The 115,343-nt window shown below is 42.3% G+C and carries 84 protein-coding genes (1 of these 84 only partly in view); 31 read left to right on the top strand and 53 right to left on the bottom strand.

The genetic code is table 11. The annotated features are described in order from the left end of the window. The 3 genes from R8806_RS01470 to R8806_RS01460 all read left to right on the top strand — a co-directional run. Positions 1 to 918, top strand: partial view of a threonine aldolase family protein gene (locus R8806_RS01470; RefSeq protein ID WP_124316120.1) — the 3' portion only. It extends 111 nt beyond the left edge of the window; only the last 918 of its 1,029 coding nucleotides appear in the window; its start codon lies off the left edge, out of view; the stop codon is at positions 916 to 918. A gap of 3 nt (positions 919 to 921) precedes the next feature. Continuing rightward, positions 922 to 1,578: a tRNA (5-methylaminomethyl-2-thiouridine)(34)-methyltransferase MnmD gene (mnmD, locus tag R8806_RS01465; protein WP_124316119.1), complete on the top strand. Its 657-nt coding sequence runs from the start codon at positions 922 to 924 to the stop codon at positions 1,576 to 1,578. A gap of 81 nt (positions 1,579 to 1,659) precedes the next feature. After that, a complete protein-coding gene (locus R8806_RS01460) occupies positions 1,660 to 2,442 on the top strand; it encodes a TIGR02757 family protein (protein WP_124316118.1) in 783 nt (260 codons plus the stop codon). Here R8806_RS01460 and R8806_RS01455 read toward each other — a convergent pair. The 8 genes from R8806_RS01455 to R8806_RS01420 all read right to left on the bottom strand — a co-directional run bounded on the left by R8806_RS01455 (position 2,432) and on the right by R8806_RS01420 (position 14,834). Continuing rightward, positions 2,432 to 3,253 carry a DUF4846 domain-containing protein gene (locus tag R8806_RS01455; RefSeq protein ID WP_124316117.1) on the bottom strand — a complete coding sequence of 274 codons (822 nt, stop codon included), beginning with the start codon at positions 3,251 to 3,253 and terminating at the stop codon, positions 2,432 to 2,434. The two genes, R8806_RS01460 and R8806_RS01455, sit on opposite strands and share 11 nt — an antisense overlap. Before the next feature lies 1 nt (position 3,254). Continuing rightward, complete coding sequence (locus tag R8806_RS01450) at positions 3,255 to 3,806, bottom strand: DJ-1 family glyoxalase III (RefSeq protein ID WP_124316116.1); 552 nt, start codon at positions 3,804 to 3,806, stop codon at positions 3,255 to 3,257. 71 nt (positions 3,807 to 3,877) lie between these two features. Next, on the bottom strand, positions 3,878 to 7,231 hold the full coding sequence (locus R8806_RS01445; protein WP_124316115.1) for an ABC transporter permease/M1 family aminopeptidase: 3,354 nt from the start codon (positions 7,229 to 7,231) through the stop codon (positions 3,878 to 3,880). 159 nt (positions 7,232 to 7,390) lie between these two features. Continuing rightward, positions 7,391 to 7,816, bottom strand: coding sequence for a hypothetical protein (locus R8806_RS01440; protein ID WP_124316114.1), 426 nt, complete (start codon positions 7,814 to 7,816; stop codon positions 7,391 to 7,393). Positions 7,817 to 7,827: 11 nt separating this feature from the next. Then, the gene (locus tag R8806_RS01435; protein ID WP_124316113.1) at positions 7,828 to 8,451 is read right to left on the bottom strand and encodes a fasciclin domain-containing protein; all 624 of its coding nucleotides are present in this window, start codon (positions 8,449 to 8,451) and stop codon (positions 7,828 to 7,830) included. A gap of 12 nt (positions 8,452 to 8,463) precedes the next feature. Then, a complete protein-coding gene (locus R8806_RS01430; protein WP_229782878.1) occupies positions 8,464 to 9,981 on the bottom strand; it encodes a RagB/SusD family nutrient uptake outer membrane protein in 1,518 nt (505 codons plus the stop codon). Positions 9,982 to 9,986: 5 nt separating this feature from the next. Continuing rightward, positions 9,987 to 13,550: a SusC/RagA family TonB-linked outer membrane protein gene (locus tag R8806_RS01425; RefSeq protein ID WP_229782877.1), complete on the bottom strand. Its 3,564-nt coding sequence runs from the start codon at positions 13,548 to 13,550 to the stop codon at positions 9,987 to 9,989. A gap of 87 nt (positions 13,551 to 13,637) precedes the next feature. Next, positions 13,638 to 14,834 carry a FecR family protein gene (locus R8806_RS01420; RefSeq protein ID WP_124316111.1) on the bottom strand — a complete coding sequence of 399 codons (1,197 nt, stop codon included), beginning with the start codon at positions 14,832 to 14,834 and terminating at the stop codon, positions 13,638 to 13,640. 280 nt (positions 14,835 to 15,114) lie between these two features. On the opposite strand from R8806_RS01420, the gene R8806_RS01415 reads away from it, so the two are divergent. Beyond that, on the top strand, positions 15,115 to 15,627 hold the full coding sequence (locus R8806_RS01415; protein ID WP_124318484.1) for an RNA polymerase sigma factor: 513 nt from the start codon (positions 15,115 to 15,117) through the stop codon (positions 15,625 to 15,627). A 33-nt stretch (positions 15,628 to 15,660) separates the two neighbouring features. Here the strand turns inward: R8806_RS01415 and R8806_RS01410 are convergent, their stop codons facing one another. Both R8806_RS01410 and R8806_RS01405 read right to left on the bottom strand, forming a co-directional pair. Continuing rightward, positions 15,661 to 16,521 carry a sigma-70 family RNA polymerase sigma factor gene (locus tag R8806_RS01410; RefSeq protein WP_026207779.1) on the bottom strand — a complete coding sequence of 287 codons (861 nt, stop codon included), beginning with the start codon at positions 16,519 to 16,521 and terminating at the stop codon, positions 15,661 to 15,663. Positions 16,522 to 16,619: 98 nt separating this feature from the next. After that, the gene (locus R8806_RS01405; protein ID WP_229782876.1) at positions 16,620 to 18,089 is read right to left on the bottom strand and encodes a trypsin-like peptidase domain-containing protein; all 1,470 of its coding nucleotides are present in this window, start codon (positions 18,087 to 18,089) and stop codon (positions 16,620 to 16,622) included. Between the two features lie 223 nt (positions 18,090 to 18,312). On the opposite strand from R8806_RS01405, the gene R8806_RS01400 reads away from it, so the two are divergent. The 4 genes from R8806_RS01400 to R8806_RS01385 all read left to right on the top strand — a co-directional run bounded on the left by R8806_RS01400 (position 18,313) and on the right by R8806_RS01385 (position 24,468). Continuing rightward, positions 18,313 to 20,856, top strand: a complete 2,544-nt coding sequence (locus tag R8806_RS01400) for an FtsK/SpoIIIE family DNA translocase (RefSeq protein WP_124317576.1) — start codon at positions 18,313 to 18,315, stop codon at positions 20,854 to 20,856. A 9-nt stretch (positions 20,857 to 20,865) separates the two neighbouring features. After that, on the top strand, positions 20,866 to 21,819 hold the full coding sequence (locus R8806_RS01395) for a CPBP family intramembrane glutamic endopeptidase (RefSeq protein ID WP_229782875.1): 954 nt from the start codon (positions 20,866 to 20,868) through the stop codon (positions 21,817 to 21,819). Positions 21,820 to 21,945: 126 nt separating this feature from the next. Beyond that, positions 21,946 to 23,151 carry a C1 family peptidase gene (locus tag R8806_RS01390; RefSeq protein ID WP_124317577.1) on the top strand — a complete coding sequence of 402 codons (1,206 nt, stop codon included), beginning with the start codon at positions 21,946 to 21,948 and terminating at the stop codon, positions 23,149 to 23,151. A gap of 120 nt (positions 23,152 to 23,271) precedes the next feature. Next, entirely contained in the window at positions 23,272 to 24,468 is a 1,197-nt protein-coding gene (locus R8806_RS01385; protein WP_124317578.1) for an FprA family A-type flavoprotein, read from the top strand. A gap of 157 nt (positions 24,469 to 24,625) precedes the next feature. Here the strand turns inward: R8806_RS01385 and R8806_RS01380 are convergent, their stop codons facing one another. From R8806_RS01380 to R8806_RS01355, 6 genes are all read right to left on the bottom strand, one after another. Then, a complete protein-coding gene (locus R8806_RS01380; RefSeq protein ID WP_151412168.1) occupies positions 24,626 to 25,921 on the bottom strand; it encodes a hypothetical protein in 1,296 nt (431 codons plus the stop codon). A 12-nt stretch (positions 25,922 to 25,933) separates the two neighbouring features. Beyond that, on the bottom strand, positions 25,934 to 27,379 hold the full coding sequence (locus R8806_RS01375) for a RagB/SusD family nutrient uptake outer membrane protein (protein WP_167513945.1): 1,446 nt from the start codon (positions 27,377 to 27,379) through the stop codon (positions 25,934 to 25,936). A 12-nt stretch (positions 27,380 to 27,391) separates the two neighbouring features. Continuing rightward, positions 27,392 to 30,832: a SusC/RagA family TonB-linked outer membrane protein gene (locus tag R8806_RS01370; RefSeq protein WP_317715748.1), complete on the bottom strand. Its 3,441-nt coding sequence runs from the start codon at positions 30,830 to 30,832 to the stop codon at positions 27,392 to 27,394. Positions 30,833 to 30,949: 117 nt separating this feature from the next. Then, the gene (locus tag R8806_RS01365) at positions 30,950 to 32,110 is read right to left on the bottom strand and encodes a FecR family protein (RefSeq protein ID WP_164719681.1); all 1,161 of its coding nucleotides are present in this window, start codon (positions 32,108 to 32,110) and stop codon (positions 30,950 to 30,952) included. Positions 32,111 to 32,223: 113 nt separating this feature from the next. After that, the gene (locus tag R8806_RS01360) at positions 32,224 to 32,760 is read right to left on the bottom strand and encodes an RNA polymerase sigma factor (protein WP_164719680.1); all 537 of its coding nucleotides are present in this window, start codon (positions 32,758 to 32,760) and stop codon (positions 32,224 to 32,226) included. Positions 32,761 to 32,929: 169 nt separating this feature from the next. Continuing rightward, positions 32,930 to 35,230, bottom strand: coding sequence for a bifunctional dihydroorotate dehydrogenase B NAD binding subunit/NADPH-dependent glutamate synthase (locus R8806_RS01355; protein ID WP_124317077.1), 2,301 nt, complete (start codon positions 35,228 to 35,230; stop codon positions 32,930 to 32,932). 386 nt (positions 35,231 to 35,616) lie between these two features. Here R8806_RS01355 and R8806_RS01350 point away from each other — a divergent pair, with 386 nt between their 5' ends. Beyond that, entirely contained in the window at positions 35,617 to 35,955 is a 339-nt protein-coding gene (locus R8806_RS01350) for a translation initiation factor (RefSeq protein WP_124317076.1), read from the top strand. Positions 35,956 to 35,996: 41 nt separating this feature from the next. On the opposite strand, the gene R8806_RS01345 is transcribed toward R8806_RS01350, so the two are convergent. The 13 genes from R8806_RS01345 to R8806_RS01285 all read right to left on the bottom strand — a co-directional run bounded on the left by R8806_RS01345 (position 35,997) and on the right by R8806_RS01285 (position 57,465). Beyond that, on the bottom strand, positions 35,997 to 36,392 hold the full coding sequence (locus R8806_RS01345) for an energy transducer TonB (protein ID WP_164719679.1): 396 nt from the start codon (positions 36,390 to 36,392) through the stop codon (positions 35,997 to 35,999). Continuing rightward, entirely contained in the window at positions 36,373 to 36,765 is a 393-nt protein-coding gene (locus tag R8806_RS01340) for an energy transducer TonB (protein WP_124317074.1), read from the bottom strand. Before R8806_RS01340 ends, R8806_RS01345 begins: the two co-directional genes overlap by 20 nt. A 98-nt stretch (positions 36,766 to 36,863) precedes the next feature. Then, positions 36,864 to 37,556, bottom strand: a complete 693-nt coding sequence (locus R8806_RS01335; RefSeq protein ID WP_151412170.1) for a hypothetical protein — start codon at positions 37,554 to 37,556, stop codon at positions 36,864 to 36,866. A 452-nt stretch (positions 37,557 to 38,008) separates the two neighbouring features. Beyond that, entirely contained in the window at positions 38,009 to 38,548 is a 540-nt protein-coding gene (locus tag R8806_RS01330; protein ID WP_151412171.1) for a hypothetical protein, read from the bottom strand. Positions 38,549 to 38,554: 6 nt separating this feature from the next. Continuing rightward, positions 38,555 to 43,213 carry a DUF6443 domain-containing protein gene (locus tag R8806_RS01325; protein ID WP_151412172.1) on the bottom strand — a complete coding sequence of 1,553 codons (4,659 nt, stop codon included), beginning with the start codon at positions 43,211 to 43,213 and terminating at the stop codon, positions 38,555 to 38,557. Positions 43,214 to 43,227: 14 nt separating this feature from the next. Further along, positions 43,228 to 45,333 carry a hypothetical protein gene (locus R8806_RS01320; RefSeq protein ID WP_151412173.1) on the bottom strand — a complete coding sequence of 702 codons (2,106 nt, stop codon included), beginning with the start codon at positions 45,331 to 45,333 and terminating at the stop codon, positions 43,228 to 43,230. Further along, a complete protein-coding gene (locus R8806_RS01315; protein WP_151412174.1) occupies positions 45,318 to 45,701 on the bottom strand; it encodes a hypothetical protein in 384 nt (127 codons plus the stop codon). Before R8806_RS01315 ends, R8806_RS01320 begins: the two co-directional genes overlap by 16 nt. Before the next feature lie 14 nt (positions 45,702 to 45,715). Continuing rightward, complete coding sequence (locus R8806_RS01310; RefSeq protein ID WP_124318447.1) at positions 45,716 to 46,192, bottom strand: hypothetical protein; 477 nt, start codon at positions 46,190 to 46,192, stop codon at positions 45,716 to 45,718. 308 nt (positions 46,193 to 46,500) lie between these two features. Next, entirely contained in the window at positions 46,501 to 50,745 is a 4,245-nt protein-coding gene (gene glgP, locus R8806_RS01305) for an alpha-glucan family phosphorylase (protein ID WP_151412175.1), read from the bottom strand. 9 nt (positions 50,746 to 50,754) lie between these two features. Then, positions 50,755 to 52,095 (bottom strand): glycoside hydrolase family 57 protein, encoded by a 1,341-nt coding sequence (locus tag R8806_RS01300; RefSeq protein WP_124317699.1) that lies wholly within the window; start codon positions 52,093 to 52,095, stop codon positions 50,755 to 50,757. Between the two features lie 25 nt (positions 52,096 to 52,120). Then, positions 52,121 to 53,404, bottom strand: a complete 1,284-nt coding sequence (locus tag R8806_RS01295) for a glycosyltransferase family 4 protein (RefSeq protein ID WP_317146634.1) — start codon at positions 53,402 to 53,404, stop codon at positions 52,121 to 52,123. Positions 53,405 to 53,449: 45 nt separating this feature from the next. Further along, a complete protein-coding gene (locus R8806_RS01290; RefSeq protein WP_124317701.1) occupies positions 53,450 to 55,396 on the bottom strand; it encodes an amylo-alpha-1,6-glucosidase in 1,947 nt (648 codons plus the stop codon). 86 nt (positions 55,397 to 55,482) lie between these two features. After that, a complete protein-coding gene (locus R8806_RS01285; RefSeq protein WP_124317702.1) occupies positions 55,483 to 57,465 on the bottom strand; it encodes an alpha-amylase family glycosyl hydrolase in 1,983 nt (660 codons plus the stop codon). A 326-nt stretch (positions 57,466 to 57,791) separates the two neighbouring features. Here R8806_RS01285 and R8806_RS01280 point away from each other — a divergent pair, with 326 nt between their 5' ends. After that, complete coding sequence (locus R8806_RS01280; protein ID WP_124317292.1) at positions 57,792 to 58,409, top strand: WbqC family protein; 618 nt, start codon at positions 57,792 to 57,794, stop codon at positions 58,407 to 58,409. Between the two features lie 77 nt (positions 58,410 to 58,486). Here R8806_RS01280 and R8806_RS01275 read toward each other — a convergent pair whose 3' ends face one another. Next, complete coding sequence (locus tag R8806_RS01275) at positions 58,487 to 59,272, bottom strand: C40 family peptidase (protein WP_124317291.1); 786 nt, start codon at positions 59,270 to 59,272, stop codon at positions 58,487 to 58,489. 90 nt (positions 59,273 to 59,362) lie between these two features. On the opposite strand from R8806_RS01275, the gene R8806_RS01270 reads away from it, so the two are divergent. Together R8806_RS01270 and rlmD are read left to right on the top strand one after the other, a co-directional pair. Then, positions 59,363 to 60,049 (top strand): SIR2 family NAD-dependent protein deacylase, encoded by a 687-nt coding sequence (locus R8806_RS01270; protein WP_124317290.1) that lies wholly within the window; start codon positions 59,363 to 59,365, stop codon positions 60,047 to 60,049. A 105-nt stretch (positions 60,050 to 60,154) separates the two neighbouring features. Further along, the gene (gene rlmD, locus R8806_RS01265) at positions 60,155 to 61,558 is read left to right on the top strand and encodes a 23S rRNA (uracil(1939)-C(5))-methyltransferase RlmD (RefSeq protein ID WP_124317289.1); all 1,404 of its coding nucleotides are present in this window, start codon (positions 60,155 to 60,157) and stop codon (positions 61,556 to 61,558) included. 34 nt (positions 61,559 to 61,592) lie between these two features. Here the strand turns inward: rlmD and R8806_RS01260 are convergent, their stop codons facing one another. The 5 genes from R8806_RS01260 to R8806_RS01240 form a co-directional block, all read right to left on the bottom strand. Next, the gene (locus R8806_RS01260) at positions 61,593 to 63,617 is read right to left on the bottom strand and encodes an LruC domain-containing protein (protein ID WP_164719706.1); all 2,025 of its coding nucleotides are present in this window, start codon (positions 63,615 to 63,617) and stop codon (positions 61,593 to 61,595) included. Between the two features lie 264 nt (positions 63,618 to 63,881). Then, positions 63,882 to 65,459 carry a lytic transglycosylase domain-containing protein gene (locus R8806_RS01255; RefSeq protein ID WP_124317287.1) on the bottom strand — a complete coding sequence of 526 codons (1,578 nt, stop codon included), beginning with the start codon at positions 65,457 to 65,459 and terminating at the stop codon, positions 63,882 to 63,884. A gap of 10 nt (positions 65,460 to 65,469) precedes the next feature. Beyond that, complete coding sequence (locus tag R8806_RS01250) at positions 65,470 to 66,189, bottom strand: DUF5683 domain-containing protein (protein WP_229782874.1); 720 nt, start codon at positions 66,187 to 66,189, stop codon at positions 65,470 to 65,472. A gap of 8 nt (positions 66,190 to 66,197) precedes the next feature. Then, positions 66,198 to 67,091 carry a ParB/RepB/Spo0J family partition protein gene (locus tag R8806_RS01245; RefSeq protein ID WP_124317286.1) on the bottom strand — a complete coding sequence of 298 codons (894 nt, stop codon included), beginning with the start codon at positions 67,089 to 67,091 and terminating at the stop codon, positions 66,198 to 66,200. Between the two features lie 140 nt (positions 67,092 to 67,231). Beyond that, entirely contained in the window at positions 67,232 to 67,999 is a 768-nt protein-coding gene (locus tag R8806_RS01240; RefSeq protein ID WP_087422340.1) for a ParA family protein, read from the bottom strand. 143 nt (positions 68,000 to 68,142) lie between these two features. Here R8806_RS01240 and R8806_RS01235 point away from each other — a divergent pair, with 143 nt between their 5' ends. After that, positions 68,143 to 68,856: a DNA alkylation repair protein gene (locus tag R8806_RS01235; RefSeq protein ID WP_124316101.1), complete on the top strand. Its 714-nt coding sequence runs from the start codon at positions 68,143 to 68,145 to the stop codon at positions 68,854 to 68,856. Positions 68,857 to 69,043: 187 nt separating this feature from the next. Next, positions 69,044 to 70,909 (top strand): ribosomal protection-like ABC-F family protein, encoded by a 1,866-nt coding sequence (gene abc-f / locus R8806_RS01230; protein WP_124316102.1) that lies wholly within the window; start codon positions 69,044 to 69,046, stop codon positions 70,907 to 70,909. 367 nt (positions 70,910 to 71,276) lie between these two features. On the opposite strand, the gene R8806_RS01225 is transcribed toward abc-f, so the two are convergent. From R8806_RS01225 to R8806_RS01205, 5 genes are all read right to left on the bottom strand, one after another. Then, positions 71,277 to 72,764 (bottom strand): RNA-binding domain-containing protein, encoded by a 1,488-nt coding sequence (locus R8806_RS01225; RefSeq protein WP_124316103.1) that lies wholly within the window; start codon positions 72,762 to 72,764, stop codon positions 71,277 to 71,279. Between the two features lie 555 nt (positions 72,765 to 73,319). After that, positions 73,320 to 74,648, bottom strand: a complete 1,329-nt coding sequence (locus R8806_RS01220; RefSeq protein ID WP_124316104.1) for a sensor histidine kinase — start codon at positions 74,646 to 74,648, stop codon at positions 73,320 to 73,322. Between the two features lie 9 nt (positions 74,649 to 74,657). Beyond that, positions 74,658 to 76,019, bottom strand: coding sequence for a sigma-54-dependent transcriptional regulator (locus tag R8806_RS01215; RefSeq protein ID WP_124316105.1), 1,362 nt, complete (start codon positions 76,017 to 76,019; stop codon positions 74,658 to 74,660). 13 nt (positions 76,020 to 76,032) lie between these two features. After that, positions 76,033 to 77,703 (bottom strand): TlpA disulfide reductase family protein, encoded by a 1,671-nt coding sequence (locus tag R8806_RS01210; RefSeq protein WP_124316106.1) that lies wholly within the window; start codon positions 77,701 to 77,703, stop codon positions 76,033 to 76,035. 75 nt (positions 77,704 to 77,778) lie between these two features. Further along, on the bottom strand, positions 77,779 to 78,465 hold the full coding sequence (locus R8806_RS01205) for an ABC transporter ATP-binding protein (protein WP_087422109.1): 687 nt from the start codon (positions 78,463 to 78,465) through the stop codon (positions 77,779 to 77,781). Positions 78,466 to 78,707: 242 nt separating this feature from the next. On the opposite strand from R8806_RS01205, the gene R8806_RS01200 reads away from it, so the two are divergent. The 6 genes from R8806_RS01200 to R8806_RS01175 all read left to right on the top strand — a co-directional run bounded on the left by R8806_RS01200 (position 78,708) and on the right by R8806_RS01175 (position 90,986). Further along, positions 78,708 to 80,060 carry a TolC family protein gene (locus R8806_RS01200; protein WP_124316107.1) on the top strand — a complete coding sequence of 451 codons (1,353 nt, stop codon included), beginning with the start codon at positions 78,708 to 78,710 and terminating at the stop codon, positions 80,058 to 80,060. A 190-nt stretch (positions 80,061 to 80,250) separates the two neighbouring features. Beyond that, the gene (locus R8806_RS01195; RefSeq protein ID WP_124316108.1) at positions 80,251 to 81,501 is read left to right on the top strand and encodes an efflux RND transporter periplasmic adaptor subunit; all 1,251 of its coding nucleotides are present in this window, start codon (positions 80,251 to 80,253) and stop codon (positions 81,499 to 81,501) included. 38 nt (positions 81,502 to 81,539) lie between these two features. Beyond that, the gene (locus tag R8806_RS01190; RefSeq protein WP_124316109.1) at positions 81,540 to 83,927 is read left to right on the top strand and encodes an ABC transporter permease; all 2,388 of its coding nucleotides are present in this window, start codon (positions 81,540 to 81,542) and stop codon (positions 83,925 to 83,927) included. A gap of 2 nt (positions 83,928 to 83,929) precedes the next feature. Then, complete coding sequence (locus R8806_RS01185; RefSeq protein WP_164719575.1) at positions 83,930 to 86,272, top strand: ABC transporter permease; 2,343 nt, start codon at positions 83,930 to 83,932, stop codon at positions 86,270 to 86,272. Between the two features lie 2 nt (positions 86,273 to 86,274). Beyond that, on the top strand, positions 86,275 to 88,653 hold the full coding sequence (locus tag R8806_RS01180; RefSeq protein WP_151412176.1) for an ABC transporter permease: 2,379 nt from the start codon (positions 86,275 to 86,277) through the stop codon (positions 88,651 to 88,653). 2 nt (positions 88,654 to 88,655) lie between these two features. After that, the gene (locus R8806_RS01175) at positions 88,656 to 90,986 is read left to right on the top strand and encodes an ABC transporter permease (protein WP_124317442.1); all 2,331 of its coding nucleotides are present in this window, start codon (positions 88,656 to 88,658) and stop codon (positions 90,984 to 90,986) included. Between the two features lie 7 nt (positions 90,987 to 90,993). Here the strand turns inward: R8806_RS01175 and R8806_RS01170 are convergent, their stop codons facing one another. Further along, entirely contained in the window at positions 90,994 to 91,227 is a 234-nt protein-coding gene (locus tag R8806_RS01170) for a hypothetical protein (RefSeq protein WP_124317443.1), read from the bottom strand. Between the two features lie 132 nt (positions 91,228 to 91,359). Beyond that, a complete protein-coding gene (locus R8806_RS01165) occupies positions 91,360 to 93,492 on the bottom strand; it encodes a Tex family protein (RefSeq protein WP_183312858.1) in 2,133 nt (710 codons plus the stop codon). A gap of 153 nt (positions 93,493 to 93,645) precedes the next feature. Between R8806_RS01165 and R8806_RS01160 the strand changes: the two genes are divergently transcribed. The 6 genes from R8806_RS01160 (at position 93,646) to R8806_RS01135 (ending at position 98,119) form a co-directional block, all read left to right on the top strand. Continuing rightward, on the top strand, positions 93,646 to 93,987 hold the full coding sequence (locus R8806_RS01160; protein ID WP_124317444.1) for a DUF3795 domain-containing protein: 342 nt from the start codon (positions 93,646 to 93,648) through the stop codon (positions 93,985 to 93,987). A 191-nt stretch (positions 93,988 to 94,178) separates the two neighbouring features. After that, on the top strand, positions 94,179 to 95,471 hold the full coding sequence (locus R8806_RS01155) for an ATP-binding protein (RefSeq protein WP_229782873.1): 1,293 nt from the start codon (positions 94,179 to 94,181) through the stop codon (positions 95,469 to 95,471). 91 nt (positions 95,472 to 95,562) lie between these two features. Then, positions 95,563 to 96,219, top strand: a complete 657-nt coding sequence (locus R8806_RS01150) for an ABC transporter ATP-binding protein (protein WP_118261008.1) — start codon at positions 95,563 to 95,565, stop codon at positions 96,217 to 96,219. A 127-nt stretch (positions 96,220 to 96,346) separates the two neighbouring features. Continuing rightward, positions 96,347 to 96,949 (top strand): FKBP-type peptidyl-prolyl cis-trans isomerase, encoded by a 603-nt coding sequence (locus R8806_RS01145; RefSeq protein WP_087422099.1) that lies wholly within the window; start codon positions 96,347 to 96,349, stop codon positions 96,947 to 96,949. A gap of 18 nt (positions 96,950 to 96,967) precedes the next feature. Continuing rightward, positions 96,968 to 97,672, top strand: a complete 705-nt coding sequence (locus R8806_RS01140; RefSeq protein ID WP_087422098.1) for an FKBP-type peptidyl-prolyl cis-trans isomerase — start codon at positions 96,968 to 96,970, stop codon at positions 97,670 to 97,672. Between the two features lie 69 nt (positions 97,673 to 97,741). Then, the gene (locus R8806_RS01135; protein WP_087422097.1) at positions 97,742 to 98,119 is read left to right on the top strand and encodes a DUF3127 domain-containing protein; all 378 of its coding nucleotides are present in this window, start codon (positions 97,742 to 97,744) and stop codon (positions 98,117 to 98,119) included. A 222-nt stretch (positions 98,120 to 98,341) separates the two neighbouring features. Here the strand turns inward: R8806_RS01135 and menA are convergent, their stop codons facing one another. From menA to mazG, 5 genes are all read right to left on the bottom strand, one after another. Further along, entirely contained in the window at positions 98,342 to 99,247 is a 906-nt protein-coding gene (gene menA / locus R8806_RS01130) for a 1,4-dihydroxy-2-naphthoate octaprenyltransferase (RefSeq protein ID WP_118301913.1), read from the bottom strand. A 171-nt stretch (positions 99,248 to 99,418) separates the two neighbouring features. Next, positions 99,419 to 100,264: a CvfB family protein gene (locus tag R8806_RS01125; protein WP_124317414.1), complete on the bottom strand. Its 846-nt coding sequence runs from the start codon at positions 100,262 to 100,264 to the stop codon at positions 99,419 to 99,421. A gap of 135 nt (positions 100,265 to 100,399) precedes the next feature. Next, positions 100,400 to 103,630, bottom strand: a complete 3,231-nt coding sequence (locus tag R8806_RS01120) for an FAD-dependent oxidoreductase (protein ID WP_124317415.1) — start codon at positions 103,628 to 103,630, stop codon at positions 100,400 to 100,402. 110 nt (positions 103,631 to 103,740) lie between these two features. Further along, the gene (locus R8806_RS01115) at positions 103,741 to 104,091 is read right to left on the bottom strand and encodes a hypothetical protein (protein ID WP_027203069.1); all 351 of its coding nucleotides are present in this window, start codon (positions 104,089 to 104,091) and stop codon (positions 103,741 to 103,743) included. 99 nt (positions 104,092 to 104,190) lie between these two features. Beyond that, complete coding sequence (mazG, locus tag R8806_RS01110) at positions 104,191 to 104,982, bottom strand: nucleoside triphosphate pyrophosphohydrolase (protein WP_118301910.1); 792 nt, start codon at positions 104,980 to 104,982, stop codon at positions 104,191 to 104,193. Positions 104,983 to 105,211: 229 nt separating this feature from the next. Here mazG and R8806_RS01105 point away from each other — a divergent pair, with 229 nt between their 5' ends. Together R8806_RS01105 and R8806_RS01100 are read left to right on the top strand one after the other, a co-directional pair. Then, on the top strand, positions 105,212 to 106,870 hold the full coding sequence (locus tag R8806_RS01105) for a site-specific integrase (protein ID WP_167513946.1): 1,659 nt from the start codon (positions 105,212 to 105,214) through the stop codon (positions 106,868 to 106,870). A gap of 68 nt (positions 106,871 to 106,938) precedes the next feature. Beyond that, positions 106,939 to 107,376 carry a hypothetical protein gene (locus tag R8806_RS01100; protein ID WP_151412178.1) on the top strand — a complete coding sequence of 146 codons (438 nt, stop codon included), beginning with the start codon at positions 106,939 to 106,941 and terminating at the stop codon, positions 107,374 to 107,376. Between the two features lie 20 nt (positions 107,377 to 107,396). Here the strand turns inward: R8806_RS01100 and R8806_RS01095 are convergent, their stop codons facing one another. Next, positions 107,397 to 108,074 (bottom strand): recombinase family protein, encoded by a 678-nt coding sequence (locus tag R8806_RS01095; RefSeq protein WP_151412179.1) that lies wholly within the window; start codon positions 108,072 to 108,074, stop codon positions 107,397 to 107,399. 387 nt (positions 108,075 to 108,461) lie between these two features. On the opposite strand from R8806_RS01095, the gene R8806_RS01090 reads away from it, so the two are divergent. Next, positions 108,462 to 108,632, top strand: a complete 171-nt coding sequence (locus tag R8806_RS01090; RefSeq protein ID WP_164720149.1) for a hypothetical protein — start codon at positions 108,462 to 108,464, stop codon at positions 108,630 to 108,632. Positions 108,633 to 108,642: 10 nt separating this feature from the next. Here R8806_RS01090 and R8806_RS01085 read toward each other — a convergent pair whose 3' ends face one another. The 3 genes from R8806_RS01085 to R8806_RS01075 all read right to left on the bottom strand — a co-directional run bounded on the left by R8806_RS01085 (position 108,643) and on the right by R8806_RS01075 (position 111,222). Then, entirely contained in the window at positions 108,643 to 110,052 is a 1,410-nt protein-coding gene (locus R8806_RS01085) for a hypothetical protein (RefSeq protein WP_151412180.1), read from the bottom strand. A gap of 376 nt (positions 110,053 to 110,428) precedes the next feature. Beyond that, positions 110,429 to 111,004 (bottom strand): hypothetical protein, encoded by a 576-nt coding sequence (locus R8806_RS01080; RefSeq protein WP_124318465.1) that lies wholly within the window; start codon positions 111,002 to 111,004, stop codon positions 110,429 to 110,431. Between the two features lie 17 nt (positions 111,005 to 111,021). Beyond that, complete coding sequence (locus tag R8806_RS01075) at positions 111,022 to 111,222, bottom strand: hypothetical protein (RefSeq protein ID WP_151412181.1); 201 nt, start codon at positions 111,220 to 111,222, stop codon at positions 111,022 to 111,024. Positions 111,223 to 111,704: 482 nt separating this feature from the next. Between R8806_RS01075 and R8806_RS01070 the strand changes: the two genes are divergently transcribed. Beyond that, positions 111,705 to 112,652, top strand: a complete 948-nt coding sequence (locus R8806_RS01070) for a PhoH family protein (RefSeq protein ID WP_124318110.1) — start codon at positions 111,705 to 111,707, stop codon at positions 112,650 to 112,652. 21 nt (positions 112,653 to 112,673) lie between these two features. Continuing rightward, the gene (locus tag R8806_RS01065) at positions 112,674 to 113,621 is read left to right on the top strand and encodes a phosphoribosylaminoimidazolesuccinocarboxamide synthase (RefSeq protein ID WP_124318111.1); all 948 of its coding nucleotides are present in this window, start codon (positions 112,674 to 112,676) and stop codon (positions 113,619 to 113,621) included. Positions 113,622 to 113,757: 136 nt separating this feature from the next. Here R8806_RS01065 and R8806_RS01060 read toward each other — a convergent pair whose 3' ends face one another. Beyond that, positions 113,758 to 114,234 (bottom strand): low molecular weight protein-tyrosine-phosphatase, encoded by a 477-nt coding sequence (locus tag R8806_RS01060; protein WP_087422090.1) that lies wholly within the window; start codon positions 114,232 to 114,234, stop codon positions 113,758 to 113,760. Between the two features lie 70 nt (positions 114,235 to 114,304). Beyond that, complete coding sequence (gene ftsY, locus R8806_RS01055; RefSeq protein WP_027203074.1) at positions 114,305 to 115,255, bottom strand: signal recognition particle-docking protein FtsY; 951 nt, start codon at positions 115,253 to 115,255, stop codon at positions 114,305 to 114,307. Between the last annotated feature and the right edge of the window lie 88 nt (positions 115,256 to 115,343).

The following is a 115,343-nucleotide window of genomic DNA, read 5'->3' as shown; positions in this document are numbered from 1 at the left end:
TACACGGAAAAAGCCATCGAAGATTTCAAACAAATATTCGGAGATGATATTGACGTGTATTTCGTTTATAATGGAACGGGAGCCAATATATTGAGTCTCTCGGCTTTCACGCATTCCTATAACGCGATCATTTGCGCAGAGACAGCTCATATCAACGTGGACGAGTGCGGGGCTATCGAGAAACAAACCGGCAGCAAGTTGCTGACCGTTCCCACATTTGACGGGAAACTCTCCCTAGGACTGATTCATAATCACATGCATGGATTTGATGATCAACACCACGCCCAACCGAAGATCATCTCGCTAACGCAGTGTACTGAACTCGGAACAGTCTACACGCATGATGAATTAAAAGAAATCTGTGACTTCGCACACGCCCACGATATGTATGTTCACATGGACGGAGCCCGTCTGGCAAATGCCGTTGCATACTTGGGATGTACCCCGGCCAGCATCACGAAAGAAGTGGGAATAGACGTTTTAAGCTTCGGGGGAACCAAAAACGGCATGATGTTCGGTGAAGCTGTTGTCTTCTTTAACACCACAATGTCGAAAGAGGTGAAATATATCCGTAAACAGTTGATGCAGCTACATTCCAAATCGCGCTTTATCGCCGCCCAGTTCTCGGCTGTTCTAAAAGATAATTTATGGTTGAAATCAGCCGCACACGCAAATGCCATGGCACAAAAGCTTGCTAACGCAGCAGAGCAGATTCCTTCTGTGAGCATCACGCAGAAGGTTGAGGCAAACGAGATTTTCGCTATCATCCCGCGAGAAAAAATTACCAAACTCCAGAATGAATGTTTCTTTTACGTGTGGGATGAAGATGCGGCCGAAGTGAGATGGGTTTGCTCGTTTGACACCACGGAAAATGATGTCATCGAATTCGCCAACCTACTGCGTCAAGAATTATGTTAGAAGATGGATAGAGAAATTATTACCACGGAAGACGGAAGTACTACCTTGTATATACCGGAACTAAATGAACATTATCATTCTATTCACGGGGCCATACAGGAATCTATTCATATATTTATAAAAGCAGGTATTGAATACTACGGACAGAAGAATATCCGGGTTCTGGAGGCCGGGTTCGGAACGGGACTGAATGCTTTTCTAACGTTACTTGAGGCGAGAGATAATGAACGTAAAGTGGTGTTTCACACGTTCGAGAAATACCCACTGACACCTCAAGAAGTGGAACAGATTAATTATTCTGACCTCTTCACCCCGGAAGATGCACCCCTGTTTCAACAATTACATGACGCACCTTGGGAAGAGGATGTTGTCATCACCCCTTATTTCACGCTCCACAAGCATCGGGCAGATTTCGAAGAAGTTAATTTTCACAAATATTTTGATATGGTCTTTTTCGATGCTTTCGCCCCCGACGTGCAACCTCGCCTATGGACGGAATCAATGCTTTCCAAGTTTTACAAAGCACTTAAACCGGAAGGAATTCTCACGACCTATTGCGTGAAGGGGACTGTAAAACAAGCTCTTCGTAATATCGGTTTCAACCTTAAACGCCTTCCCGGTCCTCCGGGGAAACGGGAGATGTTGAGAGCGGTCAAATAATTTTAGATTTTAGATTCCAACCGCACGGGACCAACGCTTTTTCAATCGTAAATCGGAAGTCATAAATCGTAAATTATTCAAATGTTTTCTAAGGATTTAAAACAGTTACTTGACGAAAAGTATTTAGAATACAATAAATCGGAATTCTTTATAGAGACCGATCCGATTCAGATACCGAAATGTTTCGAGGAAAAAGAAGACATCGAAATTGCCGGATTCCTAGCGGCATCGCTAGCATGGGGACAGCGGCCCACGATTATCAAGAAATGCAAGGAGTTGATGCAATTAATGGATTATGCCCCCCATGATTTCGTGATGCAGGCGGAAGATCAAGACTACGAACGTTTCTGCAATTTCAAGCACCGCACGTTTAATAGCTACGATTGTGTTTACTTTTTGAAATCGCTAGCAAATATTTATCGCCATCACGGGGGATTAGAAACCGTTTTCACACGGGCCTACCAAAAGCATCAAGATATGTTTGAAGTTCTAAAAGAGTGGTATTCTGTTTTCACCTCTTTACCTGCCGAGGCAAGAGTACTGCGACATATCGCGAACGTGGAGAAGGGTTCAGCAGCGAAGAGAGTAAATATGTTTTTGCGTTGGATGGTGAGACACGACGGAGAAGTGGATTTCGGCCTGTGGAAAGAAATTCCAACCTCTGCCCTATTGATCCCGCTTGACCTGCACACGGGTAACGTGAGTCGTCAACTGGGCCTCCTTACCCGTAACCAGAATGATCGGAAAGCCGTGGAAGAACTTACTGCACGTCTCCGGGAAATGGACCCTGTTGATCCAATTCGCTATGATTTTTCACTTTTCGGGTTGGGGGCTTTCGAGAAATATAACCGTTCTAATTTTTAAAACGTTTCAGGTCCGCTGACGTAAATCTCCATTCCGGGGTCAGAATATTACCCATTCTTTTGAGGGTGTACCACGGGGATTTATCACGCTCTTTCGGGTTTACCAATACTTGAATATCCTGTGCAGGCATATAGCTTTGGGCCAACAAATATAACTTTTCTCCCGTTGCGGGATTCTCTGCCATATCGACCACGATGACCGCGTGCCCGGGTGAACCGCCTTGAATAAGTACGTCCCCGATCTGCATGGAAGTCACCGGTACGGACGTTAATTCCTTCGCCAAAGATAAAGTCCCGGCATAAGCGAACACCACGTCCAGATAGGCTCTAAAAGTTTTATAAGAGTAATCTTTTGCTTTGGATTTATACCAAGAAACTCGATTTCCTTTCACGCTGATCCGGTAACCTTCTGCCCATTTCGTGTAATCGGCACGGAATCCATTCGTGAAATTAAAGTGTATCCGGTCATACGCTTTATGCTTATACAGGTATTCCGCCCGCAAACGAATCACGGCATCGGCACATTGTTGCAAATCCCGCTTACCGATCTCCATATCCACCACGGCACAGTACACGCTCCGGTTCCATTTTTCCCGGCCATCAAAATAATACACTTTAGTCCCGTGAGAACGCAAAGGAAGGTTCCTCAGGTATTCACCAAAAGAACCTTCCTTCACGTTTACCCTCGCATATCCCTTGGGAGGAACAATCCGGGTACGGATTTCTTTTCCATCCGCCCGGAGCAACGTGTTCTGCCCTATCCCTTGCAGGCAACATAACAAAACGATGCAGAGGGTAATGCAATTTTTCATGTTAATCCAGTAACATTCCAGCCGCAACTTCTTCAGCCACTTTTTTGGAAGTTAATTGCTCCAAAATAGCCAAACCGAATTTGAAAGCGTATGCCGGACCTTTGCCCGTGATCACATTGCCATCAACCACCACGCCATGAGGTTGCATTTCGGCTTCTGGTAAATATTCTTCAAATCCCGGATAGCAAGTCATTGTATATCTTTTGTTCATTTTTATCTTACTCAACACCAAAGCCGGAGCTGCACAAATAGCCGCCACGTAACCACCTTTGTCAAAGTGTTTTTGAATCATTTGCACCAATGCCGTACAATCTCCCAGATTCTTGGCTCCCGGCATTCCGCCCGGACAAATCAAGAATTCTGCCTCTTCTTCTTTCACGTCACTCAACAAAAGATCGGCCACCACAGGAACTCCATGCGCACCTGTAACCTCTTTCTTATCGGAAATAGAAACCGTTTTCACTTCGATCGTTCCCCGACGTAAAACATCCACTACCCCGAGAGCTTCTACCTCTTCAAAACCATCCGCTAAAAATAAAAATGACTTTCTCATAATTCTTGTAGTTTTAAATGATTCTCCAAAATTACGAAAAATATAACAGGTTTCAAATCCTAAATAACAAACTACTCCTTCACACGCACCAGTTTCACGGCATCGGCAATGATCAGTTGTTGTTTAGGTAACGATTGTTCCGTGGAGGATACAATCACGTTCAGATTTTGATCTTCCGCATCCATTCTAATATTTCCCCCCCGATCATCAAGTATAACCTGAACTTCTCCAACTGAAAAGTCAAATTTTCCCAAAGAGACCCACCCTTCGGGTACGAGATCCGCTTCCACGACCACGTTTTCATCCAGCACTTCATTACATATTCTATAATGTAATAGAGAACCCGTAAATACAGAACTAACCGGAGGTCCTGTCATGGACAAAAACTGATGATAAAAGAATACTTCATATTTTCCGGCCTTTTGAACATTCACGGTCCAAATTGCCTTACCATTGCCTTCCCCTGCCAACTTACAGAAAGCACTCTGAACGGGTATACCATAACTTGTCGAAGTGATGATCTCCGTCCATTCCACATTGTCGAACACCATTTTATACACTTTTTTCTGCTCTTTTGCAAAAAAAGGCAATCTCTTAGGTTGACCGGAATCTACCAGTTGAAACTGGGAACTCGCATTATCAACAATAATCACCCCCGGCTCATGGAATAAATTACTATCTATATCAAAAATTCCTTCGCACTGGTCACACGTCTTAGAAATACCCTCCCTCACGACTTCAATATAATATTCACGAGGAAGATTGGCTGACAAATTCGTACTTATATACCCACAATCCCCATACATGATAAATTTTACCTCTTTACATGCTCCCGCCGCAATCACGTAATCTTGTACCTTTAAGGATGCATCCAAATCCGGAGGTATCGCATTTTTATATACATCCCGCAATTCTTCAATCGTCTGATTATCGGCAACACACGTGATTACCCCATCGACATCCGAAATGTTCCGAACTTTAAAAGAGAGCAAATAGCGGGGGTACCCCTCTGTAACAACTTGTTCCACCCGAATATCCCTCACATCCAAAATTGCTAATCCAACAGTCTGGTACACCCGATCTAAAATGGGTATTAAATCAAGTCCCAACTCCAATTGAAAATCTTCCGCAAACCGGTCGAAGGTAATTTCATCAAACTGGAAACGAGAAGCTATTCTTTCTGAAAAACGATATAATTCATCAGGATTCACAAAAGCAGACAGGATGGAAGCCAGATTCTTTCCCTGCAATTTAAAAATCTCTACCCGTAGCTTATCCGACAGAGAATCATCGGAAAGAATTTCCCGTAAACTTTTCTTTTTCAAACATTCTACCACCTCTATATCACTCGGTCTTACCAAGGATCTCCCCACGGTCAAACGTCCTTTCAAGGCAAAGGCTTCACTTAACAACATATTTATAGCGGGATAGGTAGCAGAGGACAAAAAACTCGTGTAATCATAATACATGGGTAAAATACTATACATTCCCTGCTGAAGCAACATTCCACAAGCAAGTAGCCTCATCCTTTCAACCCCATAAATTTTCTCCGAATCATCAAGAGGTCCCTCTCTCGCTTCAATCATCGCCTTCCACCTGTATAGCGGAACATATCCGGGAAGTGTTGCACCCCGTTCATTAAAGAACACCATTTCAGGCTGCACAAAATCACTACCTGTCTTCCAAAATTGCAGGAAAGAAACAAAAGAAAGGGGACTTTCCACTAACATCAACTTATGAAATGGGTAATTTCTCCCGAAACCCGATTCCATTCGCTCCTGTATACTCCTCAACTCTTTAACCAACATCTCTTTACCAAGAAGGGTAAATCCTTCAAAAAATTCCTCGTGATCAGAGAAATAGTAAAACTCGACACTAATATCTCCCACCTGAACTTCTTTCTTCTGATAATTGCCGATACAAAGGCTTATTCCCGGTAATTTCTGTTCGTTTCTGAAAACCACGTTCCCAAATTTGCGCAACGAAATACCTTGCGACAAAACCTGCTGTCCCTCCCCGACCTTCACTTGTAACGAATATTCCGAGAAATTCACTTCCCGCACATAAGGAGAGATCACATTGACCGGTGGAACAGTCACAGGATACCAAAGACACCCTGGAAGTAATAACGTATAACGTTCGTCTGCAAAAGCATAATGAACTCCAAAATTAAACAAACCTTTTAAACGTGAACGAGGTTCATACTTCCCCGCACTTTGTTTATTTTCCCAAGATATATCCGGGTAGCATATGGTTTCGTCAATCTTTCCTCTATAAGCCAGTTGCAAGGTGACACTGTCACCCGGCAAAAGAGGACGTTCAATCACCACCAGTTGTTGTTCCCTGTGGAAAGACAATTTTTTTCCCTCTTCCCCCATGGAATAAATTTTCAATGCAGGATTAAGATACAGCACGATCTCCGAGAGCGATTCTGTATTCCGATTCTGTAGCACCATACGACTATCTAAAACCATCTCCCCATCTTTCCACTCGTAAGTAATATCATGACGCACCACCCGTACTTTCGGTTTCAATTGATACTCCACGTAAACTTGCCGATACAATTCTGCCTGTAACTCTCGTTGCCGAATCGTATTTCTAAAAAGGAGCAGACACACCACACTCCCCACGATAACAATCATTCCCGTCCCCCATTGCAATCTTCGATATTCCAAACAATCCCGCAAACGATTCATGCTTGCCATCCAAACTAAAATTCCCGCAATTCCTAGACCGAAATACCCCAAACGATGTAGCAAATAGACTTGTATATCCGGATGTCCGGTCAAGTCTGAAAACATATTCGGTAAATTCCTTCCCCAGAAATCAAACATACCAAATTGCCACTCGTCCAAATAAAAATACACGCTTCCACCCAAAATAACCAAGAGTAGAACTGACACGGAACGATTTTTCACGATCTCCGTCACCGCCAAGGAACACCCCAAAACAAAAACTAAGGTAGGTACTGACAAGGTGAACAAATAGAAAATATAAACCCACATATTAAAAGGACCCCCTATCACCCAAACATTCAAGCACATACATGCAGACAACACGCACACGTTCACAAATAAGAACATTTTGAAAATCCCCCAAAATCGCCCGATACAATACTCGCTATTCCGAAACGGACGGCACAGGAAAACTTCCATCGCCTCTCTTTTTCTCTCCCGATACACGACCTCCATACTCACAAACACGGCAATCAGCACCTGCACTAAATTATAATAGTAAACATTGAAAAAAGGCAAAGAAGAAGCAAAAGCTACCTTATACCAAAACACGTTATCTCCACCCTGATTAACCACCTGCCACAAGGAAATTCCAATCATAGCAAGTATCACAAATCCTAAAAAAACAATATTACGCCTTAATAGTTTCGCTTCGTATCGAGCCACAATATTTACATGCTGTATATTCATCCCGAATTATTTACTATACACGATAATTTATGCATGATTTTTGGAAGGATTCCCAACATGGAATCCTTCCAAAAATCAATTTAAGGACATCCTTAGGTTAAATACCCGAAAGGGATGTGTTCCAAAGAAACACTCCCCTATCAAAGCACACCCAACACGTTATTTTACAATAACCGTATAAATAGAATCCAATACACGAGTATATCCCTCGTTTGATACCTCTAGGGTAAACACGTAACGTCCGGGAGGAACCGTATGATTCCAAGGTAACTCAATCACCCCCTTACGGGCCACTGTAAATTGAGATGCTACCTCCGGGTGTCCGTTATCAGATGCCACACTCTTTATTGAATAAACCATAGGAAAAGTTCCTTGAACACCTTCAATAGGTGCCGACTGCCAAGGAATTTCAAATTTAATCTGACGTTCATCTTCCACCGGATCTAGCACAGCCTTCACGACCATAGAATCAGGTGTATAAGTAGCATTCGAAGTCATTAAATAACCAACTGTCACATCTTGACAGCCCATCATGGAAATAAACACGAACACTAACAATATTATAATTCCAGTTACATTTTTCATCTCGCAAATAGTTAAAGTTCAGAAAATTGGTACGTATAACTCAACGAATGTACAATGCCATTATTCATTTCAATATCAGCAGAAGCAATTCCCACGATATAGCCGTTTACCAATGCATGAATTCCCAATGATTCCGCTCCAATATCAGCAATCCCCATATAAGAACTTTTTGCCCGGAACACACGCAATTCCGTACCCGACAGAGCCTGAATATAGGTTCCTCCTTCAAGGGTTCCCCGGTTCTCGTAGTCAAAATCTTTTTTCATCATCTTTTTGGGAAGAACATGTGACAAAAGCATCTTTCTACACATCTCCACGGGTATATCTTCTATTCTCTCATACATGACTTTATCATCGTTATCCACGGTCTTGTACATAAATTGCATAATCGAAATATTTGTAGGACCGAAAAAAGTTATCTCAGGACAAGCAGGATCTTTTCCATCAAACAAATCCACCAATCCCGCACGTTCAATCACCAGTATCGTCGAATCCCAATTGTAAGCATCCGTATGTAAGTACTCCCATACCGTACAATCGTGTCGTCCATTTGCCAGCCCAGAATCATGAAAATAGTCATCATCACACGCTCCAAGGCCCAAAATAAATAAAAATAAAAAATATTGTAGTTTCATAATTTTGCAGTTTTAATAAGCATATCCATTTCGTTTCCAATATACGGTCTGTTTCATCAAAGTATTGTTCGTAAACGCACCGTTCCCCACCGGCAAATAATATGCCCCGTCAGCTACATCCTGATCCGTCAACGTCTTGAATTTACCCCTTAGCTTTTCCCGAAAAGTCCCGTTACGGATAATATCATAAAAACGAATACCTGCTTCGAGAAACAATTCTTTATCCCGTTCTTTAGCTATAGCCTCTTGCAAATCACCTTCGCTAGCCGAATAAAGGGGGGCACCAGCTCTAGCCCGTATCGTGTTCAAATCATTAATTGCACCTTGAGTATCACCGGTTTTAACTTTCACCTCTGCTCGAAGTAAAATAATATCTGCTAAACGGATCAGTATCTCGTTATCCTCATAAGCTTTTAAAGTTCCATCACCTGATCCACCCACGTTCGTGATCACACCTCTCCATTTACTGATATATGCCGCACCTTGGGTAACCGAAGTAGACACCCCCGCCATGGAATCTAACTTATAAAAATACTCATCTCGACGTTCGTCTGATACATCCATGTACATTTTCATAGCCGTACTATTATTAAGTCGCATTAATGAACGCCGGGTTGCAGGTGTCGTTAACGGTTGGATTGGCCATTTCTGACAAGCTCCGGCAATAAAAGCACCCGAACCTTTCAGGTCTCCAGGTAGATCTTGATAATCTATCTCGAAAATTCCCTCATCGCTATTTCCCAGCATAACAACATCACAAACTTCTTTCGGACTTCCTGCCAGAGAATACCCACCGTATTTAATCACAGAATCTGCCTCTGCAATAGCCAACTTATTCAATTCTGGCTCATTATTCAACGCTGCCTTCCAAGCATACAGATGAGCCAATATTGCATGAACGGTTCCACTCGAAGGCACCTGTTTGCTCGTCACCTTTATCCCACTGGCATCCTGTAAATCCTTTGCTTTAGGCAACATATTCACCGCCAGTTTCAGATCCCCGATAGCAAAATCAGCCAATTCCTGCCATGAAGCACGAGCTTTCTCCCCAACATCCACGGACTCCTTGATCAAAGGAGCATCACCCCAGGTTCTCAAAATATAAAAATAAACATAGGCTCGTATACAGTAAGCCTGCCCCAAATAATAATTGTGCCGCACCTCCGGCAAATTTGCCCGACCAATATTATCTATGATTAAATTTGCCTGAGCAATCACTCTATATTCATTAGCCCAAGATATTGCCGGATAACTGGCATTCCACACGTAACTAGGCTGGTTATTGGAAGGGTACTGCCATATTGCATTCAGATAATCAAAAGGAAGACCTCTATCCCGGTATAACATAACAACATCCCCGAAAACAGTACGAAACTCACCATGTAAACCATAAACGGCACTCTCCACATCCTTTTCTGTTTTCCAGAAATTATTATTCGTCACGGCAATTTCAGGCTCCTCGGTCAAAAAATCATCACAAGCAAAAACCAAGGCCGCAAGAAAAATAAGTAATAATATATTCTTTTTCATAAACATCAGAAATTTAGAGTTAAACCTAATGTGATACGCGTGCTGAGCGGGTAATTCCCAAAATTATCCACCCCGGTAACCACGTCAACAGATTCTGGATCCGGACCGGAATAATTGGTTATCGTGAACAAATTTTCCCCCGAAACAAACACTCGCGCACTCTCCATACCAATACGGCTCATCCACTCTTTCGGGAAAGTATAACCTATAGTTAAGGTTTTCAATTTCAGATAATTCACATTCTCCACGTTAGAACTTAAAATAGTCGAGAAATTACCTAACCCACTCTCCAAACGATTCATCGGGAAGTCTGTCTTGTCTCCGGGCTTTTGCCAGAAAGTAACCTTATCCAGATCTGCAAAAACAGGAATGGTCAAGTCATCCATGGTTAATCCCAAACTCGTCCCCACAGAAGCGCCCTTTCCGGCATTCAGAATATGACGACTAATCACGTAAGTAAACAGCATGTTCACGTCAAAACCTTTCCAGTTCAACGTGGAAATAATTCCCCCGCTGGCTTTCGGTAAAGGAGAACCCGCATACACACGGTCTTCTTGTAATGGCCAAGAAGTATACACCGCCCCATTCCCATCTACATCCACCATAATCCGGTCTCCTGCACGATAAAACTGACGATAACCGTTACCATGCAAATAAATCTTCTGACCATTCTCAAAAATAAAAGGGACTTCATCATCACTATTGTAATAACCTTTATCTTTATACACGTAAAGTCCATTCAACGGCTTACCGATAATACTCACATTACTATCAAAATATCCAGCATCACCATAAGTCTGAAAATCCACACCATTATAGCTTTTCTCCAAACGATTCCAGTTACGGGCAATATTAAAAGTCAGATCCCATTTAAAACTATCTTTACGCATAATATCCCATTTAATCTGTAACTCGATACCCTCGTTGGAAATTGCGTAAGCATTTTGCCATTGCTTCGTGTATCCAGAATAATTACCTGGTAACGTTATGTTGTATAATAATTTATCCGTATAGCGATAATAATAATCCAGTACAATATTTAAACGGTAATTAAAAAGATCCATGTCCACCCCGAAATCGTATTGGTCAGTCTCTTCCCATGTTAATGAAGGATTAAACAATCCCTCCGTCCATTCGGGGGTCACCGTTGGATTACCTAAAAACGGGGCCGAAGGTTCTAACAAACCCAATGCAATATAAGGAGCAGAAAACTGTTTGCCGGACTTTCCATAACTTACTCGAATTTTCGCATAATCCAACACATCTCTAGACCAATCCATAAAGGACTCCTCGGAAAAAGCGTACCCAACAGCATACGCCGGGAAAGTAGCCCAACGTACATCTTCCCCAAACTTAGAACTACCGTCTCGCCTTATACTGAAAGATAGCAAGTATTTTTGCATATAATTATAATTAAACCTTCCAAATACCCCTACCATCGTACTTTTCTCCCGCTTGGATATATAATCTTTTAGAGTACGATCAGCTGTAACATCATACACGTTTCCGTACCAAGGTACATAATGAATCAAATCACTCGGAGCCTTATAGCCGTATCCCCCCAGCACATTTGCCTCATCAGACTGGGTGGACAGCCCCACAAGAAAATCCACGTTATGCTTCTCGGCAAAAGAACGTTTGTACGTTAACAGATTCTCGTTCAACAACATCATATTCCGCTCAATCTGCCCCTGTGAAAAAGATTCATTATAATCATTTAAATTCGAAGGCAAGAAAACATTCAAATTCTGCTGGGAATAATCCAATGCTATAGAAGTCTTGAAAGTCAGACCGTGAAAAAACTCATAATTAGCATCAAAACTCGCCCGGAGACGATAAGAATCATTCTTTTCTTTCGTGCCTCGGAAACGTTTAGTCGCCTCATCAAAAGCAGCGGATCCTTTCCCCGGGTAAAGCGTGGACGTTTTCAATAATTCTTTCGGAATCTGCTCCAAATCCGTACCCGTATTAAACGAAAGAGTGTTCATTTCTTCTGATGAACGACTGCGATCCGTTCGAGCGAGATAAAAACGCAAATTCGCATTCATCTTCTCCATCGGTTTAATTGTTACGTTCGACAGTAACTTCAAGCGGTTAAAACCTGTTCCTTTCAGTACTCCCTTTTCCGTGTAATATCCTAACCCGATATTATAAGTCACTCGTTCTGCCCCACCGCTTAACTGTAAATTAACATCCGTAACCCGGGCCGTTCTGAAATAATAATCAAACAAATTCGTAGAATTATTGTAAAATTCATTCAAACTATCTTGATATAGGACAACTCCCGCACCATTTCCTTTACCCCAAAAATAATCGTACATAATATCCCGCAAATAAGATTCTCGGTACGAGTTCACGTACAAGTAACGATTTTGTTCGTCACTAAAACCTGCCTCTTGATAGTTTCTCAATGCTTCCATTCGATGATAGCGCTCCCGGTTACCTCCCGTAAGATCCGGTAAAGCGGGATTAAACACCAAAGTTTGTGACACGTTCACGCTCACCCTTGCCTTCTGATTGTAACGTCCCTTTTTCGTCGTCACTAAAATCACTCCATTTGCAGCCCGGGAACCATAAATTGAAGCCGAGGCTGCATCTTTCAACACCTGTACGGATTCTATATCCTTCGGATCAATTTCTGCCAATGTGTTCAACCCGCTGACAGGAGAAGTAAAACTATACATGGGAACCCCGTCAATCACCCACAAGGGATTACTAAAACGCTGGGCGGCTTCGACCGACAAACTATTAAACCCTCGAATAGAAACTGAGGTTCCACCTCCCCCGGGAGCTCCTGTCATGTTAATCACACTCATTCCGGCAACTCGTCCTTGCAAAAGATTAGCTAGGGAGGGAGAAGGAATATCTTTGATTTCTTCCGCAGTTACAGTCGACATGGCTCCCACAACATCCCGCTTGTTCTGGGTACCATAAGCGACCACAACCACCTCATCCATTTTTTTCACATCATCTTCTAAGATCACGTCAATCTTCTGGCGTCCATTCACTTCAACTTCTTCTGACTTATAACCGATAAAGGAATAAATCAATGTTTTGGCACTCGATGGAAGAACAATTTTGTATTCTCCGTTAACACCTGTACTCGTTCCCACGGAACTCCCTTTCACGACAATCGTCGCTCCCGGTAAAGGCGCTCCCGCCTTATCTTTAATCACCCCAGTCACGACCAAAGCCTTTTGTTCTTTTTCAGGAACAACCACCACTTTTCCATCACTCATAACACATGATAACTTCGTATCGGTAAGACAAGCGGCCACTGCCGAAAGAACCGTCACGTTGTTCAATGTCACAGAAACTTTTTTCGTCTCCTTCTCCACCTCTTCCTTTTTATAAACAACTTCGTTACCACTCAACCTGTTTATTTCCCGAAGGGCCTCTAAAACACTAACATTCTCCAACTTCACCGATATTCGCGGTGTCGTCTTTTGTCCGTAGGCTGACGAAGTTGTAAATACTGATGTTATACCGAATATCAAGATACAGCATAACAACGAGATGCACATCACCGAAAGTCTACAAAACGTTTTTGTCTTGCAATTTTTTTTCATAGCTTTGTTACGTTTTATATTAAACACAAACCTTGCTCTCAACAAGGTGAATCACACCGGAAATGTCGGCAAAACATTTCCGGTTTTTTATTTTTCAATTACATGTACGATATCTTTTTCAACCTTAAATTCCGGTCCTCCGGCCAAGGTCAGTATTTTCAATATAGATTCGAGTTTCTCATCTTTACTCATTTTCCCACTAAACGAATGTTTTCCCGTGCATTCTCTGTCAAATACGAATTTAGTCCCGTACCAGCGGGATAAAACCCGAGTTACGATCTCTATGTCATCCTCGTTGAACACAAAAATTCCATACCGCCAAGCAATAACATCCTCCGTGTTTACCTTCTTCATCGTAAACTCGCCCTTTCCTTTTGACCACAAGGATTGTTCACCCGGATTTAAAATTATAGGTTTCACCCCATCCTTTCCTGTCAGACTCACCTCAACCCTTCCCGATAGCAACGTGGTATAAACAATATTCTCATCATCATAAGCTCCTATATTAAAAGATGTCCCCATGACACGGGTTCTAGTCCCGGCTGCCTCCACGATGAACGGTTTGACCGAATCATGCATCACCTCGAAATAAGCCTCCCCCTTTAATTTTACAACTCGTTCTTTTCCAACAAATTGTACTGGATATTCCAGTTCCGATTCAGCATTTAGCCACACACGCGTTCCGTCACCCAGCACTAATGAATAATCTCCCCCCGCCATCGTGTATATTTTGTGTCTAACTTCCCTTAATGACATAGAATCCGGTCTTGGCTCGTATGACAATCTCCCGACCTCACCCACCAGAGTAGCCTGCGCAAGGTCAATTCGATCCGGAACACCAGTCGATAATCCAATCTGTTTGCCATCCTCCAATACTAACATCACTTTTTCATGTCGCACGGTAGAAACAATATTTTCCTCTATCCTGTCTTTTCCTTTTCCCAACCATAATGAAGAAATAACTAATGCCACACCACACAGACATGCGGCAACAACTCCTCCTATACCTATCCGAATAAACAACTTCTGTTTTTCACCTCTCGTTGTTAAACGTTTATAAACTTTCCCGTATACTTGTTTAAAATCAGTCGTCTCGTTAATCTCATCTTCAAGCCTCAACCTTTCCGCTATACATTTACCCCGAATAATATCCTTGTGTAATTGACGATTTTCCTCGCTCTCATCTAACCAAGCCAACAATTTCTCTCTTTCTTCCAAAGAAGCAATTCCTAATTTCACACGGATAATTATCCGCGCCAGCATTTGAGCCCTACTATGCGTCATAAGTTTTCTCTTTTTATATATAGACACCACTAAACAACGAGAGGGATGAATGAAAGTAATAATAATTTCGAAAATTATTTTTTAGAAAATATTATTCTTATACTTGCACTCTCAATATGAATTAACCTTCGTTTAATGAGAATCGAAATTCTTGACACAAGATAGGTCCTTCCTTAAATTCGAATGGTTTTAAACGGCTTATAAAGAAAGTGTTATAGATGGGATAAAAAATATGGTTTTCAATAAATTTTAATATCATTAAACGAACTATTAATGAGATATGAAAGAAATTCAACAATTAGAAATTTTCATTCGCACATACTATTCCTTCATGTGTGCCACGGCATTTCACTTTATTGGCTCACAAGATCTTGCACAAGATATCACACAAGAGGTTATCATCAAATTCTGGCAAAACAAAGAAGACTTGGAAATAAGATTTATTGAAAATTTCCTTTACACAATGATTAAAAACGAAGCATTGAACTATTTGCGAGGTGTGGAACGGGAAAACAAAAGAATATCGAAACTAGAAATCGAAACAAGTGAAGATTCCCATGTTCTCAACCTACTAATCGCAGAAGAAACCAATCAACTACTTATCCAAGCCATTAACCAGCTTCCCACACAGAGTGCTAGGATCATGCGTCTTGTCCTGTCAGGATACGAAAACAAGGAAATCTCTCAAGTCATGGGAGTTTCCGTGAACACGATAAAGACTCTTAAATATGCCGCTATTCGCAAATTGAGAGAATATTTCGATTCCCATCCAGAACTTGTTACAATCCTTTAGGATAAATGAAAAGCGCCGATCGGCGCTTTTCATTTATCCTAAATAAGTTTTTAATAGCTTACTCCTAGAAGAGTGTCGTAGACGACGAATAGCCTTTTCCTTGATTTGGCGAACACGTTCACGGGTTAACCCGAACTTCTCTCCAATTTCTTCCAATGTCATTTCTTGGCAATTGATACCGAAAAACAAACGAATAATATCACGTTCTCTTTCGGTCAATGTAGCCAATGCTCTCTCTACTTCCGTTGACAAGGACTCGTTAATTAACGTCTTGTCCGCAACAGGAGAATCATCGTTTACCAACACATCGAGCAAGCTGTTGTCTTCCCCCTCAACGAAAGGTGCATCCACGGAAATATGACGGCCGGACACTCTCAAAGTATCGGCAACTTTTTCAGCCGGTAAATCCAAAGTCTCTGCCAACTCTTCCGGTGACGGACGACGCTCATGCTCTTGTTCGAAACGAGAAAATGCTTTATTGATTTTATTCAAAGATCCAACTTGATTCAATGGCAAACGTACAATACGCGATTGTTCTGCCAATGCTTGCAGGATAGATTGGCGAATCCACCATACGGCATAAGAAATAAATTTGAATCCCCTCGTTTCGTCAAACTTCTCTGCTGCTTTAATCAAACCCAAATTCCCCTCGTTGATAAGGTCCGGAAGGCTTAATCCCTGATTCTGGTATTGTTTTGCAACAGATACCACGAAACGAAGGTTTGCCCGAGTCAGTTTCTCCAAAGCCCGTTGATCCCCTTTCCGGATTCGCTGGGCAAGCTCAACTTCCTCTTCAACCGTAATCAAATCCTCCTTACCAATCTCTTGCAAGTACTTGTCAAGAGAAGCACTCTCTCTGTTCGTTATAGATTTTGTTATCTTTAGCTGTCTCATAGTCTTCTAATATTCTCCCCCAAATATGTCGCAAAGGTAGAACAATTTATCCATAAACCAATATGTTAAAATCGACACCTTTCCAATATTAACGTTTTTTAATTCTGTAAAGATAAAGCGTAGTACTCGACACGTCCTCGCGGCGAGATAGTTGTCACAAGAACACCCTCATTTTCTGCCGCTTTCAGCGCCCGTACCAAATCGTCTTTATCATAAATCACCGTGTTATTAATTTTCACGATAATGTATCCTTCATCCAGACCAATCGCTTTAAAAGGGCCATTCTTTATATCTATAATTTTCACACCCCCGTTCAAGCGATAGCGATAACGGTCCTCCCGACTCAACGGCTCCACCGTGGCTCCCAGTATTCCGGTATAATTCTTATCCACCAAGGCAACATCACCATACGTGTTCTGGAGTACCACATCCAAATCCTTTAATTTTCCTCCACGGCTCACAGTCACGGAAATAGTCGCTCCCGGGTGATATTTAGCCAACTGTCCTTGGAACTCCGGTCTTGTCTTTATCTCGATACCATTTATGCGTTTGATTACATCTCCTTTCTTTATTCCGGCTTTAGCTGCCGCCCCGTTAGGTATCACCTCATATACATATATTCCGCTCACTTCATCCGTTCCCAGCTCTTTCGCCACAGCAGGCGTCAACTCGTCTCTCCACATGGATATTCCCATCATCGCTCTCTGAACCGTACCAAACTCCTTCAAATCCCCGACAATTTTACGGGCAATATTCGAAGGTACGGCAAACGAGTAACCCGAGTAAGAGCCTGTCGGGGATTCAATTGCCGTATTGATCCCAATCAACTCACCCTTGGCATTCACCAACGCTCCCCCACTATTACCGGGGTTCACTGCGGCATCTGTCTGCAAGAATGACTCCAGACTCATCTGGCTCCGGTTTATCCCCAACTCTCTCGCTTTGGCACTGATAATTCCTGCTGTAACCGTTGAGGTTAAATTATACGGGTTACCCACGGCCAAAACCCACTCTCCCAACTCCACGTCATCCGAATTCGCGTACTCCAGATAAGGAAGTCCGTTTGCTTCTACTTTTAATAAAGCAATATCCGTGCTAGGATCTGTCCCGATTACCTTGGCCTCGTATTCCGTCTTGTTATCTAAGGTCACCGTAATCTTGTCGCTCTTGTCGATCACGTGATTATTCGTGATAATATACCCGTCCTCAGAGACAATTACACCCGACCCAATACCCATTTTTTGCGGGGTTTCCCGTGTACGCGGGGCATAACCGTAAAAAAACTCCAATAGTGGGTTACCTATATATTCCCGTCCCATTTGTACTGTTTTGACATGAACAACAGCCGGAACTGTCTTTTTGGCAGCCTCCCTCAAATCCACGCTACCCGCTCCCCCAACAGGAAGAGCCGTGTTAGACGCAAGTGAAACAGGACGAACCGCCGCTGGAGATGCAATTTCCAATTGTGAAACCGGTGCAGCACTTTCCCCTCGAATGGCATCTATCGCCACGAAAGCAAGGCAACCGCCAACAACCCCCAGTCCTAAATTTAAAAATGATTTTCTCATTGCCATATCTTTATCTCCTTTATAGATTAAACGTAAAGTATCCACATTTTGTTTGTATATTACAATATTAGCAATATCCTTGCCAACTGACTATTAAGAAATTCTTAATTAATATACCTTAACTATGTTTTGAGACGTGCCAAAATCTTTTCATTCCAAATCCTAAATTCTAAATTTTACATTTTGTATATTTGTACCTGCGATTTCGATAATTTCAATTTACATGATAACACGTATAAACAATAAAAAGAGTGGTAAAACACGTACCCCCTATTCCTTTAATTTTCTGAAGGATCCCCGGACACGTGTAGTTGTTGGGCTGATTTTTATGCTATTTTCCATTTACCTGCTGGTGTCCCTCGTCGGTTTCTTTTTCACCGGTGGCATGGACCAGAGTCTGATCGATAAAGAGACCCGGGAATTAATGACCAACCCGGATATTGTTGTCGGAAACCCGGGACGCAAACTAGGAGCGTTTCTTTCCGATTTGCTCATAAACCGGTGGTTCGGAGTTTCGTCATTCATATTCTGCTACTTGCTATTTATCATCGGGCTGCGTATTGCCGGACGGGATATCAAGAAATTCGGGAAAAAGATCATCATCAGCTTTGTTCTAATCATCTGGTGTTCCTTGTTATTGGGATATATTTTCACGTTCTTACCCACAGGATACGTATTCCCGGGCGGGGCTCACGGTTATTTCGTGTGTTTTTGGCTTAACTCGTTTATCGGAGAGATTGGCTCATTCTTCCTGTTGATTGTTTCGTTTGCTGCCATTCTTTTCTTTGGTTTCGAAAACGCTTTCAACAAATGCGTGACCATGATCAAGAATTACTTCGCTCGTCGGGCTCAACTCAAGGAAGAAAGGGCCTTGGCACGAGAAGCCGCTCTTGCCCGGAAACGAGAAGAAATGGCAAAAACAGAAGAGCCGGAAGACCTGCAAGAAAAAGAAGAGGACATTGATACCGAAGAAAAAGAGAAATTGGATATCGAAACGGTTCCGCCTGTTGAAGATGAACTTTTCCCCCGTCACGAGTTTGACACGACCGATCCGGATGAATCAGAAAAACAGGAATTGCATGATCCGGAAGAGGAATTCACGACAGAACATCACTTCGATTTATCCGTGGACAAGAACCCCGAAAATCAAGATGAACACAGAGAAGATACTCTCCCGCTCACCAATGACGATATCGAATTGACTGTTATGGCAGACAAGCTGGAAGAGCAATTAACCAAAAACTTGATGCCGGACACGGAGTACGACCCGACTCTCGATTTATCGAATTATCAATATCCCCCGCTGGAATTACTGGAAGAACACTCTTCCGGTTCACAAAAAGTAACAGCGGAAGAACTCGAAGAGAATAAAAACACGATTATCGAGACATTGCGCCATTATAAAATAGAGATCACCAAAATCAAAGCGACCATCGGGCCGACAGTCACGTTATACGAAATTGTCCCCGCTCCCGGTATAAAAATTTCGAAAATCAAGAATCTCGAAGATGACATCGCGTTAAGCCTATCAGCCTTGGGCATACGTATCATCGCCCCGATCCCCGGAGCCGGAACCATCGGTATTGAAGTGCCAAACCAGAATCCGGAAGTCGTTTCCATGCGGGGAATCATCGCATCCAAGAAATTCCAAGAATCCAAATATGCCCTTCCGGTGGCACTGGGACGAACCATCTCGAATGAACCTTACACGTTCGATCTGGCAAAAATGCCCCACTTGCTGGTAGCCGGAGCCACGGGACAAGGTAAATCCGTGGGCTTGAATGCCATTATCACATCGCTCTTGTACAAAAAACACCCGTCACAATTGAAATTCGTGATGGTAGACCCGAAAAAGGTGGAGTTAAGCATCTATTCCGTCATCGAAAAACATTTCTTGGCGAAGTTACCGGATGCAGAGGAAGCTATCATTACCGATAATGACAAAGTAGTAGCCACGCTCAATTCTCTCTGCATCGAGATGGATAGCCGCTACGATCTGTTGAAACAAGCTCACGTGAGAAACATCAAAGAATATAACGAGAAGTTCGTGAAACGGCAACTGAACCCGAACAACGGTCACCGTTATCTACCTTATATTGTAGTAGTGGTGGACGAGTTTGCCGACTTGATCATGACTGCGGGAAAAGAAGTAGAACAACCGATTGCTCGTATCGCACAGCTGGCCCGTGCCGTCGGGATTCACATGATCATTGCCACGCAACGACCTTCCACGAACATCATCACCGGAGTGATCAAGGCCAACTTCCCGGCACGAATAGCCTTCAAGGTGGCCTCCATGATCGACTCCCGCACTATTCTGGACTCACCGGGAGCCAACCAGTTGATCGGCCGCGGGGATATGTTGATTTCCAAGGATAGCGAGATGGTACGTGTACAATGTGCCTTCGTCGATACCCCGGAAGTAGATGCCATCACGAAATTCATCGCGGATCAACAGGGTTACCCGGAAGCCTACGCACTCCCCGAATATGTTTCCGACACGGAAAACGGGGTGAGTGGCGACATCGATCTCGGGGTAAAAGACCCGTTATTTGAAGAGGCCGCCCGTTTGGTAGTGAACACCCAACAGGGTTCAACCTCCTCTATCCAGCGACGTTTCTCCATCGGCTACAACCGGGCAGGAAGAATCATCGACCAACTGGAAGCGGCAGGCATCGTGGGACCATTCGAGGGTAGTAAAGCCCGTCAAGTACTTATCCCCGACGAGTACAGCTTGGAACACATTCTTAAAACCGTGGAGTTTTAAAAATTTAAAATGGAAAATTTAAAATTTAGAATTAACAACGTCATGTTTTTAGAAAAGTCATACAAAGGTAACAACAAATGGTATTTTTACATCCTCACGCTCATTATCGTGTTTGCCGCAGTACAAGTAGCGTCAATCCCGTTAGTAATTTACAGTATCATCATGAATCCCGAAATACTAAGCGGGGGGACGAATAACATTCTGGCCGTCACGAACACGAATCTGGGCCTAGCACTCATGCTATTCACGTTCGCCGGAGGCGTCATCGCACTTCTGTTATGCGTGAAATATTTCCATCACAAGAAACCGACGGATATACTCACGGGCCGAAATCGTTTTGACGTGAAACGGGTGTTCTTCGGGGCTGCCATATGGGGAATATTAACCATCGTCCTACTGGGTGCGCAATACGGATTCGGAGACACGTCTAACCTCGTGTTCCAATTCCAGCCATTCAATTTCATCATGATGTGCATCGTTATACTGATTTTCATTCCCTTCCAAGTGGCATTCGAGGAATTTATTTTCCGGGGATATCTGATGCAAGGCAGTATCCTACTTTTCAAATACAGATGGGTAGCCCTATTACTTACCGGTTTTGCCTTCGGGTTACTTCACGGGTCCAACCCGGAAGTGGATCGTTTCGGTTTCTGGGTAGCTATGCCGCAATATATTCTGATGGGATTACTCCTTGGACTGGTAGCCATCTGGGATGACGGGTTGGAATTGGCTTTGGGGTTACACTTGGCCAACAACGTCATTTCCTCCCTTGTGGTAACACATGACGCCTCCGCCCTGCAAACACACGCACTGTTCAAGGATATGGCACCAACGGCTTCGCACATGGATACCGTGGTGATGCTCGTCTGCGGGGTCATTTTCCTCTGGGTTTGTAACCGGAAATACAAATTTTTCTCTAAGGGCAACCTGTGGGGAAAAGTAGAACGGGAAGTCGTCGAGTAAAAGAAGTTCTTAAAATTTTCTTAATACTCGTGTCACTTTCATGACATTGCCAATAAAATAGTATCTTTGGCAGTAAACAAAAACGTGATAACAATTATATTAATCTATAATCGAAGTTTCAAAAAAATGAGAAAAATTACATCTTTAATGTTCGCTCTCATCTTTGGGCTGTCTTTCTTGGCTAATGCTCAGGATGCTAAAAGCAATCAACCGAAAGGTTACCAATTCACTGATATTAAGAGATTACCTGCAACTTCTGTAAAAGATCAGGCTCGTGCAGGTACCTGCTGGTCATGGTCCGGAATTTCGTTCTTTGAATCAGAAATGATCCGTATGGGCAAAGAACCAATCGATCTTTCAGCCATGTACATCGTGAGACACGCTTACAGCGACAAAGCAACCAAATTTGTTCGCCTGCACGGTAGCATGAACTTTGCTGTCGGCGGAGCTTTCTGTGACGTGATGCACGTGATCAAAAACTACGGTATCGTTCCGATGGACGTTTACAAAGGATTGAACTACGGTGAACCAAACCACGCTTTCGGAGAAATCGACGATGTGTTGGCAGGTTACGTTAACGCTGTTATCAAAAACTCAAACAAAAAATTAAGTACTGCTTGGAAAAAAGGCTTTGACGGTATTCTAGATGCTTATCTCGGAGAAGAACCCGAAAAATTCGAATACAAAGGTAAAGAATATACCCCGAGAACTTTCGCTGACGAAGTTGTTGGTTTGAACATGGATGATTATGTGAGCTTGACTTCATTCACTCACCACCCGTTCTATTCTCAATTTGCAATTGAAGTTCCGGACAACTGGTTGTGGGGAATGTCTTACAATTTACCGATAGATGAACTGGCACAAGTCATGAGCAACGCTATCGACAACGGTTACACCTTTGCTTGGGCTTCTGACGTGAGCGAAAGAGGTTTCCAAACCTCACAACCCGGAGTTGCCGTGGTTCCGACAACCGACACGAAAGAAATGAGCGGTGCCGAAATCGCTAAATGGGAAGCTATGCCTAAAGGGAACCAAACTCCGGATGCTTTCAGACAAGGCCCGGCTCCTGAAAAAGAGATTACTCAAGAAATGAGACAACAAGAGTTCGACAACTACTTAACTACCGATGATCACGGTATGCACGTAATCGGTAAAGCGAAAGACCAGAACGGTACGGTTTACTATATCGTGAAAAACTCTTGGAATCAATATAATAAATTCGGTGGATATTTCTACGCTTCTGAACCTTTCATGAAATACAAAACGATGAACATCATCGTTCACAAGAATGCCATCCCGAAGGATATTCGCAAAAAACTTGGAATCAAATAAATCCACTCTATAAGGAGTTAGAGAAAAACTATAAAAAAAGGCCGTTGATCCATCCGATTAACGGCCTTTTTTTCATAATTTCGCGGGAGCGAAAAAGAAATACATAAAATTATAATCAATATGAATCTAGCGAGAGAAATTAAGAAAGACATTTACTGGATTGGAGTCAATGACAGAAGAACCCATATCTTCGAAAATTACTGGCCTATTCCCAAAGGTGTTGCTTATAATTCTTACATCATCGTGGATGAAAAAGTGGTAGTCATCGACACGATCGAAAGAAGCAAAATGGATGACTACGTGGAGAATATCGAACAGTTATTGAACGGGCGGAAAGTGGATTATCTCGTGATTAATCACATGGAACCCGATCACACCGGAGCCATCAAAGCTTTATTGTGCCACTACCCGGACGTGAAAATCATCGGTAACGCCAAGACTTTCCCCATGCTGAAAAACTTCTACGGGGTTTGTGACAACTTGATGGAAGTAAAAGAAGGTGATTCTCTCGACCTTGGAAAACATAAATTGAATTTCTACATGGCCCCGATGCTTCACTGGCCGGAAACGATGGTTACTTTCGAATCAACCGAAGGTATCCTGTTCAGTGGTGACATTTTTGGAGCATTCGGTACGCTTGACGGAGGTATCTTTGACGACGAGTTAGATCTGGATTACTTGGAAGAGGAAATCAGCCGTTACTATTCCAATATTGTTGGAAAATACGGTCAACCGGCTCAAACCGCACTGAAAAAACTCGGTGGCCTTCCGATCAAAATGGTATGTGCTACCCACGGACCGATCCGTCGTTCGCACATTGCCGACATCGTGGCTAAATATGACAAGTGGAGCAAGTACGACACGGACAAAGGTGTCGTGATCGTGTTCAGTTCCATGTACGGGAACACGGAAAAAATGGCTGATATAATCGCTCGTTTCTTGGCTGAAAAAGGAATCAAGAAAATCCGTATTCACGATGCATCCAAAACACACCCGTCATATATCATCAACGACATTTTTCGTTATAAAGGAGTTATCCTCGGAAGTTGCGCTTACAACGGTAACGCATTCCCAACCATGGAAACCCTGTTGTTCGAACTGGAACACATGGGCGTGAAGAACCACGTGGTGGCCTTCTTTGGCGGAAAAGCATGGGCTGGCGGAGCAATGCCCCGTTTCAACCAATTCGCTGAAAAAATCAAATGGGAAGTGGTTGCTCCTTCTTGCGAGGCTTGCGGTTGCCCAAAAGACGAAGATTTCGAAACGTGCCGTAATATCGCCTACGCCATGGCGGATAAACTGGATGAAATTTGTTGATTTTAAACGATATGAAAAATAAGAGCGGGTATGTTTGAAATACCCGCTCTCATTTTTTCTATATAAAGAAGAACGAAGGAGCTTACTTGCCTATGATTACCCAAGAGAAACCCAGAGTGTAAAGTTTCCCATTGGGTAAACATTTCCCTCCAAAAAATTACTTCCGCATCATACGGAAAGGACAATTCTCCATCACCGTGCGCATACGCAACGCCTGCTCATAAGTAATGGTCGAACAGAAAGAATGTTCATCCATGATATTGAATGAATCAAAATAAATCTCATGTCCGTTTTTCTGCTCCTTATTGGTAGCAGTGGCTTCGTAAGTCCATTTCTCGGGACGGGAATAAATTCTGAAATAAGTATAGGTATCTGAACAAAAATCATCCAACGCACCATTATACTTATCCTTCCATGTAGGATAAAGTCCATAAAATTTTCCGATAATGGTCTCGAAACGATCTCCAGAACCGCCTGCCGCATCCGGGCTGCTGGCATTCGCCATCCGGTAGATATGCTTCTTGTTTAAACTGATACCCACTTCCTTGTAAGTCCAGTACGAAATATCAGACACATCTTTTACCTTTTGCAAATCTTGATACTGAGCCATCTGCACAAACGACCCGTTATCCAAAATATAACGCGGTAATTGCACATCAATGGTATACTCGTTTGCCTCTCCTATCCAAACATTCAAATAGCGCATCGGGTCCCACACCAAATTACTCTTGATATACAAATCCTTGTTCTCACCATCGTTCAACTTCACTCGATTTACCCCTTTTTCTTTCAAGGCCTTTCCGTACTGGTCTATATCCGCCAACACAAAGGTCACATTCAGATCCACGGAGGAGGGAGCGTTTTTCAATTCATTTTTCATCACTCTATTCAGCCTGTCCAGAATTTCCTGTAACATATCCGTACCAATACTTTCATACTGGTATTCCTCTTGCGTTGTATAAACAACATGGAAGATTATTGGTACCGTAATAGGTTCGAAGCTCACTTTGGGTTTTTCAATAATCCGAACTTCGCGAACTTCCGACTCGACACCGTAAACGGCGGCTTTGAATCGTAGCGTCTCCCCCATATGCTCTGTCGTTGTGAACACCTCGCTGACAGGCGTACCATCTTCTAAGTAGATTTTAATCTCATTCTGCGGGATGCGGTCTGCAGTGATTTCAATCGTGTCCGTAAAGACGGAGTCTTTGAGTATCACCTCCTCGTCCTCGTTTTTCACCTCAATAGTACGGGTGTCCTCTACCCCCATATAAGCCTTCACCTTGAAGGTCAATTCTGCCTTTCCGTCAGCAATCAGCACAGGACTGTTGGGTGACAAACTGACCCTTGCTACCTGTGAAACATCAGGATACGTTCTGAACGACTCATACTCCGCCTTTTCACAGGAAAATACCAGAACGCTTATCAATATCATCAGAAACAATACTTTCATAATTTTTTAATTTTAATCCATTAAAAATCCCCAGCCTGGGTTCTGCTCAATGTCATTGTACTGCAACTCCTCATTCAAAGGTATCGGCATACAGAAACGATAGTCACCGTCCTCCAGCGTATAGGTTGCCTCCTCCTCATCTCCATACGAATTGCGGGTCCATCCCTCCTGCGTACGAATCAAATCACACCAGCGCATGTCATACTCAAAACAGAATTCGCGTCTCCGCTCGTTCAGGATTTCCTGCAAGACATCATTACCCTTATAGCCATCATAATCGCAGATACGACACCGTTGGAAATCCTCCAACCATTTTTTCGCCTGTGCATCCCCTTTCCGGGCATAACTTTCGGCCACAATTAGATGCATTTCTGCATAAGAGAAAAATGTGTATACAGTGAATTGTAGATAACTGCCGATAGGATTTACATTCGCATACTTCAGAATATTACCGGATTCGTCGAAAAAATTTTCCTTCCGCACATCTTTCTCATCATACATCTTCACCAGACTCTCGGCCGCAGCCATCTTCACGTATGGCAGCATTCCACAGATATTTTGCAAAACCCGATCGCTCCGGTTGTCATATAACAATCCCTGAGGATAATCCTTTTTCACACCCTCCTTTTCTGGGAATACGGGAAAATGCACATACTCTGAAAGCGATTGTAATTTCCGTCCTTCCATCGCCGCCTGTGCATGCCGGATAGCATGATCATAGTCCGTAATCTCACCAGCACCGGAACCACCTTTGAACAGATAGATTTCAGCCAACAAGGCATTTACTATCTTCTTATCGTAAAATACATTATACGTTTCCCGTGGACTCGTCTCGCACTCCAGCACCTCCGTCAGTTCGTCGATCAAAATACCATAAACTTCCTTTTGGCTTTTGCGTCTTGCATCATAATCACCTACTAGTTGGGCATCCAAATTGACCGGAATCCCCAGTTTGTCCGAGTGGTAGGGAGAGAAATATTGTAAGAGTTTGAATAAATGCCAAGCACGCAACACCATTGCCTCACAGCGTACGATATCTGCCTGCTCTCGAGAAGCATCCACCCGTCCTAATTCATCCAATATGGTGTTGAAAAAACCGATGTTCAGATACAGAGTCTGCCAGATGATACCCGGTGTTTCCGAATTCTTCCAGTCCAACGTATTTACGAAAAGTGTCTTGTTATTATTCCCATAAGACGACTGTATGTATTTGTCCGTATCCACATCATCCGTCAGCAGATGCAGGAAAGTCCAAAAGTCATTTTCTTGATAAGGAACCACCGTTCCCTGCAAAGTTGTGGAAGTCGGGTCTGCATACATTCTTAGATACCCGCCTAATAAGGCTTTCACATCGTCGTAATTGGCAACCGCTAGTACATTAGACGGCTCCACCTTCAAATAATCAGTACAGGAACACAAGCCTGCCATTACAGCTATCAATACTATTATCTTTCTCATACATTCTCTCATTTAAAGGCTGAAATTCAAGGTTATCGTATATTTTCGGGAATTCGGATAGCCGAACTCACCCATCAGCAATGGATCAATTCCTCGGTAGGGCGTCAAGGTAAATAAGTCTTTTGCCGTAAAGCTCAAACGCGCCGTACTGAACCTGAGCTTTTTAAGGAAAGCAGGAGGAATATTATACCCTAAAGTCATATAACCACACTTCAAGTAATTTCCTTTCTCCAACCGATTGTCAAACATATAGTAATTATACGTCTTTGTGGACTGAGACAAACGCGGTACATTCGTCACATCTCCTGCTTGGCGCCAGCGGTTGATATCATTCACGTGACGGTTCTGTCCGGTAAGCTCACTAAAAGTCGTAAACGACATAATTTTATGTCCTGCTTTGAACTCGAAATTCGCACTGAAAACAAATTGTTTCACATTAATCGAAGTTGAAAAACCACCCACATAAGGAGGGAATTTCTGTCCAAGATACTTAACCATCGAATTAGGCACCTCAATATTCAGGCCCATATCCAACGTAGCGTCCCCATTGCCGGTGTACACCAACACCATACCCGTCATCGGGTTTACACCTGCCATCTGGTAGCCAAACCAACTCCCTGCAGCATACCCCTCCACGTAATTATTGGAAGTGGCAGCCGTTATCCGCTCTGGCAAATCCTCAATTTTCTTATAGAAAGTGTTTTTCACGGTATTCTTATTATAGGCCAGATTCATTTTAGCAAACCACTGGATATTCTTTCGCTTCAAGAGGGTCACACCCAAATCCACCTCGACACCGTTGTTATGTAGGTTGGCAACATTGGTCGTTGCCTCAAGCCGACCAGAAGAGGTAGCCAAACGCTTTTTATCCAATACGTTCCGGGTAATATTGTGATAGTAGTTTACGCTCAACTCTACTCGATAGTCCCAAAGTGATGCTTCCAAACCGATATTCATATCTTGCTTTTTCTGCCATTTGATGTTCGGGTTCGGTAATTCGTAACTCGTCGGAACATTCTGTCCGTCATAATTGATACTTTGACCTAAGGTATACACCAAAAACGGAAGGGCATTTTTATCTATACTTCCGGTGTAACCAAAACCACCACGTAATGACAAGAGATTCACCCAAGGTAAAGACTCCATAAATTTCTCCCGATGCATATTCCAACGCAAGGCCACATTCCACAGAGGTGTAAACTGATTGCGGTTTCCAATAATATCCGAACCGTCATAACGGATGGCGCCCGTCAGAATATACCTGTCTTCATAAGAATAGGAAGCATTGGCAAAGAAAGAAGACATCTTCATGCGTTCCTTCCCTGTATTCCCCAAACGACCAAAATTAATATTATTGGGATTCACGCCCGTTAAATCAGGAAAACCAATAATGTTATGTACTTCGTCGTAAATTGGCGAGTAATTAAAGGAACTCTGTGTTGTACGATCAGATATTTCCTGTCCGAAAAACACGCTAATAAAATGGCGATCTTTTATGTCCTTCGTATATTGCAGAGTATTCTTGAACGTATAGGCATTACTGTAAGCAGTCGCCTCTCTCAATGAACCTTTTACTAAAGCGAGGTCCAAATCCTCCCCGTAGCTGATGTAATCATACCAGTTGTTTTTGAAATTCGTGTAGGTATTCGCTCCTTCCACAATCCGGTTATGGTTCGAATTGATGTTATAAACACCGTGAGTGGTAAACATCAATCCCTTGATAATCTCCCACTCCATCTTCAATTGAAGTTCGGCATCAATATACCTGTTCTTATTCGTATTGTTGTTTAGGTCGTGCAGGATATTGAAATTCTCCCAGTCCAATCCAGGACGAATACTACTCTGTTTGGCATTATAGGTGATATCACTGGCATACGAACCGTCCTCATTGTAAGGCCTCTCGTAAGGATTGGCATACATAGCGTAGTTCAGGGGCGAAATGATACTGGCGGTCGCCCGGTCATTTTTTAGGGTCGTCCCGATGCTTCCTGTAATCCGTAAGGCTTCCACTGGTATGTGTGTGATTTTGGAAGACATCCCGAACTTGCTGTACTTGTTGTTCGGTTCCGTTCCTACCTCACTTTGGAAGTTCAGGGAGGTGTAATGTTGTGTTTTTTCCGTACCGCCGGACATACTGAAACTGTATTGTTGGTTTACTGCCGTACGGAAGATTTCCTTGAACCAATCCGTATTGATGGTCGAAAGCCTTGCGATTTCACTCTCCGCAGCCTCTTTCGAAATCACACCGTAACTTGACTGACGCAACAAATCCATTACCCGCCCCGGCTGAAAAACCCAGGCCGTTTCATCCGCAAAAATCTCCCGCTCAAACTGTATCTTCTGCGCCGTATTCATCATCTCAATATTGTTCCGCGGCCGCTCCTTGATACCGTAGTTCAGCGAAAAGTTGAAACGGGTCTTCCCCACCAGTCCGCTCTTCGTCTCCACCACAATCACACCGTTTGCCGCCCGCGCACCGTAAATAGCCGTCGCAGCGGCATCCTTCAAAACCGTGATAGACTTGATATCGTCTGGAGCGATATTCCCGATTCCAGACGTAAAAATGGTAGACTGCAAATCCGTTGAACCCACCTTGATATTTGGAATCTCACCCTGCATCGGCATTCCGTCTACAATCCAGATAGGCTCCGTACTCCCGTTGATGGAGTTGATTCCACGGATCTGAATCTGCGAATCCGCACCCGGACGCCCGCTACTCACCATATTCAAACCCGATATCGTACTGCTCAACACCTCATTGATATTAGTCAGACCCCGCCCCTCGATTTCCCGGGCAGTAACGGTCTTGCTACTACCCGTCATACGCTCGCGACGCACCGACTGGTAGCCCACCACAACCACCTCGTCCATCTCACTCACCTCCTCTTGCAAAGTGATCGTGATAAACTTATCAGGATACGCGGTCACCTCTTGCATACCCATACCGATAAAACGAACCTGCAACACGAATTTCTCACCTGACAAGTTATTCATTTCGAACTTTCCATCCACATCCGTAGCCACTCCCACAGTCGTCCCTTTGATAACCAAGGTAGCTCCCACAATCGGTTCCCCGTTTTTGTCAACCACTTTACCGATTAGCTTCACTGCCTGCTTTTGCTCCGCTGGCCGATCATCTATAATATAGATTCCATTCTCCAACCGACACCGCAGACGGGTATCCGCCAGCAACTCATCCAGAATTTTCTTCAAATCCTGATTTTCAAACACAGCGCCCTTACAACGGATGGCAGAAGCGACATCCGTATTATACACCAATTGCGCATCGCTTTGTTTGATAATCTGTTGAAAGGCTTGATCCAAATATCCGGCTCTATCCGGATACTTATCCGTTGAGCCATCGCCTCCGTATGCATCACACACGAAAGCAACAAGGTAATCAATAATGATAATCGCATAAGCTTTTTCTCGATTTTTTGTGGAACTTTCCACACCAAATACGAACTTTTTTTCATAATTTTAAAGCGTTAAGTTTATAAAAAAGGCTTCAACACATAAAATCCGGTTCCGGGGTCGTAGCTGTGGATCGGATTTTTTGTATCTCACCGGTTATTTCCTCGATATAAAAACCTGCCTGCCCTCAATCTCGAAACGCAAGCCGGCAATTCCCTCATACGTTTTCAACAACACCTGTATATTCTGGTAACGGTTCAGCCGTCCCGACAAACGCACCTGTTTCAAATCCTCCGAAGCGAACACACAATCCAAGTCGTACCAACGCGACAAGGTTTCCATAATCTCGCCCAAGGGCTGTCCCTTAAACACAAACATCTTGTTTATCCACGACATATATAAAGTAGTATCCACCTGCTCCACCTTCAACACACCCTCTGCCGCTTCATACGTCAAACGGTCGGCAGGCTTCAGGCGAACCTCCTCTCCCCCCGTTGTCGTAAACCCGATGCTCCCGCGGGTCAATACAGCGGACATCGGCTTATTCCCATAATCCGTGATGCAGAAGCGCGTACCGTACACCTTGATATCCCCTTCCGGCAAAGCCACCACAAACTGCTTCCCGCTGTCCTTCACCACGTCAAAAAACGCCTCCCCCTTCAAGTACACCCGCCGTTCATCTCCGGCAAACGAAGTCGGAAAACGCAATTCCGAATCCGAATTCAACCACACCTTCGTCCCGTCCGCCAGTACATATTGAAACTCTCCTCCGGCAGGCACAGACAAAGTGTGGTATGCCTCAGGATGTTCCTTAGCCATCCGCTCCGCAGGAATCACCCGCTCTCCCCTTTGCCTCGTGGCCGCCTTCTCCGTCTCCTCCTGCTTCAAATCGATTCGTTCACCGCTTGCCAAAGTCAACACCGTTCCCACTCTTTGTATCGACAGCGAATCCTCCACTACCGCAACCACCTCCGGCAAAGACCTCCCTTCCTCTCCCGTCCACATCCAAAGTCCCACCACCAGCACAACCACCGCAGCAGCACTCCCCACCGCTGCAAGCACTATCCGCCTCAACGAACGTCTCTTCCCGCCTCTACATCTCTCCGCAAAAGCCGCAGCCATCTGCTCCCCATATCCCTCCTGCTCCAACTGCACAAACTGCCGTACCCCACGCAAACTCCTTACCTCCTCCAAAAGGTCCTTGTTGGCCTGCTCCTCCCCCAACCAATCATCCAACTCCCTTTTCTCCTCTTCCGTCAACTCCTGACCGAGCATCCGGGCGGAAATCAATTGCGCAATTCTTTCTGTTCTTTCCATTTTAATTAAATTTTGCCTAATAGACGGCAAGTGCATCCAAAAAGGATGACACCATCTAAAAATTTTTTTTAATATTCCCGAAAATCTTACCTTTCCTCCTCTCTTCCCCACCCTCAAAACAACAGCAGTAATAAAAAATCTTCACGCGAAAGCAGGGTTGCCAACCGTTTCAAAGCCCTGTACTTGATTGTCTTTACCGTATTGACACTCACATCCAAAGCCGTAGCAATATCGGCCAGACTCATCTCATCCAGCGTCATCTGCATCACCTGCCGACTCTGTGGCGACAACTGCATGATGGCCTCCCCAATCATCCGGATACTCTGCGCCTCTATTATATTGCGCAACAAAAGCCCACCATCCGAAACATCCGCAGGCACCAGCTCCTTCCGACCTTTTGGGAAATAGTCTCGCTTATCCGCAATCGTATTTTTTATAATAGAAAAGAAATAATTGCGAGGCGATTTCACAGAACCTATTTTCGAACGATTTATCCACAATTTCATGTAAGACTCCTGCAATACATCATCCACCGCCTCCTCATCCTGCAAATACCTGAAAGCAAACACACGGAACATCGAAGCATTTTCTCGAATAAACGCCTGCATACACTTATCATCCCATGTCGAAATATCCATCGGTATCTCCATAGAGCCTCCCATAAATAAAAATACGAATCCGCTGCAAGTTACTACTTTTTATGAAACAAACTAAAATTAACACTAAACTTTTACACACAAAGAGAAACTAAAACGGGGCTGTCTAACAATAAAAAAGTTAGACAGCCCCGTTCTTTAATAGGTAACAATAAATTCTATTCTAGTTCGCTTTGAACATTTCATCTATATGTTTAGCAGCCCGACGACCGTCACCCATAGCCAAAATCACCGTTGCTCCACCTCTCACAATATCTCCCCCCGCAAAGAACTCTGACAAGTTAGACTGCATTGTTTCGTCGTTCACCACAATTGTACCCTTACGTGAAATTTCCAATCCTTTCACGGAGTTCGGAACGATCGGGTTAGGAGAAACTCCCACGGCTACAACCACCACGTCGGCATCAATCGTGTACTCGGAACCTTCCATCGGTACAGGGCTACGACGTCCGCTGGCATCCGGTTCGCCCAAAGCCATCTTCTGCACCCGTACCTGTTTCACACGTCCCCGTTCGTCGGCAATATATTCCACCGGATTAGTCAACGTGATAAACTCACATCCTTCTTCCTTAGCATGTTTTACCTCTTCCAAACGGGCAGGCATTTCCTCCTCGCTCCGACGATAAACGATCATGGCACGTTCCGCACCCAAACGTTTTGCCGTACGCACGGAGTCCATTGCCGTGTTACCACCACCCACGACTACCACGTTCTTTCCGCGATATACCGGGGTATCGGAATCTTCACTATCGGCACCCATCAGATTTACCCGGGTCAAGTACTCGTTGGAAGAAAGGATACCGTTATAGTTTTCTCCGGGAATATTCATAAACCGGGGAAGTCCGGCACCCGAAGCCACGTAGAAAGCCTTAAAGCCTTCCGCCTTCAAATCCTCCACGGAATCCGTCATACCCACGATAAAGTTGGTAACGAATTTCACACCGATCTTCTTTAAGTTCTCGATCTCCACGTCTACCACGCTATTCGGCAAACGGAATTCAGGAATACCATATTTCAATACACCGCCGATTTCATGCAACGCCTCGAACACGGTCACATCGTAACCCAATTTTGCCAAGTCACCCGCACACGATAACCCGGAAGGTCCGGAACCGATAACGGCAACTTTAATTCCATTGGCATGGGCCACTTCCGGCACGGTAATATGCCCGGATTCTCTCTCGAAATCCGATGCAAAACGTTCCAGATAACCGATAGCAACCGACGGTTTCTTCAATTTTTGCAAATAAAAACACTTGGATTCACATTGTTTTTCCTGAGGACAAACCCGACCGCAAACTGCGGGTAAAGCACTCGTACGTTTCAGCACGGCAGCAGCCTGCAAGAACTCCCCTCTCTCGATGTTTTTCACGAATCCGGGAATATCAATACCCACGGGACAACCTTCCATACAAGTCGGGGTCACGCAATCCATACAACGGGTAGCCTCCCGCATAGCCATATCGGCCGTCAGACCCTGATTCACCTCAATACGCTGACTCTTGATACGTTCTTCCGGTGCGGTTTCGGGCATATGGACACGCTCAATAGAAGTACGTTCCTTCCCTGCCACCTTCTGACGCAATTCCTGACGCCAAGGTTCGTTCCGGTCACTCACGCCATGAGTATGTTCGGATTCCTCTTGTTTTACCTCAACATCATGCAATTTGGCCACCTCGGCATCCTTGAATCCACCTAACCGAGACAAAATCTCGTCAAAATCAATCAAGTGTGCATCAAACTCCGGTCCGTCAACGCAAGTGAAGCGGGTCTTTCCCCCCACGGTCACCCGGCAAGCTCCACACATTCCGGTTCCATCGACCATCAGCGCATTCAAACTGGCCACTGTCGGAATATCATACTTACGAGTCAGTTTCTCACAGAATTTCATCATGATCGCCGGCCCGATGGTCACGGCCAAATCTACTTTCTCACGTTTGATCACCTCTTCCATACCTTCCGTGATCAGACCTTTTTTTCCATAGCTTCCGTCATCCGTCATGATAATCACTTCATCCGAAGAAGCCCGTATTTCATCTTCCAGAATCACCAAATCCTTATTACGTCCGGCAATTACTGAAATGACCCTGTTTCCTGCTTCCTTGAAAGCTCGCACGATGGGCAGTAAAGGAGCAACACCAACACCACCACCGCAAGCCAACACGGTTCCCACCTTCTCGATGTGAGTCGGTTTTCCGAGGGGGCCCACTAAATCCGTGATATAATCCCCTGCTTCCAAAGCACACAATTTCCGGGAAGAGACTCCCATCACTTGTACCACTAATGTAATACTTCCTCTTTCCAAATTAGCATCAGCAATGGTCAACGGCATCCGCTCGCCCTTCTCTCCCACGCGTACAATCACGAAATTACCCGGTTTACGGGCCTTTGCTATCAATGGTGCCTCAACTTCCAGCTTTACAACTTTTTCTGAAAAATAAGTCTTACTTAAAATTTTATTCATAGTCTCTAGGTTAATCTATTCTACTTATTTCAACCCCGCTATCGTTTTCGATTTCAAGCCGCAAAGATAACGAACCCCTTGGAAAAAACAATTTTTATTTCGATTAATGGCAAGAGAAGTTAGAAGTAAGCATGAAGTCAGACACGCCCCAAATCACATCGGCATATCTCCTAGATAGTAAAGTTAGTCACTAAACGACTATAAAACGAAGGGGGAACGTCTATCATTCGCTTATCGTTCCTTATCTCCCGCTTAACTCGCCCCAAACTGAACACACAAAGTAAAGTAATTTCCTACAATCTGTCATATCGGAAAACTCACGCCATTTCGTGACAATCTGAGTAATATTGCTATTTTTGTTCCCGAAAACAAATTATACAGACATCATGGGCAATAAAAACAATAAAAAAGAGCGGATTAACGTGGTCTATTCCACGAACCCGAATTACCAATACGAATACAACCAGGAAGAGGAACAGGAAACACTGGCCCCGGAAAAGCAAAACCTGCGGGTAACTCTCGATTCCAAACAGCGCAAAGGCAAAATCGTCACCCTCGTACAAGGTTTCGTGGGTACGGAAGAGAATCTGAAAGAACTGGCCAAGCTACTGAAAAACAAATGTGGCGTGGGCGGCTCCGTGAAAGATGGAGAAATTATCATCCAAGGGGAAGTAAAAGAAAAAGTGTTGACTATTCTCCGGGACAATAAGTACCGGGCAAAATAGATTATAGATCAGACAATCTAGTCTGATCTATAATTATTCTATCAGCGTTTTATATTATCACGAGAAGAAGTCTTTACTTTTGCAAGACTAAATTTCACGGGACAAAAGTATAACACACTAACAGGTCTTCCGGGAGCTTGCATTGCCGGTTTATCAAATTTAATCAAGCGAATAACTCTTAAAGTCTCTTGATCTAAATCAAATCGTACCCCTCGTAAAACCCAATGATTTTTCGTTATTCCATTGGTATCTACAATAAATGCAATGTAAACAGTCCCTTCAAGAGAATCAAGAACTGCCGAACGTGGATAACTCAAATTCGAGGTGATCACTTCTCGTAATGAACCTCGGAAATGCACAGGCATATTCTGTAAACAAAGTACCAAATCATCCGATCCATCTTTTAACAAACGAAAATCAACAGGTAGTACGTACATACGACATTTTGACGGGATGCCCATTTTGTGTAGCTGTTTTTTTGAAGCTTACAAGCTGACTTACCCGTAAAGCTTCACGAATGAGATCGGGATGTTTTCCCCATATAACATGATGTCCGTGCGTTTTTCCTAAAGTATCTACATCAAATCTAACATACACGATCTCTTCAATAGAATCCATTCGTGCCTGTAAAGGATAATTCAAGTGTGTTTTTACAAAATCATTAATATCCCCGTCAAAAACGGGGTAAGTTCCTACTTTATGAACGGAAGTACTATCGTCCACCCCAGCATTAACTCCCCCTTGAAGTACAAATCCTTGTTTATTCACCAAGAAAGTCAAGAATATAAATACAAAACATCTTATTATCATCTTCTTGAAATTATATACATGAAATCAGATATATAAATCATGAATTTTCAAATACCCTTCAAAACTATATAAAACTTTGAAGGATATTAAAAACATTGTTATCTCAATATAATTTTACCTTTTGAATTTATCTCAAATTCCATGCGAGTCATTTGAAGAGGAACAAAAGACGTATTTTTTCTATTTTCTTGGAACAAGACATCAAAAGGTTCTTCTTTCTTTTGAATAATAAATCGATTACCCCGTTTTCGAGTATACAGGATTTCTCTTGAAAATTCATCCTGAAAACAACATGCAACCACAACCGACGAAATCATTTTTCCATCATGACAATTAACTAAAATCAAATATCGATTTTTAAACTGATTTGAATCACCTGATTCTGGCATGTAATTATCATTTATCAACATAAACAAATAATTATCAACGTGTTTACAAATGGAGAAAGTTCCACAATAATAAATATCTAAGTCATTCTCCAATTTAGATGCAAAACATACAGAATCCATATATCGAATACCAAAAGTATCTCTTGGAAATAAATCTATTGAATCAAGAATAGGTAATTGAACTAAAAATTCAAATGTACTACCATCAACCTCTTGTAGATTTTCAAGAGATTCCACACAAAATTTATTCCTAGAAATTCTCTTTTCATCAACAGTAATCTCAGCATCTATCATTTCCTTTTCGTTCACATATTTCACAAAATCATCATGTTGCCTAAAATCTCTCTGATTTCCACAAGCGATATATAATAAACTTATTAGCAAGACTATTTTGTTATCCATTATATTCTAATTAGTCAAAATTATCATTTGTCAATACAAATATTTTTATCTTTTTAACTAGTTTAAACCATCCCATTCATTTTATTTATAAAGCCAATATGCTTTTTTCCATCCCCAAAATACTTCCTTTTTCCCATCATCTATGTAATAAATTGAAATCTATTCTATCTGCTTATATTAACACGATTTGGTTATCAACACGAACATCTCCATATTTTATATTACTGGTTATATTACTGGGACTATATTCCACTAGCTTAACACATTCTTGTTCCTCAACCAACAAATAGGATTGAGCATTAACATTAAAAAGGAGAGCTAATACAAAAATTATTATCAATATATTAACTTTCATACCCTAATTAAATTATACCCTAAAGTGCTATGCTCCATACTTTCGTAATTCTTTTAATTCTCATAATTAACAATTTCAATATTTAGTACACTTATGATCACATTTCCATAGGAACAAGATCATCTTCATCACTAGGGGGAGATACCTCCCCCCAAACCCCTGGCATATAATCCACTCCTACCCATTTCTTATTTTCAAAACGAAAGGATTGCAATAAAAACATGTATTGTTTCGAGTATCCTGAATAACAATACACGTATTCACTAATACTGTCTCGTTTGATTTCAATCCAACCAGGCTTTCCTAATTTAAAAAGCTTTTCTTTGAAATAGTCAAAAACAAATTTTTCTAACAAACTATCTCTAATGATCTTTTCTTGACACACGATCTGTCGCAAGGAGTCCCCCGGCACATAGTCTATCAAATAAAAAAAAGTATCTATTAATATTGGTGGTTCAAACGTGCCTGGCTTTTCTAATTTGAAATCAACCCGTCGTGGCTTTACGGCATTTTTTAAAGCATCACACACGACGGCACGACCTTGCCTTTCCTTCTCGTTTACTAATGTTTCATCATGCAAATAATAAAACAATAGTACTAGTAAGCTTATAATCAATATTGTACTTGTCTTTTTCATATTATATCAGTAAAAGGTAAAATATGCGGGAATCTTATAGCGATTGGGATAATAGCCCCAGAAATTATTACGTAATGCCGTATTCATTATTCTATAGGCAGAGCTTAAATTCCCACTTTTCAAGTAAACATTAAAGCTATATTCATATGCAACTCGTTCAGAATAAATCTTATTTGCTAATGCTCCAAATCGATAAAAATGATAGGCATGATTAAGTTCATGTCCACTAATAGCTCTAAAATCAACTGTATTTGAATTTGTTGTCATCGGTGATATATGTATAAATGAGCCGTTTGAAGTCCCACGTGCATATCCACCTACTTTTGATCTAGTTTTCAAATTGTACATATTTCCATAACGATCCATCCCGTAACCTCGTCCAGATTTTGTTGTAATTTCTTTTATTCCCCAATCACCTTCTCCAATATTAAACTCGTCTTTTATTCTATTTTGTAAATAATCTGTATCCCATATCGCTTGACGACCTCGGGCATATTCTTTTGCAATCAATGCTTCATTACCTTTCAAAGCACTTTGTCCCAAAGAAAACTCTGTAGTCTCTCCGACCCCATTCCAAAAACTATACCCTCTACGATAATCGGAAAAACCTCGTCCTATTCCCCCGGCCAATCCTCCTGTAACTATTCCAATACTACCATCCATCATTCCATTTTTTAGACCTTGCCCAAAGTTTCCCCCGTAAAGCCATGAATTTCCAACCCCTCCGACAAAACCACCAGCAAAGCCTCCAGTTGCTCCAGAAATAGAACCTCCAACAAATCCCCCTCCAATCGAAGAACTCGACGAGATTAAATTACCCACTCCCATTCCTGCTCCCAATCCTGCAACACCAGCAATTCCTCCTATAAGATAGTCTTTCCAAAAATTTCCACTATCATTTCCCATAAATCCTTTTAAAACGACATTAGCCATAGCCCCAATAAAAAAAGCTGCAAGAAACGATTCTCCATCCGGATCAACAAACGCCACCGGATTATTGCCGCAATACACGTAGGGAGAAGTTAATTGTGATGCAGGGTCTTGACAAAACCATCTTGCTACAACAGGATCATAGAATCTTGAACCGAAATCATACCAACCCACTATCTCCTTGGCTAATTCCGCATCCTGCAACTCTTTACCACTAAACAATTGCTTGTTTTTGTTAAGATTATTATACGTGAACGCCAAACCAAAAGGATAATATTCGGTTGTCTGTATAGGTGTAAGCGCACTAGCACTTGCCTCTAACACAACCCGAGTACTACCAAGATGATCGGCTAAAAAATAATCGTAAACATAGCCATTGTTCACTTTTCTAGTTACCCCGGAAGGGTGAAAAATACAATCAAGCATATCCCCGTTATATATCATCACTCCCCGATAATACGTCGAAGAACTCCCCGCAACTTGCTGGGCTAACTTCTCGCCATCCGCACTGTAAATATACGATATTTTATTTTGTCCATGACTGATTTCAGCAGGTAAATTCAATTCGTTATAAGTAATTGAGTGACCTCGCCGTCCGTCTGTTATCATATTACCATTCTCGTTATACGCATAAGTTCCAAGTGCACCCCCGTTCAACGTGATTTTACTGACGGCATTACCGTTACCCGTTGTACCGTACGTGTAATCCAGAGCATGAAGAGTTGTTCCCGTTGCTCCATTTCGATATAAACTCTTGATATTTCCATTCAAATCATAAGCAAGACCATACATATTATATTTTCCCGTGGAATTTGCAGTCCAATTTGTCCCGCTCTTTTCTTTATAAATAGCCTCTCTTAGCTGCCCTAACGGATCATAAGAATAAATATAAGCCTTTTCCATACCACCTCCATTTTTCCACGTCATGGCATTGATATTACCATCATAACGTGCGGTAGCCCCTGTCACGCCGACCTGATCATAACCTAACGTATAACTAAAAGCGGATGATGACACGCTCGTAACATTTCCCCCCACATTATACTGGTAAGATTGTATTTCCCTCCCGTTATGCAGTTTCTTGGCAGACAAACGCCCCAGTTCATCGTACACATTCTCAATAATTGTCACTCGTCCGTTAACATTATCTCCAGTTATCTGCTGATCGATCTTCACAAGCCGTCCTTGTTGATCATACGTGAAATACTTGTTATATTCCGTTACCAAAGCCCCCACAGTTTGTTTCACTTTCGCCCGAGTAACTTGGCCTGTAAAATCATAGGCATTCGAAACAATTTCCAAACCGGAAGGATAAAGCTGAGACACACTCTGAACGGAACGATACTTCTTATCAAAATACGTGGCTGATAATAACCACTGATGCGACACAATTCCAAGCACTTTCGTCTTTGTTCCAGTAATTTGCCCTATCACGTTATCATTTTTAGCCTCTCCAACGGTATCGACTGAAGAATAAGCCACTGCGGATTGCCCGCTCCAATCGTAATTATCATAATACGTGATAAGATAACAGTCATTAGCCGTGACTGCCGTGGGATAAGTCCCGTTCGTGTAACCATGTAAAGCAGTTCCCCTCGTTTCACCGAAAATCGTCTGGGATGCCAATGCTGCACGATGTTCCGTTTCCGTCCCCGTGCAGAAACCAGATATGACAGGCCGATTTAATTCGTCATATTTTGTAAAACTCCACTTGCCCCTCTTCCGTTGTTCTGCATCCTGAGTTAACACGAGGCGTCCCCGATTGTCATATAGATTTATTACAAAACCTGCCCCCGGTTTGTATTGTTTATATGCCCGTCCTCGGTCATCATATTCCGTATAATAACAATAACACAATAATTCTGTTAGAGATTTCGTTCCACTTGTAAAAAGAGAATCCTGAATAGGTGGAATCACATAGCGAAGACGCCCAAGCATATCCCGAACCTCGTAAGAGAACATTCGTTTTCCTGTTGTCAACCTCGTCTCCCTAGCTACAATATTTCCCTCTATATCCCGATATTCTACTGCCATATCACCTTCCGGATTAGTGACCACTTGCACCGAAAGACTGTTGATAGGCCAAAATGTAGAATCAAGTCGCACGGAAGTTCCTACTAATACATAACATTTCACGCTATCATTTGCCACATTTTTACGGTAAGAAAAAAGTGTCGTGTGTCCGCCACCCAAACGCCAAGAAAATCCCAACCCTCCTTGCTCGATCACTCGATCATAAGGACTATCATCGAATCTTGAACTTGTATATGCCACGGGATTCGCACCGTAAAGATTCGAATAAAAGGTTTCTTGTTCAGTCTCGGCATTCACACGAAAGACACCGTTACCATCCATCACGTAAGGAAGATAAGTCGTCGTTTCACGCCCGGCACCATCCCGAACGACTGGGGTTACAATATCTTTTCCTCCGGGAGATGCCCCAACACCAACCTGCTGCACCGAACGCCCTTGCCCATCATAATAAGTAGTTCTACGAATTATATGTTCACTTCCAGTACTAACCTCCTCTGTCACACAAGGTGGATGCACATTTATATCCCGCACATGAATGGTGCCATTCATCGGGATCACTTTCCCCTCGCATTCTGCTTTAATCGTGTATTCTCCTGGTTCTGTCAAGCTTGAAAATTTTAAAGTTTTCCCTGTTCCCATCAATTCATTTACTTTAAAACTATTTCGATATAATCCATAATTCATATGTTGAGAGCCAGCTAACAAAATTGAAGTTTTCTGACCTAAAATCAAATTCCCATTTCCATATACATTAAAAATTTTAACACTACCTCCGGGTTGCTGAGTTACTAAGAACTCATCATGCGGACCCAAATACACTCGACTTTCTCGATTCAATTGAGATATATTAGGAGAACCTATAACATGTATACATCCTTTTTTCTTGTTTATATCTGTTGATAAATACAATACATGTTCTTTATTCCATCCGTTTACTCGCCCATCATTACACGCTTTAACAATTTCTCTCAAGTCATTCCAACCAGATTCTTCATCAAAAAGAAAAACAAACGGTGTACTTATTACATCTCCATCAGAAGAAATAGCAAGGGTCTTGTCCAACAATGATATATTATTATTTATTATCGGGAAATAGTTAAAACTTGCACCTCCATTCATTCTTTTTTCTAATCCATCTCTTTCCACACGAATGAAGTAATTTCCTACAAATTCTCCCGTAAAAACTAACTTCCCTCCTGTACCGACTTTAGTTGCAATTTTAGTATCTCCTGCATATAATTTATACACTAGATTTACATCCGATCCATCTAAATAAATATTCTGCACCATACGTGGAATTGTATTCCCACCTCCACTCACATTAAAAACATTCACCCCGCTAGCTTGAGCCATTTGAGTTATAACTACAACAGATTGGTTGAACGTTGAAAGAAAAATAAATCTTCTAGTCACTCCCGTATTATTTTCTTTAACCCTAAATGTTATTTCGTAATCATTTAAAAAATCAAATTCCAACCAATTATAAGCAGGTTGCGATAATTTCTCGTTTATCAAATCAATCAACATACTACCTGTCATAGCATTTTTCAATTCATATCTAAAAGTAACACTATTCACTTCTCCAAATAATGTTCTTCTTGGGTTTGTCTCCACTTTAAAATCGATATTAGGTATACTTAATTGAGCGAAAATATAATTTGGAGATAACACCAAAACTAAAAACAATATTACATTTTTCATGATTCAAATTATTATTAATCAATTGAATATTGATATCCCTTCATAACGTGACGCTCATCATCTAACACTTTTATTATCCTCCCAAATCCATCGTACTCGTAATAAACAGTATAACCATTCTCATCTGTTTCGGATGTTTTTCCATAACCTAGTTTATAGGTTGCTGTTGTCATTAATGCTCTTGCAGGATGAACACGAACCTCATCAACATAGCTTGACGTACTACCTATCAAATAGGATTTGGAGGTGGAACTTACTGTTATTTGAGTCATTTCCCGCTCCCATGTTACTCCATTATTCTCACTTTTCCAATAAGTCAGTAAATATTGCCCTGCATCCAAATGATTCAGAGGTATATTAAAAATCCCTCGATACACTTTTTCACCTGTTTTTGCTTTATCACAAATAATAGCACCATTTACATCTTCAAAGCTAGTATGGTAAATTTGGTTTACAGTTGCATTTGTTGCTGTTGCGATAATCACTGTATTATTATATCCATAGATAACAGATATTGGTTTTCCGTGTACTCCTGCACGAGTCTGAGTTGGCGCATATGCAGGAAGACTATATGCATCATTAATTGAAATAATTTCATAATCGGGATCACACACCATTTTACCGTTCACGCAAGCATAGGGAGAATAGGTTGTTTTAGGTTCATTTATTTTTAATTGTTTCATGTTATTAAGAGCTACGATAGCTAAAGCTCCGGTATATTCATTTAAGTTTCCTCCAACAACAATATCATTCTTAAAGCGAATCGTTTCTATGGGATAATTAATCATATGCCTTCTATTCATCCAAGCTATTCCTTGGTTAAAACCATCACCTTCTGTTGTCGTTGTCGGATAATTAAACGGATAGGTAATTGTTGTTTTAAATTTTGTATACGGAGCATATTGTGTTTCAGTAATTTCAATCGGAACAAGATTATCTTTATCATACGTATATTGAGTATTCGTGTTTATTACATCTTGTCCTGTTGAATACTCTGTTTTCAATAAAACTGGTTCAGAAGTCCACTCGTACTCACATAAATGCCTTGTCTTTTTACCAGCAAATACCGAGGTATATGTTTGATACCCTTTCACAACTTCCTTTGCTGTACTACCAAATGAATAGCTATAGGTCTTTTCATGGATCAGATTGTTACTCTTATCATACAATTTTTCCTCGTTGATTAATCCACGATGCCAAAAACGGGAAGTATTCACAAATACCGCTAAATTATTATTTTGAACCACAGATGAATTAGGTGGAATATAATACACCTTCGAGGGTAGATCCGAATGGGATTCGTTAGACGTGTACTCATATATACTTTTGGATTCATTCGTTTTTTTTACAATAACAGTCGCATAGCTTACCGGGCTACCGTTTATGTCAAAGACATCACAAAGTAATTGGGAACTTAATAAAAAGTTATATTTATCACCACCCCCTTCTGCCCAAAGGCAATAATTACTTCCAGAAAAAATAGTTCCACTAGACACAGTCAACATATTTCCCCGAGAATCACACTTTTTATAGTAATACCTTGTAATTAAAGAATCATTTGAAGTCGCTTGTTGCTTTATATATTTTACTCTTATTCCTCCTATCGGGGTCTGTATATTATCCATAACCGCATCATTTAATTCATACTCGTATTCTGTATACCCTCCCCAATTATTATACACTCTCTTTAAACAATTAGCAGCTGTATATTCTAAAATAGACGTTCTATTTGCTCCAACAATAGCAGCATTCCCAATCCTTATTGTCGGACGGTTAGTAGTGTTCCCCGCTCCATTATAATACCCCCAATGATCATAATCTCTACTATTCCTTTTTCCAATCAAATAAGGCAAATATTCAAATTTAGAAACCAAACGTTGTCCCACGGCCGTACTATCCAAAATCTCTGAAAGCATTAATCTTTTATCTGCACTTTCTGCTAGATTATAATAGGAAAAATTAATTGATTTAACAAACTGATTTTCTATTGCAAAATATTTAATACCATCCAATTTTCTCATATTAGAAAAATCCGCACGTCCTTTGGATGAAACAAACTCTAAACGTCCACCCTTCCATGAGATACCCTTCAAATATTGTGGTTTTATGCTAGTTTCCACTTCTCTTTTTTTACGACTTCCGCCGTAATTACCGGTTTATTAAGATTTGCACCAGACACTTCAACCAAAAATTCTTCATCATAATTTGAAAATTTATAAACATCTCCCAATTCATATGTAAAAGAAATTGTTTCATACATGGCGCCCACAATAGTTTCCAAATACCAAGTTGAAATATAGGCAGGCCTCACTTCCCGATCTCCATCATAAATGATTGTCATCGTCGTTTCTTCCTTACAATTCTTTCCAAATGTATATTCAACACCTTTTTCGTCTGTTATTCGGAAATAACTTCTATCAATCCACTCAATTTTATTATTAGTACGAGGAATTGTATGAGTTTCTCCTTCCGGATCTACCACAAACATTCCAGAAACGCCAGCTATTCATAAAAAAATATATCTGGTTCCGAATCGAAATCACCACTCTCTCTCGAATCATAAGTACTATTTGTCCAAGATGATAATTTTGATGCAACTGCTCCATCGGGAGAAGAACTTTTACAAAAACCAGTTTCATCCGGTCTCTTTTTCACGATGCGACTAATTCTCCCACCCGCAGACAAATTCCATCCCAATCCAACCCAAGTAGCTATGTCATGAAGTTTAATACCCGTTGTCTGATAATTTATACCTATTGGTAAGGTTAAACCTCCTTCTTGAATAGAAAACAAAGGTACTTGTACATTAACAATACCTGTATTCAGGTTGACAGGATTATTCACACTTCTCATTAGTAGAGCCATCTCTGGAGAAGAAGAAGTAATATTCATATCTTGTCCCCATAATCGGGAGGCTAATAATAGAAAACCTAAAACAAACACTCCGACAAAATATTTTTTCCTTTTTATTACATTCATGATCAAAGAAATTAAATTGTCTATAAAGATTTAGATGAACTCACGAAAAGATAATATTAAATACTCGATACACTTACGCCGATACAAAAATCTTTATGAATCATTTACCTCCTTTCTTTTCACAAAGACTATCTGTAAATATACATTAAAAATATCTTAAAACAATAACTATATTACAATTATTTCACCATGATATAAAAAATATTTCATCTACAAACAAATTTTGAAAATTGTAGAAAAGGATGCGGCTCCAAAGTCCTGTATTGAACTTGGAGCCGCATTTTTATTAGTATATACCCGATACTATCCTACACCCATTTCACCAAAGCAAAATCCTGTCTGTGAGGAAGTAATATGTTTTTCGGGAAAATTCGTAATCCTAGCATGAAAATTCCGGGATCATCGGGAGTCACTTCGATGGAATACATCGCCTTCCCGTTCTCGAAAGAGACGGGTACAAATTCCTGAGTGAAACAAACCTCAATCTTTTCGTCCTTTTTCATCATGGCGACCAATTCTACCCCGATGTCATCAATAGACAACTCACCCAAATCAAGTACCACTTTCCCCTGGTAAGATTTACCCAAAGAGATAATCTGTTTCGATTTATCGGGAAGAATCAATGCATCCACCTGCACGGATTCCCATTCCCGACTAACCTTCCTCTTCCACTCTGCAATCTGCGTGGCTAAAGCATAATTATTATCACTCAAACGGTGGAAACGGCGAGACATCGGTATATAAAACTTATCCTCGTAATCCGTCAACATCCGATTACACGTAAAGTTTGAAGCCACTTTCGCGATCGTGTTTTTGATGTATCCAGACCACTTGCTGGAGATACCGTTCTCTCCCCGCTCATAGAACGCCGGAGCGATTTCCGATTCAATGATATTATAAATCAACTCGGCATCCAACTCGTTTTGGAATTCTTGATTCTCGTACGTTCTTTCCATCGGCAAAGCCCAACCGGCATCCTTCTGATAGCCTTCAACCCACCAACCGTCCAGCACGCTGAAGTGCATGACTCCATTCATGGCAGCCTTCTCCCCACTCGTACCGGAAGCCTCCTGCGGACGGGTCGGGGTATTCATCCACACGTCCACTCCTTGCACCATGTGACGAGCCAAGTCCATGTCATAATTCGGCAGGAACAATATCTTACCCAAGAACTGCGGATATTTGGAGATCTCCACGATCCGCTTGATCAAATCCTGACCGGCCTGATCCGCCGGGTGAGCTTTCCCCGCAAAAATAAACTGAACCGGACGGTCCGGGTTATTCACGATCTCGTTCAAACGATCCAGATTACTGAATAGCAAATGAGCCCGCTTGTAAGTCGCAAAACGACGGGCAAAACCGATGGTCAGAATATCATCCCGCAAGGTGTCTTGAATTTCCACGATTTGCCGCGGCGTGAAATAAGCCGTACTCTTCTCGTCAGCCAAACGATGCTTTATATGACGGATCAACCGACTGCGTAAAACCATACGTACCTCTTTGATCACTTGATCCGGTACTTGGTAGATACCTTCAAAACAAGTTTTATCGTAATGATGCGTTTTGAATTTCTCTCCAAACACGCTCATCTGTATTTTTTTCCATTCCGGAGCCGTCCAAGTCGGGTAATGCACGCCATTAGTTACATAACTGATGTGTAACTCTTCCGGCATATATCCCGGCCATAAATCCTTGAATATATCCCGACTGACTTTCCCGTGTAACCAGCTAACCCCGTTCACCTCTTGTGATAAGTTCGCGGCTAGGAAACTCATGGAGAACTTCTCATTCGGGTCATTTGCATTTACACGTCCCAACCCAAGCAACTGTTCCCACGTGATTTTCAAGCGTTCAGCCACAAACCAGAAGTAATTTTTCAACAGGTTTTCGGTAAATGAATCATGCCCTGCCGGAACCGGCGTATGCGTGGTGAAAAGCGAAGACGCCCGAACGACTTCCATCGCCTCGGCAAATGAGAGTTGACCTTCTGACACGTATTCCCGCAATCTTTCCAACCCAGTAAACGCGGCATGTCCTTCATTACAATGGTACACATCCGCCTGAATATTCAATTTCCGCAAAGCCCGGATTCCCCCGATACCCAGCAAAATTTCCTGTTTCAAACGATTTTCCCAATCCCCACCATACAGGTAATGCGTGATACTCCGATCGCCTTCCTGATTATCCTCGAAATCCGTATCCAACAAGTACAACTCAACCCGTCCAACGTTCACCTTCCAGATTCGGGCATACACCTCTCGTCCGGGGAATGCAAGACTAATCGTCAACCAATTTCCTTCTGCATCCCGAGCCGGAGACACCGGAATTTTCGTGAAATCCTGCGCTTCATATTCAGCCTCTTGATTTCCAGCGGCAGAGAATTTCTGCGTGAAATAACCGTAACGATACAACAGACCGATACCCGTGATCTTCGTTTTCTTATCGCTCGCCTCTTTCAAGTAATCCCCGGCCAAAACTCCAAGACCGCCCGAATAAATTTTCAGGGAAGCGTGTAACCCATACTCCATACTGAAATAAGCAATGGAAGGATCATTCATTTGTTTTTTCTCATCCATGTACTCGGAGAATTTAGCGTACACGGCTGCCAGACGGACCACAAATTCCTCGTCATTCTCCAACTCCTTGTATCGGTTTAAAGAAATCTTATCCAAGAGGGCTATCGGGTTATGGCGCGTCAACATCCATTGTAAAGGATCGATACTCTTGAACAGATCAACCGCCTCCTCGTTCCAACACCACCATAAATTATTTGCCAATTCTTCCAAGGCACTTAATTTGGCAGGAATCGACCGATGAATGATCACGCTGATCCAGTTCGGAACATTTGTTGCCGCTTTCTTCTCGATAAACGACCACTGTTCGTCTTCCACCACCGGGATTTCATCAATCCGTTCATTTATTTTATCTATCGCAATCTGATAAGCCTTCTTGTAGTATGAGATCAAGTTTTCCCAAAGAGCAATCTTCGAAACGTCCTTGGCATTCTTAGCTACAGCTTGATACTCTTTTTCGTTCAGCCCGGCAATCGCTTTTATTTTATCGGTAATCTTCTCGACCACCTCCTCGTTATTCCGGTCATTCCGCTCTATCACTTCAATTCCCGGATGCGCTTTCTTGTAATAGGATTCTACCCATAAACCGAATCCCGCTAAGGAGGTCGTGATCGTCGGTACTTTAAACGCCAAACTTTCCAAAGGCGTATATCCCCAAGGTTCGTAGTAAGAGGGGAAAACGGTTAAATCCATTCCCACGAGCAAATCATAATAAGGCATATTGAACACGCCGTCATTACCATTCAAATAACTCGGGGAGAAAAAGACCTTCACCCGATCCTCCGGCCCGTTCGATAACCTTTGCTCCTCGATCTTACGCAAGACCGGATCATTTTGCGGGTCCGACAATTCATGCGTCACGTAAGGATGTGTAATTTCTACGGCCTGATAGGGACGTTCCAAATTATTCAGTAATTCCCGATTTGCACCCTTGTGTCCTGCCGGAACCAGAATAAACGCCAAAATATCCCGTTTATTATCTGCATCCCGGTTCAAGCGTCCCAGTGCTTCGATAAACACGTCCAGCCCCTTATTTTTAAACTCGTAACGTCCACTGATACCCACGATTAAAGCATCTTCAGCGACCGCCCTTCCCAACAAAGCCTGCGCCACTTTCAACAACTTTTCCCGTCCTTGCTGACGCTTGGCGGGATAATCCTCCTCGCTGGGGGTGAAACTATTCTCGAAACCATTCGGGGTAACAAGATCCACTTGCTTACCCAAGAAATGCTCACATTCTTTCGCAGTAATGTCACTGACCGTCGTGAAACAATCCGCCCATTCTGCCGCCTTACTTTCCAGGGATTGTTTGGAATCCACGCCGAAACGATGGGCCGTTTCCACCGGATTGTAATCCTTCATCGGATCATAAAGAGGCAAGCCGTTCCCGGCAATACTACGTCCTAACACGGTGGCATGAGTGGTGAACACACATCCCACTTGTGGAAGGGCATTTTTCAAGTACAACATACCGCTTCCCGTCATCCACTCGTGGAACTGGGCAATAATACGCTGACGAGGCGATATATGGTAACGGACAAAACTTTCGATCACTTTTCCTGCCGTGTAACCAAATAACACGGGTTCAATGTAATCCCATTGTCCGGTTAACGAGTCCACCTGAAACTTCTCCCAAAAAGACGTCAAAATTTGATCCTTCTGGGGAATAAAAGAGGTAAAATCCACCAGAATAGCCACGGGGTTACCCGCCACGTTCCATCGTCCCACTTTAATCCGCAACCCCTCCTGTGCCGCTTTCACCCGCCACGATTTAAACAAATGGGCATCCTCTGTGAATTCCGGGTTCGGTTCATTATACCGCCACACGTCCGGGCCAATCAATATATGGTTGTTTTTGAATTCCCCGGCCAAACTCAACACCTTTGTTGAAATTACCGTGTGAATTCCCCCAACCTTATTACATACTTCCCAACTTACCTCGAACAAATAGGCGGGATCTTTCAATTCCAAATTACTCATATTTAATTTTTAATGTTTTGACTTCACTTGTTTCTCCTTAGTACTCACCTTCTTCGTCGCCTTCGCAGCACTCTCCGCACTTTTTACACGAGGAGTCCGTTTCTTTTTTTCCGGACTTTTCTCTTCTTCGGTGATTTTATTGCCCGCAATATTACGCATTTTTTCCATATCTTCCACACGTGCGACAAAATCACTCAACACATTCATATAATTTATGAATGCTTCATACGGAGTTTCATAAGGTGAAACGTAACGATGATAATCGTTATCGGAGAACAGTTTCGTCCTCATATAATAGAAATGATCACTAGCCTGCAAGCGAGAGTAATCCTCGTTCAGCTCCGGATCATTTAATGCTTCCACTTTTGGTTGTATTTTAAACAGCTCTTCAAAAGCCTCATTTTGTAATTCATTTCCCAACCATCCGGTAATATCCTTTTCTTCATCCGCCCATGAAATCGGGTAAGGCACGTGCAAAGGAGCCACTGGCTGATGTTTTTTCACCGCCTCGCTCGGGGTCAGGAATTCAAAATCAGTTGTCGAGAATATAAATTCGGGCAAAGAACGCATAAACTCGAAAATTCCGGTCTCGGCCAATTGGTTTTCACCAAACGTCTCGTAGTTCATAAACAAATTCACGATCTCACGATCCCGCGTACTATCTTTTAACCAACGAGCATATTTATCTGCCGTGAGAGGCCATTCATGCCAGCTATGATCTGAAAAACGCAGGGTCAAATCGTCGCTTAACCGGGAATTTTTCAACAACAGTTTCAACCGGGGATTCATCACGTTCGTGTAAACAAAATTCGGACTCTTCCACCCCAACACATGCTTTGCCCCATCGGTTAACATGGATTCAAATCCCATGGCAGCCACCCGTTCCCCGATCTGATCGGAATAAATCAACGAACTATTCCGCAAGGTCACCGGCTTCTGCCCGAATAACTCTTCCATCCTAGCCACATGTCGTCGTACTTGTCTCTCAAATTCATCCGTATCAGACAAGGATGCCAACGAGTGAGCATACGTCTCGGCTAAAAATTCCACACAGCCTGTCTTGGCCAATTTCTGGAAACTTTCAATCACTTCCGGGGCATGAAGGGCAAACTGTTCCAATGCCGAGCCGGAAATGGAAAAACTCACTTTAAAGTTCGCCCCATAGCGCTGAATCATATCCATGACCAACTGATTCATCGGCAAATAGCATTTTTCCGCCACACGCCGTATCGTGGAACGATTCACATATTCGTCAAAATAATCATGACGCTTGCCTATATCAAAAAAACGATACCTTCTTAATCTTACGGGTTGATGTATCTGGAAATAAAAACACAATGTCTTTTTCATAATTTTACATTTTAAATTTTAAACTCTAAACTCCCAATACGTCCTTGTAAACTTCATCGACTTTCAACGCGGCATTCTCCCATTTCAACTGGTTTACCTCATCCAATCCCTCTTCCCCGGCCATTTTTCCCAGAGCCGGATAGGCCAATAAACCATATATAGCATCTGCCAACGCATCGACATCCCAGTAATCTACTTTAATAGAATGTTTTAATACTTCTGCCACCCCGGATTGTTTAGAGATAATCGTGGGAACACCCGCACGCATCGCCTCCAACGGCGAAATCCCGAATGGCTCGGAGACAGAAGGCATTACATACACGTCACTATGCAAAAACATCTTCTGCACATCATCCCCCCGTAAGAATCCGGTAAAGTGAAATTTCGTAGCAATTTTCAATTGGGCCACACGTCGAACGGAACGATTAAACAAGTCCCCACTTCCGGCCATAACGAACCGGACGTTCGGGTAACGTTTCAAAACCTTATTCGCAGCCTCGATAAAATATTCCGGTCCTTTCTGGAAAGTGATCCTTCCCAAGAAGGTGACCACTTTTTCTTTCACTCCCCGTTCCACTTCAATATCTTCCCGTGTCTGGAAATCCACGGCATTATGAACCGTTACCACCTTATCCGGGTTAATACCGTAACGATTGATCACGATGTTCCGCGTCAGATTGCTCACGGTGATTACCCGATCGGCGGCTTCCATTCCACGTTTCTCTATATCGTACACCTGTTGGTTGACATTCTCCCCGCTCCGGTCAAATTCCGTGGCATGTACATGGATCACCAACGGTTTACCCGAAACTTTTTTCGCCACGATCCCAGCCGAATAGGTCAGCCAGTCGTGGGCATGGATAATATCAAAATCCTGTTGCGCCGCTATCGTCCCTGCCACCATGGCGTAGCGGGCAACTTCTTCCATCAGGTTTGTTCCGTATTTACCGGAAAATTGGAACTTGTTACGGAAAACGATATGCTCGGAATGTTCGCCCGTCTTTATGGTTTCCTTTACCGTTCTTTCGAAGGTTTCCGGGTCCAGATAGGGAACAAGATTCGAACCGATTTCCATAAAGTTTACATTCTGCCAGTATTCATCCAAATTCGAATACTCGCTCATCATTTCGACATCACTCGCATTAATGATTTTCACGACGCTTTGATCCTCATCACCTCCGGCCTTCGGCATGACAAACATTACCTTGACGCCATGTTTCGCCAAGCCCTTCGTCAACCCGTAACTGGCCGTTCCCAAGCCCCCTGCAATATGTGGTGGAAATTCCCACCCAAACATCAATACTTTTATGCTCATAATATATTAATTTGCAAATTCGGAAATGATCTAATTCGATTAATTTTCATATTTCCTTATCAATTCCATACTTCTAAGTATCTCCCCAACGCTCCACGCTTGAGATATACTCCCATTCGGATGATGTGGAGGATCACCATCATACACTTCAGCGACCGAACACAACCCGTAAACGGTCATGTCTTCTTCAAATCCTTCCAGCAATTCTTTCGCCTCCGGCAAGAACTGTTTCCCGTAAAGCTGAAGATTTGCCTCTATATACGCCCCTATCAGCCAAGGCCATACGGTTCCCTGATGATAAGCGTTGTCCCGCTCATCTTGGTTACCTTCATAATGCCCGTGATATTTCGGATTTTTGGGAGATAAAGTCCGCAAGCCCTTCTGTGTCAACAACTCTTTCGTCACGACTCGCAGAACCCGTTCCTTCATGTCGTCCGTAAGCGGGGAATACATCAGAGAACAGGCAAACACCTGATTCGGTCTTACATCCAGATTCTGACCTTCGTCGTCCACGTAATCGGCTAAATATCCATATTCTTCATTCCAGAAGGTTTCCACGAACGATTTACGAATCAACTCAGGCATATCCTGCCATTCCTTTATAAAGGATTGATCCTTCGCCTCTCCCGCTAATTTCAACATGTAGCACACTGCATTATACCAAAGGGCGTTGATCTCCACGGCATACCCGGCCCTCGGTGTCACGGGAACTCCCCGCACAACAGCATCCATCCATGTCAGTGCTTTTCCGGGTTGTCGGGCCCAGATCAAACCACTCGGGTCCATTCGTAACCCGGGATTCACGCCTTCCCGGAAAGCGGTCAAGATAGATTTCATTTTCCCGCCATAATTTTTCCATACAACGCCCGGCTCTCCTTGAGCTTTATCGTACTCCTGCACCGCCCAGAAGAACCACATGGGAGCGTCTATCGAATTGTAGGCAGCCTTATCTCCTTTACCGATATTCGGAAACAAACCATTGTGTAACTGGCGAGCCATGGTATCAAGCACTTCTTTACAGTCCTTCAAATTCGCTCCGGCAGCTAACGTCAACCCCGGAAGGGCAATAAACGTGTCGCGTCCCCAGCGTCCGAACCACGGGTAACCGGCCACAACCTCCGTATCTTTCCCCTCGTGAACAATAAACTGGGAAGCCGAATAAGTCAAGCAACTTTCAAAGTCATCCCGACGTTCCCTTTTATTTTCCATTTGCTGGAATTTACGTTTCAAGGTGGAAGTTTTTACTTCCTCGGTGGAAGCCGAAAATATAATACTTTCTCCTTTTTTGATCGGAACTTCAAAATAACCGGGAACAAACAAGTCTTCTTTATAATCATATCCCCGGTTCTTTTCCTCCAGATACTCTATATTATAATACCAGTCAGGCACAGGTATAAACTCGTTTTCCTTACTCAACTGCATATTCAAAGCCGGGAATCCGACATACAATTTTGAACGGATACCATTCTCCACGTGATCAAACTTCGTGTTTGCCATCATGTTCGCCTTGCTTAAAGCGTGAACATTCCGGTAAGCCAAAAACGGCTTCAACCGCAAGAAAGTCTCCGAGTGAGCATCTTCCAATGTATAACGAACCATCAATTGAGCTTCGTTATGTACCATCAAAATTTCTTTCTTCAGCACGACGCCCCCCACCCGGTAAGTCAACGTGAACAATGGATCATAAGCCAGATCCACGATATATTTATGTCCCCTAGGTTCATACACCCCGGGATATTTATGGATTCCCAAATTAAAAGATTGCCCGTGTTGAACAACCGTCTCATCCAAAGAGGAAAGTAATACATGATTCTCTCCCCCGAACTCCGAGATAGGTAATACAAGTAGCCCGTGATATTTCCTCGTGTTACAACATACAACCGTTGTCGAAGAATATCCCCCGGCTCTATTGGTTGATAAAACTTCTCTCTTCAAAGAATATTCCAGATTTACCAATTCTTCTTTGTTGAAATTCAAATAACTCATAATCTAATTTCAGATTTTTAATTTCAGATCTATGACTCAACAATTACCTCAACACCCGAATCGTAAATCATAAATCCCTATATATTTTATGAACGCCTTAATACAAATCCCGTCCTCGCGGGCACGTACAAACTCAGTTGTCCCCTTCCCGGAGAAACGTAACGGGTAAAGTGTTCAACCTCCTCATCAATTCGTCCTACCCCATCAAAGTTCTTGTTATCCGTGTTCAAGACCATCGTATACTTCCCGGAGGGAGCGTCAAACACGTAATCCGGGAAGGATTTCTCCGGGTTAAAATTGAACACGAACAGGTAATCCCCCCGGGTAAATATCAACACCTGCCGCTCGTTATCCCGCACTAACGGTTCCGGCCGCCAGTGAAAAACACCTGTATCATTCACCATTTGGATCATCGCCTTATCGAACATATTCAAAAAACGGAACCGAAGATTTTCATCATCTACCAGACTCCATAAACGCCGGGCATGATCGTAACTCCACCCGTTACCCTCTCTCGGGAAATCAATCCATTCCGGGTGTCCCCATTCATTTCCCATGAAATTCAAGTAACCGTCGGCTGCGGTTCCAATAGTAACCAAGCGAATCATTTTATGAAGCGACATACCCCGGTCGATAATTACATTCTTGTCAAACACGCCCATCGAGGAATATATGGCCTTATCCACCAAGCGGAAAAATATGGTTTTGTCTCCCACTAATGCCTGATCATGACTTTCCGCGTAACTAATCGTATGTTCCTCTTCCCGCTTGTTGGTCAACTCGTAAAAAAGATCTCCGACGTGCCATTCCTCATCCCGTTTCTCTTTCAATAGCTTGATCCAGTAATCCGGAGTTCCCATATTCATCCGGTAGTCAAATCCCATACCGCCATCCTCTATTGGGCTAGCGACTCCCGGCATCCCGCTCATGTCCTCGGCAATCGTGATCGCCTCCGGATCGACTTGATGAATCACCCGGTTAGCCAATGCTAAATAAGTAATTGCACTCTCGTCCTGATTTCCGTCATAATACAAGCTATACTCCGTAAAATCCTTATTGATTCCGTGATCCCAGTACAACATACTGGTAATCCCATCAAAACGATAACCATCGAAACGGAATTCTTCTAACCAATATTTACAATTCGAGAGTAAGAAATTCAACACTTCATGTTTTCCGTAGTCAAAGCAACGAGATCCCCACAAGGGGTGATACCCCCGATCTCCGGGGTAAAAATATTGATCGTAACTACCATCAAAGCGGCTCAATCCTTCTTCCTCGTTATTCACCGCGTGCGAATGGACAATATCCATAATCACCCGGATTCCCATACTATGAGCAGCATCGATCAAGGCTTTCAACTCATCCGGAGTACCAAAACGGGAACTCACGGCAAAGAAATTCGCCACTTGATAACCGAACGAACCATAATAAGGATGTTCCTGCACGGCCATCAACTGTATGGTGTTATAACCAAGATCAACAATACGCGGTAGCACAAATAAACGGAATTCCGTAAAAGTCGATACTCTCCGATGCTCCGTTGACATCCCGATATGAGCCTCGTAAATTAACGGATAATCTGTTCGTTTGGGTCTTTCATGACGCATCTGGTAGGGATTCAATGGGTCCCATACCTGCGCACTGTATATTTTCGTGTATTCATCTTGAATCACTCGTCGCACATGAGAAGGCAACCGCTCCCCGCTCCCCCCGTTCCACTCCACGAGTAAACGATAAAGCATCTCGTGAACCAACGCTCCCAGAGGCAGTTTAATCTCCCAATTCCCATCTCCGACCTTGGTCAAGACATAATCAGGATGTTTTCTCCAATCGTTAAACTCGCCTAACAAATAAATTGCCGTGGCATTTGGCGCCCATTCTCGAAACACCCACCCCTCATTCGTTCGATGCAACCCATAATACAAATAAGAATTACACTTATCGGACAAACGAGTCGTCCGATAAGTAAATTCTCGTTCCATCGCCAATACTTGCTGGTGTCTTTTTTCAATAATTCCTGCAAATGGCTTTAATAATTTATCTTCTTCTACGAGTTTTAGCATCATATATCAATTTTATTTCTATTTATCATGTAATAATACCCTCCCAAATGAACTACTTTTATATTACGTTCCGGTTGTGATACTATTACTAATTAGTTACGTAGAATTACGGCTTTTGTTCTATTGCAGGCCTAAAAATCCTCTCCTTTCTATAAAATCGGCCTGCGGTAGTTTGAGTCGAATACGACAACCTTCTATCCTGTTACAATATACAACTTTTACACCACAAATCATACTTTTTGAGTATAAATTTGTTAATCATACAAAATATTACAGATTTTCAATTCATTGAAAAATTCTTATCTTTGCCCGGCTAATATAAATGGATCATGAGCAATATACTTGTTAACACGGCATACTTTCCACCAGTTCAATACTTTACAAAAATACACGATTGCACTGAAATATGGATTGAACAATACGAAAGCTATGGTAAACAAAGCTATCGAAATCGATGTGACATCATGACAGCCAATGGCGTGATGACGTTATCCGTACCAGTCGTGAAAGGTTCATCCATAAAGATATTAACCAAAGACGTGCAGGTTGACTACTCCACGAACTGGCAGAAGCTCCATTTCAAAGGAATAGAATCTGCCTACAAAAATTCCCCTTACTACGATTACTATATCGACAACTTCATGCATTTCTTCGAACGGAAAGAGAAGTTCCTGTTGGATCTCAATACCAAAATTCTAAAAGAGCTCATGGATAACCTGCAACTCCAACGTCCGATTAAACTCACGAAAGACTATTACCCGACATACGACACCCTCACAGACTTGCGGGATGTTATTCACCCGAAACCTTCCCGCCGCCGTGTAGAAGACCCTTTCGTCGCCAAACCTTACCACCAAACCTTTGCCGAAAGATTCCCTTTCGCCCCCAACCTCAGCATCCTCGACCTATTATTCAACATGGGCCCGGAAAGCCAAGGATATTTATGATTTATGATTTATGATTTAATGATTTTAGATTGAAGAAGAACTTGTAACCTGCAACTTTTTAATTCGTCTTCAGCGAATTAAAAAATCTGCCTCACCACCTTCAGCGTGTGCGTGTAACGTTTCAAATCTTCATTGAAAATACCGTGATGATCGATTTTATCCACCCGGACTTTTCCCGAGGCATGGATAATTCGCCCCTGTTCCCACAAGATACCGACATGAGTAACAGCACCGGAAGAATCCCCAAAGAAAGCAAGATCTCCCGGTTGTGCTTCTTCCAGAAAAGACAAAACTTGCCCCTCGCCGGCTTGTTGCTCGATATACCGCGGGATGGTAATTCCCGCCAAACGATACGCCATTTGCACCAATCCGGCACCATCCACACCATTGGGAGTTCGCCCTCCCCAACGATAAGGAGCATTATAGAACATCAACGCATATTGAATCAATAATTCCCGCAGACTTTCAATCCCTACTTCCCGTAAAAAACCCTTCACGACATACTCCTCATCCCCGATCATCAATTTTTTTGTATATGCATCGTAGAAAGGCAACACACTCCCCGCCACGACCATCTTGTTCTCCCAATCCCCTTTTTTAACCACCAGATTAAACACCTCACTCATGATCAATTGATCGGAAGCCCGGTACTTTTCCGCAAACTCTTCACTTACCTCTTTGTAAGTTTTACGATCAATCCATCCACAACAATGATCATGTAACAAGCAAATATTAAGCCATTTATCCTCCTCCTCCAGTACTTCGTACACCTCCCCGAACAACAACTGAGAAACCATTTCGCTCCGTTCCGATTTTTCCCGTCGCATGGGGATAACACTTAAATCCGCTATACCAAAAGTCATACCGTACAAAATTGAAAATTGAAAGTTACGAAAATAGAGTTTTTTTATCTAACTTGCAATCGAATTCAATGATTAAAATACAATCTGATTATGAACAAGTTAGTCGTTTTAACAGGAGCCGGTATGAGTGCCGAAAGTGGAATTCGTACCTTCAGAGACAGCGACGGCCTTTGGGAAGAATACAATGTAATGGACGTTTGTACCCCGGAAGCATGGCAACGTGACCCGGAATTAGTGAACCGTTTCTACAACGAGCGCCGGAAACAACTCTACGAGGCAAAACCCAACGCCGGGCATTACGGGCTTGCCGAACTCGAAAAAGATTTCGATGTCCGGATCATCACGCAAAACATTGACGACTTACACGAACGTGCCGGAAGTACTAACGTATTACACCTTCACGGAGAACTTAAAAAAGTCAGAAGTAGCCGGAACCCGAACCTAATATACGACCTTGACGGTTGGGAATTAAAGCTAGGAACCAAAGCCGAGGACGGTTCTATCCTGCGCCCTCACATTGTTTGGTTCGGAGAATCCGTTCCGAACATCGAACCGGCCATAGAACTCGTTCAACAAGCCGATATTCTCGTGATCATCGGGACCTCGCTAGCCGTGTATCCGGCTGCCAGCCTGTTACACTATGCACATGCCGGTTGTCGCATCCTGTTGATCGACCCGAAAATTCCGGAAAGTGTCAAAAACAGTAAGATCGAGTTCATTGAAAAAGGCGCCTCCGAAGGTGTCAAAATCCTGAAAGAAAAACTGAAAAACAAATAAATTAGGTGATTTCCGATTGAACGATTCTGCGATTCTAAATCACCTAATCAAAAATCATGAAATCACTTCATTGATCAGATCTAAAATTTAAAATCTAAAATTAATATGGCTCGTGGTAAAAAGCCCTTACTGGAAAATATCGAAATAAAAAAAATAGCCGCGGAAGGAAAATCCATCGCTTACGTGGATGAAAAGGTATTATTCGTACCGAACACCGTACCCGGTGACATCGTTGACGTACAGGTCACCCGGAAACGTAAAAGTTTCCTAGAAGGCTTTATTGTTAACGTACGGAAATACTCCGATATCCGCACGGAACCCTTTTGTTCGCACTTCGGAATATGTGGCGGATGCAAATGGCAAAACCTGCCTTATCAATTGCAGACAGAATTCAAACAACAGGAAATCATCGACAACCTGCAAAGAATCGGTAAAGTAGAACTACAAAACGTGGCCCCGATCATCGGTTCTCCCAAGACCACCTATTACCGGAATAAATTGGAATATACCTTCTGCAACAAGCGCTTTCTGACTCGGGAAGAAATTGCTAATGATCAAGATATAAATCGTACCCCGGCCGTGGGCTTTCACGTCCCCGGTTTATTTGACAAAGTTATTGATATTGAGAAATGTTATTTGCAAGCCGAACCTTCAAATGGCGTTCGTAACTTTATCCGGGAGTATGCTATCAAACATGAACTCAGTTTTTATGATATACGGGAACAGGTCGGATTCCTACGTACCCTTATCATCCGCACCTCTTCCACGGGAGAAGTTATGGTCATCGTCACGTTTGGAGAAGAAAATCGGGAGGATCGAGAAGGCTTGCTGAATGCTATCGTGCAACAATTCCCCGAAATCACCTCTTTAATGTACGTCATCAATGAAAAGATGAACGACACGATCACCGATCAAGAAGTGATCTGTTTCCACGGGAACGACCACATCTTCGAACAGATGGAAGATTTAAAATTCAAGATCGGTCCGAAATCCTTCTACCAAACCAACTCCGAACAGGCCTATAACCTGTACGCCAAAACAAGAGAGCTGGCAGGATTAACCGGAAATGAAACCGTGTACGACCTTTACACCGGAACCGGGACCATTGCCAACTTCGTGGCTCGCAATGCCCAAAAAGTTATCGGTATCGAATACGTCCCGGAAGCCATTGAAGATGCCAAAATCAATTCGGCACTCAACAATATCCACAACACGGTATTCTACGCCGGAGACATGAAAGACGTGCTAAACGAAGAGTTTATCCGTCGCCACGGTCATCCCGACGTGATCATCACGGACCCACCTCGTGCCGGAATGCACAAAGACGTCGTGGACACCATACTAAAAGCGGCTCCCGACCGTATCGTTTACGTTAGCTGCAACTCTGCCACCCAAGCACGGGATTTGGCTCTCATGGATGCAGACTATGAAGTGATGGCCGTTCAAGCCGTGGATATGTTCCCTCACACGCATCACGTGGAAAACATTGTTTTGTTACATCGCAGATAAGAATAAAAAACTCCGAGAAATCTCGGAGTTTTTTTTATTTATTACTAGAATGCAAATACCAATCAGCATCTTCTTTTCCTTTTGTCTTTACCCAATTTAAGAATTTCGGATAATAAGTATCAATATGCTTACTTTCCCTCGGGATCACGAAAGTATTCAAATCCTCTTTGCGCTCATAAGCGATATTAATGGCAAATGGCATCTGTTGGCCATTCTCGTCATAGGTGACATAATAAAGATTGGAACTCGGATCCGATTTATCATTCCCATACCCCAAATTGTCCTTATTCAACTTCTCTGTCGGCCGCATATTTGTTAAATGCACCTCTTTATCCAATGAATTTGTCGTGATAAAAGGATTATAAGGTGGTAACACGAAATCCTCCTTGTTAATCTTACGTCCGGTGTATTTCGTCACAACCTTGAATGTCACCTTTTCATCTTCATTAGCGTATGCCCGCACGTTATTCGCCAAACGAATAGTAGCACGATCAACTTCTGGGTCCACGAAAGCCCCTCCATTTCCGCCCAAAGACGAAGAAATCTCCACTTCCACCTCTCCGCGTAATGCCTCCAATTGATAAGCAAAGCTGTTATCATAACTAGCTCCAGACCACAATATCGTATAATTATCAATCGTGCGAAGCACCTCATTTGCCCGATTGTAACCAACTGTCGACTCGTATTCAACCACCACATCATTCATATCAAAATCACCCCGGTATGGCCACAAATCTTCAAAAGTCAATATTCCCCGATAAGTTATTTCCGCAACAATATCCGAATCATCCGGATCCGTCGGTTTCACATCAGGTATATCCGGAGTAATCGCCTCTATCGGATCTGCCTTCACGTAAAAAACAACATCATTGTAATCATAATCGCCATTCCAATCCTCAAAACCAAACATCACTTTTTCCCCACTTCTGAATAAAACCACATTCCCTTTTCCGTTTCCATTCAAATCCTTATCCGCAAAATAGTGTTTTACTCCAGTATTCAAAGCATTACCATTCACAGCTGTCCTATAAGCCTGATTATAAATAATCCAACCGATAGAAACTCCTTCTGGGAATTCTTCTCCCATATCTTTTCCGTCTTTATAATAATGTAAACGAACTCCTTCCCCTCTTTCCAATGCACCATTATTTCCTTTAGGTTCATAATCATGTCGTTTCAAAACCTTGGCATTAGGAAAAGCAATAACAATATCATTTACTTTAATATCAGCCTCTTTCTTCGGGGGATTATTGGTTTCATAACAATAATAAGCCAACGTATTATTGGCAGATGTTGTCTCATCAACCAAAAATAAATCAATATGCGCTTTTTTAGTCACACGTATATCCCCATTTCTTATTAAGCTTGGGTCCACCTTTCCACCTTCCGGTACCGTCTGATTTATCAAGTTCAATATATCTCTTGACACGGTTATCCGGTCTCCCACCTTCGTATAATCCGGACGTCCGTAAAGATCATAAGTGACCCCCTTCAATGAATAAGCTCTTTTAGCGTTCTTCCAATATCCCAAACGGCTCAATTTCTTCCCTGTAATCGTATTGTAAGCCTCATTTTTATAATCGCCATCATCGGCACGCCCAAGCATAGACCTCGCCCCTTCAATCTCGTCCGGATAGGCAACTTCCGACAAAACTCCATCCTTAATTTCGGCTACCAACACTCGTGGCACTCCTGCATAAGGACTATAAATATACAAGTATTTTGCCGTTGCAGGAACCTCTATTTTATGATTATATTCCCCATTTCCATCCGTAAACCCGACGTCAACAGGCTCTATATCTCTTTTCACCACTTGCCCATCGGCATCTAACTGTTCCGGATCCTTCGTGTACACTTCAAAATACACCTTATAATTTTCAGGAACATCATATTTTACATGCAACGTGTATTTTTCCCTCGTCGAGAAATCAAACACGTTTTCGGGATCAACCACAGGTTCATCAGGAGTATACATCTCCTTCTTACACCCTATCATCGCTAGTAGAATAACCACACACGTGGCACTCACAAGCATTTTCAATTTTACACATACACCCATCTTCATAACTTTTATAGAGAATTTCTACCTATAATTTTCACAAAGGTACAATATATTTCACTAAACAAATGCTATATAGTGAAATTTATAACTATTTTTATACAAAATATCACCTCTCTCGTATTTACTGAAAGATAACCCATCGTCATTGTAAGATTGAAATCACCTAATTTCCAATCCGCAAAAATGAGACAATCTCATAAAAAAACAGTCAGAAGGAATTTCTTCTGACTGTTTATAGATAAAATCTCACTTTCTCTATTATTAAATCTTAATCTTTAACTTTTGTCCCGGTTTTAGATTCTTTGCCGATCGGTCGGTCAACCCGTTCCATTTCATGATGTCCCGGTTCGACACGCCCGGATATTTCTTAGCAATCGACCACAGATTCTCGCCTCGCTTGATCGTGTAGTAGAAGAACTCGCCTTCTGTTAAAGGTTCTGCCTCGACTTCCGCATTTGCGGCAATCCCGGCATACTTGGCATTCACTTTAGACTTATAATAGTCTACCTTATTATTCGGCACGTAAACCGTAAGTTTCTGCCCGATATTGATCCGGTCTCTTGTCATCCCGTTCCAGTACTTCAAGTCGGATAAACGCACGTTGAACTTCTCGGCAATCTTCCCGATCACGTCCCCACTTTTCACCGTGTAAACCAATTTGGCTTTATTGCTAGGGACAGCATGGGCATGAGCGTATTTCTTGAAACGATTCTTCGGATCGGCCGTACGGTCACTATCATTAAAATAAGTCGTCCGGTTATAAGCAAAGATCGTATCTTGTTTATCAATAAACTCTCCAACATGATTATAAGGAACCTGCAAAGCGTAACTCTTCCCGAATCCGGCAGGCACGATATCTGAACGGTATTGCGGGTTCAAATCCCGAATTTGTTCCACGGATATATCCATCAATTTGGCCACCTGCTCGAAATGCAAGGCATCGGAAATCATGATCGTGTCACACATCGTGGGCAACTCATTCTCCAAGGGAAAAATATTATGCTCTTTATGGTAATTGAACGTATACATGGCAGCGATAAAAGCCGGCACGTAGCCACGTGTCTCCTTCGGCAAATGGAAATAAATATCCCAATAATTCTTTTTACTTCCCGACCGTCGTATGGCCTTGTTCACGTTACCCGGTCCGCAGTTGTAAGCCGCGATCACCAGAATCCAGTCTTCGTAAATCTTATACAAATCTTTCAAGAAACAAACGGCTGCCTCCGTGGATTTTACCGGATCACGACGTTCGTCAATAAAAGAATTTATTTCCAACTTGTACATCTTCCCTGTTCCGTACATAAACTGCCACAAGCCACAGGCCCCCGCACGGGAAAATGCCCGTGGGTTCAAAGCACTCTCAATCACGGGCAAGTATTTCAACTCCTGCGGTAATCCCTCCCGATCCAACACTTCTTCAAAAATAGGGAAATAATAGGAACTCAACCCCAACATCGTTCCCACTTGGGCTCGACGTCTCACGGTATATAATTCAATATAATTCCGTACAATATCGTTATAGGAAAGCTTTATCGCTGAATTTAATTTATCCAAACGTTGTAAATACACCGAATCCGGAACAGCCGGCCCGGTCACCATTTCAGTCAGGTACACCGAATCCACATAATTACCTTCCCCCAATCTGGAAACGTACCATTTACTGTATAATTCATCCAATCGTTCGATAAATGCACCCGGAATAGAATCCGTCAGCAACACCGGCGCCCCTAAATTTAGCCGGGGCGCACCCAATCGTACTTTCAACGAATCCCGATCACTCTCACCATATACTACACCTGAAAATAAAATCGCACATAGCCACAAAAACACAAAACGCATGGTTATTCCTTTAAAAATTAAAAGTTAATGTCAAACCCACGGTTCCCCCGCTGACGGGAGAAAATCCGGTTGAGGGACGAAGATTCATCGACAAATCGTCGTTAATCTCGAAATCATAAAAATGGGCAAATACCGTAGCATCAATAATTTGTATCGCGTATATTGCACCCGATACGATATACAATAAGTCCCGATTCCGTTTATAATTATCTTTCTTTGTTTTTAACTGCTCCTGTAAACGCTTTCGCATCTCCGGCTGAAATTTTTCAGCCGTTTTACCCGGTAACATCAATTTATCCCAACTGGAATTAGCCGGGTAAGGCGTTTCCGGATCAGCCTCCAAAGCGTTCAAATAAGCCGTGTAATCCACGAATGCCGTACGGTATTTCTTGTAATACTTCATGTTCCACGACAACCCGTACACGGTAGCCCCAATACCCCCGTACAAGATCGGTAACTTCCACCATTGACGGTTATAAATCTGTCCGGAACCCGGTAGTACCATCGCCATGATCGTTGCCCGATGCGGGGAATGGGGTTTACCATTATCTCTTTTTCTCGCTTTACTTTTCAACACTTCCTCTTTTCCCGTGAACGTCAAGGAATCCGTGTGAATGATCGTGTCTTGCAAGAATACAGGGAAATCCGAACGATACTCCGACGCCGTTACTCCCGTACAAATAAGCAAAACCGGGATAATCAAAACTATTTTCACTAAAATACTTCTCACTACAAAGTTTATTTCTTATCCACCTTATCCAATAACTCAACAATTCGCTCCAGATCGCTATCCGATTTAAAAGAAATCACGATCTTCCCTCTTCCCTTCTCGTTCCGTTTCAAGTCAACCTTCGTGTCAAAATAACGAGCCAGATGAGTTTGTAACTCCATGTAGTCCTCGATAGGCTGACGCTTTTTCTCGGCCTTCTTCTCTTTTTCCTCTTCCGGTTTCATCAACTCCCGAACGATTTCCTCGACTTTTCGCACGGAAAAATCGTATTTCATGATCTGTTCGAAAACCATGTACTGGGTTTCCGGATCTTCTATATTAATAATAGCACGGGCATGCCCCATGCTGATTTTCCGTTCCTTGATTGCCAACTGTATCGGGGCGGGCAACTTCAACAAACGCAAATAATTCGAAATCGTCGTTCGCTTTTTACCTACCCGTTCGCTCAACGCATCCTGTGTCAAGTTGCACTCGTCAATCAAACGCTCGTACGAAATCGCAATCTCGATAGCATTCAAATCCTCCCGCTGGATATTTTCAATCAATGCCAATTCAAGCACGGATTCTTCTTCCACCTTACGGATATAAGCGGGAATAGTTTCCAACCCTGCCATCTTCGATGCCCGGAACCGGCGTTCCCCGGCAACAATCTCGTACTTCCCGTCTTCCACTTCTCTCACGGTGATGGGTTGCACGATGCCGATAGCCTTGATCGAAGAAGCCAACTCTTGCAAAGCCTCCTCATCGAAAACGGTTCTCGGTTGGTTCGGATTCGGGCGAATATCACTCAATTTCAATTCTTCCTGTAACGCCGATGAAACCGTCCCCCTTGGCTTCGCCTCCTCTGCCGCATCCGACAATAACGCTCCCAATCCTTTACCTAATGCACTCTTTTTCGCCATCTCTTATTAATTTTAGATCCTATCAATTTAGTGATTTAATGATTTCAGATTAAGTGATTCCTTCCCTCCCGCTCTATTTCCACCTATTTTTAATCACTGAATCATTGAATCAGCAATCACAGAATCTTCTAAATTCTAAACTATTTTTTGTTTTTCTCCAGCAATTCGTTTGCCAAACTCAAATAATTCACGGAACCGCGACACTCGGCATCGTAGAGGATAACCGGTTGTCCGTAACTCGGGGCCTCTGCCAATTTCACGTTCTGTTGAATCAACGTGTCGAAAACCATCTCCTCGAAATGTTTCCGCACCTCGGCTACCACTTGGTTCGACAGACGGACACGCCCGTCATACATGGTCAGCACGAATCCTTCAATTTCCAGAGCCGTGTTCAGACGTTTCTGGATAATCTTGATCGTATTTAATAACTTACCCAATCCCTCCAATGCAAAATACTGGCATTGCACGGGGATCATCACCGAATTGGCCGCGGCCAATGAATTCACGGTCAACAAACCCAATGAAGGCGAACAATCGATTAAAATATAATCGTAGTCATCTTTCACCTTTGCCAACACTTTTGCCATTACACTCTCTTTCTCCTCGAAATTCAACATCTCCAATTCGGCTCCCACCAAATCTATATTGGAAGGCAACAAAAACAAATTCTCAATATCCGTCTTCAGGATCGCCTCTTTCGGCTCCAACCCGTCCACCAGACATTCGTAGATAGTCGCCTTCAATTCCTTTAAATCATATCCCACTCCCGTTGTCGCGTTCCCTTGAGGATCAGCATCAACCAACAACACTTTCTGTTCCAGTACAGCCAAACTAGCCGCCAAGTTTACAGACGTCGTTGTCTTTCCAACACCCCCCTTTTGGTTCGCGATAGCTATAATTTTTGACATAAATCCACGTTTTTCGATTATGTGGTAAAAATACAATTAAAAAGAATATGTCCCCCATTTTTATTCAATTTTTTAATAACAACGCCTACTTTTTTACTAACAATAATTACCTTTACACCGGGAACTAAAGAACTGAGGGAAAGATGAAAAATTCAACGAAAGAAATTATAAATGAAATAAATACATACCGGGACGAATCGAAAGCGGCTTTCCTGCCCCGTTTCTTCAAAACGGGTAAAGGGGAGTATGGTGAAGGGGATCAATTTATCGGGGTGGTCGTTCCGAATTTGCGTATCGTTGCCAAAAAACATTTTGACGCGGACTTCGACACGCTCCGGGAACTACTCGCCTCTCCGTACCACGAGTATCGCCTGACGGCCCTCCTAGCATTAACCTATCGTTACGCCAAACTCAAAGACCACGCGTCCAGAGAGACTTGCGTGAATTTCTACGTAAGTCAGGTGGACGCCATCAACAACTGGGATCTCGTTGACCTTAGCTGTTACAAGATTTTGGGGCATTGGCTTTTCGACAAGGACAAACAACTCCTTTATGACTGGGCAAAAGAGAATCACCTCTGGAAACAGCGTATCGCCATGATCTCCTGTATGCACTTCGTGAAACAAGGTGAATTCAAGGATGCTCTCGCAATTGCCGACCTTCTCCAGCACCACCCTCACGATCTGATCCACAAAGCCGTGGGCTGGATTCTCCGTGAGATCGGCAAAGAGGACGAACAACTTTTAATCGATTATCTCACCCCTCGCTACAAGGAAATGCCCCGCACCATGTTACGGTACGCCATCGAACGTTTCGAGGAAGGGAAACGGAAAGCCTTTTTAAATTCCATGATTTAAAAGAAGTTTAGAGTTTAAAGTTTAGAATGAAAAAGATTCCGTGATTGCCGATTCGATGATTGAGTGTTTAAAATCACCTAATCGAAAATCATTAAATCACCTAATCGAAAATCATTAAATCACTTAATCGATAGGATCTAAAATCATAAATTAATCAGATCATAAATCTAAAATCATAAATTACTCCATGATTAGTTTTTTACAAGTCGAAAATCTCAGTAAACGTTTCGGGGAACAACTCCTGTTTGAAAATATAACTTTTGGAATCGGCAAAAATCAAAAGGTAGCTTTAATTGCCAAGAACGGGATGGGAAAATCCACCCTGTTACGTATCATTGCGGGCAAAGACTCCGCGGACACGGGTTCCGTGATCTTCCGTAACGACATTTCAATCGGTATTCTGGACCAAGACCCGGAACTCAACCCGGAAAATTACGTGTTTGAAGAAGTGTTCAACTCGGAGAACCCGACCTTGAAATTAATCAAAACATACGAGCAAGCCGTGAAGGACAACGACGCGTCGGCTCTCGAAGAACTCATCCCGCAAATGGACGCTCTCGCCGCATGGGACTATGACACGCAAGTGAAACAAATTCTATCGGAACTCAAGGTTGACAAGTATAGTCAACGGATCAAGGAGCTATCCGGGGGACAGCGCAAACGGGTCGGACTGGCCAAAATATTGATCAGTAACCCCGATTTCCTGATCCTTGACGAGCCGACAAACCATTTGGACGTGGAGATGACCGAATGGCTGGAAGAGTACCTCGAAAAAACGAATGCCACGCTACTCATGGTGACCCACGACCGTTATTTTCTGGATCGGGTATGCGACAAGATCATCGAGATCGACGATTTCGGTTTATTCGCCTACGAAGGAAACTACTCCTACTATCTTGAAAAGAGAGACGAACGGATTGAGGCCCGCAACGCCTCGATCGACAAAGCCAAGAACCTGCTACGCACGGAACAGGAATGGATGCGCCGGATGCCGCAGGCCCGCGGGCATAAGGCGAAATACCGGATCGACAATTTCTATAAAATAAAAGAAGTCGCCTCTCAAAACACGACAGAGCAACAACTGGAACTCGATATAAAAGGACAACGCCTCGGTAAGAAGATTCTCGAACTGGAACACGTGAACAAGAGTTACGGGGATTTCCGCGTGTTACGGGATTTCTCCTACAAATTCGTACGGGGGGAAAAGATCGGGATCATCGGGAAAAACGGGGTCGGGAAATCGACCTTTCTCAATATCATCACCCGCCAGATCGAGCCGGACAGCGGAACCATCGAAATTGGTGAAACCGTGGTTTACGGTTATTACAAACAAGACGGGATCAGTTTCAAGGAAGACGATCGCCCCATAGACATCGTGAAAAACATTTCCGAGAAAATCGACCTCGGTAACGGACGGGTGATGTCGGCCTCGCAATTTCTTGAATATTTTCTTTTCCCGGACAAGCTGCAATATTCCCTCGTGGCAAAACTTAGCGGGGGTGAACGCCGGAGGCTTTACCTGCTGACCGTCCTCATGAGCAACCCCAACTTCTTGATTCTCGACGAGCCAACGAACGATCTCGACATCATGACGCTGAACGTGTTGGAAGATTATCTGAAATCTTTCCAAGGTTGCCTGATCATCGTGTCGCACGACCGTTTCTTCACAGACAAAGTGGTGGATCGGGTGTTCGCTTTCGAGGGAGACGGCGTGGTGAAAGACTTCCCCGGTAATTACACCCAGTATAAGAACAAAAAAGAAGAAGAGGAACTACTGCGCAAACAGGAAGAGAAGAAAATCCCTGTCGCACCCAAACCCGTGAGAGAAAAAGAGAAAGTCCGTAAACTGACTTTCAAGGAAAGACTGGAAATGCAACAACTGGAATCCGACATGGAAAAACTGAACACGGAAAAAACAGAGCTGGAAACAGCCCTGAACTCCGGGACACTGGATACGGACGAACTGGTGAAATCTTCCCAGCGAATCGCCGAGATCATTGATTTGTTGGACGAAAAGGAAATGCGCTGGCTAGAACTTAGCGAGATTGAATAAAAAGACATTAAAAATTAGACACAAAACTTTAGGAGTGTATTTTTTATGAGGCATTCATTAAAGAGAAGTTCTTGATCGTGAGCAAGAAGAAAAAGAGATGATGGTACGCAAGTATCTTGAAAAGATTTATCTTTTGCCGTGGATAAGGAAATTTACTGTATTTATCTAAATGTCAAAGCTAAATAAAAACGTGAAAAGTTATTGGTAACGATTGGGCAACAATGCATGCAACCGCGCTGAAGTTCTGCACTTTGCATATCTCAAACAACTCTGAGAGTTACGAAAGTTTCTGAAATAACAAAGCCTTATTCCGATAATACATTTGGAACAAGGCTTTTTTGTGTTGTATAAATCTACATATAGTACTTTAGCCTCCAAGTAAGCTGAGAAATATCCGCCCTCGTTCTGTTAGTTGAAATTTTTGAGCGGGATGATTCGGATTATCAGGAATCGTTCTCTCAATCAGATGGCTTGCAATGAGTTTTTGTATAACTTTATTGAGTTGCCCCGATACTTTCTTCTGCCCCAATGCATTGGAAATACCTTGTCTGGATAAAATGTTGTTCATTAAGCAACGTAGTACCTCTGAATATAAAGTCGTTTTCTGCAACTCTTGCTGCAACTCTTGCTGTAACTCTTGCTGCAACTCTTGCTGCAACTCTTGCTTGATCTGTTCAACCCGCTCTTGCTTTTTGAGATAATCTAACTTCACGAACTGCACTTGAAAAGATAAACCTACCTCTCTCCAACGAAGCTCAATGTTCAGGTACTCTTTCATTTCATCGGCAATCAACTTCAAGCCATTACCCCATTGGTCAATGATACCAAGACGTTTGAAAATAGGAGCTATCACTTTATTGCGAGCATCACTCTGACGGCACTCCATTGCGGCATAGTCGATAGATGGCAGAAGAAGCCCCGGACTGGTAATTTCCACCATATCATCATAGATAGCCACTTTTACATCCTTGCCCGTGAGCGAATAATCACGATGAACGACTGCATTACGAATCACCTCACGTAGTGCCTTAACAGGGTACTCCCAACGAGAAACAGTGTAAATCCCCTCAACAGTTGCCCCTTTGTTAATGTGACGTAAAACAAAATTATACGCCTCCTCTGCTTGTGTCGCGATATTGGTGGTTATGCTCTTTTGGTCGATAAACTCTTCTGAGCTAATACCTTTAAAACGGGCACACTCCACCTTTGCGTAGTGGAATAATGAAGTTCGTAACGGATCGTCAGAGAACAGAATCAAAGCGTTCGTAGGATATTCAACACCTTGCACCTTCTTAACTAAATCTAATTTCTTTAACGTCTGTTCGGATATTTCTTCACCTGTTTTCTCTTTGAATATAGCCTTAAAACTATCTATATTCAACTCAGTTGCAGGTTTATCGGGAATAATTTCGCTATCAAATGAGATATTACGTTTCCGACGTTCCAATTCGGAAATAAGCGTTTCATCGGCAAGGCGATTGGTAGAACCAACTCGGATAAATGTTCCTTGTAACTTACCTTTCTCTTTGAGGTAGTAAGGCGGTGTACTACCTCTGAAAACAGTCACCTGAATCAAGTGTTTATCTTCCACACTGATAAATTTAATCTCTGGCAATATCGCAGGATAGCAACAGTCGAAAATGATGTTGCTAACTTTCTCCTCAATTGTCATCAACTTATCTTCATCCAACCCAACCACCTCACGAGGATCATCCGCCACACCAATATACAGATCTCCACCTGCATCATTAGCAAATGCAACCACAATCTTTGCTAAATCGGAATGCACAGGCAACTCCGCCTTAAACTCCAATCTACGCCCTTCGGGTTGGCTTAATATCTCTTTTATGTTCATAATTAAATCACTTCCTTGTAGCAATAGTTAGCATCTACACTTAACGACCATTCTATTGGTAAAATAATACCTCTTTTATCCGGTTCATCTGTTTTAATTTTGCTATTACACCTATCAATTTCCAAATATAGAAAATATTTTCGGATAATAACTGGAAATCAAACTCCTTTTGAAAAGGCTAAACCGAAAGTGCCGGATTAGACTTTTTGAACAACCCATTTTTTACCTCAACAAACTATCTTCTATTTATATACTTGTTATTAACTTTGTGAAAATTCATTTACATCTACTAAATATTTACTATTCCATTTCTATTTTAATTGGACAGGAATAGGGGAGGAATAGGAGCGGAATGGGAGCGGCTCACACCATGATAACTATATTATAACGATATAATACAAATTTTGTTAATTATTGTAAGAGGAACAAGCGTTAAAATTTTTCTGAATCCGAACTTAAATCAGAAGATTTTTCCTATGATATGTTCTTCCTGTCGAATTCAACAGATATACATTGATTCTCGACAAGGTTTCAAACGAAAACAGATGATCATTTTCAGATAATAATCGTGAATACCGTCTCTTTACCTTCTATGGATGAAGCTTTTAGATTACCGCCGTGCATGCGCATGATCTGGCGGGAGACACTTAGCCCGATACCCGAACCCTCTTCTTTGGTGGTAAAGAAGGGGACGAATATCTCGTTCATGATTTCGGGAGGAATACCGGGACCGTTGTCCCGTACCCGGATCAATACCTTTCCCGTCGGTCCATGTTCGGCCGAGAGGGTGATGTGGGCATCTTCTCTACCCCGCAAAGCGTAAAACGCATTTTTCATCAAGTTCAAAAGGACTTGTCCCATGAGGTTCGGATCGGCAAAAACCTTCAGGTCTTCCGGCTCAATGCAAATGTCGATCGTGACTTCCGGGAAATTCGGTTCCGTGCTGCTCAGGATCACCGCCCGCTGGATAAATTCGTTCAAATTGATCAATTCCCGTTCAGGCCGAGGGATACGGGTAAACTTACGATAGGATTCCACGAAAGAGATCAACCCTTTGCCCGTTTCACTAATCACCTTCAACCCGTTTTCCGTATTACGTTTCAAGTCGTCGGGAGTGATTTCTGGGTCAGAGTGCATGGAAAGTAACGTGTCGCTCAAAGAGGTTACCGGAGCGATAGAGTTCATGATCTCGTGTGATAACACCCGGATCAGACGTACCCAAGAATCAATTTCTTTCTCGTCGAGTTCGTTCTCGATGTCATTCATAACTAACAGGGTGATGGGTTTGTCTCTTAACAGGATGCGAGAGGCACTGACCAATAATTGCACGGAACCCCGTTCGTTTGTGAAAGTCACCCGCCGACTCTCTCCGGGACGGATTCCCGTCACCAGCAATTTTAAGGCCGGGGACACTCGTTCCAACTGGTTGACGTGTGTAAATATCTCCAAGCCTAGCAATTTTAAGGCGACTTGATTATTCTGCGTCACGAATCCCCGTTCATCCAATGCCACGATACCGGAACTCACGCTGTTTATGATCAACTCGTAAAATTGCTCCCGTTGCTGTATCTCCAAGCGGGTGTTCTGCAAAATATCCTTGATCCGGTTCAGTACCCCGTTCAGGAAACGCTCGGAATGGCTACCGCCGTGTTCCGGGAAATGAATGGAATAATCATCGTTCTCCAAGGCTTGAAAGAAGTAAGCCAGTTTCCGGTTCACGGAGCGGATATTCCACACGATACGAAAGCAACACCCCACGGCGAGTATTGACGTGGCAATCCCCGGAATATACTCATCTTCCGACAAAAAATAACAGGTCGCCACGACCAAAACGATCAGAAGTAACAAATACGCCAATACCCGCGAGGTGATGTTTCTTACCATATCTTATTCTTACAGATTGAATTTTTTCATCTTGTTATACAGGGTTTGCCGGGTGATTCCCAGCCGGGACGCGACAGCCGACAAATTGCCCTCGTGCCGGACCAAAGCCTTGCGGATCATCTCCCGTTCCATATCTTCAAGGGTTTCCAAGGGAGCTATCTCGCCCGGCTCGCTTTTGAACAGGAAATCTTCGGGGGTGAGTACCTGCCGATCGCACATGATCACGGCTTTTTCCACGGTGTGCTGTAATTCCCGCACGTTTCCCGGCCATGAATATCCTAACAGCCGTTGCCGGGTCTCACTGGAAAAGGACAAATCGGGTTTCCGGTATTTCCTGCCGTAGTCCCGTAAAAAGGCCTCTGCCAGTAACAGAATATCATTCCCTCTTTCCCGTAACGGGGGGACTTCCACGTGGATCGTGTTGATGCGATAAAGTAAATCTTCCCGGAAAGTACCTTCTTTGACCATCCGGGGTAAATCGCTATTCGTGGCACAGATCAGACGGATGTTGACGTCAACCGGTTTATTCGATCCCACGCGGATCACCTTCCGACTTTGCAGGGTTGCCAGTAACTTGGATTGCAGGGCGTATGACAAGTTCCCGATTTCATCCAGAAATAACGTACCCTTGTTTGCCGCCTCGAATTTCCCGACACGGTCTTCCCGCGCATCTGTGAAAGCCCCTTTCACGTGACCGAACAACTCACTTTCGAAAAGGGTTTCCGTGATTGCTCCCATATCCACCGAAATCATCACCTCCCCTTTCCGCCCCGACAAGGCGTGAATTTCCCTTGCCACGATCTCTTTTCCCGTGCCGTTTTCCCCGGTAATCAGCACGTTCGCATCGGTGACCGCCACTTTTTCAATCAATTGACGTACCCGGCACATGGCATCCGACTCTCCCCACACGACGGTTCGTTCCGGGGAAAGCTGCCCTTTCAACACTTCTTCTTTTGCTTTCAGTTGTTTCACCTCGCGTCGGGATTCATGCAGACGATACGCCGCCAACAGGGTTGCCACGAGCTTGGCATTATCCCACGGCTTGACAACAAAGTCTGTCGCTCCTTCCTTCACGGCTCGCACCGCCAGATCAATGTCCGCATAAGCCGTGAATAGGACCACGGGAATTTCCGCGGCATACCCCTTGATTCTCGACAACCAGTAAAGTCCCTCGTTCCCGGTATTGATTCCCGCCGAGAAATTCATATCTAACAATACCACATCTACCCGACCGGATTCGAGGGTTGCCTCGATCTGGTTCGGAGTTCTGATCGTGATCACTTCACGAAACACTCCTGCCAACAGCATCTCCAAAGCGTTCAGCACGGCCTTGTTATCGTCCACGACCAATATGGTTCCCTGTTTCGCCATATATCTTGTTTTTCTACTCCAACATTTTTTCTAAAATACGCTCCACTTCTTCAGGTGACGGACCGATGGCTAAAATTTTGCCGTCCCGGTCCACCAAAAAAGTTCCCCCTCCGGAATTACCGACACAATATTTAAACCAAATGTTCCCGGCATCGTTGAGTTCCACGAGGTTCAACCACGGGTAGCCATCTTGAAGGGCCGCAGCTTTCGCCGTCTGCACCGTCTTTTCTCGGGCAACCCCGACGATCGTGAAACCTTTGGATTTGTATTTTTCATACACGGGAATCATGCTTTTCGCCGACCGTCGGCACGGGCCGCACCAAGAGGCCCACAGGTCTATCAAAGCCACCTTTCCTTTTATCTGCTCGGATAACGTCACGGGATTCCCCTCGAAGTCCGGGGCGGTGAAGTCGATGTAATGTCCACCCACTTCTATCTGTTTTAATGACTGGAGCATGGTAGCGATTAACTCCGTGTATGAATGTTTGGGAAACATGGGTTTATAGATGGTATAATACATATTTTCCAGACGCGGCAAGTCTTTAAAAGACAGGACTTCAAGTTCTTCGGGGAAACTGTGCAACCGATAAGTCATCAGATTCCTCAAATCATCCATTAACAGAAAATAAGTTGTCAGTGACGGATGCTCTCCGATATAGTCCTCTTTCCATTTTTGTTCCTTTTTACTCAACTCTCTCTTTTTCTCATTTAACGCCATCATTTGAGGGGTGTACATTTTGCCATCCTTTTCTAATTGCAGAAAAGCGGCATACAGGCTATCATGTTTCTGCCTGTTTTTGAAATTTTCGGACATTAATTCACTCAATTTCTGCGCCTCAGGAGTGAAACTAAGATTCTGATTATGCAACGAATCGAATGCGCTATACAACGCTTTGAAATTGAATTTATCTTCTTTCAATCGTTGATAACTCCTATACTGCTCATTGACTTCTCCTCCATGAATTTCCGAATCCGTATAGGCATCTTCCGGCTGAATCGTGATCTCGACTTCCCCCGGTTCAATAAAAAAACTTACCGGACGATAAGAAGATTTTGCCAGTTCGTCGGTAAACACGAGCCAGTACATTTTGCTCTCTCCTAATTGGCACACGTATTCGAACTTCCCGTTTCGAACAGGTATAATGGCGTATGGTTCCTGAATCCGATCATCATCCTCGTATCCCATCAGCACCAACCGATAGCTCGACGGGTGTCCCAGCACCTTCCCTCGGATCAGGCAATCGCTCTCCTTTTCCAGCTTTTGCGGTTTCTCATCCAACACGATTCCCCCAATCCGCCAGTCCGTTTCGTGGTTTCCTTCCACGTAATCCACCTTTTTCTCTCCGGCATCCACGGGTTCGAAATAGAGCTGAAAAGTCATCTGTCCGGACTCCGGTAAAAATACCTGTTCATTCAGCTCGATTCCCTCAGCTTTTAAGAGCTTGTACTCTTTACCACTTTCCCCTCTTAATACCGTACGTCCCACAACCCGAAACCACTCGTTAGGGAAATACTTCACTTGTCCCGTGATAACTGTTGCCTCATCGGTCAGCTCCATTTTTATAATATCAAACATATACGTGTTGGTGGTCTCGTACCACGGGACTTCAATCACTCGTTGTCCCCATCCCAACGATGTCCAGAGACACAAGCACAATCCGAAGAGCAAGCTTTTACCTTTCATAAGTTGTTATTTTTTGGTTTTTAATTCTTCCCGTCTCGTCCAAAATTTTCCGGTTGACAATCGTTCTATTTTAAATCAGAGGATTTCCCGGTTTTCCAGCTCGGTCACGATTTGCCCGTCAAAGAGATGAACCACCCGGTGGGCATACGAAGCATCATGCTGGGAGTGGGTCACCATGACAATAGTGGTTCCCTCTTGGTTCAGCTCGGTCAATAGATTCATGACTTCTGCCCCGTTTTTAGAATCGAGGTTTCCGGTCGGCTCGTCAGCAAGGATCAGCTTGGGCCCTGCCACGACGGCACGGGCAATGGCAACCCGCTGTTGTTGTCCCCCGGAAAGTTGCTGCGGGAAGTGCTTAACCCGGTGACTAATGTTCATCCGGTCGAGAATCGACGTGACCAGTTCTTTTTTCTCCGACGCCTTTTTCTTCAGGTAGATCAAGGGTAATTCCACGTTCTCATAGACATTCAACTCGTCAATCAGGTTAAAACTCTGGAACACGAAACCGATGTTCCCCTTGCGAACCTGCGTCCGCTGTTTCTCTTTTAAATGCCCGACTTCCTGTCCGTTGAAATAATAATTCCCGGATGTCGGGTTATCCAACAAACCGATGATGTTTAATAAGGTTGACTTACCACAACCGGAAGGTCCCATAATGGCCACAAATTCTCCCTGTTTCACGTGAAGGGACACATCGTTCAACGCTGTTGTTTCGACCTCTTCGGTGCGAAATACTTTACTTAAATGCTCAATTCTTATCATGATTCAATCTATTTACGAGTAAAACTTCACGTTGAACGTACCATTATCATGCCAAAAGGTATTTTGCACTAATTATCAACACATTACCAAAATATACTTTATACCACGTGTCAAATAATTAGACAATCGTGTCTTATTTTTTGACATCCCATTCTTCCCTATTTTCCTCTATACCGCTGGAAACAAACACTTTCCGACTTTGGCACGACATTCGTTCCTCTGGATGCAAGATAAAACAAAAAATGATGATATTAAAGCAATATTCCATTCTATTGAGCATTTTAACATCCGGCTTGTTTGTCAACGGACAAAACCGGGAATGGAGCCTTCAGGAGTGTATTGATTACGGCGTGGAGAAAAGTCTTTCCATGCAACAACGGGAGCTACAAAATAAAAACGATAAACTGGACGTGCGGGATGCCACGCTCTCGCTCCTGCCCTCCGTTAACGGGATTTCTCCCGGCGTCAGTTACAGTTTCGGTCGGGGGATTGACCCGGAAACCAACACGTACACGAATACCCGCTATATGTCGGTCGGGGGATTCGGCGTGGGCAGTAGCCTGACCGTGTTTGCCGGGTTCAGTAATATCAATCGCCTGCGAGCTGCCAAGTTAAGCCGCCTGATGGGATGGGAAGAAACCGAGAACCAAGCCAACCAGATCGCCATACAGGTGATGAACGCTTTCTTCACGTTATTGTATGCAGAGGAAGAGGTTCGGATCACGCAGGAACAGGTGGAAAACTCCCGGTTGCGTCTCAAAAAGATCGAACGGGAATACGAGTTAGGGAAAAAGCCGAAAAGCGATCTTTTCGAGATGCAGGCGCAACAAGCCTCCGTGGAGTTCCGGCTGATCACGGCACAAAATAATTGTCTCAACGCACAGGCTAATCTTAAATATATTATGAATTATAACGCGGAAGAGGAGTTAAAGATTGATGCCCGGTCGGTTTCCGAAGTTCACCCGGAACTCCACGAGTTGAAGACCAAAGAGATTTTCACGCAAGCACTCCAAACATTGCCGGAAATCAAACTGGCCGCTTACCAAATCCGTTCCGCACAGCTCGGCGTGTACTCGGCAAAAGCCGGGTTATATCCCTCGATCAGTATTAGCGGAAGTATCTCTTTCGGAAATTATAGTGACCAGCGTTCGGGTGATTTCTTCTCGCAAATCACGGACCGCAACCAGATCGGGAAAGGGTTCAGCATCGGTATGAGTATTCCCTTCTACTCCGGTCTGAGCCGCCGTTCCAGTCTCCAAAGAGCCAAACATAATTATCAATCGTCGAAGATAAAATACCAACAGACGGAACGAGCATTATATAATGAGATACAACACGCCCTGCAAGATTTGAAGTCCTGCACCCAGCGCTACCGGATTGCCGTGCAGCGAGAGAATTTCAGCACCCTCTCCTACAACGCCGCCCGTAAACGTTACGAGCAAGGACTAATCACCATCATAGACCTGAACACGACCTCCAACAGCCTCCTTGAAGCAAAGTACGACGTGCTGCGAGCCCGCTTGGACTACGTGATGCAGAAGAGGATGATTGATTTTTATCAAGGAAAACCGTTACAATTGAAAATTGAGAATTGAAAATTGAAAATGAAAAAACGAACTCCCTCCCCCCTTCGGGGTGCTCCCTCTATAAACAGAGGGAGAGTTGAAATACTCCCTGTCTTCGGGAAGAGTCACCAGCTCCTCCTCTGTTTATAGAGGAGGTGGCAGCGAAGCTGACGGAGGAGTTCAATCTAAAATCTAAAATAATTAAATTTAAAATTAAACCGTGGATCGACTAATAGAACAAAAAAGAGGAATTAAGAGGAAACATATACCTTACCTCATCGGGGGAATATTTATTCTCTGGTTTGCCGGGTGGGCCGTGTTCGGCAATCACGAATCGGCTTTGCGGGTGGACAAGGAGAAAGTGACTATCGAGGACGTGAGTCAAGGGATATTCCATGACTATATCCGGATCATGGGGAACGTGGAACCATTGACGTTCTCGCAGTTAACCGTGCAGGAAGGAGGAAGCGTGAAGGAGATTCTCGTGGAAGAGGGAGAAATGGTGAAGGCGGGAGAGGTCATTATCCGACTCGAAAGTAAGAATCTGGAAACGGAGATACTGAATAGCAAGGATCGGTTTGCCGAGGAAGAGAACTCCGTGCAGAATAGCTTGCTGGATTTGGAACGGGAAGAGCTGAACCTGCAACAGGAACGGCTAACGCTGGAGCTTGACGTGGAACGGAAGAAACGAAAATACTTGCAAAACAAGCAACTTTTCGAGGAAGACTTGATCGCCAAGGAAGAGTATCTCGTGGCCAAGGAAGATTACGAGTACGCCATCCACAACCGGGAGCTGATCACGGAGAAACAAACGAAAGATTCCATTCGCCGCCACTCGCAGGTCATTATGCTCAAGCAAAAAATGGAGAATGCCCGGCGTAACCTGCGACTGACACAGGAACGCTATGCCCGGCTTAACGTGTGCGCCCCGATCGACGGGCAGTTGAGCGACCTGAACGTGGAAATCGGTCAGGTGGTGGGGGCCGGCAGCCAGATCGGGAAGATCAACGTGCTGAACGATTACAAGGTGATGACACAAATCGACGAACATTATATCGACCGGGTACGCAAGGGGCTGACTGCCACGTTGGAGCGACAAGGGAAGGATTTCCAGATGGGGGTGATCAAGGTGTACCCCGACGTGAAGGACGGGCAATTCAAGACCGACTTGGAGTTCACGACTACCGTCCCTCCCAATATCCGGACGGGACAGACATACCATCTGAACCTGCAACTCGGTGCGGCGGACGAATCGACACTGATTCCCAGAGGTACTTTTTACCAAAGCACCGGGGGACAATGGATATACGTGTTGTCGCCCGACGGGACAGAGGCTTTCCGGCGAAAAATAAAAATCGGCAAACAGAATCCCCGTTATTATCAAGTGACGGAAGGACTTCAACCGGGTGAAAAGATCATCACGTCGGGATACGAAATGTTTGGCGACAATGAACGACTTATTTTCAAGTGATTTTTTGTACTTTGCAACACGGCTAAAAATAACACGATATGTATCATCTCAAACTGGTAGGACGTCAGATTTTTCAACGGAAAGGCTATTTCGTGATCAACACGATCGGGCTGGCCGTGGCTCTCACTGCCTCCATATTTATTTATACTTTTCTGGTAAAAGAGTGGCAGACAAACACGTACCACGAGAACATCGACCACATCTACCGGATCACGGTTCAACATGACGGGAATACCCACTGGGGGGCAGAGGTTTGCAGCTCGCTGGGAGAGATTGCCAAAGCGGAACTGCCGGAAGTGACTGACTATACCCGAATCATCACGGCACGGGAAATGAAAATTCGCTGGGAAAATGACGATCACTATCAAACCGGGATTTCCTGCGGGTACGCGGACCGACAATTGTTCAGTATGTTCACGTTCCCGCTCGTGACGGGGAGTATTCAAGCCTTCGAACACCCCGGCTGGGTGGTGATTTCGGAAAGTATTGCCCGGCGTCACTTTAAGGATACAAATCCCATAGGGAAACTGGTATATCTGGAAAACCTGTACACGAGTGGAAGTGTTTCAACATTCCGGATTGCCGGGGTCATGAAGGATATGCCACCCCGTTCATCCATTCAAGCCGACGTGATTCTGGATTTTTCCGTGATAGAACATTCGTTCCGGTACAACATGGGAAACGCCGTGCAGACGTTTATTCAATTAACCGACGGGGCGGATGTCCAAAAGGTTGAAGAGCAATTACTTCAAATTGAATACCGGGAGTCTGATTATATCCGGGAACAAAAGGAGCTATTGCAGTTGCAACCGTTACGGGAAATGTACCTGCACTCGGATCACATACAAGATTTTGACCTCTCCTTTGCCCAAGGGTCGGGAACTTTTAACTGGATTCTGTTCGGAATCCTCTTACTCATCCTGTCGCTGGCATTTTGTAATTACCTCATCATCAAACTAGCCCTAGCGGATAAAAACGCGGAACGGTTTGCCATACAAAAATATTTCGGGAGTAGTAATCGACATATTTTCGTGCAGGTGTTGCAGGAAATAGGTATATATACCGTGACGGCCTTCGCCCTGACGGTCGTGCTGACCTTTATTTTTTATCCCTATTTCGCACAAATCATTTCGCCCAAGCATCCCTTCCCATTTTATTTGAGCGGAACGGAAGTCATCGGTTTCCTGCTCATCTTCCTACTATTTGCCGGATGCATCGGGGGAATTACTTACGGACATATCAGCCGAAAACTCAACTCTTCCGGACTGAAAAACACGATTATCTCTTCCCGCTCGTCGCTGGATTTGAAGAAAATTCTGATGATTGCCCAACTGACAATCTTCTGCGGGTTGCTTTTTTTCTCCATCGTGTTTCTCCGACAAATCGATTATCTCCAAAACAAACCGCTGGGTTACAATAACCGGAACACGATTTCTTTCGATTGGCCGAATCCCTACGAGATCACGTCTCTGAAGGAAGAGTTGTCGCGACACCCGGACGTGCTGGCCGTGAGTTGCGGGGCCTTGCTCCCGATCGGGAACTGGGCGCACTGGGATATTCATTTGGCCGAGCAACCGGAAAAAAGCATACCATCCTACTCGCTTTTGTGTGACGAAGATTTCCTCCGTACCTACCAGTTAAAACTCGTGGAAGGACGGGATGCCAAAACGAAGATCACGACACCGGGAATCTATTCCCGTAAGCCCGTGGACGTCGTGGAGATTGTCGTGAACCAGAAGTTCGTGCGGCAAATGGGATTGAGTCACCCGATCGGAACGCTACTGAGTGACGGAACCGCCAAAATGCAAATCGTGGGGATCGTGCAGGACTTCCATTATCGTTCACTCTACGAACCGATTCAACCCGTCATGATCGGTAGTGACCTTCCGGGGGTGTCGTTCACCCTCATCGTCCAGTACCGGGAAGGGAAACGAAGCGAGATGATCCATTACCTGCAACAATTACACGAAACCCGTCACCCGGAAACGCTGATGAGTTACCAAGAATATCCCTATTCCGAACTATACGAGCGGGAAATCATGCTGGGACATCTCGTGTATATATTCACGGGCATCGCCCTATTGATCGGGGGCATGGGAGTACTTGCCTTTTCCGTTTTTATCGCCGAGAGTAAGACCAAAGAGATCGCTCTCCGCAAAGTGAACGGGGCCTCAGAAGGGCAAATTATGATCTACCTGAACCGTATTTTCACGGGGCAAGTAGCGGTCGCCTGTGTCGTGGGGATTTCCTGTTCCTATCTGATTTGCCGACAATGGTTGCAAGGTTTCGCGTATAAAGTCACGATAAGCCCTTGGATTACCGTTTGCGTGATCGGGGGGACTTTGCTACTGGTGGTTCTCGTCACCGGCTGGCAAATACGCCGGGCCACACGCCGAAACCCGATTGATACCCTTAAAACCGAATGATCATGCGGATGTTCCAATATAAAATATTATTCCGGCATTGGGGTAAAAACAAAATATATCCCTGTATCTCGACATTCAGTCTGGTTATCGGTCTCACGTGCAGCACGCTACTGATTGGGTTTGCCATGCACGAACGGCGAACGGCACATTCCACGCCCGGAGAGGATCAGCTTTACGTGGTGCAAACGAAAGATAATTTTTACCACAACTCGGAACTGAAAACGTACGATACCCCAGTCGGGGCTGCCCAAAAACTACACGAGAAATACCCGCAGGTGACGGGGTACTGCACTTTTCGACAAGAATTTGTCGTCATGCACCGGGGAAAGCACAAACTGGAGATTGATAACGCTTATAAAGTAACTCCCGGTTTCGACACGCTTTTCCAACCGGAAATGATTAGCGGGAATTTAAAACAAACTCTATCGCATCCCTTGGAGATCGCGATAACCCGGAGTTTTGCCCTCCGCACGTTCGGGAAGGAAAACCCGGCGGGAGAGGTTCTCACGCTCGAAACCTACAAAGATGTATTCGTGAAGAACGGGGACGGTTACGGGGTTTCACAACAACAAGTCAACCAAGACTACACGATCACCTCAGTCATTGACGATCGCCAACCAAGTGTCCTGTATTACGAGCTTCTTTTCGGGTTATCCCCGGAAGAGATTGCCCGACAACCTTTCAGTACTTCGTGGTATCATAACGTGGTGCAAGTGCAAGCGGGAAGTGATCTATCCGTCCTACAAGAAAAGGATGAAAACGCCACCCCGCTTTTCCTGCTCCCCATCGAACAGGCGTACTACACGAAAGATTATTCCGAGAACCGACTTTTCAGGTACCGGGATTATAAACAGTTGCAAACTAGTCTGTATATCGCACTACTGATTCTCATTATTGCTTGTTTTAATCACGTGAATATCAACATGACCCGTTCGTTCCAACGTTTGCTTTATTCCGGCCAGCAACTGATACACGGGGCCTCCCGGAACGAAATCCGGTGGCAGGTGATTCAGGAAACGGCACTCCAAGTAGGCTTTGCTTTCGTTATTTCACTGGCATTGATTTACACGGTGTTACCGACGTTTAATGCCTTTATGGATTCCAAGCTGGCTTTTGTCGATCTGTTCCGGGGAGAAACGCTACCGATCATTTCCTATACCCTTGTCGCCGTGATCCTGTTCCCGTCAATTTATATCCTGTACAAAGCGGAACGGGTGGCACTGGCCGATATTCTAAGGAAAAATTACACGTTTCATCGCTCGCTGATTGCCGGAATTATTGTTGTCCAATTCACTATTTCGATCATTTTACTGGCCCTTTTCCTCACGATAAAAGGGCAGACCGAATATATCACACACATTCGCCCGGACGCGGAATCGATTGTTTCCATAGAACACGAATATATTCCCGACGAACATTCGTGGAAGATATTCAAGGAACAAGTGATCACGTTGCCGGAAGTTGTTGACTACACCTCTACCCTCCCGCTCATGAACGGGGCCATCGCTAACCGGGAGTTTAATGCCAACACGTTAAAGATGGATCAACGCTTTTTCCGTTTTTATCACGCCGAACTCGTGGCAGGGGATACCTTGTGTCATGCTACCGATGTTTCGATCCACAAGGTGCTAGTGAATGAATCGCTGATCAGAAAGAAACAGATCGAAAACCCAGTCGGGCAATCTTTTTCACATGACGGGATGGACTTCGTGATTTGCGGAGTCATCAAGGATTACGCTATTGATCACGTCACGAATGAGGTCGAACCGTTAATTATCATCCGGGAGACGGATGACTGGGTAAACGCCAGAGGCTCGGTGATTAAAACCCGACCGGGAGAGGTTGAGGCCACGATTGCCCGGATGCAGAGCTTGTGGGAAACGATCGCTCCTGATGAATCTCCGTTGGTTTTTACCTCTTTGGCCGAGATTTACAGGGATATACACAAGGAAGAGTTCCGGACGGCACGAATCGTTTCCGTATTCACATGGATCAGTATGCTACTCTCTTGCATGGGATTATTCGGGTTAGCGTGGTATTCGGTTGAATGTCGGACAAAAGAAATTTGCCTGCGGAAAGTCAACGGAGCAACCGAGAAGCAAATCGTGCTGCTCGTGTGCGGACGTTTTGTGAAATGGATGATTTGGGCCTCACTTCTCGGTATTCCAATCGCTTGGTATTTGGCTAACGCATGGATTTCACAATTCGTGTACAGGGCCGAGTTATCCCCGTGGATTTTTATCACGAGTATATTACTCGTGATCATGATAGGCATTATTACCGTGATTCGCCAATCTTGGTATGCCGCAACACTAAACCCAATAGATTCCCTTAAAACCGAATAGCCATGTTTAAGCAATATTTTAAATTCATAGTACGCAAGCTTTCCCGCAACAGGGTTTACACTGTGATCAATATTGTCGGGTTGTCCATTGCCTTTTCTGCCGCTTGGCTGATATACAGTCACACGTCAAACGAGTGGAATATGGACGGGTATTTGAAAAACAGCGACAATATTTACCGGGTGATCACCCGATACGGTGATGAGGATTTCTGGAATTGCCGAACCAACACGCCATTCGGTCCTGCAGCAAAACGAACATTTCCGGAAATCGTACAGGTAGCACGCTATTTTCAAAAAGATTATCGCATAAAAATAAAGGATGACCAAGATTTTACCATAGAACCTAAACTTGCATTTGTCGATCCTCCGTTCTTTGATCTGTTCGAGATTCCCGTGATACAAGGGAAAATTGACACAACCGTTTTTTCATGGATCGTGTTCACGGAAACAAGTGCCAAACGCTACTTTAACAAGGAGAACCCGATTGGAAAGACGGTAACCATTAAAGATGGAATCAATAACAGAAAAAAAGACATCAAATGCCAAGTCGTTGCTGTTATAAAAGATTTTCCGGCGAACTCGACGATTCAAGCAAACATCATCGTGGATTGCCGACAGGGAATCCCATATTTTGATGAACATCGAGGAAATTACTCTTTGTACACCTATTTTCATATCCTACCAACCGCAGACCTTCGAGCTATCGAAAAGAAATTACCGACAATCGCATCCAATATGCCGGACGACGTTAACCATTACAGTCACAGACTTCAACCCCTGAAAGATATTTATTTTCATTCCGATCATCTACGAGAAGATGAATTGTTACGGGGTTCTCAATCCCTAACCTATTTATTATGGAGTATCACAATTCTTATTCTACTACTTGCTGCCGGAAACTTCCTACTTATCCGAATTGCCCAACAAGACCGGGATTCTTCCCGTTTTGCCATACACAAATGTTATGGAGCCAGCAACAAGCATTTATTCTATCAATTGCTCGGTGAAATCGGGTTACAGACAGGAGTTATTCTTCTACTCTCGTGTATTTTGACCTATGGATTGCATCCTTATTTTATCCAAATCTTGTCACCGGAGCATATTTATCCATTTGAACTTTTCAACCTTTCCAATTTCGTATTTGTAGGATTTATATGTCTGATTATGGGGATCATTTGCTCCATTTTATACTTTCACTTTAAACATCATGTTAGCCGGGAAGGTGTGAGAGGTATGCTCCAACCCAAACCACAACAGATAAATCTTTCCAAAATTTTAACCATATTACAAATCGGTATTTTCACCTCATTACTTTTTTATTGTACCATCATTATTTCACAAATTAATTTTATAAAAAACAAACCACTAGGGATAGATACGGAACATATCCTTCAAGTTGGCTGGTTTGACAATTCCCGCAGCTATCAACCTCTAAAAGAAGAATTACTTCAGCATCCCGGAATTCTTTATGTATGTAACGGTATGAGTATACCTTTTACTTACATACCCTCCATCGAGAAAATACCCCTTCTCACAGAGCCGGAAAAACAAATTGATGTTGTATGTGCATACGGGGACGAAGACTTTACCAATGTATATAAAATTCCGATTATTGAAAGTCAGGAGTTTACTCCTATCGAATTTAATCCCTCGCCTGAAAATAATTACTCATCAACAACCGACGTGTGGGTAAATAAAAAATTCGTGGAAACGTTCAAACTGGATCACCCTCTAGGAATGATCCTAAACCAGCAACATTCTGTTCACTATCGAATTACAGGAGTTACGGAAGATTATCACACGCAATCACTCCATTACCCGGTACGCCCCACGATGATTTTACCGCCATCCTCGTATTTATTATTAATACGTTACCAACCGGGAAAACGGCAAGAGATTCTTGAATATCTGCAAGACTTATATCTATCTCGAAACCCAGAATATATTTTCGAGTGCAAGGAATATAATTACTCAGACCTATACCAAAAAGACATGGCCTTTATGGAACTCGTGATCCTGTTTTCACTGATCGCCATTCTAATCGGTGGTATGGGGATATTCGCTTTTGCCATATTCATGGTGGAAAGCAAAACGAGGGAGATCGCCCTTCGGAAAGTAAACGGGGCATCGGAACGACAAATCATGTTACTATTTAACCGACAATTCATGACAAAAGTTCTCGTGGCCTGCGTGATCGGTCTGCCGATAGCGTACTACGCCTCCCGGAAATGGCTGGAAAACTACGCTTACAGGATAGAAATACAACCTTGGATTTTCGTACTTACCGTCGTTATATCCCTTTGTATTGTTCTGCTCGTGACCAACTGGCAGATCCGGCAAGCATCAAGAAATAACCCGATAGATACCCTTAAAACCGAATAATCATGCAAAACGTTCAATTCAAAATCATATTTCGAGGTTGGATAAAAAACAAGACCTACACGCTGATTTCTTTGATTAGCCTGATCACGGGGATCACGTGTTGCACGCTGCTCGTTACTTTCGTGATACACGAATATAATATCGCTCATTCTATCTTGAATAGTAAAAATAGTTATCTTGTTCAGGAGCAAAGGAAACAAGACGTCCATCCCAATGATGCTTTCATTTCCGGGGAAAGCGGGATTCAACTAAAAAACATTTATCCAGAAGTGAAAGCCTATTGTGTATTCCGGAATGAACATCTTCTTTTCAGTGAAAAAGCGGAAGAACCGGACTACATGGATGCTTATTCTGTTACACCCAACTTCACCGACTTTTTTAAACTTCCCCTTTTATCGGGAGATTTACGCAAAACACTCTCATCCCCCAATGAAATTGCCGTTACCCGGTCTTTTGCCCGCCAACAATTCGGAATTGCTAACCCTATTGGGAAATCTCTCACATTAGGGCGCTATATTGTTCATTTTGACGGGGAGAAAAATATCTACAAAAAGATATTCGAACCTTGTACAATTACAACTGTTATTGACGATTCGCAAAAGAATTTTCTCCATTTTGGGATATTACGAGGATTACCGGACGAAGAAATATCAAAAGTTACCGGATTCTCTTTTTACATTTTTATCGAGCTTTCGTCTAAAGTTACAGCTCCAAATTTCCTAACAAAAATAAATGATCGGAACGAAGAAGTATTTAAGGATAGAACGATCTATCTAAAACCTGTTGAACAACTTTATTTTTCAAAAGCAAAATATTTATACGAGGACGGATTAATCTTTAAACGTGATCCTTCTTTCGTTTATTTAGGCATGGGAGTTGCCATACTCATATTTATCATCGCTTGCTTCAACCACATCAACATTTGTCTGACCCGTACCATACAACAATTAAAAACAACCGGGATTCAACTTATTTCGGGAGAATCAAAACAAGGAATACGTAAACAGTTAATCATGGAAACCGGATTACTCGTTATGTTTTCCTTTATCGTATCTATTGGTATTATCCATATTCTTATTCCTTATTTCAACACATTCATTACTTCCGATTTATGTCTATCGGATTTATATGCCGGATATACTCCACTGGTGCTAATTCTTTTACTCGGTACAATTATCATCATACCTCCTTTATACGTGATCCTAAAAATCAACAAAAATTCTCTATCTGAAATTCTAAAGAATGAAAACAAACAAAAAACCATTCTTATTCGCAATATTGTGATTACCCAGTTTACCATATCCATTATCCTGACGACAACAGTGGTAAACATTCACCACCAGATGGACTTCGCAACACATTGCCGTCCACACGCCAATGAAATTTTGATATTAGGATGGGGACTTTACACGGTAGAAGATGAAACAACGAAAGCTTTCTATGACCAACTCTCTTCCATCCCGGAGATCACCCACCGAACGATGAGTGCTATCACTCAAAATTGCACTTACGGACTAGATAATATGTCCGTGGATTGCACGGAAGCCGACCTCTCGTTCTTTGATTTTTATGATATACAACTTTTGGAAGGAAGACTTTTCTCTCCGGGAAAACAAGGATTACATGAAGCCATCGTGAACGAGACTTTTCTAAAGAAACAAGGGATAACAGAGCCTTTAGGTAAAACCTTCCAAATATGGGATGAAACCTACACGATCGTCGGGGTCGTTGCCGATTATCCAAGAGATAAACTCACCCGAGAGATCACGCCATTATTTATTCGATTCAGTGATACCGGGTCCGATCGTCATATTATCCGTATTCAACCCGGTACCCGAAAAATAGTTGAAGAAAAGATTAATGCACTTTGGAAACAAGTTGCTCCGGGGGCAATCGAAATAAAAACTTGTAGTTTGTCTGAACGATTCATGGAGTTTCACGAAGAAGAGTTACAAGTCATGAAAATTCTTTCAATATTTTCCTATATCAGCATTTTGCTAGCCGGCTTAGGTTTATTCGGGTTAGCATGGTTCTCCGTGGAGAACAGGCGGAAAGAGATCAGCCTCCGTAAAATCAACGGGGCCAGTGAAAACCAAATCACCGTGTTACTATGCGCCCGTTTTATCAAATGGATTCTAGTTGCTTTTTGCATCGGGGCGCCGATTGCCTATTACTGCTCAGTACAGTGGCTCACACAGTTCGTTTATAAAAACGAAATTTCTCCGGTATCATTTATCTTTATCGGTATAGCGGCAGTCGTTATTGGCACGCTGACCGTCGCATGGCAAGCATTTAAAGCCTCCCGGATGAATCCGGTAGATACTATAAAATAGGGGAAAGTCAAGCGTTCTTTCCCCTATCCAAATCATTCTCGTCTGGTTCCGTACCCAAGACATCGGACTCTTCTTTTACCTCGTCCATGTAATTAGCCAAATTATCCCGGGCATCATCATCGTCATTCTCCAGAATTTCACCTAAAGCGTTTATATATGCCTCGTGTAATTTCTCATCATCTTCGGGTGTCAGATGCTTTTTCACATCCATATTCTCTTGTTTCTTTTCCTTCTCTTTCATAACCGTGTTCGTTTGAATTTATACACGTGAAACGAAAGAAAAGGAAAAAAGTTCGAATATCAAGAAGACATCTTAATTTCGCCAGTTGTTCGGTAGGTTGTTCGGTAGTTGTTCGGTTATCAAGTTTCTATTTCACGCCTGCTTGATTGAAAGCCCAATACGTTTCCGCACCTTATCAACCTGCACGATTTTCACTGAAACATGCTGATTCAAAGAAAGTACATCAGCCGGATTCGAAATATATTTATCGGCAATCTCGGATATGTGTACCAGTCCGTCCTGTTTCACGCCAATATCCACGAAGGCTCCGAAGTTCGTCAGATTAGTCACGATACCCGGAACAACCATCCCGATCTCCAAATCGTCGATCGTATGAATGTTGTCAGCGAAACTGAATACTTTAGCCACGGAACGGGGATCACGCCCCGGTTTCTTGAGTTCATCCACGATGTCTTTCAACGTGGGTAACCCAATCCGGTCATTCACGTAACGGGATAATTCAATCTTATTACAAGCCTCCTCGTTACCAATCAACGATTTCAACGAGATGCCCAAGTCTTTTGCCATCCGTTCTGCCACGGCGTATGATTCCGGATGCACGGATGAATTATCCAAGGGATTTTCGGCCCCCTCGATACGAAGGAACCCGGCACACTGTTCGAATGCCTTCTCTCCCATACGTTTCACTTTTTTCAATTCGCTGCGACTACGGAATGCCCCGTTCTCCTTGATATAAGTAACCACGTTTTCTGCCAAAGTCGGCCCCAATCCGGAGACGTAAGTCAACAAGTACTTGCTTGCCGTGTTCACGTTCACCCCAACCCGGTTCACACACGACTCGACCACCCGATCCAAACTCTCTTTCAATTTGGATTGATCGACATCATGCTGGTATTGCCCTACCCCGATAGACTTCGGGTCAATCTTTACCAACTCGGCCAATGGGTCCATCAGCCGACGCCCTATCGACACGGCACCGCGCACCGTTACATCATACTGCGGGAACTCGTCCCGGGCTATCTTAGAGGCCGAATAAATCGATGCCCCACTTTCACTCACGACAAACACTTGTATATCCCGGTCATAACGCAAACTCTGGATAAACCGTTCGGTTTCACGTCCTGCCGTACCGTTACCGATAGCAATCGCCTCGATCCGGTACGAGTTGACCAGATTGGTAATCTTATTAGCCGCTTGTTTTACCTCGTTTTGTGGCGGGTGAGGATAAATGGTTTCATTATGTACCAGATTTCCCGTTTCATCCAGACAAACAACCTTACACCCCGTGCGGAATCCCGGATCTATACCCAACACCCGCCTATTCCCAAGAGGTGGTGCCAAAAGCAATTGACGCAGATTTTCAGCAAACACCTTAATCGCTTCTTCATCCGCTTTCTGCTTACCGCTTTGCAGGTACTCGGTCTCGATAGACGAAAGCAACAAACGTTTATACCCGTCTTTCACCGCCATGGTCACCTGCTCGGCACTCTCGTTACGACCTTTCACGAATATTCTTTCCAAAGACTCGATCGTTTCCTCTTCCGGGATTTCAATCGCCACTTTCAGAATACCTTCAGCCTCTCCCCGACGAATCGCTAACATCCGGTGGGAAGGAATCCTCCGCAAAGGCTCGGAATAATCGAAATAATCCGTGAACTTCTCCCCTTCTTCCTCTTTCCCCTTCACAACTTTCGCTTTTACCACGGCCATCCGGTCAAAAGAGCGACGCACGGTGTTTCTTGCCCGGTCATTCTCGCTGACCCACTCGGCAATAATATCCCTAGCACCCTGCAAAGCCTCTTCTTCATTCTCCACGTCATTCTTCACGAAACGAGCCGCTTTGTCCCATACATCCCCGTTATCCTGTTTCATCAACATGGCAGCCAAAGGTTCCAATCCCTTTGCTTTTGCCTTTGATGCCCGAGTTTGTTTTTTCGGTTTATAAGGCAGATAAATATCTTCCAGTTCCCGTAAATCGGTACAATGTTCTATCTGTCTCCGTAGTTCCGGGGTCAGTTTCTCCTGCTGCTCGATGTTCTCCAACACCGTCTTTTTCCGCTTTTCCAATTCCTTGAACTGCTCGTAAATCTCTCGCACCTGTCCCACCTGCACCTCGTCCATACTCCCGGTCATCTCTTTCCGATAACGGGAAATGAAAGGTATCGTGGCCCCTTCATCCAGTAACCCCAATAAATTTTTAATATATCTACTCTCAAAACCACTCTTTTGTGTCACGAAGGTGACCGGATCTATATAATATTCCATACATAATTGATTTTAGATTGCTAAGATACACACTCTTTATTTAATCGCTATCTCCATTCAGCAAATAAATTCATCGAATCTTATGAAGTAATCCTAGGTAGCAATCTAATATTTCTTATCTTTGTCTAAAGCTTAAATCAAACATACCCTATTATGAAACAATTAATCGCCTGTTGTGGATTAGATTGCGAAAACTGCGACGCCCGTATCGCCACGATCAATAACGATGAAAAGTTAAGAGAAGAAACCGCTCAAAAATGGAGCGTCATGAACAACACGTCGGAGATCACACCGGAAACTATTAATTGCACGGGTTGCCGTGTTGACGGATCTAAATTCGCCTATTGCAGCCATTATTGTGAAATCCGGAAATGTGTTCAAACAAAAGGATTCAATACCTGTGGCGATTGTAAAGAACTGGATCATTGCCCGACCATCGGTCTTATTTTCCAACATAACCCCAGTGCAAAAGAAAATCTTCTATCATCAATTTAAAATCACCTTTTTGCCTTGGATTCATTACAAAAATAAGTGATTCTTGCCTTGGATTTATTACAAAAATAAGCGATTTTTGCCTTGGATTTATTACAAATATATCTATATTTGTATGACAAAATTCTAAAAGTAAGTAGCTTATGATATACAGGTACGCCTTATCTTATCTAGAAACATGGAAAAAGAATCCCATGCGAAAACCATTGATCCTACGCGGAGCTCGTCAAGTTGGTAAAACAACTCTAGTAGAGAATTTCGCAACTGAATTCGATTGCTTTCTAAAACTCAACTTAGACGAGGAAGAAGACCGCTTACTATTTACTCGATACAAGGAAATACATCGGTTGATAGAAGCTATTTTCTTTCACTTGCAAAAAAATCCGACAGAGGGAAGTACCTTACTTTTCATCGATGAAATCCAAAACTCCCCCGAAGCCGTGGCGATTCTACGATATTTTCATGAAAAGCGACCGGATATTTATGTCATCGCTGCTGGTTCTCTATTAGAAAATGTTATTGACCGCAAAATATCCTTTCCAGTAGGACGAGTTGAATATATGGCGTTACATCCTTGCTCATTCTTGGAATATCTGAATGGAATTGGAGAAGATTTTGATCGGCAAGTAATAGAAGAATTACAAGGCGATACCATCCATGAAAGACTAATGTATGAATTTCGTAAATATTGTATCGTGGGGGGAATGCCAGAAGCAATTAAATCATACGCACAAACCAAAGACTTACTATCGTTAGACCCTATTTATGACGCCTTGATCACCTCATATAGTGATGATTTGGAAAAATATTCTCCTAACGAAACCCAAACCAAAATAATGAGACATATACTAGAAACCGGATGGCAAAAGGGGGGAGAAATGATTACCTTTGAACGTTTCGGAGGATCAACCTATCGATCACGAGAAGTAGGAGAGGCTTTCCGCACCATACAAAAAGCGATGCTTCTAGAATTAGTTTATCCAACCTTAAATAACCGATTACCATTAGAAGCACAATTAAGCCGTCGCCCAAAACTGATTTGGCTGGACACGGGATTAATGAATTATAAATCAGAAGTGCGTGAAGAAGTTTTCTCTGTTTCAGATATTTCCGATGCCTACCGAGGGCATGTAGCCGAACATATCGTTGCCCAAGAGTTACTAGCCCATTCCACGAAAATTACAGAACGACGTTACTATTGGGTTGGAAATAATCGAAATTCTTCAGCTGAAGTAGACTTCGTTTGGAAACACCAACCTTACGTACTGCCCATCGAAGTAAAATCGGGTATAAACGCACATCTACGTTCCTTGCATATATTCATGTCTGATGCCCCGCATGATCTTGCCATCCGCGTGTGGAGTAAACCGATGAGTATAGATGAAGTGAAAGAACCAAATACAGGTAAAACTTTCCGATTACTCAATATACCATTTTACTATGTTGGAGTACTAAATAAAGTCATTGAGAAGATTACTCGAAATTGAAAATTATTATCTTTACCATCAAAATAACAAATGTTGGTTAGCGGGGTTGGAATCACTAAATCGGAAATCATAAATCAAGAAATTTAGTCAGGTGATAGAAATTAAAAATATAGTCAAAAGCTACGGCGAACTAAAAGTGCTGAAAGGAATTGATCTCACGATAAAAGAAAAAGAGATCGTAACGATCGTCGGGGCTAGCGGTGCCGGGAAAAGTACGTTATTACACATTTTGGGAACACTCGATACCCCGGACGAGGGTGAACTATTGTATGATTCCGTGAACATTGCCCGGTTATCCTCCAACAAACTATCGGAATTCCGAAATAACAACATCGGGTTTGTATTCCAATTCCATCACTTATTACCGGAATTCACTGCGTTGGAAAATGTTTGCATCCCAGCATGGATCAAGGGAACCGGAAAAAAAGAAGCGGAGCTGCGGGCAATGGAACTACTGACCCTTCTCGGTCTGGCAGACCGGGTGAGCCACAAACCCAATCAACTATCCGGCGGGGAACAACAACGAGTTTCCGTTGCAAGGGCTCTCGTCAATCATCCCCGGGTCGTGCTGGCCGATGAACCTTCCGGAAACCTTGACACCCGTACCAAAAATGAATTACACCAGTTATTCTTCACTTTACGGGAAGAACTCGGACAAACATTCGTAATCGTCACGCATGACACGGAACTAGCCCGTATGTCAGACAGACAAATAAAATTAAATGACGGAATGCTAATGAATGAATAAAATGAACCTTCCGGCACGATTTTCTCGTATCGCGAATAAAACACGAAAACCTGTTTGTGTTTTCGCACAATGTTCTTACATTTGCATTTTAATGAACAAAATATTTATTTATTAATTAAACCTTTCAATGAAATATACAGAAGAGTTAGACAAAGTGAGTTATTGTTTCGGTCTAAGTATTGCAAGTAATCTTCTTTCTTCAGGTGTGAACACCATTAATACAGAAGCTTTTGTTGACGCTATCAGAACAGTCTATGCAGGCCAGATGCCGGAAATCAAACCGGAAGAGGCTAACCAGATTTTGCAGGACTATTTTAACAAACTGCAAAATGAAAGAGGTAAAGCTGCCAAGGAAGCCGGAGAACAATTTTTAAACGATAACAAGAGCAAAGAAGGCGTGGTTACCCTAGAAAGCGGATTACAATATAAAGTAATTTCCACCGGAAACGGGGCTATTCCGAAAAGTAGCGATACTGTAAAATGCCACTATGAAGGACGCCTGATTAATGGTGCCGTGTTCGACTCTTCCATCCGCCGTGGCGAACCGGCTGAATTCCCGGTTAACGGAGTTATTGCCGGTTGGGTTGAGGCTCTTCAATTAATGCCCGTGGGTTCAAAATGGCAACTATACATTCCTTCTGATCTAGCTTACGGCCCTCACGGTGCAGGACAGGCGATCGGACCGAACGAGACCTTGATTTTTGATATCGAATTATTAGATATAGTATAATTTAATTTACGAAAAACTATGAACGCAAAAAATCTAATTTTAGGTTTATCTGTTGCTGCAATCGGTTTATCTAGCTGCTGCAACACTTCTACAAAAACGAATGTATCGCTGAAAAACGAGGCCGATACAGCAAGTTTCTATATTGGTTACATGTACGGTTCTAACATCACTGGAAACGGTATTGAAGACATCAACATGGACGCTATCATCGCCGGAATGAACAGTGCCTTACAGAAAAAAGACGCTCCTGCCGACATGATGCAAATGAATATGTTTTTACAGAAATATACTCAAAAAGCCATGATGGCTAAAGCTGAAAAAGCATTGAAAGCCGGAGAAGAATTCTTGGCAGCAAACGCTAAGAAAGATGGTATCAAAACTACCGAAAGCGGACTTCAATACAAAATTGAAAAAGAAGGAACCGGAGCTATCCCGGCAGATACCAGTGTTGTTAGAGTTCACTACAAAGGAACTTTGATTGACGGAACCGAGTTTGACTCTTCATACAAGAGAGGCGAGCCTACCGAATTTCCTGTAAACCGGGTGATCAAAGGTTGGACGGAAGCATTACAATTAATGCCTGTTGGTTCTAAATGGACGCTTTACATCCCGTCAAACTTGGCATACGGACCTCAAGGAGCCAGAGGTGCTATCGGACCGAACGAAACGTTGATTTTCGAAGTTGAATTAATCGACATCGTTGACCCGAACGCTCAAAAATAATTTATTATTTGATATTTAAACAGCTAGCAAGCCCAAGGACTCTTGGGCTTGTTTCTAATCAGAAAAACAATGAATTACGAAGTTACCGGAAAATTAATTTACAAAGAAGCTACACAAAAAATCAGTGATCGTTTCCAGAAGAGAGAATTCGTGATAGAAGTTGAAAACGAGAAGAATCCACAGTGGAACGACTTCGTAAAAGTTCAATTGATCCAAGACCGGTGTGATCTATTAGAGACTATTCAATTGAACGAGAATATTAAAGTGTATTTCAATTTGCGTGGCCGCAAATGGGAGAACAACGGACAGGTTTCTTATTTCACGAACCTCGAAGGTTGGAGAATTGAGAAAGTTCAAGCGGAAGCCCCGATGATGGGCGCCCCGGTACCGGAATACAAGGTGGAAGACATTCCTCCCATGCCGGAAGCCGACGATCTTCCTTTCTAAACGGAAATACTAGTATTAAAAAAGGCTATCTCAAAAGTCATTTTATTTCAAAAAACTCCTCCGTCACTTCGTGCCACCTCCTCTATAAACAGAGGAGGAGCTGGTGACTCTTCCCGAAGACAGGGAGCATTTCAACTCTCCCTCTGTTTATAGAGGGAGTACCCCGAAGGGGGGAGGGAGTTGAAAAATGACTTTTGGGACAGTTTTTTTTAATACCATAATCTAACAACTCAATAATTGACCAAAACCTAATAAAAGCGCTATCAACAACGTCGTTATCGAAAGAAATTTCAATTGAGAATCCAAGGCTCTTCCTTCTCCCCAATAGACAGACTTCAGATGCATTGCCAGCAACGGTAGCGTTAACAAAAAGAGATAGCCCGTCCATCCGGCAGGATGCAGCACGGAGTACAACACGAGACAAATCACAGCCAATAGCGTGATCACGAAATGATATATCTTTGCTCCCCGTATTCCCAAGATAACCGGGATGGTACGTTTACCACAAACCGAGTCATTCTCGATGTCGCGGATATTATTCATATTCAAAACACCGGAAGAGAGAAAACCGATGGCTGCGGCCGGCAATACACATATCCAAGGTAAAACACCGGACATGGCAAAATAACTTCCCATCACGCTCACTAACCCGAAAAAAATAAACACGAAAAGATCACCCAGTCCCCGGTAACCATAAGCGCTCTTCCCGACCGTGTATTTCACGGCGGCCACGATAGATGCGCCTCCGGCAATAAACAAAGAAATACTTTTCCAATTCAACAAATCCCGAAATGCCTCATAGATTAACAGACTTCCGGTGATGATTGCTATTACCCCGAAAACAATCATGGCCTGTACCATTTCCCGCATACTCAAAGCTCCACTTTGGGCGCTCCGGATAGGCCCTAAACGATGTTCATTATCCGTTCCCTTGGTTAAATCCCCCACCTCATTCGCCAGATTAGACAATATTTGTAAGGCAACCGTGGTGAGCATGGCCCACACGAAGGTCGTTGTTTTAAAATACCCATCGCTTGCTGCCAACAAAGAACCTAGTAATACACCCGATAAGGATAAAGGTAATGTTCTTAACCGAAAACTCGTGATATATGCCCGAACTTTAGACATGTATTCATTCAGATTTTAAATTAAACTCCTCCATCAGCTTCGCTGCCACCTCCTCTATAAACAGAGGAGGAACTGGTAACTCTTCCCAAAGTCGAAAAGTAATTCAACTCTCCCTCTGTTTATAGAGGGAGCACCCGAAGGGGGAGGGAGTTCATTTTTTATTTTCAACTTTTAATTCTCCATTTTCAACTTCAGCTCCTTCTCCCCGATAATAACCTTATGCTGTTTGAATAAACCGCCAACCGTCTTTTTGTAGTTCTTTTTGCTACAACCGAAAAGGCGATATATCTCGTCCGGATCGCTCTTATCCGATACAGCTAAGGAACCTCCATTTTCTTCCAGCTTTTTCAGTATCAAGGCTGCCAAACGATCAATTTGTTCATGACCATCATTTTTTTGCAGGATACAATCAATTTTCCCGTCTTCCCGGATTGTCTTTATATAACCGGTCAGGTGCTGCCCGATGGTTATAGGTTGGAATATCTCGTTACGATAGATAATTGCCTCATGGCTATTATTGACAATAACATTATACCCTAAATCCGTACGACGAGCAACGATTAACTCAACCTCCTGCCCCAATTCATACTCTGCCGGGGTCTTATCCAAGAAACGACTTAATCTCGTGGAAGCAACAATACGATCCGTCGTTTTATCCACGTAAACATAAACCAAGTATTCACGTCCCACAATCATTTCTTCCCGCTGTTCCCGGAAAGGAACCAGCAAATCCTTACGCAATCCCCAGTCCAAAAAAGCTCCTACTCGACTCGTACCCACCACCTTCATCAAGGCAAAATCACCCACGACGGCTTTAGGTATTGTCATCGTGGCAATCACCCGGTCTTCCGAGTCAAAATAAATGAAAACTTTTAATTCATCACCTTCCTTACATTCAGCCGGAGCCGTTTCTTTCGGTAGCAAAATCTCTCCCCAATATTCCCCTCCATCCAAATAAACACCAAAATCCACGATCTTAACGACCTTCAATATATTATATTCTCCTAACTTTATCATATTCTGTAATTTTGTGACAAAGATAGAGAAATTAAGTGATTTATGATTTATGATTCGGTGATTAAATCATTTCCACCCCCTACAAGAATGCAGGAAGGTGGAAATCATAAAATCATCTAATCGTAAATCTCGAAATCATTTAAAGGCTTTTTCCGACAATCCCGGTCCGTTCAACTTCAATTGATCGAAATATTCCGGTACCGGACGGCCCATTAATTTATCAACATACATCTTAGCCAAGTATTGCGATAACATGAAACCATGCCCCCGCATACCGACAAACAGACCTAATTCGGGATCAACAATATAGCGAGGCTCCGTGTAATACCCGGACCACGTGGCCTGTATACTCACGCCAGCCAGTTCCGGCATCCAATCCACGAAGAATTCACTGATAATCTCCATAAACTCCTTCGTATTCAAAATCAGATTTTTATCCGTCCGCAACGCATCCACCCGCGGGGATGCACAACCGATAATTTGCCCCGTGTGGACTAATTGTTGCCCATAGACAGCGGAGAATCCTTTATATTCCTGCCGATCGATCAGCATATCCAGACTATCCCCGTTCTTCCCTAGCATGGGCAAACGACGAGTGATAAATGCCTGATGGCGTACCGGGTACAATCCCGCATGAATCCCCAATCCCTCGCATATCTTTCCGGCCCCGGCCCCCAAGGCATTCACGAATATCTCCGTGCGGAATTCCACGTATTTCTTATCATGAGTCAACACTAAAATACTGTATGTTGATCCTTCTTTCATCACTTCCAACACCTTACAATCTTCCACGATCCGTCCTCCGGCTGAAATACCCATGTTACGAATCAAATCAACCACTTTACCGGGGGTTGCCTGCCAGCAATCATTGGTAATCAAAGCCCCCAAGTAACGTTTGGATTTCGTGCTGAAATAAGGAGAAATCTCTTTCTGAAAATTCTTCGGGTCAACCATATAGGCATCCGACCATGCACGACTTGCGTCCAAGGCATTGAACGTGGGTTCATCATGAGCCAGATTAATATAGCGCGTCGTCTTGTAATCAATATTCGATATTTTCTGTAACTCTTTAAATATAGCATGATTATGCTCCGCGATCTCGGCCAGCTCCGGTAAAGAGAATGCAGTACGCCCTCCCCCGATATTTCTCCATGAGGAACCTCTATCCGCATTCACCAGCACGGGATTCAAACCAGAATCTGCCATATAGCGGAATAATGCACTTCCGGCAATACCACCTCCGGCAATCAACGCCCCTACCTCTATCTTCTTGAAATCCGATCGATTAGCCACACGATGCTCATCACCTCGCTTTGGCGGGTACAATTCACCTAGATTCAACTGGTTAGACAGGGGCGCTCTCGGTGTAGCATCACCCACGATCTCAATCCCTTTAGCTCGTAAAGCTGTTTTCAACCGAGGAATACAACGTTTCCCCCGGCAAGGTCCCATTCCCAAGCGAGTGGTATGTTTTATCTCGTCTATCGAAATAAAGGTACGATCACCCACGACTTTCAAAACATCGTCCAAAGTAACATCATCACAATGGCAAATAAACGTGGCTCCCGGTTGATCCTTCAACAACGGTTCCAAATCTAGCGGTTGCGGGTAATTCTCCTTCACCACGAAACCTCTCACCTTCACCAAATCTTCCCCGTGAACATCCAAGGCTTTCACCCGGGCTATATTCGTTTTATTCGGCTTGTGTAGAACTTTCTCGATAATCCCCTCTCCCAATCTCTCACCATAATTATTCACCAAGTAAACCACTTCTTTCTCCTTTACCTCGTATTCTATCGGCAGGAACAAGTTATCTTTTCGTAAATCATAACCGAAAATGGCCAATCCCGGACATTGATAGACACACTCCATACACCCGATACATTTATCGTAATCCACGTGAGGTACGGTAGAAGTCGAACTTTTCGTTATCGCCCCGTGAGGGCAGGCAAAAGAACAAGGATTACATGCAAAACCATACAAACAATCCATTTGCACGAATCCCCGTTTGTGCATACGTTCCGTCTCCGGCAAACAGGGTGTTTCCAGAATCCGAACCGGATGTTGTTGTGAATCAATATACTCTTTGGAAACCACCAAGTAATCATCATAACTCACCCTAGCCCCCAAATCCATCAATATCTCAATCGCCGTCTGTTTTCCACGCAACACGGCACTCGTTCCCTCTCCAATTCTCACGGCATCTCCCGCAGCATAACAATGCTCTCCAAAGACGGCCTTTCCTTTCATCAACAATTGATTGTCCGGTATCAACCCTGTACATATATTTATGACATCTATGCCATTCAATATTCTTTCCGTACCCGGAATCGGTTTGAAATTCTCACATTCGGCAATAACAGCCCCCGTGATTCCCGTGTGATCAGCATTCGGGATCGCTTTCAACAGCACGTGGGACGTCATGATCGGTATCGCCAAACGGCGCACCCGGTTTGCTTGCACGGGGAAACCACCTTCTTTTGGCATCCCCTCAATAATCGCCTTCACGTGGGCCCCCGCTTGCATCAACTGGTAAGAAGTCAAGTAACCGATATTTCCGGCTCCCACGGTCAGAACATTTTTCCCCAACAGCGTAAGTTCGTTATTCATCATTTTCTGGACGACAGCTGCCGTATATACCCCGGGTAAATCATCGTTTTCGAAAGCCGGCATAAACGGAACAGCCCCCGTGGCCACGACCAAATAATCGGCATCCACGAAAAACACGGTATCCGTTTCCAAGTTCTTCACGGCCACTCGTTTCCCCTCCAATATATCCCAAACCGTAGAGTTCAGATAAATACCTTCCATATTCTCCCCCGCCAATGTTTTGGCAATATCAAATCCGCGCATACCCCCGAAACGTTTTTCTTTCTCGAAAAAGAAGAACTGGTGGGTTTGCATATTAAACTGACCGCCAATCTTATCATTATTATCAATCACGATATTATCTATACCGTACTTTTCAAATTCTTCCCGCACGGCTAATCCGGCTGGCCCGGCCCCCACGATCACCACCGTGGTACGAAGTACTTTCCGTGTATCAATCCGGTGTTCGGCATGTTGTTCGGCCATTTCCCCCTGGGCGAACTCCCGTACCTCTTTCACACCATCCACTTTTGTCACGCAAATACGCCGGACTTTACCATCCACCAACATCTCACAAGCCCCACATTTCCCGATGCCACAGGCTAGAGAACGTCCCCGGCCATCCAGACTGTGACTATGCACGGGGTACCCGGCCTGATGCAAGGCTGCTGCGATGGTAAAACCTTTTTCTCCTTCGATTTTCTTACCGTTAAAAGTGAACACCACTTTATCTCGTTTCGGAACATCCAGAATCGGATGCGAATTAATCTTCGACATAAGTTATTGTTTTATTAGTTAGGTTATTAGATTCTTTTGCAATATAACCGATCCGAGACAAAAAAAAGCTGACAAAAGTCAGCTTTTCAAATTTATCTATTTTTTAACATTTAATTCTTTTCTCTCGTGAATGTGAATTTTCCCTCGATTCCCTGTCCATCCTTACTCACCCCAACGATCGTATCAGCATCAACCAAGATACCAAACCAACTATCCAACTCGTACTCGATCTCGTGTTCGGAATGAATAATATCAAACTCTTCGGCATCCAATTTCACCTTATGTTCTTCAAGCCTCCCCACTAAAAATTCCTGCAACATATATCCTTCCTCTCCCTCAAGCTTATCCGTAAAAATAATCCGCCCAGACAAATCATTCCCCTCTTGTTTCAAGAACAACTCACCCTCGGCTACCCCGTAGCCATAATCCTCTTTATATTTCCATTTACCTGTTAAATCCACCTTGCTAATTTTAAATCCGATTAATTTTGTGATTTAGTGATTTCCAATTAAGTGATTATAGAATCTTCCAGTTATCAAATCGACTATCACGGAATCTTCTCAAGCTTTTTCCATCGCTTTTGCCTCGTTCCAATACTCGTCCATTTCCTCCAAGGTCATATCTGAAAGGTTGCGCTCCGTTTCGTGAGCTTTCTTTTCCACGTACGAAAAACGACGAATAAATTTCTTGTTGGATTTCTCCAAAGCATCTTCCGGATTTATACCGTATAGTCGCGCCGCGTTAATCATGGCAAACATGAAATCACCGAATTCTTCTTCCATACGCTCCTGATCCTTCCGGGCTACCTCGACTTCCAATTCACCCAACTCTTCCCGTACTTTTTGCCACACGTCCTCTTTCTGTTTCCAGTCGAACCCGACTCCCCTCACCTTATCTTGAATCCGGTATGCTTTCACTAAAGCCGGAAGAGCATCCGGGACACCTTCCAAAACTTTATTATGACGGCCCTTCTCTTTCAACTTCAATTGCTCCCAGTTACGCAACACGTCATTCTCATCCTCGACCTTCACCTCCCCGTAAATATGCGGGTGACGATAGCGCAACTTGGCACAGATCTCGTTCAAAACATCCGTCATGTCAAATTGCTCCTGTTCCTTCCCGATCAAAGCATAAAACACGATATGCATAAGCAAATCTCCCAGCTCCTTTTTCACCTCCTGCATATCATTTTTCAGAATTGCATCTCCCAGCTCATAAACCTCCTCCACCGATAACGTCCGCAAAGACTCCATCGTCTGTTTATGATCCCAAGGACACTTTTCCCTCAAGGTTTCCATTATATCCAACAGCTCGGCAAAAGCTTCTTTCTGTTTCGTAAAATCTTTCTCCATAACAAACTCTACTCTCGTGAAAAATTTTCAATTTCCAACTTTCAATTTTCAATTGTTTTCCCTACTTTGCACCTGCAAAAATAAGGCTTTTATCCGGAAAAAACCACATTGGAAATAATTTTTGATTTTCAATGACTTAATATTTGGGGGATATAAATTAATGCAGCAAAAATACAAGTCTAAGACACTTTTGCAAGACACATTAGTAAGACACTTATTTTTGCTGAACATGGAAAACCAATACTTTGTAAACGAATTAAGAGCAAGTTTTTTATTAAGAAAACGAAAATCTCGGAAACCCACAAGTATATATATGTCTATATACATTGGTAAAAAACAATTCAAATTTCCCTTAAAAGTACGTGTTTACCCAGACCACTGGTCTCACAAATTACAAAAGGCGTTTACAAGCAATATTTTATGTGAGCTCGATAATAAAAATAATCAAATCGTAAATTGCAAAATAGATGAATACAGAGAACGATTTAATGCGTTTAAAAATTATCTTTGTAATAATTCCAATGAGATAAACCGACGTGAAGCTATTTTGAAACGATATTTAAAAAACGACATGAAAATATGGAAAAATGAAGATAATCCATTCATATGGATGATTCGTAATATTGAAAAACGTGTTGCACCAACATCTGCACCTAAAATGACAAAAGTCATTAAAGACTTTGAAGAATATTGTAAAACAAAAGAAATATATACATTAGAAAGTATTAATCTCGATTTTCTTGAAGAATATAGAGAAACATTGAAATTACTTCCCGGTAAACGTAAAGGTACACTCATATCTATTAACGGAGTAAATTACAAAATGACAATATTAGTTGGAGAATTAAGAGAAGCTGCACGTCACAATCTTTTTAATTACAATATGTCAAATATTGCTTTGTATAAACCACTTCCAGAAAAAGTTAAACAATACGAAAATCAAATCGCATTAACATTGGAAGAAATAAAAAGAATAATGGAATTAGAATTAAGTGGAACATACAAAGAAATAAGAGATGCTTTCATTTTTCAAAGTTTCGTTGGACAACGATTTGGTGACGTAAAAAAATTCAATAATACATTTATTAGAATAAAGAAAGATGATAAGGAATTTCTTCAATTTATTCAACAGAAAAGAACACACCCCGTATACATTGAAGTATTACCTCCTGTAGCCAAAATAATAGATAAAAACACAATGAATTATCATAGCCCTGCTACAGCAAACGATTATCTAAAAAAAATTGCAAAATTAGCAGAAATAAAAGGGGAATATCCGTATACAACTCATACCAAAAATGGAATTGAAACAAAATCATTTCCTAGATATAAACTAATTGGCACACACACCGCTAGAAGATTTTTTATTACGTGGGCAAGAGCCAATAAAGTTCCAGACAATATTATCATGAAAATAACAGGACTTAAAGACAAGGATATGTTAGAACGATATGATAAATTAAGTAATGAAAATGCAGCAATTGAAGCAGGAACAATATTGACAAAAAGTTTAAAAAAAGAAGGACTTATCGAAAATAATAGTTCTTACAAAAACAATAAAAATGAATTAGAAAATCAATCAACAATAGATACCAATTTATTAAACAAATTAGAACAATTAGTTGAAGAAAAAACATTGTTAAAATTAGATAATAATATACTTTCAGAAGAAAAGATAAAGGTTGAAAAAGAATTGATTGAAAAAAATGATTTACTAAAACTTGAACAAACAAAAAAAGATTATGAAGAACATGAAGAAGATTGCCTTAATGAAATTCCAAATGAAACAGATTTCTATAACGAAACAACAGAAGGTAATTTTATTCATGACAAAGAAATATTACAAATAATAATAAAATCAAAAGAAAATAGTAACAATAAGAATTAAATGATATAATTTGCAATTATAAATCATTATGACAATATTTGCATACAATAATATAAAATAATATCATTATGGCAGGAAGTATAATAAGTGCACACAAAGGTGTTTTAAAACGTTATCAAAACAGAGGTATTGAACAAAAATATTTAGAAGAACACGATTCAATTAAATACGAACAAAAAGAGGATAAAGAAAAAATTGAATGCTTAAAAAAGTTTGCTAAAGAAAATAATTTAATTTTAGAAAGAAAGAAAAATAATCCAAGTAAAAACGTAGATAAAGATACGAAATCAGAAATAAATGAATTAATCACTTCTATCACATCCAAAATAAAAGATAATAAAAAACTCTCAGACAAAGATATTGACTCATTCATTGAACAACTTAATAATCTAATACAAACAATCAAATCTGAAAAAAGTAAGATAATTGATAGAATGAAACAAACAATTGAAGCAGAAATTGAAAAATATAAAAAAGAATTAGATAGATTAAATAGTATAAACTAAAGGTGATTATAAAATCACCTTTAATAATTATATAATTGAATAAGATTTTTCACACTTGTAGCCGTATGTTTTTTAGATGTTGAAGTTAAAAAATTCCTTTCATTCAAATATTTTGCACAAGCGTTTAACGACACGTTATTTTCTCTCAACAATTGAATTACTGCAAATGATTTTATATTATTCTCATTATTCAATGCTTTCATTTTCCGTGTTTGAATAGATTTTTTTATAGCTTTATCTAAATTATTAATCAAATTCATAGGCATTCCTAGTTCTACATCACTTCTTTTCAATTCATTCAATGCAGCTTTTGTTCGTGAAGAAATCAATTCTCGTTCCTGCTGTGCCATTGCACAAAATACAGCTAAAGTCAGTGTATTGAATTGTAATAAATCACAAGCAACAAAATCGACGCCAGCGTCTCGCAATGAAAATACGAATGAAACGTTTCTTGAAAGTCTATCAAGTTTAGCGATTACCAATGTAGCATTATGTTCTCTACATTCTTTTAATGCATAATTTAAAGCAATTCTATTATCCAACTTGCCACTTTCTCGTTCACTATACTCTGCAATTAGTTTTCCACCATTACTACTAATATAATTGCATACAGTAGTACGTTGTGCAAGTAATCCTAGTCCTCTTTGTTTATTTTCATCTTTCAAAGATATACGATAATATGCTACGTATTTTTTCATTGCATCAATTATTAATTACAATGCAAATATAATACATTCAATTCATATAATGAATTAAACGAACGTTTAATTCATTATACAATCAAAAAAAGATACATATTTACCGTGTGTTATACGTATTAAATTTCATTTTTACAATTTAAAATTGAATAGACAAATACATATAATACAAATGCTTATTTAATAGATAGATTCATTTTATATACAATTCACATACACGCCTATCATACAAATGAGAACTACGTATCCTCGCTCTCAAATTGAGTACATATTCAACCTTTCTATCAATAGGGTCTGTTTGAAAAATATTTCACATATATATTTTTTCAATTATAAAATACAACCTATCTATTAACGACATATTTATATAGAAAAAACAACTAATATATGAATGAAATAACAAAAAAGAAAATAAGCAAAAAATTAACAGGACGCCCTAAAAGCGCTACAACAAAATACCGTATTAAAAAATCATTACAAAATAGAAAATTGAGTGATACGCATAAAAAGAATATATCAGAATCGCTAAAAGAATATCATAAAAGGAAAAAAGAATGAATAATATAATTCATTCCTTATACCCTTTAGTTGGAATATTTTGTTCTTTACAGAACAAATATAGTTTACGAATTGAAACAGGAATACACAATTCATTAAATCGATTCATATTTTCTCGAACAGATAAATGAATATCGTAATTATCAATTATCAAACTATCATTTATCATTTTCTTTGCACTAGCAATTAATCGCATCATTTCATTCTTCGTTGGATGATATTTACTTTTGTATAATGGATTGACAATATATTTACGTTTATTCTTATACAAATTGATTGTATTACTAGTAGTATAAGCCGAAAGGGCTATTTTAAACAAACGCAAATTACTTATTTCTCTATCTGAATTATCAATATAGTATTGTCGTTCGCAAAATAACTGAAATAACAAATGTTCAAATGTAATATTTTCAGTCATAATCATTCTTATTTTCGCATTCTTATACAATATATTCCCCCTCCCTTTCCCTTTTGCGCCAGCTTTCAATTTCAACACATGACAATTATGAATATCATCACCATTGCGTGTATATTCTTTTACACGTAACCAATCTCGTTTTATTTCAACATAATTATTTGGAAGTTGTATTAAAGGAATATCTTCATCAACAATTGGTATTGGCGTTGAATCATAGTAAGGATATTTTTCTTTATACTTATCTATCAAATTACACGCATCGTTATAATCCTTAACGTTAAAATAATCATTAATAAATTGTCTATCATTAAATTTCACATATACATTTTTATTATCATGTGCATTTTGCAAATGCATACACATATTGTTCTCTCCTTCCCTAATATAAGAACGCTTTTGCACAAAATCATCTTTGATATTAATTGAAGTTACATCTATATCAAAATCACTAAATGAATATACGTTATAATTAGAATATATAATAATATCATTTTTGGCATTTCCAGCAAATTGCTGGCTAGCGTTTCTACACGTTTTATCTTTCAAAATAAAACCATTAATATCATTTGTAATTGACTTAATTATATTATCTACAATTTCATTATATAACTTATTACTTTCAATTAATTCATCAAACACATAGACTGCACGAAATCGATTATTCACTCCAATAATATTACTTGGAGTTGAATACAATATTGAAGGCTTAATGCTCACAAAATCATAAAATTCATTTATAGTAACAAACGTATCATCCAAATCAATCCACACCGTTTGTGTACTTAAAAAATTTGCGATTGTTTTATCTTTTACACTAAAAACAATATCATTAGATTTGAATATGTGACAAAAACAGAATCCTTGTTTTATTAAATCACATAACATATCAACATCTACACTTTGTTTAATGTACTTTATAAATTTCCATTCATGGTTACTAGGTTTTTGTTCAAATTTTTTCAATGATACTGAAATATCAAATTTTTCTTTTTCTATTTTCATTCAAAAAGGCATTAAAATTACACATTACGTACAAATTCAAATACAATTCATACGCATTAACAATCTGTATCAATTGATACAGATAAATGAAATTTAATGCTGTAAGTATCCTTAATCAGAATACTGAAAAAAGAAGATTATACTCCGGATTTCTTCTCACGTGCAAACATACACGCATTATTATTAAAAAACCACTTTCTGGCTCAATTAGACACATATTTAATTCTTTTTAACGAAATAAATTATGAGAGTTAATAACGTAATTTTGAATGTTAATGAATAAAAAAATGCACAATTATGTACGAATAAAAAAGCGTTCGATAGTATTATCGAACGCCAAACAACACACTGCAAAATAATAATGCAGCACACAATATTAATCAATATTTTGCAATCTTTCGTATGTAATCGAAACAACAAAATCTCCTTGCGCTGTTAATGTTTCAAGAACTTCTCCCGTATGCAAACTTATATTTTCAAATACCATATTACTGAATTTAATTTTGATATAATTTTTTGATGCATTTTCTTCTAATATAGTAACGATACTATTATCACTCAAATCAAATCCCATCCCTTCAACACCATGTTTGTCCGGAGCCATTAAAGAAAGCCTTAGACCTATTCCAATTTCTTCCAATTTGTATTGCTTATTCAACTCTATTTTTTTCGATTCTAATCTAGAACTTTCAAACTTATCTAAATTTAACGCATACGAATATAAAGAAAGTGTCACTAAATCTTCTAAATCATCATTCCCAAAATCCGCATTCAATTGTGTTGCTTTCACTTTATAAGTTGCATCATCATCATTCTCTAATTTGTACTTTTTATTTCCTAATACAAATTCTAAATCTTTTCCTTTGTCATCCTTGTCATCGTCATCATCTGAACATGATACAAATGCAGTCATTGCAAACATCATCATCAATACATAAATCATTTTTTTCATAATCTCATTTTTTAATTTTAAATTAATAATATGTGTCTAAAAAAATCTTCAAAAAAATATTCTAACGTTCCACGCATTTCAAAATACGAATACAATTCAAGTAATGATATTATTGTTGTTGCACTTAATGCACCTAACAAATACACAATAATATAATTCATTAATTGAACTTTATCCATTCGTTTAAAACGCATTTTATTACGTTTATCTGTTTTCATAATCATTCATTTTTTGGCACAAAAAAAACGTGTACGTTTTCATCGTACATCGTTGCATGGTATCGCCAAACACCTTGAGTAAATGCACAACTAAACGTACACGCCATTACGACGTGCACGTTTTCAGCAGTTCTCTACTCACAATAATTTGGCGATTTTTGCAACAAGAAAGCTTCAAACGTTCACTATAACTAAGCGGCCATTATACCGCAAAAGAACTCCTCACAAACTGGTTCCCAGTCGCTCGGCAAAGATATGAAAAATTCATAAGACAAATAAACAGTCCATATAGATTATTATCTAAACAATCGAAAATCTTTATACATAAGCTAAGAAATCTACCCAATCCCCCTTATAATAATGAAAAAGACACTATCTTTGTTCTGTCTAAAAAAGAGACAAGACTTGTAGGCAAGCCGATTTAAATGTAAAAAACTGAAAATCAATGCACCTGCAAAAATAAGGCTTTTATTTTAAGTTTCATGATAGAGAGAAGAATAAGTATTGGAAACATTGATCCTATTGACTTTTACGGCATTAACAACGCAAAATTCATTACTTTAAAAGAATTTTTCCCGAAATTGAAGATCACCGCTAGGGGCGATGAAATCATTATTCAGGGAGAAGAAAGCGACATTGATGTCCTTGTTGCCAAAATTAATGCCCTTTTGGAACATTACAATAAATATAACATGCTCACGATCGCCAATCTGAAAAGAATTATTCTGGAAGACGAGATCGTGGAAGACCCCGAGGACCCGGCCTCAATTATTGTTTTCGGGAATAACGGGAAAATTATACGAGCTAGAACGACAAATCAACGTAAACTCGTTGATCTGGCCAAAACAAACGACTTGCTTTTTGCCACGGGTCCGGCCGGCTCCGGTAAAACCTACACGGCAATCGCTCTTGCGGTAAAAGCATTACGCAATAAAGAGGTCAAACGGATCATTCTCAGCCGTCCGGCAGTAGAGGCAGGTGAAAGTCTTGGATTCCTACCCGGGGACATGAAAGAGAAAGTTGATCCCTATTTGCAACCCTTGTACGATGCTCTTTCTGACATGATTCCCTCGAAAAAATTAAGCGAATATCTCGAAACGGAAATCATTCAGATTGCCCCTTTAGCATACATGAGGGGACGTACACTCAATGATGCATTCGTGATTCTCGATGAAGCACAGAACACGACAAAAAATCAGTTAAAAATGTTCCTAACCCGTATGGGTGTCAACGCTAAATTCGTGATCACCGGGGATATGAGCCAAATAGACCTTCCCAAACGAAGTGATTCTGGATTGATTCATGCCTTCAAATTACTGCATCATATAAAAGGAATTGCATTTGTCGAATTCGACAACAGTGACATCGTTCGCCACAGGTTGGTGAAAGAGATTGTTAACGCTTACAACAACGAAGAAAAAACTAAATAACGGATCTTTAAAGCAAATAACATGGAAGCGATTGTAAAAACAAATTTCAAATTCCCGGGACAGAAAGATGAATACGTCGGTAAAGTACGTGACGTGTATAACATCAATGACGAATACCTCGTTATGTTGGTATCCGACAGAATTTCCGCTTTCGACGTGGTACTCCCGAAAGGAATACCTTACAAAGGACAAATATTGAATCAAATTGCCGCTAAATTCCTAGATGCAACGTCAGACATCGTTCCGAACTGGAAAATAGCAACACCCGATCCGATGGTGACCGTTGGTCACAAATGCGAACCGTTCAAAGTAGAAATGGTTATTCGCGGTTACTTGGCCGGAAGTGCATGGAGAGAATACAAATCAGGAAAGAGAACCCTTTGCGGTTTACCTTTGCCGGAAGGAATGGTTGAAAACCAGAAATTCCCGACACCTCTTGTAACTCCTACCACCAAAGCTATGGAAGGACACGATGAAAATATCTCTAAAGAAGAAATCATCTCGTCCGGACTGGTTAGTAAAGAAGATTACGAGGCCATCGAAAAATACACTCTTGCCCTATTCCAAAGAGGAACAGAGATTGCAGCCAAAATGGGATTAATTCTAGTAGACACGAAATACGAATTCGGTAAAAAAGATGGAAAGATCTATTTGATCGACGAAATCCACACCCCGGATTCTTCCCGTTATTTCTATGCCGACGGTTACGAAGAACGCCTAGCAAAAGGAGAAAGACAGCGTCAACTATCCAAAGAATTCGTTCGCGAATGGTTAATGGAAAATAACTTCCAAGGAAAAGAAGGGCAAACTGTTCCGGAAATGACTCCGGAAGTGGTAGCCAACATCACGAATCGTTATATCGAATTATACGAACATATCACGGGAACAAAGTTCGAAAAAGCCGACAGCACGAACATTCTTGCCCGCATCGAGAACAATGTAAATGAATGCTTGGCTAGCCTGAAATAAATAGTCAAAACTTTCCAATAAAGGGGCTGTCTCAAAAGTCTTATCCAGTATCTATAAGCTACCCTCTCCAGCTCCCCCTGTGTAAGGGGGAGTTAGAGGGGGTAGTTGTTTAAAATTGACCTTTTGACCAGCCTCTTTATTTATTTTCTAGCTGATCTAACAGACCTTCAACAGCATCTTCCAGTAAGTCCAACACTAATTCGAATCCGGAATCCCCGCCATAATAAGGATCGGGAACGCTATCCCGGTAGGAAAAACGCTGGCAGAAATCAGTCATCTTGAATATTTTATTCTTTTCTTCCTCGGATGTAGCCATTCTTTGCAGATCACGGATATTCTGGTCATCCATACCGATAATCATGTCAAAATCAGAAAAATCTGCATCCGGATAAAATTTCCGGGATAAACTGGTCAGATCATATCCTCTTCTTATTGCGTGACTTTGCATCCGACGATCCGCCGGATCACCGGAATGATAACCACTAATCCCTGCAGAATCAATATAATATTGTTCCTCCAATCCCCGATCTTTCACGTAATATTTCATAATTGCCTCGGCACTCGGGGAGCGGCATATATTACCCAAACATATGAACAGAATTCTTTTCTTCATAGCTAAACATTAAAAAACGGTTATCATGACCTTGTTTGCCATAATAACCGCTCTCAAAAATTATGTTCTATTAATTAAATAAAGAGTCTACAAACTCTTCACGATTGAATACTTGTAAATCATCAATTTTTTCACCGATACCAATGTATTTCACGGGAATTTTGAATTGATCAGAGATACCAATTACAACGCCACCTTTTGCCGTTCCGTCCAGCTTTGTAATCGCCAAAGCATTTACTTCCGTGGCCAAGGTAAATTGTTTTGCTTGTTCGTAAGCATTTTGCCCGGTAGAACCGTCAAGTACTAACAAAATTTCATGTGGGGCATCCGGAATCACTTTTTGCATGACCTTCTTGATTTTCGTCAATTCGTTCATCAAGTTTATCTTATTGTGTAAACGTCCCGCCGTGTCAATAAGCACCACATCTGCATTCTCCGCTTTCGCTTTACTCAGCGTATCAAAAGCCACAGAAGCCGGATCTGCCCCCATACCCTGTTTTACGATCGGTACCCCTACTCGTTCCGCCCAGATTACCAACTGATCTACCGCGGCAGCTCTAAAGGTATCTGCAGCCCCTAAAACAACAGATTTTCCAGCATCTTTAAATTTGTGAGCCAATTTACCAATTGTCGTTGTCTTACCCACTCCATTCACACCGACTACCATGATCACATAAGGGCCATGTCCTTCCGGTAAACTCAAAGCATCGTAATCCGTTGAATTATTCTCTTTCAACAAATCAACAATCTCTTCTTTCAATACCCGGTTTAATTCATCCGTACCCACATATTTATCCCGCTGTACTCTTTCTTCGATTCGTTCAATGATACGAAGAGTTGTATCAACTCCCACATCCGAAGAAATCAACACTTCTTCCAAGTTATCCAGAACCTCGTCATCAACCTTGGATTTACCAACAATTGCCCGAGAGAGTTTCTTGAATACACTTTCTTTCGTCTTTTCTAAACCTTTATCAAGGCTTTCCTTTTTCTTTTTATTAAATAGACCGAATAATGCCATTTCCACATAAATTGATTCAGAACGCTAAGGTAGGTAAAACAATTGAAAATTGAAAATTGAAAATGAAGAATTGAAAATGAAAGAAAAT

This window comes from Butyricimonas faecihominis, assembly GCF_033096445.1.
Lineage (GTDB): Bacteria > Bacteroidota > Bacteroidia > Bacteroidales > Marinifilaceae > Butyricimonas > Butyricimonas faecihominis.
The sequence above is the reverse complement of the archived record's forward strand: the minus strand, read 5'-3'. Positions and strand labels throughout refer to the sequence as shown.

Coding starts and splice junctions, on each gene's coding strand:
- mnmD (WP_124316119.1), top strand. CDS start 922: ATGGATAGAGAAATTATTACCACGGAAGACGGAAGTACTACCTTGTAT.
- R8806_RS01460 (WP_124316118.1), top strand. CDS start 1,660: ATGTTTTCTAAGGATTTAAAACAGTTACTTGACGAAAAGTATTTAGAA.
- R8806_RS01455 (WP_124316117.1), bottom strand. CDS start 3,253: ATGAAAAATTGCATTACCCTCTGCATCGTTTTGTTATGTTGCCTGCAA.
- R8806_RS01450 (WP_124316116.1), bottom strand. CDS start 3,806: ATGAGAAAGTCATTTTTATTTTTAGCGGATGGTTTTGAAGAGGTAGAA.
- R8806_RS01445 (WP_124316115.1), bottom strand. CDS start 7,231: ATGAATATACAGCATGTAAATATTGTGGCTCGATACGAAGCGAAACTA.
- R8806_RS01440 (WP_124316114.1), bottom strand. CDS start 7,816: ATGAAAAATGTAACTGGAATTATAATATTGTTAGTGTTCGTGTTTATT.
- R8806_RS01435 (WP_124316113.1), bottom strand. CDS start 8,451: ATGAAACTACAATATTTTTTATTTTTATTTATTTTGGGCCTTGGAGCG.
- R8806_RS01430 (WP_229782878.1), bottom strand. CDS start 9,981: ATGAAAAAGAATATATTATTACTTATTTTTCTTGCGGCCTTGGTTTTT.
- R8806_RS01425 (WP_229782877.1), bottom strand. CDS start 13,550: ATGAAAAAAAATTGCAAGACAAAAACGTTTTGTAGACTTTCGGTGATG.
- R8806_RS01420 (WP_124316111.1), bottom strand. CDS start 14,834: ATGACGCATAGTAGGGCTCAAATGCTGGCGCGGATAATTATCCGTGTG.
- R8806_RS01415 (WP_124318484.1), top strand. CDS start 15,115: ATGAAAGAAATTCAACAATTAGAAATTTTCATTCGCACATACTATTCC.
- R8806_RS01410 (WP_026207779.1), bottom strand. CDS start 16,521: ATGAGACAGCTAAAGATAACAAAATCTATAACGAACAGAGAGAGTGCT.
- R8806_RS01405 (WP_229782876.1), bottom strand. CDS start 18,089: ATGAGAAAATCATTTTTAAATTTAGGACTGGGGGTTGTTGGCGGTTGC.
- R8806_RS01400 (WP_124317576.1), top strand. CDS start 18,313: ATGATAACACGTATAAACAATAAAAAGAGTGGTAAAACACGTACCCCC.
- R8806_RS01395 (WP_229782875.1), top strand. CDS start 20,866: ATGGAAAATTTAAAATTTAGAATTAACAACGTCATGTTTTTAGAAAAG.
- R8806_RS01390 (WP_124317577.1), top strand. CDS start 21,946: ATGAGAAAAATTACATCTTTAATGTTCGCTCTCATCTTTGGGCTGTCT.
- R8806_RS01385 (WP_124317578.1), top strand. CDS start 23,272: ATGAATCTAGCGAGAGAAATTAAGAAAGACATTTACTGGATTGGAGTC.
- R8806_RS01380 (WP_151412168.1), bottom strand. CDS start 25,921: ATGAAAGTATTGTTTCTGATGATATTGATAAGCGTTCTGGTATTTTCC.
- R8806_RS01375 (WP_167513945.1), bottom strand. CDS start 27,379: ATGAGAAAGATAATAGTATTGATAGCTGTAATGGCAGGCTTGTGTTCC.
- R8806_RS01365 (WP_164719681.1), bottom strand. CDS start 32,110: ATGGAAAGAACAGAAAGAATTGCGCAATTGATTTCCGCCCGGATGCTC.
- R8806_RS01360 (WP_164719680.1), bottom strand. CDS start 32,760: ATGGAGATACCGATGGATATTTCGACATGGGATGATAAGTGTATGCAG.
- R8806_RS01355 (WP_124317077.1), bottom strand. CDS start 35,230: ATGAATAAAATTTTAAGTAAGACTTATTTTTCAGAAAAAGTTGTAAAG.
- R8806_RS01350 (WP_124317076.1), top strand. CDS start 35,617: ATGGGCAATAAAAACAATAAAAAAGAGCGGATTAACGTGGTCTATTCC.
- R8806_RS01345 (WP_164719679.1), bottom strand. CDS start 36,392: ATGTACGTACTACCTGTTGATTTTCGTTTGTTAAAAGATGGATCGGAT.
- R8806_RS01340 (WP_124317074.1), bottom strand. CDS start 36,765: ATGATAATAAGATGTTTTGTATTTATATTCTTGACTTTCTTGGTGAAT.
- R8806_RS01335 (WP_151412170.1), bottom strand. CDS start 37,556: ATGGATAACAAAATAGTCTTGCTAATAAGTTTATTATATATCGCTTGT.
- R8806_RS01330 (WP_151412171.1), bottom strand. CDS start 38,548: ATGAAAAAGACAAGTACAATATTGATTATAAGCTTACTAGTACTATTG.
- R8806_RS01325 (WP_151412172.1), bottom strand. CDS start 43,213: ATGAAAAATGTAATATTGTTTTTAGTTTTGGTGTTATCTCCAAATTAT.
- R8806_RS01315 (WP_151412174.1), bottom strand. CDS start 45,701: ATGTTTGTGGTAGATCCGGAAGGAGAAACTCATACAATTCCTCGTACT.
- R8806_RS01310 (WP_124318447.1), bottom strand. CDS start 46,192: ATGAATGTAATAAAAAGGAAAAAATATTTTGTCGGAGTGTTTGTTTTA.
- glgP (WP_151412175.1), bottom strand. CDS start 50,745: ATGAGTAATTTGGAATTGAAAGATCCCGCCTATTTGTTCGAGGTAAGT.
- R8806_RS01300 (WP_124317699.1), bottom strand. CDS start 52,095: ATGAAAAAGACATTGTGTTTTTATTTCCAGATACATCAACCCGTAAGA.
- R8806_RS01290 (WP_124317701.1), bottom strand. CDS start 55,396: ATGAGTTATTTGAATTTCAACAAAGAAGAATTGGTAAATCTGGAATAT.
- R8806_RS01285 (WP_124317702.1), bottom strand. CDS start 57,465: ATGATGCTAAAACTCGTAGAAGAAGATAAATTATTAAAGCCATTTGCA.
- R8806_RS01280 (WP_124317292.1), top strand. CDS start 57,792: ATGAGCAATATACTTGTTAACACGGCATACTTTCCACCAGTTCAATAC.
- R8806_RS01275 (WP_124317291.1), bottom strand. CDS start 59,272: ATGACTTTTGGTATAGCGGATTTAAGTGTTATCCCCATGCGACGGGAA.
- R8806_RS01270 (WP_124317290.1), top strand. CDS start 59,363: ATGAACAAGTTAGTCGTTTTAACAGGAGCCGGTATGAGTGCCGAAAGT.
- rlmD (WP_124317289.1), top strand. CDS start 60,155: ATGGCTCGTGGTAAAAAGCCCTTACTGGAAAATATCGAAATAAAAAAA.
- R8806_RS01260 (WP_164719706.1), bottom strand. CDS start 63,617: ATGGGTGTATGTGTAAAATTGAAAATGCTTGTGAGTGCCACGTGTGTG.
- R8806_RS01255 (WP_124317287.1), bottom strand. CDS start 65,459: ATGCGTTTTGTGTTTTTGTGGCTATGTGCGATTTTATTTTCAGGTGTA.
- R8806_RS01245 (WP_124317286.1), bottom strand. CDS start 67,091: ATGGCGAAAAAGAGTGCATTAGGTAAAGGATTGGGAGCGTTATTGTCG.
- R8806_RS01240 (WP_087422340.1), bottom strand. CDS start 67,999: ATGTCAAAAATTATAGCTATCGCGAACCAAAAGGGGGGTGTTGGAAAG.
- R8806_RS01235 (WP_124316101.1), top strand. CDS start 68,143: ATGAAAAATTCAACGAAAGAAATTATAAATGAAATAAATACATACCGG.
- abc-f (WP_124316102.1), top strand. CDS start 69,044: ATGATTAGTTTTTTACAAGTCGAAAATCTCAGTAAACGTTTCGGGGAA.
- R8806_RS01225 (WP_124316103.1), bottom strand. CDS start 72,764: ATGAACATAAAAGAGATATTAAGCCAACCCGAAGGGCGTAGATTGGAG.
- R8806_RS01220 (WP_124316104.1), bottom strand. CDS start 74,648: ATGGTAAGAAACATCACCTCGCGGGTATTGGCGTATTTGTTACTTCTG.
- R8806_RS01215 (WP_124316105.1), bottom strand. CDS start 76,019: ATGGCGAAACAGGGAACCATATTGGTCGTGGACGATAACAAGGCCGTG.
- R8806_RS01210 (WP_124316106.1), bottom strand. CDS start 77,703: ATGAAAGGTAAAAGCTTGCTCTTCGGATTGTGCTTGTGTCTCTGGACA.
- R8806_RS01205 (WP_087422109.1), bottom strand. CDS start 78,465: ATGATAAGAATTGAGCATTTAAGTAAAGTATTTCGCACCGAAGAGGTC.
- R8806_RS01200 (WP_124316107.1), top strand. CDS start 78,708: ATGATGATATTAAAGCAATATTCCATTCTATTGAGCATTTTAACATCC.
- R8806_RS01190 (WP_124316109.1), top strand. CDS start 81,540: ATGTATCATCTCAAACTGGTAGGACGTCAGATTTTTCAACGGAAAGGC.
- R8806_RS01185 (WP_164719575.1), top strand. CDS start 83,930: ATGCGGATGTTCCAATATAAAATATTATTCCGGCATTGGGGTAAAAAC.
- R8806_RS01180 (WP_151412176.1), top strand. CDS start 86,275: ATGTTTAAGCAATATTTTAAATTCATAGTACGCAAGCTTTCCCGCAAC.
- R8806_RS01175 (WP_124317442.1), top strand. CDS start 88,656: ATGCAAAACGTTCAATTCAAAATCATATTTCGAGGTTGGATAAAAAAC.
- R8806_RS01170 (WP_124317443.1), bottom strand. CDS start 91,227: ATGAAAGAGAAGGAAAAGAAACAAGAGAATATGGATGTGAAAAAGCAT.
- R8806_RS01165 (WP_183312858.1), bottom strand. CDS start 93,492: ATGGAATATTATATAGATCCGGTCACCTTCGTGACACAAAAGAGTGGT.
- R8806_RS01160 (WP_124317444.1), top strand. CDS start 93,646: ATGAAACAATTAATCGCCTGTTGTGGATTAGATTGCGAAAACTGCGAC.
- R8806_RS01155 (WP_229782873.1), top strand. CDS start 94,179: ATGCGAAAACCATTGATCCTACGCGGAGCTCGTCAAGTTGGTAAAACA.
- R8806_RS01145 (WP_087422099.1), top strand. CDS start 96,347: ATGAAATATACAGAAGAGTTAGACAAAGTGAGTTATTGTTTCGGTCTA.
- R8806_RS01140 (WP_087422098.1), top strand. CDS start 96,968: ATGAACGCAAAAAATCTAATTTTAGGTTTATCTGTTGCTGCAATCGGT.
- R8806_RS01135 (WP_087422097.1), top strand. CDS start 97,742: ATGAATTACGAAGTTACCGGAAAATTAATTTACAAAGAAGCTACACAA.
- menA (WP_118301913.1), bottom strand. CDS start 99,247: ATGTCTAAAGTTCGGGCATATATCACGAGTTTTCGGTTAAGAACATTA.
- R8806_RS01125 (WP_124317414.1), bottom strand. CDS start 100,264: ATGATAAAGTTAGGAGAATATAATATATTGAAGGTCGTTAAGATCGTG.
- R8806_RS01120 (WP_124317415.1), bottom strand. CDS start 103,630: ATGTCGAAGATTAATTCGCATCCGATTCTGGATGTTCCGAAACGAGAT.
- mazG (WP_118301910.1), bottom strand. CDS start 104,982: ATGGAGAAAGATTTTACGAAACAGAAAGAAGCTTTTGCCGAGCTGTTG.
- R8806_RS01105 (WP_167513946.1), top strand. CDS start 105,212: ATGGAAAACCAATACTTTGTAAACGAATTAAGAGCAAGTTTTTTATTA.
- R8806_RS01100 (WP_151412178.1), top strand. CDS start 106,939: ATGGCAGGAAGTATAATAAGTGCACACAAAGGTGTTTTAAAACGTTAT.
- R8806_RS01095 (WP_151412179.1), bottom strand. CDS start 108,074: ATGAAAAAATACGTAGCATATTATCGTATATCTTTGAAAGATGAAAAT.
- R8806_RS01090 (WP_164720149.1), top strand. CDS start 108,462: ATGAATGAAATAACAAAAAAGAAAATAAGCAAAAAATTAACAGGACGC.
- R8806_RS01085 (WP_151412180.1), bottom strand. CDS start 110,052: ATGAAAATAGAAAAAGAAAAATTTGATATTTCAGTATCATTGAAAAAA.
- R8806_RS01080 (WP_124318465.1), bottom strand. CDS start 111,004: ATGAAAAAAATGATTTATGTATTGATGATGATGTTTGCAATGACTGCA.
- R8806_RS01075 (WP_151412181.1), bottom strand. CDS start 111,222: ATGAAAACAGATAAACGTAATAAAATGCGTTTTAAACGAATGGATAAA.
- R8806_RS01070 (WP_124318110.1), top strand. CDS start 111,705: ATGATAGAGAGAAGAATAAGTATTGGAAACATTGATCCTATTGACTTT.
- R8806_RS01065 (WP_124318111.1), top strand. CDS start 112,674: ATGGAAGCGATTGTAAAAACAAATTTCAAATTCCCGGGACAGAAAGAT.
- R8806_RS01060 (WP_087422090.1), bottom strand. CDS start 114,234: ATGAAGAAAAGAATTCTGTTCATATGTTTGGGTAATATATGCCGCTCC.
- ftsY (WP_027203074.1), bottom strand. CDS start 115,255: ATGGCATTATTCGGTCTATTTAATAAAAAGAAAAAGGAAAGCCTTGAT.